The organism is Coprococcus sp. RTP21281st1_F1_RTP21281_210402 (assembly GCF_040915325.1).
Classification (GTDB): Bacteria; Bacillota; Clostridia; order Lachnospirales; family Lachnospiraceae; genus Coprococcus; species Coprococcus aceti.
Genome location: NZ_JBCPDQ010000004.1, coordinates 115,344 through 222,327, shown reverse-complemented (window position 1 = coordinate 222,327; position 106,984 = coordinate 115,344). Strand labels below are relative to the sequence as shown.

The 106,984-nt window shown below is 44.8% G+C and carries 91 protein-coding genes, 2 tRNA genes and 1 pseudogene (1 of these 94 running past the window's edge); 23 read left to right on the top strand and 71 right to left on the bottom strand.

All coding sequences use genetic code 11. The annotated features are described in order from the left end of the window. From AB5150_RS07085 to AB5150_RS07045, 9 genes are all read right to left on the bottom strand, one after another. On the bottom strand, positions 1-477 hold a 477-nt coding region (locus AB5150_RS07085; protein ID WP_368291565.1), incomplete at its 3' end, for a response regulator transcription factor. 64 nt (positions 478-541) lie between these two features. After that, positions 542-3,025: an ABC transporter permease gene (locus tag AB5150_RS07080; protein ID WP_368291564.1), complete on the bottom strand. Its 2,484-nt coding sequence runs from the start codon at positions 3,023-3,025 to the stop codon at positions 542-544. Next, positions 3,018-3,725, bottom strand: a complete 708-nt coding sequence (locus AB5150_RS07075; protein WP_368291562.1) for an ABC transporter ATP-binding protein — start codon at positions 3,723-3,725, stop codon at positions 3,018-3,020. The genes AB5150_RS07080 and AB5150_RS07075 overlap by 8 nt, the downstream gene beginning before the upstream one ends. 224 nt (positions 3,726-3,949) lie before the next feature. Next, entirely contained in the window at positions 3,950-4,753 is an 804-nt protein-coding gene (locus AB5150_RS07070; protein ID WP_004850024.1) for an HAD family hydrolase, read from the bottom strand. 104 nt (positions 4,754-4,857) lie between these two features. Continuing rightward, positions 4,858-6,846, bottom strand: a complete 1,989-nt coding sequence (locus AB5150_RS07065; RefSeq protein WP_368291560.1) for a TIM-barrel domain-containing protein — start codon at positions 6,844-6,846, stop codon at positions 4,858-4,860. A 10-nt stretch (positions 6,847-6,856) separates the two neighbouring features. Then, entirely contained in the window at positions 6,857-7,564 is a 708-nt protein-coding gene (locus AB5150_RS07060; RefSeq protein WP_368291558.1) for a sce7726 family protein, read from the bottom strand. Positions 7,565-7,712: 148 nt separating this feature from the next. Further along, positions 7,713-8,636 (bottom strand): DnaJ C-terminal domain-containing protein, encoded by a 924-nt coding sequence (locus tag AB5150_RS07055; RefSeq protein ID WP_015533746.1) that lies wholly within the window; start codon positions 8,634-8,636, stop codon positions 7,713-7,715. Between the two features lie 193 nt (positions 8,637-8,829). Then, a complete protein-coding gene (gene eno / locus AB5150_RS07050; protein WP_055146761.1) occupies positions 8,830-10,131 on the bottom strand; it encodes a phosphopyruvate hydratase in 1,302 nt (433 codons plus the stop codon). Positions 10,132-10,304: 173 nt separating this feature from the next. Next, positions 10,305-11,081: a ZIP family metal transporter gene (locus AB5150_RS07045; protein ID WP_055273076.1), complete on the bottom strand. Its 777-nt coding sequence runs from the start codon at positions 11,079-11,081 to the stop codon at positions 10,305-10,307. A 402-nt stretch (positions 11,082-11,483) separates the two neighbouring features. Here AB5150_RS07045 and AB5150_RS07040 point away from each other — a divergent pair, with 402 nt between their 5' ends. Further along, entirely contained in the window at positions 11,484-13,007 is a 1,524-nt protein-coding gene (locus AB5150_RS07040; RefSeq protein WP_015533743.1) for a Mur ligase family protein, read from the top strand. A 558-nt stretch (positions 13,008-13,565) separates the two neighbouring features. Here AB5150_RS07040 and AB5150_RS07035 read toward each other — a convergent pair. Then, the gene (locus tag AB5150_RS07035) at positions 13,566-14,468 is read right to left on the bottom strand and encodes a deoxyribonuclease IV (protein WP_368291615.1); all 903 of its coding nucleotides are present in this window, start codon (positions 14,466-14,468) and stop codon (positions 13,566-13,568) included. Between the two features lie 192 nt (positions 14,469-14,660). Between AB5150_RS07035 and AB5150_RS07030 the strand changes: the two genes are divergently transcribed. The 3 genes from AB5150_RS07030 to AB5150_RS07020 all read left to right on the top strand — a co-directional run bounded on the left by AB5150_RS07030 (position 14,661) and on the right by AB5150_RS07020 (position 16,344). Further along, positions 14,661-15,020, top strand: a complete 360-nt coding sequence (locus AB5150_RS07030) for a VOC family protein (RefSeq protein WP_015533742.1) — start codon at positions 14,661-14,663, stop codon at positions 15,018-15,020. 73 nt (positions 15,021-15,093) lie between these two features. Beyond that, the gene (locus tag AB5150_RS07025; RefSeq protein WP_004850005.1) at positions 15,094-15,519 is read left to right on the top strand and encodes a peptidylprolyl isomerase; all 426 of its coding nucleotides are present in this window, start codon (positions 15,094-15,096) and stop codon (positions 15,517-15,519) included. Between the two features lie 114 nt (positions 15,520-15,633). Further along, positions 15,634-16,344, top strand: a complete 711-nt coding sequence (locus tag AB5150_RS07020; protein ID WP_022217312.1) for a DUF3800 domain-containing protein — start codon at positions 15,634-15,636, stop codon at positions 16,342-16,344. 699 nt (positions 16,345-17,043) lie between these two features. Here the strand turns inward: AB5150_RS07020 and AB5150_RS07015 are convergent. After that, the gene (locus AB5150_RS07015) at positions 17,044-18,546 is read right to left on the bottom strand and encodes a sodium-dependent transporter (RefSeq protein WP_055273258.1); all 1,503 of its coding nucleotides are present in this window, start codon (positions 18,544-18,546) and stop codon (positions 17,044-17,046) included. 587 nt (positions 18,547-19,133) lie between these two features. On the opposite strand from AB5150_RS07015, the gene AB5150_RS07010 reads away from it, so the two are divergent. The 5 genes from AB5150_RS07010 (at position 19,134) to AB5150_RS06990 (ending at position 27,235) form a co-directional block, all read left to right on the top strand. Beyond that, positions 19,134-20,726: an alpha-amylase family glycosyl hydrolase gene (locus AB5150_RS07010; RefSeq protein WP_368291557.1), complete on the top strand. Its 1,593-nt coding sequence runs from the start codon at positions 19,134-19,136 to the stop codon at positions 20,724-20,726. A gap of 238 nt (positions 20,727-20,964) precedes the next feature. After that, positions 20,965-22,275, top strand: a complete 1,311-nt coding sequence (locus AB5150_RS07005) for a glutamate-5-semialdehyde dehydrogenase (RefSeq protein WP_368291556.1) — start codon at positions 20,965-20,967, stop codon at positions 22,273-22,275. 86 nt (positions 22,276-22,361) lie between these two features. After that, the gene (locus tag AB5150_RS07000; protein WP_368291555.1) at positions 22,362-24,503 is read left to right on the top strand and encodes a YhgE/Pip family protein; all 2,142 of its coding nucleotides are present in this window, start codon (positions 22,362-22,364) and stop codon (positions 24,501-24,503) included. A 21-nt stretch (positions 24,504-24,524) separates the two neighbouring features. Then, positions 24,525-25,121 (top strand): hypothetical protein, encoded by a 597-nt coding sequence (locus AB5150_RS06995; protein ID WP_015533738.1) that lies wholly within the window; start codon positions 24,525-24,527, stop codon positions 25,119-25,121. Next, positions 25,118-27,235, top strand: a complete 2,118-nt coding sequence (locus AB5150_RS06990; RefSeq protein ID WP_368291554.1) for a YhgE/Pip family protein — start codon at positions 25,118-25,120, stop codon at positions 27,233-27,235. Before AB5150_RS06995 ends, AB5150_RS06990 begins: the two co-directional genes overlap by 4 nt. 346 nt (positions 27,236-27,581) lie before the next feature. Here the strand turns inward: AB5150_RS06990 and trpS are convergent, their stop codons facing one another. From trpS to AB5150_RS06975, 3 genes are all read right to left on the bottom strand, one after another. Next, positions 27,582-28,643 carry a tryptophan--tRNA ligase gene (gene trpS, locus AB5150_RS06985; RefSeq protein WP_015533736.1) on the bottom strand — a complete coding sequence of 354 codons (1,062 nt, stop codon included), beginning with the start codon at positions 28,641-28,643 and terminating at the stop codon, positions 27,582-27,584. Positions 28,644-28,738: 95 nt separating this feature from the next. Further along, positions 28,739-29,713, bottom strand: coding sequence for an ATP-dependent 6-phosphofructokinase (locus AB5150_RS06980; protein ID WP_022217306.1), 975 nt, complete (start codon positions 29,711-29,713; stop codon positions 28,739-28,741). Between the two features lie 11 nt (positions 29,714-29,724). Next, a complete protein-coding gene (locus tag AB5150_RS06975; protein WP_004849988.1) occupies positions 29,725-30,624 on the bottom strand; it encodes a serine O-acetyltransferase in 900 nt (299 codons plus the stop codon). Positions 30,625-31,080: 456 nt separating this feature from the next. Between AB5150_RS06975 and AB5150_RS06970 the strand changes: the two genes are divergently transcribed. Continuing rightward, positions 31,081-31,677: a PBECR4 domain-containing protein gene (locus AB5150_RS06970; protein WP_368291553.1), complete on the top strand. Its 597-nt coding sequence runs from the start codon at positions 31,081-31,083 to the stop codon at positions 31,675-31,677. A gap of 4 nt (positions 31,678-31,681) precedes the next feature. Here AB5150_RS06970 and AB5150_RS06965 read toward each other — a convergent pair whose 3' ends face one another. Next, positions 31,682-32,005: a branched-chain amino acid transporter permease gene (locus AB5150_RS06965; RefSeq protein ID WP_368291552.1), complete on the bottom strand. Its 324-nt coding sequence runs from the start codon at positions 32,003-32,005 to the stop codon at positions 31,682-31,684. Positions 32,006-32,064: 59 nt separating this feature from the next. After that, positions 32,065-32,736 (bottom strand): AzlC family ABC transporter permease, encoded by a 672-nt coding sequence (locus AB5150_RS06960; protein WP_368291550.1) that lies wholly within the window; start codon positions 32,734-32,736, stop codon positions 32,065-32,067. A gap of 423 nt (positions 32,737-33,159) precedes the next feature. Here AB5150_RS06960 and AB5150_RS06955 point away from each other — a divergent pair, with 423 nt between their 5' ends. Continuing rightward, complete coding sequence (locus AB5150_RS06955; RefSeq protein ID WP_015533732.1) at positions 33,160-33,708, top strand: type III toxin-antitoxin system ToxN/AbiQ family toxin; 549 nt, start codon at positions 33,160-33,162, stop codon at positions 33,706-33,708. An 84-nt stretch (positions 33,709-33,792) separates the two neighbouring features. Here AB5150_RS06955 and AB5150_RS06950 read toward each other — a convergent pair whose 3' ends face one another. The 3 genes from AB5150_RS06950 to AB5150_RS06940 all read right to left on the bottom strand — a co-directional run bounded on the left by AB5150_RS06950 (position 33,793) and on the right by AB5150_RS06940 (position 37,936). Then, positions 33,793-35,142: an MATE family efflux transporter gene (locus AB5150_RS06950; protein ID WP_368291549.1), complete on the bottom strand. Its 1,350-nt coding sequence runs from the start codon at positions 35,140-35,142 to the stop codon at positions 33,793-33,795. A 128-nt stretch (positions 35,143-35,270) separates the two neighbouring features. Beyond that, a complete protein-coding gene (locus AB5150_RS06945) occupies positions 35,271-36,935 on the bottom strand; it encodes a GGDEF domain-containing protein (protein WP_208895990.1) in 1,665 nt (554 codons plus the stop codon). A 125-nt stretch (positions 36,936-37,060) separates the two neighbouring features. Further along, on the bottom strand, positions 37,061-37,936 hold the full coding sequence (locus AB5150_RS06940) for a LysR family transcriptional regulator (protein ID WP_055146621.1): 876 nt from the start codon (positions 37,934-37,936) through the stop codon (positions 37,061-37,063). Positions 37,937-38,190: 254 nt separating this feature from the next. Here AB5150_RS06940 and AB5150_RS06935 point away from each other — a divergent pair, with 254 nt between their 5' ends. Next, positions 38,191-38,904 carry a DUF6198 family protein gene (locus tag AB5150_RS06935; RefSeq protein WP_022217299.1) on the top strand — a complete coding sequence of 238 codons (714 nt, stop codon included), beginning with the start codon at positions 38,191-38,193 and terminating at the stop codon, positions 38,902-38,904. A 211-nt stretch (positions 38,905-39,115) separates the two neighbouring features. On the opposite strand, the gene AB5150_RS06930 is transcribed toward AB5150_RS06935, so the two are convergent. From AB5150_RS06930 to AB5150_RS06900, 7 genes are all read right to left on the bottom strand, one after another. Then, positions 39,116-39,547, bottom strand: a complete 432-nt coding sequence (locus tag AB5150_RS06930) for a flavodoxin (protein ID WP_368291547.1) — start codon at positions 39,545-39,547, stop codon at positions 39,116-39,118. 89 nt (positions 39,548-39,636) lie between these two features. Continuing rightward, positions 39,637-40,311: a DUF3793 family protein gene (locus AB5150_RS06925; RefSeq protein WP_368291546.1), complete on the bottom strand. Its 675-nt coding sequence runs from the start codon at positions 40,309-40,311 to the stop codon at positions 39,637-39,639. A 142-nt stretch (positions 40,312-40,453) separates the two neighbouring features. Further along, positions 40,454-40,654 carry a hypothetical protein gene (locus AB5150_RS06920; RefSeq protein WP_015533727.1) on the bottom strand — a complete coding sequence of 67 codons (201 nt, stop codon included), beginning with the start codon at positions 40,652-40,654 and terminating at the stop codon, positions 40,454-40,456. Between the two features lie 23 nt (positions 40,655-40,677). Then, the gene (locus tag AB5150_RS06915) at positions 40,678-41,448 is read right to left on the bottom strand and encodes an ABC transporter permease (RefSeq protein WP_368291545.1); all 771 of its coding nucleotides are present in this window, start codon (positions 41,446-41,448) and stop codon (positions 40,678-40,680) included. A 206-nt stretch (positions 41,449-41,654) separates the two neighbouring features. Continuing rightward, on the bottom strand, positions 41,655-42,341 hold the full coding sequence (locus AB5150_RS06910; RefSeq protein WP_117874539.1) for an ABC transporter ATP-binding protein: 687 nt from the start codon (positions 42,339-42,341) through the stop codon (positions 41,655-41,657). 30 nt (positions 42,342-42,371) lie between these two features. Next, positions 42,372-42,728 carry a GntR family transcriptional regulator gene (locus tag AB5150_RS06905; protein WP_055273124.1) on the bottom strand — a complete coding sequence of 119 codons (357 nt, stop codon included), beginning with the start codon at positions 42,726-42,728 and terminating at the stop codon, positions 42,372-42,374. A gap of 369 nt (positions 42,729-43,097) precedes the next feature. Next, the gene (locus tag AB5150_RS06900; RefSeq protein ID WP_022217294.1) at positions 43,098-44,270 is read right to left on the bottom strand and encodes a glycosyltransferase family 4 protein; all 1,173 of its coding nucleotides are present in this window, start codon (positions 44,268-44,270) and stop codon (positions 43,098-43,100) included. A 340-nt stretch (positions 44,271-44,610) separates the two neighbouring features. Here AB5150_RS06900 and AB5150_RS06895 point away from each other — a divergent pair. Beyond that, positions 44,611-44,684, top strand: a tRNA-Pro gene (locus AB5150_RS06895). 32 nt (positions 44,685-44,716) lie between these two features. Here AB5150_RS06895 and AB5150_RS06890 read toward each other — a convergent pair. Continuing rightward, a complete protein-coding gene (locus AB5150_RS06890; RefSeq protein WP_022217293.1) occupies positions 44,717-45,277 on the bottom strand; it encodes a LemA family protein in 561 nt (186 codons plus the stop codon). A 44-nt stretch (positions 45,278-45,321) separates the two neighbouring features. Next, positions 45,322-46,758, bottom strand: a complete 1,437-nt coding sequence (locus AB5150_RS06885; protein ID WP_173795082.1) for a DUF3137 domain-containing protein — start codon at positions 46,756-46,758, stop codon at positions 45,322-45,324. Between the two features lie 417 nt (positions 46,759-47,175). On the opposite strand from AB5150_RS06885, the gene hcp reads away from it, so the two are divergent. Further along, entirely contained in the window at positions 47,176-48,744 is a 1,569-nt protein-coding gene (gene hcp / locus AB5150_RS06880) for a hydroxylamine reductase (protein WP_368291614.1), read from the top strand. Here the strand turns inward: hcp and AB5150_RS06875 are convergent. From AB5150_RS06875 to AB5150_RS06855, 5 genes are all read right to left on the bottom strand, one after another. After that, positions 48,701-49,036, bottom strand: coding sequence for a hypothetical protein (locus AB5150_RS06875; RefSeq protein WP_368291543.1), 336 nt, complete (start codon positions 49,034-49,036; stop codon positions 48,701-48,703). The two genes, hcp and AB5150_RS06875, sit on opposite strands and share 44 nt — an antisense overlap. A gap of 145 nt (positions 49,037-49,181) precedes the next feature. Further along, positions 49,182-49,316, bottom strand: coding sequence for a hypothetical protein (locus AB5150_RS06870; protein ID WP_368291542.1), 135 nt, complete (start codon positions 49,314-49,316; stop codon positions 49,182-49,184). After that, positions 49,279-49,764, bottom strand: coding sequence for a hypothetical protein (locus AB5150_RS06865; RefSeq protein WP_368291541.1), 486 nt, complete (start codon positions 49,762-49,764; stop codon positions 49,279-49,281). The genes AB5150_RS06870 and AB5150_RS06865 overlap by 38 nt, the downstream gene beginning before the upstream one ends. A 15-nt stretch (positions 49,765-49,779) precedes the next feature. After that, entirely contained in the window at positions 49,780-51,486 is a 1,707-nt protein-coding gene (locus AB5150_RS06860; RefSeq protein ID WP_368291540.1) for a sensor histidine kinase, read from the bottom strand. A 102-nt stretch (positions 51,487-51,588) separates the two neighbouring features. Next, positions 51,589-52,269, bottom strand: a complete 681-nt coding sequence (locus tag AB5150_RS06855; RefSeq protein ID WP_173796167.1) for a response regulator transcription factor — start codon at positions 52,267-52,269, stop codon at positions 51,589-51,591. A gap of 264 nt (positions 52,270-52,533) precedes the next feature. On the opposite strand from AB5150_RS06855, the gene AB5150_RS06850 reads away from it, so the two are divergent. Beyond that, on the top strand, positions 52,534-52,722 hold the full coding sequence (locus AB5150_RS06850) for a hypothetical protein (RefSeq protein ID WP_117874531.1): 189 nt from the start codon (positions 52,534-52,536) through the stop codon (positions 52,720-52,722). A gap of 52 nt (positions 52,723-52,774) precedes the next feature. On the opposite strand, the gene AB5150_RS06845 is transcribed toward AB5150_RS06850, so the two are convergent. The 10 genes and pseudogenes from AB5150_RS06845 to AB5150_RS06800 form a co-directional block, all read right to left on the bottom strand. Beyond that, complete coding sequence (locus tag AB5150_RS06845; RefSeq protein ID WP_368291539.1) at positions 52,775-53,791, bottom strand: SGNH/GDSL hydrolase family protein; 1,017 nt, start codon at positions 53,789-53,791, stop codon at positions 52,775-52,777. A 12-nt stretch (positions 53,792-53,803) separates the two neighbouring features. Continuing rightward, entirely contained in the window at positions 53,804-55,393 is a 1,590-nt protein-coding gene (locus AB5150_RS06840; protein WP_368291538.1) for an MBOAT family protein, read from the bottom strand. A 69-nt stretch (positions 55,394-55,462) separates the two neighbouring features. Continuing rightward, complete coding sequence (locus AB5150_RS06835) at positions 55,463-55,690, bottom strand: acyl carrier protein (RefSeq protein ID WP_015533721.1); 228 nt, start codon at positions 55,688-55,690, stop codon at positions 55,463-55,465. Positions 55,691-55,719: 29 nt separating this feature from the next. Further along, positions 55,720-57,312, bottom strand: a complete 1,593-nt coding sequence (locus AB5150_RS06830) for an AMP-binding protein (RefSeq protein WP_368291537.1) — start codon at positions 57,310-57,312, stop codon at positions 55,720-55,722. Positions 57,313-57,768: 456 nt separating this feature from the next. Beyond that, the gene (locus tag AB5150_RS06825) at positions 57,769-58,020 is read right to left on the bottom strand and encodes a hypothetical protein (protein ID WP_368291536.1); all 252 of its coding nucleotides are present in this window, start codon (positions 58,018-58,020) and stop codon (positions 57,769-57,771) included. 66 nt (positions 58,021-58,086) lie between these two features. Further along, the gene (locus AB5150_RS06820) at positions 58,087-58,212 is read right to left on the bottom strand and encodes a hypothetical protein (protein ID WP_255415656.1); all 126 of its coding nucleotides are present in this window, start codon (positions 58,210-58,212) and stop codon (positions 58,087-58,089) included. 182 nt (positions 58,213-58,394) lie between these two features. Further along, positions 58,395-58,664, bottom strand: coding sequence for a hypothetical protein (locus tag AB5150_RS06815; protein WP_015533718.1), 270 nt, complete (start codon positions 58,662-58,664; stop codon positions 58,395-58,397). 32 nt (positions 58,665-58,696) lie between these two features. Further along, positions 58,697-59,605: a hypothetical protein gene (locus AB5150_RS06810; protein ID WP_055273138.1), complete on the bottom strand. Its 909-nt coding sequence runs from the start codon at positions 59,603-59,605 to the stop codon at positions 58,697-58,699. Between the two features lie 169 nt (positions 59,606-59,774). Then, positions 59,775-60,140, bottom strand: coding sequence for a hypothetical protein (locus AB5150_RS06805; RefSeq protein ID WP_368291535.1), 366 nt, complete (start codon positions 60,138-60,140; stop codon positions 59,775-59,777). Then, positions 60,091-60,351 (bottom strand): annotated as a pseudogene (locus AB5150_RS06800) (hypothetical protein); the annotation flags it as partial. The pseudogene AB5150_RS06800 and the gene AB5150_RS06805, both read right to left, overlap by 50 nt. Before the next feature lie 12 nt (positions 60,352-60,363). On the opposite strand from AB5150_RS06800, the gene AB5150_RS06795 reads away from it, so the two are divergent. Beyond that, complete coding sequence (locus tag AB5150_RS06795; RefSeq protein ID WP_055223081.1) at positions 60,364-60,666, top strand: hypothetical protein; 303 nt, start codon at positions 60,364-60,366, stop codon at positions 60,664-60,666. An 89-nt stretch (positions 60,667-60,755) separates the two neighbouring features. Then, complete coding sequence (locus tag AB5150_RS06790) at positions 60,756-60,971, top strand: hypothetical protein (RefSeq protein ID WP_055273142.1); 216 nt, start codon at positions 60,756-60,758, stop codon at positions 60,969-60,971. Positions 60,972-61,018: 47 nt separating this feature from the next. Here AB5150_RS06790 and AB5150_RS06785 read toward each other — a convergent pair whose 3' ends face one another. From AB5150_RS06785 to AB5150_RS06770, 4 genes are all read right to left on the bottom strand, one after another. Continuing rightward, entirely contained in the window at positions 61,019-61,915 is an 897-nt protein-coding gene (locus AB5150_RS06785) for a helix-turn-helix domain-containing protein (protein ID WP_015533714.1), read from the bottom strand. A gap of 140 nt (positions 61,916-62,055) precedes the next feature. Then, positions 62,056-62,856 carry an AraC family transcriptional regulator gene (locus tag AB5150_RS06780; RefSeq protein WP_015533713.1) on the bottom strand — a complete coding sequence of 267 codons (801 nt, stop codon included), beginning with the start codon at positions 62,854-62,856 and terminating at the stop codon, positions 62,056-62,058. 293 nt (positions 62,857-63,149) lie between these two features. Further along, positions 63,150-64,544 (bottom strand): MFS transporter, encoded by a 1,395-nt coding sequence (locus tag AB5150_RS06775; protein ID WP_055273144.1) that lies wholly within the window; start codon positions 64,542-64,544, stop codon positions 63,150-63,152. A gap of 156 nt (positions 64,545-64,700) precedes the next feature. Next, the gene (locus tag AB5150_RS06770) at positions 64,701-67,742 is read right to left on the bottom strand and encodes a glycoside hydrolase family 2 TIM barrel-domain containing protein (RefSeq protein WP_055273146.1); all 3,042 of its coding nucleotides are present in this window, start codon (positions 67,740-67,742) and stop codon (positions 64,701-64,703) included. A gap of 360 nt (positions 67,743-68,102) precedes the next feature. Between AB5150_RS06770 and AB5150_RS06765 the strand changes: the two genes are divergently transcribed. Next, positions 68,103-68,969: an AraC family transcriptional regulator gene (locus tag AB5150_RS06765; RefSeq protein ID WP_055223073.1), complete on the top strand. Its 867-nt coding sequence runs from the start codon at positions 68,103-68,105 to the stop codon at positions 68,967-68,969. Then, complete coding sequence (locus tag AB5150_RS06760; RefSeq protein WP_334291740.1) at positions 68,924-69,199, top strand: MATE family efflux transporter; 276 nt, start codon at positions 68,924-68,926, stop codon at positions 69,197-69,199. The genes AB5150_RS06765 and AB5150_RS06760 overlap by 46 nt, the downstream gene beginning before the upstream one ends. 53 nt (positions 69,200-69,252) lie before the next feature. On the opposite strand, the gene AB5150_RS06755 is transcribed toward AB5150_RS06760, so the two are convergent. Further along, positions 69,253-71,064 (bottom strand): ABC transporter ATP-binding protein, encoded by a 1,812-nt coding sequence (locus tag AB5150_RS06755; RefSeq protein ID WP_055273148.1) that lies wholly within the window; start codon positions 71,062-71,064, stop codon positions 69,253-69,255. Continuing rightward, on the bottom strand, positions 71,042-71,998 hold the full coding sequence (locus tag AB5150_RS06750; RefSeq protein WP_055273150.1) for a hypothetical protein: 957 nt from the start codon (positions 71,996-71,998) through the stop codon (positions 71,042-71,044). Before AB5150_RS06750 ends, AB5150_RS06755 begins: the two co-directional genes overlap by 23 nt. A 133-nt stretch (positions 71,999-72,131) precedes the next feature. Between AB5150_RS06750 and AB5150_RS06745 the strand changes: the two genes are divergently transcribed. Continuing rightward, positions 72,132-73,028: an AraC family transcriptional regulator gene (locus tag AB5150_RS06745; RefSeq protein WP_055223067.1), complete on the top strand. Its 897-nt coding sequence runs from the start codon at positions 72,132-72,134 to the stop codon at positions 73,026-73,028. A gap of 329 nt (positions 73,029-73,357) precedes the next feature. On the opposite strand, the gene lysS is transcribed toward AB5150_RS06745, so the two are convergent. The 7 genes from lysS to tig form a co-directional block, all read right to left on the bottom strand. Further along, positions 73,358-75,406 carry a lysine--tRNA ligase gene (gene lysS, locus AB5150_RS06740; RefSeq protein WP_055146672.1) on the bottom strand — a complete coding sequence of 683 codons (2,049 nt, stop codon included), beginning with the start codon at positions 75,404-75,406 and terminating at the stop codon, positions 73,358-73,360. 6 nt (positions 75,407-75,412) lie between these two features. Next, positions 75,413-75,898, bottom strand: a complete 486-nt coding sequence (greA, locus tag AB5150_RS06735) for a transcription elongation factor GreA (RefSeq protein WP_015533707.1) — start codon at positions 75,896-75,898, stop codon at positions 75,413-75,415. A gap of 77 nt (positions 75,899-75,975) precedes the next feature. Continuing rightward, positions 75,976-76,059: transfer RNA gene (locus AB5150_RS06730), tRNA-Leu, on the bottom strand. A 178-nt stretch (positions 76,060-76,237) separates the two neighbouring features. Next, positions 76,238-78,433, bottom strand: a complete 2,196-nt coding sequence (locus AB5150_RS06725) for a hypothetical protein (RefSeq protein WP_368291534.1) — start codon at positions 78,431-78,433, stop codon at positions 76,238-76,240. Positions 78,434-78,450: 17 nt separating this feature from the next. Further along, a complete protein-coding gene (locus tag AB5150_RS06720) occupies positions 78,451-80,658 on the bottom strand; it encodes a fibronectin type III domain-containing protein (RefSeq protein WP_368291532.1) in 2,208 nt (735 codons plus the stop codon). Between the two features lie 182 nt (positions 80,659-80,840). Further along, on the bottom strand, positions 80,841-81,947 hold the full coding sequence (locus tag AB5150_RS06715) for an FKBP-type peptidyl-prolyl cis-trans isomerase (RefSeq protein WP_015533704.1): 1,107 nt from the start codon (positions 81,945-81,947) through the stop codon (positions 80,841-80,843). 22 nt (positions 81,948-81,969) lie between these two features. Beyond that, positions 81,970-83,199 (bottom strand): trigger factor, encoded by a 1,230-nt coding sequence (tig, locus tag AB5150_RS06710; protein WP_015533703.1) that lies wholly within the window; start codon positions 83,197-83,199, stop codon positions 81,970-81,972. A gap of 482 nt (positions 83,200-83,681) precedes the next feature. Here tig and nrdD point away from each other — a divergent pair, with 482 nt between their 5' ends. Beyond that, positions 83,682-85,808 carry an anaerobic ribonucleoside-triphosphate reductase gene (gene nrdD / locus AB5150_RS06705; protein WP_055146687.1) on the top strand — a complete coding sequence of 709 codons (2,127 nt, stop codon included), beginning with the start codon at positions 83,682-83,684 and terminating at the stop codon, positions 85,806-85,808. Between the two features lie 147 nt (positions 85,809-85,955). Further along, the gene (gene nrdG / locus AB5150_RS06700; protein ID WP_022217277.1) at positions 85,956-86,495 is read left to right on the top strand and encodes an anaerobic ribonucleoside-triphosphate reductase activating protein; all 540 of its coding nucleotides are present in this window, start codon (positions 85,956-85,958) and stop codon (positions 86,493-86,495) included. A 53-nt stretch (positions 86,496-86,548) separates the two neighbouring features. On the opposite strand, the gene dut is transcribed toward nrdG, so the two are convergent. The 8 genes from dut to AB5150_RS06660 all read right to left on the bottom strand — a co-directional run bounded on the left by dut (position 86,549) and on the right by AB5150_RS06660 (position 95,896). After that, complete coding sequence (dut, locus tag AB5150_RS06695) at positions 86,549-86,995, bottom strand: dUTP diphosphatase (RefSeq protein ID WP_022217276.1); 447 nt, start codon at positions 86,993-86,995, stop codon at positions 86,549-86,551. Positions 86,996-87,008: 13 nt separating this feature from the next. Beyond that, positions 87,009-88,037: a SurA N-terminal domain-containing protein gene (locus AB5150_RS06690; protein ID WP_349818783.1), complete on the bottom strand. Its 1,029-nt coding sequence runs from the start codon at positions 88,035-88,037 to the stop codon at positions 87,009-87,011. A gap of 57 nt (positions 88,038-88,094) precedes the next feature. Continuing rightward, complete coding sequence (gene mfd / locus AB5150_RS06685; protein WP_055223059.1) at positions 88,095-91,661, bottom strand: transcription-repair coupling factor; 3,567 nt, start codon at positions 91,659-91,661, stop codon at positions 88,095-88,097. Between the two features lie 12 nt (positions 91,662-91,673). Beyond that, positions 91,674-92,231 (bottom strand): aminoacyl-tRNA hydrolase, encoded by a 558-nt coding sequence (gene pth, locus AB5150_RS06680; protein WP_368291529.1) that lies wholly within the window; start codon positions 92,229-92,231, stop codon positions 91,674-91,676. A gap of 43 nt (positions 92,232-92,274) precedes the next feature. Then, positions 92,275-93,009 (bottom strand): sugar phosphate nucleotidyltransferase, encoded by a 735-nt coding sequence (locus tag AB5150_RS06675; protein WP_022217273.1) that lies wholly within the window; start codon positions 93,007-93,009, stop codon positions 92,275-92,277. 151 nt (positions 93,010-93,160) lie between these two features. After that, positions 93,161-93,421, bottom strand: coding sequence for a septation regulator SpoVG (gene spoVG / locus AB5150_RS06670; protein ID WP_015533695.1), 261 nt, complete (start codon positions 93,419-93,421; stop codon positions 93,161-93,163). Positions 93,422-93,500: 79 nt separating this feature from the next. After that, positions 93,501-94,625, bottom strand: a complete 1,125-nt coding sequence (gene glgD / locus AB5150_RS06665) for a glucose-1-phosphate adenylyltransferase subunit GlgD (RefSeq protein WP_022217271.1) — start codon at positions 94,623-94,625, stop codon at positions 93,501-93,503. Between the two features lie 2 nt (positions 94,626-94,627). Further along, positions 94,628-95,896: a glucose-1-phosphate adenylyltransferase gene (locus tag AB5150_RS06660; protein ID WP_022217270.1), complete on the bottom strand. Its 1,269-nt coding sequence runs from the start codon at positions 95,894-95,896 to the stop codon at positions 94,628-94,630. 319 nt (positions 95,897-96,215) lie between these two features. Between AB5150_RS06660 and AB5150_RS06655 the strand changes: the two genes are divergently transcribed. After that, positions 96,216-97,772, top strand: coding sequence for an asparaginase (locus AB5150_RS06655; protein ID WP_015533692.1), 1,557 nt, complete (start codon positions 96,216-96,218; stop codon positions 97,770-97,772). Between the two features lie 111 nt (positions 97,773-97,883). Here the strand turns inward: AB5150_RS06655 and AB5150_RS06650 are convergent, their stop codons facing one another. The 7 genes from AB5150_RS06650 to AB5150_RS06620 all read right to left on the bottom strand — a co-directional run. Next, the gene (locus tag AB5150_RS06650) at positions 97,884-98,285 is read right to left on the bottom strand and encodes a transcriptional repressor (RefSeq protein WP_015533691.1); all 402 of its coding nucleotides are present in this window, start codon (positions 98,283-98,285) and stop codon (positions 97,884-97,886) included. Positions 98,286-98,443: 158 nt separating this feature from the next. Beyond that, complete coding sequence (locus tag AB5150_RS06645) at positions 98,444-100,933, bottom strand: alpha-galactosidase (protein ID WP_368291528.1); 2,490 nt, start codon at positions 100,931-100,933, stop codon at positions 98,444-98,446. An 11-nt stretch (positions 100,934-100,944) separates the two neighbouring features. Continuing rightward, positions 100,945-102,396 (bottom strand): glycoside-pentoside-hexuronide (GPH):cation symporter, encoded by a 1,452-nt coding sequence (locus AB5150_RS06640; RefSeq protein ID WP_368291527.1) that lies wholly within the window; start codon positions 102,394-102,396, stop codon positions 100,945-100,947. 19 nt (positions 102,397-102,415) lie between these two features. Continuing rightward, entirely contained in the window at positions 102,416-103,429 is a 1,014-nt protein-coding gene (locus AB5150_RS06635) for an alpha/beta fold hydrolase (RefSeq protein ID WP_055223047.1), read from the bottom strand. A gap of 17 nt (positions 103,430-103,446) precedes the next feature. Continuing rightward, positions 103,447-104,931, bottom strand: coding sequence for a hypothetical protein (locus tag AB5150_RS06630; protein ID WP_022217265.1), 1,485 nt, complete (start codon positions 104,929-104,931; stop codon positions 103,447-103,449). Positions 104,932-105,033: 102 nt separating this feature from the next. Beyond that, on the bottom strand, positions 105,034-105,615 hold the full coding sequence (locus tag AB5150_RS06625) for a TetR/AcrR family transcriptional regulator (protein WP_243869271.1): 582 nt from the start codon (positions 105,613-105,615) through the stop codon (positions 105,034-105,036). 386 nt (positions 105,616-106,001) lie between these two features. Continuing rightward, positions 106,002-106,984 carry the end of a UvrD-helicase domain-containing protein gene (locus AB5150_RS06620; RefSeq protein ID WP_161172081.1) on the bottom strand. 1,144 nt of this gene lie beyond the right edge of the window, so 983 of the gene's 2,127 nt are visible here — the last part of the coding sequence; the start codon falls outside the window, past its right edge; it ends in the stop codon at positions 106,002-106,004.

The following is a 106,984-nucleotide window of genomic DNA, read 5'->3' as shown; positions in this document are numbered from 1 at the left end:
CCTGTATTCCGTAACGGACAGCTTTACAGGTTCATCCGATATGTACACCTGCATCCGTTCAAAGTCAACACTCATATCCCCATAATGAAAACGTTCGCGCTTTACCCCATCCAGTGCATTTTCACTTCTTCGAAGGACTGCCTCTATCCGCTGATACAGAAGTTCCACGGAAAACGGCTTCGCTATATAGTCATCGCAGCCGGCCCGGAACCCCTCTATCATATCAGCCTCCGTATCTCTTGCCGTGAGGAAGATGATCGGGACCTTTGTGCTTTTTCTCAGTTCTCTGCAGTAGTCAAGGCCCCTTCCATCGGGAAGGTTTCTGTCAAGCAATATCAGATCGAAGCCATGTTCCAGACAGCCATCCGCCTCCTTGCATGAGTACGCAGTTTCAACTTCGTATCCCCTCTTTTCAAGGAATAGCTTCACACCTCCACATATGATCACATCATCCTCCACGACCAAAATACGTTTCATACTTTCTCCTATCAATTACATGCTGATTCCATATCATTTTCACGACTCCCGATCTGCCCAATATCTATGATGCTTCTCTCAGCCGGCTTGTCACCGTATCTTTTGTCACAAGTCTGAACACCATCGCCGGAACCACAATGCATATAGCAAACAGCACAACAACGACTCCGGCAACAAGTGCATACGGATAATTAAACACTGCATAATCGGCTATATTCACACTTAGCCGGCCAGCTCCATACATCATAAGACTTCCAAGCGTCACAATAAGTACTGTTGTTATAATACCATAAAACATGCCCTCGTACATAAGCATATTACGTATCTGCCTCTTTGTCATTCCAACGCTCTCAAGCACTGCCAGTTCCAGTTTTCTCGTATATACACCGGTGATCATGACATTGATATAATTCACCACTCCGATAAGTATCAATATGATCGACATTCCACCGCCTATCACCTCAAGCGACAGCATAGACTTCTTGAATTCCGAGCCCTCCACCGACTTGATATCACTCCCGGCTATGACTGGATTTTCCTTTACGATGCGCTGTACATATGGTGTCACTTCTGATTCTTTTCCTTTCTCCGCATCCGCAATGATGCATGAGATCTCCGCATCCGGGAACAGATCATCCATCACCGCATCACTCACAAATATCGCCTCCGGAGCTCCACCAAGTACCCAGTAATATCCGGCGGTGATTGCTGACCGCTCTGTTCTCATCATGGCTACACCGACTGAGATCTGTCTCTTCCTGCCCGTCTGGTCATTTACAAGTGTCAGAGTCTTATCCGTCATCCGCTCCGACGCTGATATGGAATCTACATAACCTATCAGACATACCTCTCCTTTTTCGAATGCATCTATATCAATCTTCTGTCTGGCAGTTTTGTTGTAGAGCTTTATCATATCTGAATTGACCGATATCAGCGGTGCCCCATACTGTGCCTCACTGTTGGTCGTTGTCTCATAAAATGTCGCAAGAGATTCCGGGTCATCCTCGGTCTCAATAAACGGTGCATAAAGTTCAGCATCAAATGGCAGTCTTACATTTGCGCTTCTGTCCACCTCTACATTACCCATACCTGGAATGTTTCGCATCTGATCCGCGATGTCTGCCATGGTCGCCTGAGGCTTAGAGTTATCTGATTCTCCGTCGCCATATAGCACATAATCATTGTGAATATAGTGCTCTATATAACTGTCCGCATCCATGCATGATATAAATGTATTCACACACAGAAATGTAACTGAACCCATGAATATTGATGCGAACACAAGTATACTTCTCTTTTTTTCACGAAACACATTCCTCCATGCCATCTTCCAGGGCCTTCCTCCACTGGTGGACTTATATCTTGTTCCCGATATATTTCCAGCATATTTCATCGCATCGATTGCAGATATCTTCCCGGCATATTTTGCCGGTTTCCTTGCACTTATAAATACAGTTACAAATGCAAATACCACGGAGAATACATATATTCCCGGATTGAAACTGACCGCCGATGAAAGTGCACCTTCCCTGTCTACCGACAGCATGTTCATAGCAAGAGGAACAACGCCAAATGACACCGCCGTTCCAAGGAGTACACCTATCGGAATTCCTATACAAGCCAGATATAGTGCCTGTTTTTTCACTATCTTCTGTATCTGGGACATCGTGGCTCCGATGGTTTTCAACATTCCATAGAATCTTATATCCTTTGTAACAGATATATACATTACATTATATATAAGAAGATATCCACTAAGGAGTATCATAAGAGCTATAATGCCTATACTTATAGCTATAAAAACACGGTTTGAACCATTTTCAGACTGAACATCATATTTCACGTCAAACTTCTGGTCATGCCTCAAAGTAACATTCTTTTCAAGTTCATCTTGGAGTTTATCACCCTTGCCCTCCTTTGCGGAGATACTGACACGTCCATCTTTCTGCATATCTATTCCCTGGGAATCCACATATTTCTTTGACACCAGGCATACGCTGCTCTTGGCAAATCCTGTGTACCAGCCTGAGAGCACAAAATTTTTCCTCTCACCATCCATCACCAAAGTAACGTTCTGACCAACCTTTGGCGACGTGATACCCATATTGCCAAGTATCTGCTTTGTGAGCATTATCTCATTCTCATCCTTCGGATAACTGCCATTTATATCGGTTATGGCAGGTTTCAGATTCTCATTAAATTCCGTATCATCATCATACTGAAGCAGATAACTGTACTTGCCTGATTCCGTGCTTACCGTCTGTGCATCGATCTGTATTCCCGCCGCAAGAAGTGACGGACAGGACTTTATATCATTTATCTGACCTTCAGATGGATGCTCCATATATATAGAAGATCTTGTTCCCTGAAGTCTGAGCTGCATCTGGTTAAGATTTTTAGCTATGGAAAATCCCAATGTAAATACAGCCGTGAACATAAATGTTGTGAGAACGATCGCCAGAATAACAATTACATTTCGCACTTTATTCTGCTTCAACATTCGATGATATATCCTGCTCACCGCCGCCTGGTTATTGTTTCTAAGCATCCTTCTCACCCCCATTTGCCCCATCTGGTACTCCTGCTGAGAAGATCCTGCCATCTTCGATCCGTATCATCTGGTCTGCCATGGTTGCGATCTCTTCATTATGAGTAATCATCACTATCGTCTGTGCAAACTCTTTACCAGTCAGCTTTAACAGTGCAATGACATCCATGCTGGTCTTGCTGTCCAGATTGCCTGTCGGCTCATCAGCCAATATGATAGAAGGTTTTGCTGCCAGCGCTCTGGCTATCGCAACCCTCTGCTGCTGGCCTCCTGACAGCTGGTTAGGCATGGAAAATTTCTTTTCCGATAAGCCGAGCACATCCATAATTTTATCTACATACACAGTGTCTATCTTCGTTCCATCCAGCTCGATCGGAAGCACTATATTCTCGTACACATTTAATATCGACACCAGATTGTAATTCTGGAAGACAAATCCTATCTTTCGTCTTCTGAATATCGTAAGTGCCTCATCGTCCATTTCAAAAATAGCTTTGCCGTCCAGTATAACATCTCCTGATGTTGGCCTGTCGAGACCTCCTAAGAGATTTAGAAGTGTTGACTTTCCGCTTCCCGAACCGCCTATGATAGATACAAATTTTCCCTCTTCAATATCAAGTGACACATCTGTAAGCGCATGCACGACATTGTCTCCTGTTCCGTATGTCTTTGTAAGATTGTGGGTTGATAATATATTCATGATACCTCTTCCTTTTCATTCCTTTTTCATTTTCTGCCATTTCTTTGTCTGATCTACTTGATGGTTTTATTCTAACATCCACATCTTACAATCTTATTACATTTAATATTAAGATTTAGTGGTCACTGCTTACATTATCAATATATTAAAAGACCCAGCCCCTGTTAATAAGAGACTGAGTCTTTGATTCCTATCCATTATTTATGTCTGTTTCTATACTCCGCCTACAAGTTGGCTGCCAGCACCTGCTCCATAACCTGTAGCACTCCCCGTTCCTCATTGGATGGGGCGCGGAATCTTGCAAACTTCTCCATGCCAGGCTGCGCATTTGCCACGATATAGCTGTAATATACCGTCTTCAGCATCTCCGCATCGTTGAAGTTGTCGCCGAATGCCATCATCTCACTGGTATCAATACCTAAAAGTTCTCCGATCTTTCTCATGGCCATTCCCTTATTGATACCTTTATTCATGATGTCGATCCATTCTCTTCCGCCCACAGTGACTGAGAAGTTATCTCCAAAACGTGGCGTGTAGATCTCTTTGTACTTCACAGCGGCATCCTTATCCGGAGCAAATATCGTAAACTTATTGGACTCGACGTCAAGGCTTCTCATATCATCAACAAACACAAGATTACTTAGAAATGCTTTGAAAAACTTCGCATACTTCTCATATTTTTTCAGGACATATGCTCCGGATAGGGCACACAGTACAGCAACACCATCCGTCTCGTCTTCCACAAAGCGTATCATACTCTGGTACTCTTCCACATCCATCAGGCTCTTGTATATGATCTTGCCGCAATTGGAAATAGCCGCACCGTTATCCCCGATGACCACCATCTTATCCATCTTGTCTCCGAACATGTCCCTCAGGGTGTACATAGGTCTTCCGCTGGCTACAACAAAACGAATCCCTTTCTCATCCAGCCTATCAATGTAATCAAAGAAACCATCCGGGAGTTTTCCATTCTCCATAAGCAGTGTGTGATCCATGTCGGATGCTATTAATTTTACGTTCTTCATGTCTTCTCTTCCTTGTAGATTCTCTAATGTTATATTCTCTGATGTCTATTAGGTAATATTATATATTAACCATGCCTCTGCCAGCTTATCCCTTGCCATGCATCTTATTTAAATAAGAGCGCACTGTTCTTCTCCAGATCATACTCTCTTGTATAACCGTCATCATCGTACAGCATATAGCTGCTGTTCCTGTAGCCGATCAGCTGCATTGTAGTCTTGTCGATATCCGCTACGCACTCCGCCACATCCACGACAGGTATACATTTGCCGTTTCTTACAAACAGGATGACCTCATTTTCCGGAACCTCCACGAAGTGATGTCCTGCAGGCATCTCCGTCTGCTCAACTGCTCCGTCTGCCGTAAACCTTACAAGCATCATATCCTCCGGCAGATACACATATCTTCCGATGGCATTCTGCGTGTAAACCGGCGCGATCATGATCTCATTTCCCAGCATGAGCTGATCCTCCACATGGGCTGCGATCTTATCATCTGGATATTCAAATGCCAGCGGCTTGAACATCATGTCGTCCGTCAAGGCAGCCTTCATGTACTCGCTGTATATATATGGAAGCAATCGGTAACGGACACCGATCACATTCCTGAAATCCTCTATATGCTCAAACTGATAGCACTCCTGATCTCTTGTACCCTCACAAGAATGGTCGCGCATGAGCGGAGTGAACACGCCGAGTGCGAGCCATCTGAGAAGAAGGTCTCTGGATGTGTCACATCCAAATCCACCGAGATCCGCGCCCGTATACAGGAAACCGCACATATTCATGGACGGAAGCATCTTGATGTTGAGCAGGATGTGTGACCACCACGATTTGTTATCGCCCATCCAGACGCCGCCATAACGATGCATCCCTATATAAGACGATCTGGAGAACAAAAGTCGTCTCTCATCCGGTGAGATCTCGCGAAGCGCCTCGCCTGCCGCCCTTGTCATGTTATATCCAAAGAGGTTGTGAACCTTGTCGTGACGCACCATCTCCCCATCCACATTGTGATACATAGATGCGTAATCCTTCGGATTGTTGGCAACACCTGCCGCCATACCCGAGATGCCCCAGACATCGTCCACAGTCTCGTCCTTCTCAATGAACTTCTTCATAGCTTTCTTCAGCTCGCTCACGCCCTCCGGGGTGAAGAAGATCGCCGGCTCATTCATGTCATTCCAGAAGCCCTCTATACCTGCATCCGTGAGGATCTTGTATTTTGCACCGAACCATCGTCTCGCCTCAGGGTTCAGCACATCAGGAAAATGTGTATATCCCGGCCATACCGCCGCAACGAAATCACTTCCATCTGCTCTCTTGCAGAAGTAGTTATTTGCCACGCCCTCCTCATACACATCGTAACCTTCCTCAATCTTTACTCCGGCATCGATGATCGGGATCAGGCGTATATTATCCTTTTTCAGATTCTCCACATACTCCGAAAAATCGCCAAAGTCGTCATTTATGGTGAAATCCTTATAGCTGTCCATGTAATCTATATCCATGTAGACCATATCGATCGGGATGTGGTTCTCTCTGTATTTTCTCGCCACCGTCTCAAAGTCCTCCGGTGTCTTGTATCCCCAGCGGCTCTGTCCAAATCCAAATGCAAACTTTGGCGGGATATAACTCCTTCCGATCATCTTCCTGAACTGCTTCGTGATATCATATGGGCTGTCACCTGTTATCACATAGATATCCAGATCTGCGCTGTCACAGAAAATGTGCAGCTCATCGCACTTCGTATATCCCACGTCAAATGTGATCGTGGATGGATAGTCAAAATACAGGCCAAATGTCTGCGCTCCTGAAACTATAATAAAGTTGTGTGATGCATACAGTGAGTATACATCCTCGTGATGATGCGGATTGTCTGCATTGTTGCTTATGTACTTGTAGCCTCTCTTGTTGATTCCTCTGTTCGCCTCGCCAAGGCCATACACTATATCACTGTCCTCAAGACCAAATGTGTACGAAAATCCGGCTGTTAAGTCTATATTGCCGTGATCTGGCTGTCCTTTTTCTGCTGCGATATCTACCACTACTGATTCTGTCTGAAATGGCTTTCCGTATGTATACTTCTTTATCATGCTGTCACCTCTATGCATCTTTCTTTTTTCTTCTGTATCTCTTTTTCTTTCTCCTGACCGTCTTGCCGCGCTTTGCCGCCTGTGCCTTTCTGAACTCCTGTATCTGCTCGATCATGGCGGCATAATCCCTCTCGAACAGGATCTCACTTATCTCATGGTGCACGATCTCCGCCGGAAGTCTGTCAACTATGAGGGTTCTCACAAAATCCTTGCTCTTTCCCTTATACATCGGCAGGCTGTATGTCTCCTGGATGTGCGCAAGCTCCGGTCTCCACAGCACACGGATCGTGCGCAGTAAATCAGCCTTCGGATTTGGCTGCATCTCCCTTACCACATAGAAATCGATCTTGTGAGTCAGCTTGTCTGACACTCCATCCTCCAGGCCTTCTGCATCTGGCTTGCTGCCTGTATCATATTCTTCAACAGATATGATCCCCCAGTAGTCCGGCACATGCTCTGCCACATGACCTGCATGTGTACTTCCCACCACCACGATATTCTGGTCAAAATATAGATCATAGTCTGCTACCTGACTCTCCAGCCGCGTGTATGTATCCGCATCACTTTTTATCTCGATTCCCACTATCTTGTCTGGAATGACCATTACCACATCCGCACGGGAGTTTCCGACGGTCTTCTCCTCAAGGATACGCACCTTGCCATATCGCTCCTCAAGGAAATCAAACAGGGGTTCTCGTATATCTTTATCTAATAACATTTTCCCTCCTGAAATCAATTGTTTAAAGTAATCTTTATATGTATTTTTGTCTGCAAAGTCAAGAATCTCCCGCTTTAGCTGAGAAAACCAGGGCAGACCGCTCATAAAGTGAGCTTTCCGCCCTGGTTTCTATGTGAACATAATATTATCAGCCCTTGTTCACAAGCTCTGTGAACTTCTTAAGCGCATCCTTCGCCTCTGGTGAAATGTTCCTTGGAACTGCAATTCTCACGGTCACATAGTGATCTCCATGGGTATTGCCACCCCTTGCCTGAACACCCTTGCCACGAAGCCTTATCTTGCTTCCCGACTGAGTACCCGGTGCTATCTTGCACTTCACATCACCGAACATGGTGTGGACCAATATCTCTCCACCGAGAACTGCCGTGTCAAATGGCACAAGAGCCGTGGTGTATATATCCAGACCCTTTCTCTCATAACCTGCCTTATCTCTTACATTGACCTTCAGCAGCATATCTCCAGGCTGACCCTTGCCGGTTCCGGGATATCCCTTGCCAGCCAGTCTTATCACACCGCCGTTGTCTATACCCGCCGGAATGTGTACAGTGAACTGGGAACTTCCTCCCCGTCCATCATTGAACGACAGAGTCTTGTCGCAACCATATACTGCATCATCAAAATCTACCGTGACACTTGCCTCCATATCTCTGCCCCGCGCATTGAAGCTTCCCTGACCGAATCCGCCAAATCCACCTCTCTGTGAGCGGCCACCGCCGCCAAAGAACGAGCCAAATATATCGCCAAACATATCACCGAAGTCTCCACCCTCAAAGTGGAAGCCTCCGCCTCCGAATGGATCACCACCGGCGGCTCCACCGGAGCCATCGAATGCAGCCATTCCAAACTGATCATACATCTTCCTCTTCTCGGCATCAGACAGTACCGCGTAGGCCTCAGAGGCCTCCTTAAACTTCTCTGCAGCCGTCGCATCGCCAGGATTCGTGTCCGGGTGGTATTTCTTCGCCAGGGTTCTATATGCTCTTTTTATCTCAGCGTCTGTGGCTGTCTTTGATACGCCGAGAACTTCATAATAATCTCTTTTTGAAGCCATGATTCCTACCTCCCGATAAGCCTATGTATAGTTTAACACTATCTGTCAAGTGATTCCATATTTTTAATGTTAAAATACACACATATTATCTGGCAATTTTTAGTCATTTTTTTATTTAATTAAAGTATAAAAAAAGCACCTCCGCCGATGATTCCACCAGTGGAGATGCATTCGTATGGCTAATGCTATTATCCTACTGCTTTACGTTGAAAGCTTTGATTCCAGGATATACAGCTGAGTCGCCAAGCTGCTCTTCGATTCTGAGGAGCTGGTTGTACTTTGCAACTCTCTCTGATCTTGAAGGAGCACCTGTCTTGATCTGGCATGTGTTGAGTGCTACTGCGAGATCTGCGATAGTTGTATCAGCTGTCTCACCTGATCTGTGTGATGATATTGCTGTGTATCCAGCCTTATGAGCCATCTTGATAGCCTCTAGTGTCTCTGATACTGAGCCGATCTGGTTGAGCTTGATAAGGATACAGTTTGCGCATCCCATCTCGATACCCTTTGCAAGTCTCTCTGTATTTGTAACAAACAGATCATCACCGACAAGCTGGACCTTGTCGCCAAGTCTTGCTGTGAGCTTCTGCCATCCTTCCCAATCCTCCTCATCGAGACCATCCTCGATTGAGATGATAGGATACTTCTCAACAAGCTTTGCCCAGTGCTCGATGAGCTGCTCTGCTGTATACTCTGTTCCAGCCTTTGGAAGCTTGTACCAGCCCTTGCCCTTCTCACTCTTCCACTCTGATGAAGCAGCATCCATAGCGATCTTGAAGTCCTTACCCGGCTCATACCCAGCCTTCTTTACAGCCTCGAGAATTGTCTCGATAGCCTCCTCGTCAGACTTAAGTGCCGGGGCAAATCCACCCTCATCACCTACTGATGTAGCAAGGCCTCTCTCCTTGAGGATTCCTGCAAGTGCGTGGAATACCTCTGCACACCATCTCAGACACTCCTTGAATGATGGAGCGCCAACTGGCATGATCATGAACTCCTGAACGTCAAGCCCTGATGACAGAGCATGACATCCACCGTTTACGATGTTCATCATTGGAACTGGAAGCTTGTTTCCTGAGATTCCACCGAGGAATCTATAAAGAGGAATGTCAAGTGAGATTGAAGCTGCTCTTGCTGCTGCGATTGAAACTGCAAGGACAGCATTTGCTCCAAGGTTTGACTTGTCCTTTGTTCCATCAGCCTTGATCATTGCTGCATCAACTGCATATATATCAGACGCATCCATTCCTGTAAGTACGTCATTTATAGTAGTATTTATATTCTCTACTGCTTTCTGAACACCCTTGCCGAGGTATCTTGACTTGTCTCCATCACGAAGCTCAAGTGCCTCAAACTCACCTGTGGAAGCTCCACTTGGCGCCGCACCACGACCTACTGTTCCATCTGCCAGATACACCTCCGCCTCAACTGTTGGATTTCCTCTTGAATCAAGGATCTCTCTTCCTATTACCTTTTCAATCTCAAGATAATTCATCATTTTTATATTTCTCCTTTCGTCGCGCGAGTATAACCCCTGCTGACCCTCCGATTCAGCAGTTTACAGAGGGTACAGGAGCTCACATGATCTACGATGTTAGTTTAAACTAACTTGCATTTAAAATCAACATGAGTAGTTGCTCATATTTTATCATTTAGCATTTTTCGTCATTATCCGAGTGCCACATCCAGCACCATCATAAGAGCGAAGCCCACCGCCGCACCGATGGTTCCTATATTGGTATGCTCGCCCGCCTGAGACTCAGGTATCAGCTCCTCTATGACCACATAGAGCATGGCTCCCGCCGCAAATGCAAGGAAATACGGAAGAAGTGGTGTGACCTGGACAGCCAGCAGTGCCGTGAGGAACCCTCCGACCGGCTCCACAGCTCCGGACAGCGTTCCATACAGAAATGCCTTCTTCTTGCTCATGCCCTCGCCAACAAGCGGCATGGACACAATTGCACCTTCCGGGAAGTTCTGTATAGCGATTCCTATGGAAAGTGCAAATGCACCTGTGATGGACACGCCCATATTGCCCATGGCTGCGCCGGCGTACACAACGCCCACAGCCATGCCCTCGGGGATATTGTGGAGCGTGACTGCAAATATCATCATGGTCGTCTTCTGAAGCTTTGACCTGACGCCCTCCGGTTTGTCACTTTCCAGATGAAGGTGAGGTATCACCGTGTCAAGGACAAGCAGGAATATGATTCCAAGAGCAAATCCGATAAGTGCCGGCAGCCACGCTATCTTTCCCTGTGCCTCCGCCATGTCTATGGACGGAATGAGCAGTGACCATATGGACGCCGCGATCATGACCCCCGCCGCAAACCCGAGCAGAGCCTTCTCCACAAGCGGGGATATCTTATCTTTCATAAGGAAAACCATGGCCGCTCCCAGTGTTGTTCCGGCAAATGGTATAAATAATGTTATGAACTCTGACATTTCATCACCTCTTTATAATATGTATTCTGTCTATACTATATTCGTATAACCTCTTCATTAGTTCATTTTTTTAAATTGCGACTACAATTTAATTGAACAGGCGTACTTTGTCAACACAAGTTTTTGCATATGATAGAAGTTATCAATACCGGGCCAAAATGCTTCGCATTTCGACAATTTAAGTGCTATAATACCTGAGGTTATGCTATAATAGGCATGGTTGTACCAGCTTGGATATATTTGTATGCAAATGGAGATAAATATGAAGAGAACAGAACGAATGATCTGAGTATTTTTTATTTGACATAATTATTTATAGAAAGCATAATAAGTGATACATTTAGTCGTACGGATCATAAGTCCGTACAAATACAATAAAAGACACATTCCAAGGGGAAAAGTATGAAAGAGAATTTACAATTTACAGCTTTATTGGATATTTTAAGCAGGCAGGATCTTATAACTGAATATTCGGAGGATTGCAAAGACATCACTCCTTCCCATATAACCATCAATTCCAAGGATGTGGTCCCAGGTACATTCTTCGTGTGCAAGGGTGCCTCATTTAAGGAGGATTACCTGAAATCAGCCATCGCACAGGGCGCCATCGTATATTTGTCACAGCAAAAGTACGACGACGTGGACATTCCTTATATTATTGTAAATGATATAAGAAAGGCCATGGCTCTTGCTGCCAGATGGTTCTTCGGCAATCCAGGCGATAACATGACCAAGGTCGGAATCACCGGAACAAAGGGAAAGACCACAGTTACATTTGTCATGAAGGATATACTGGACAAATACACCGACAACAGATGCTCAGCATTCTCAACCCATGAGATTGATGTTGGAACAAAGGTTTTTGAGACCACTCTCACCACACCTGAGCCTATTGAACTCCAGACATACTTCGACATGGCTGTAGATGAAGGCTGTACACACTGTATAATGGAAGTTTCTTCCCAGGCCATGAAGATGAACCGTATCTACGGAGAGCACTACAAGGTCGGAGTATTTACCAATATCGACTACGATCACATCAGCCCGACAGAGCACGCCTCCATGGAGGACTATCTCGGATGCAAGGTATCCTTCCTGAAGCAGTGCGACAACGTTGTGCTGTACAGTGACACAAGATATTTTGAGACTATATATAATGAAGTAAGAGACAAGCACGTTGTTGTATACGGAAGCAAGGAATCAATTGAAAAGCTCATGTCAAGGGATGACGATTTCTTTGAAAAGGATACTGACTTCGCCAGCATCCACAATGAAGATCTCACAGACCATAACAGCTACTTTGAGCTTATATACGGAGGAGAGAACAGAGCATACAACACCAACCTGATCGGTGATTACAATGTTGAAAATATTGTTGCCGCCATCATCTCCTCTCTTCTCATTGGCATTCCAAATGATCAGATCAGAAGCAGCATCAGAGATGTATATGTTCCGGGAAGACTACAGGTATATCACTGGAAGGATCGCACATTTATGATCGACTACGCACACAACTATATAAGCATGTACAGACTGTATGAGATGGTTAAAAAGACCATGAAGCCAAAGTCTATAACCGTTGTATTCGGCTGTGGCGGTGAGCGTTACAAGAAGCGCCGTGAGGATATGGGAAGACTTGCTGAGCAGTATGCCGACAAGGTTGTTCTCACCATGGAGGATCCGGGCTTTGAGTCCTGTGAGGAGATCTGCAAGGAGATCAAGCAGTACATCACAAAGCCTTGCTATATAATCGTTGACAGGGAGCAGGCTCTCACAAGAGCCCTCGACGAGGCTCAGCCTGGCGAGCTTGTCATCACGACTGGAAAGGGTATTGAGAGTACCCAGAGAATCAACGGAACTTTTGTGCAGTGTCACTCTGATGCGCAGGTTATCGAGCATTGGCTGACGGAGCATCCGGAGAAGTAAGGGACGGACGGTAATCAGTCCTTCATCTGTATTCAGTTCATGAAAAAAGAGATGTATGTTGTGTATGTGCTATCACGTTCGACTGCTGTCGCTTCAGAATTTTCCATTTGCACTCGCTTACGACCGCGATAAGGGCGCTGCGGTCTTCAGCTCGGCAGGAAAATCCTGAAGCTCGGCAGTCTTCACTACCGATAGCCCATACACAACATACATCTCTTTTATTATAGTTTTTGAAGCAGATGAATGGCTGATTACCTGTGTTTTGACTGAACATTAGATATGCAATGATAAACCACAGGTTTATTGCCTTTCTTGCGGCTCAGCTTATAATGAATACTAGAAACGGGGCGAAAGCGCTGTTATGCAGGTGACAGGAGTTGCCTATCAGACTGACGTAAACTTAATAGTCGTAGCAGGCTGTAAAGTGATGATGCGTGTGATGTTCCGGGAAACAGTGCATGGCTGAGCTTCATAAGGGTTGTTTGTTTACCAAAACCCGGATAGGCAGAGATGCCGAAAGAAAACATTCAGGGAGTTCTACTAAGTAGAACTCCTTTTTTATCTGTTATCTTCCACCACTTTCTCCCTCATCTTCGGATCGAATTTTCCATTTCGGATCATTGCTATCTCCCGTTTGAACGGCTCGTAGCTTTTCTTGCTGTTTTCCGGGTCTTTGATGTATGGGGATTCCAGGATCTTTGGGACTTCCATGAAGTCCGGATGGTTCATGATGTACATGAGTGGCTCAAAGCCGATCTTGCCAAACCCAAAGTTCTCGTGTCTGTCTTTAGCCGCTCCCGGTTCGTTCTTGCTGTCGTTCATATGGAACACGGCTATCTGATCTTTGCCGATGAGTCTGTCGAACTTCTCCACGACTCCATCGAAATCATGTATGATGTCGTAGCCCGCATCGCTGGTGTGACAAGTGTCAAAGCACACACGAAGCTTGTCATTATGACTCACTCCATCATAGATTCGCGCAAGCTCCTCAAAGTTTCTTCCAATCTCACTGCCCTTTCCCGCCATGGTCTCCAGAGCTATGTGGCATGCGGTGTCCGCGGTCAGGACTTCATTCAGGCCCTTTACTATGCTTGCAATTCCCTTGTCCACGCCCTCTCCTACATGTGAGCCCGAATGAAGGACTATGGTCTGTGATCCCATCGCTGTCGCCCTGTCAATCTCCTTTGCAAGAAATTCCACTGCAATCTCATAGATTGCAGGATTCACAGTATTTGCAAGGTTGATTATATACGGCGCATGGACCACGAACTCCTCTATGCCGTTCTGAACCATGAGTTCATGTGCCTCCTGTATCCTAAGCTCCGACATATCTTTGCGTCTCGTATTCTGTGGTGCGCCTGTGTAGAGCATAAATGTATTTGCGCCAAATGCCACAGCATCCTTCACTGAGCCTAGCATCATCTCCTTGCCCGACATACCCACATGACATCCTAATTTCAACATAATTTATCTCCATTCATTCTAAACTGGTTTCAGTTTACTCTATCCTCGCCGACTGCACAATACGCTGCCGCTACAATCAATAAATAGCTTTTTCTAATTTTACCATATATTATGTAGACTGTTCGCAAATCATTTGGTAAACTAAATACCAGAAACCAACTTATATTATACATTTGGGAGAAAACCGCTATGCAATTAAAAAATGTACTAATCGTCGTAAATGACATTGAACGATCAAAAAAATTTTACAAAGATATCTTCGGGCTTGAGGTTATCTTGGACAACGAGGGAAATGTGATCCTGACGGGAGGGCTGGTCCTTCAGGATGCAACTATTTGGGCTGAATTCATTGAAAATCTTGTAATTCCACATAACAATGCTTCGGAGTTATATTTTGAAGAAAATAATATCGAGGAGTTTGCACAAAAACTTGATGAGTCGCCATACGACATTGAATATGTCAATCGTCTCATGACTCATTCATGGGGACAAAAAGTCATCAGATTCTATGATCCTGACGGCAATCTTATCGAGGTTGGAACGCCATAATTTTTCCTATATCCATTCCCTCTATTTCATGTTACAATTAATGACATATTACCCAATTGGAGGACAAATTTTTATGAGTAACACAGGAAGAACCTGTAAGGTTCACTACACAGGAACATTCAACGACGGAACAAAGTTCGATTCTTCATATGACAGAGGCGAGCCTATCGAGTTCGTTTGCGGTGCAGGACAGATGATTCCGGGATTTGATCAGGCAGTTGAGGGCATGAACGTTGGCGATATCATCGATGTACATCTTCGTCCTGAGGATGCATACGGAATGCCTGACCCGGAGGCCATCATCAAGGCTCCTCTTGCAGATATGCCTGGCGCTGAGAATCTTGAGGTCGGTAATCAGGTATACCTTGCCAATTCCATGGGACAGCAGTTCCTTGTAAAGGTCATTGAAAAAGATGACGAATCCATCACATTTGATGCAAACCATGAGATGGCCGGCAAAGAGCTCAACTTCAAGATAGAGCTTGTGTCAGTGGACTAATAGTAACGATACTTATGTTAGAAGGAACCTTTTCACACTTGACGTCAGTTCCGACGGTCTGTCCCACCCAATTGGACGGACAGTGTGATCCGATTATATAAGGAGGCGGGAATCGTGAACATTTACATAGACGAATCAGGTTCTATCAATAAATATGCCACAAACGATCAGTATTTCGTGGTGTCTATGATCCATGTCCTCGATCCCGTCGCCCTTGAGCGTGCTTACAAGAGATTTATTTCTTCCAACTATGAGATGCTTCTTGATCTGGACAGTGATAAGGTCGATGACATGACCGGCAAGATCACCAAGCACGGCGGGAGAATGTTCCGGGACGGCAAATTCCGTGAACTAAAAGGTGCACAGTTTGACAGAGACATGAAGCACATATTTGTGGATTACTTCTCCAGAAAGCATCACTTTGACGTGTACTATATCATGATGAAGAATGAAAATCTGCCGAACCGCTTCTTCGACAACATCTCCAGGACATTCAACTTCTCCATCAAATCTGCCCTGCTCTACTTCATACAGAATGGATATCTTCCTGACGAGGACTGCTTTCTGCAGCTTGACGAGAGGAATGAGCGGGTGGAGAACAAATCATTCCTTGAAAATTACCTGAACACTGAGCTTTCACTGTCAGGTCAGGTCGCAGGTAATTTCTCAGTGAGCTACTTTGACTCGGCCTGCAACAAATTTGTGCAGATAGCGGATGTATTTTCTAATCTGTTCTATTCTCACTTGCAGACCGGACACTATACTGATGAGCTGGAGCTTATGAGGGAACTGGGGATACTTAAAGGAGTCTATGAATTGACATAAATTAATTGTCAAATTTTCTGTTCTTACAATATATTGATTTTTTCCAGTATAAATTGTTTTCTCATTATGTATATTGTTTTTTCATTTTGCATATGATATAATTACCACAGAAATTAAAGAAGATATTTCTATCAGCTCTATACACTAAGCTGACGAAAACCCCAGAGGTTGCACCCTCTGGGGTTTTCTCCGTCTTTTGGGCAAGGCGACGTATTCCCTGGGCTGATCACCACACTACCTATCTCTATCCAGCCACTTGCAAATATAGTAAGCCACTATACCTGCCACAATAGAAATAACCAAAGAAGATATGATATCTATCATGCTCTACCCCCCTTTCTATGCCCATCTAGGGGTGGCAACTACAACAGTATATCATATCTCAGTATATGTTTCGACATACTAAACCATAATTATTGAAATTAGGGCTAAAAGTCCGTGCATACACGGACTTTGGATCGTTGTTCACATAATCAAAAAGGGATTGAACCTTGCGACCCATATCGCGGTTTCAATCCCTTTTTTGAAATATTTAAAATACCAATTGCCTCCGAGCGATGCTCACACAGAACACTTACATAGATAAACGCACTATCGAAGGACTTACTGTTGGTACTTATATATTATCACATTTTGTCTCATAAAACAATGAGTCTGCGTTAAATTCATAAATTTTTTTGAGACATTTCCAAATCGCAATTACTCTTTTGTCTGCTCTCTTCTGCTCCGTCCATGTCCAAACGCCAGATAGCCTATGAAAAGAACAAACAATGCTGCAACTCCCATCCAGATACACAGCAGTTTTGGTCCCTTCGGGGCAAATGTATCATAGTATCCCTTGAAATAGATTACCACAATTATAAGCGGCAGCACGTATGACATGTATTTTCTGAGGTACTGCGGAAACGGCTTACCGATACCGTTGTCTGCCTCAGCGACAAAGTTTTCAAATCCCCATCCATTCTTTCTTGTACAGAACAGGACAAAAAGTAATGATCCGAGTGGGAGGATATTTCCCGATACGAGAAAATCTTCCAGATCCATGATATTTGTACCCGCTCCCATCGGAGTGATTCCTGAGAGCATATTGAATCCAAGCACAGCCGGCAGGGAGAGCACTGATATACCGATCAGATTTATAATAAGTGACTTCTTTCTCTTCCATCCAAACATATCTATACTTATCGATATGATATTCTCAAACACCGCGATAACCGTGGAAAGCGCCGCAAATGACATGAATATGAAGAACAGAATTCCCCACACTCTTCCTCCCGGCATGTGGTTGAACACATTCGGCAGGGTCATAAACAGAAGTGATGGTCCCTTGTCCGGGCTGATCCCGTACGCAAAGCATGCTGGCAATATGATGACTCCGGCCATGAGTGCCACAAATGTATCAAGGTACATAACACTCTTCGCCTCGCCAGACAATTTTCTCTCCTTGCCTATATAACTTCCAAATATCTCCATGGATCCCATACCTACACTGAGTGTAAAGAACGCCTGGGTCATGGCGTCAAATAGTACATTGCCCCAGCCTCTGGCATTTGCACGCTCGATACTTGGAACAAGATAGAACTTAAGTCCTTCTTCGTTGCCCGAGAGCATGAGTGAGTTCACCGCCATGACTATCATCAGAACGATGAGTGCAAGCATCATGATCTTTGTCACCCTCTCCACTCCGTTCTGAAGTCCCAGTGAACATATACCTATACAGCACACGATGACCGCAAGTGTGATCGCGACCATAAGTCCCGGTGATGCAAGCATCCCTGTAAATTTGTCTTCTATTGCTTCTACTGACCCACCATGAAGCTGTCCTGATCCCATGACGTACACATAGTATACCATCCAGCCCGCTACCATAGTATAGAACATCATCAGCAGATAGTTGCCGGCATAGGCATACCAGCTGAATTTATGCCAGTTGCCGCCCTTCGGCGCAAGCTCCTTAAGCGCTGAACCAACGCTCTTGCCACTCCCTCTGCCTATCGCAAACTCACAGGTAAGGATAGGATATCCCAGAAGCAGCAGACACAGCAGATATATCACGATAAATATCGCTCCGCCATTCTGCCCGCATATATACGGGAACTTCCATACATTTCCAAGACCTATGGCACACCCCGCCGACACGAGGATGAACCCTAGTCTGGAGGCGAATTTTTCTCTGTCGCCGTTGTTACTTTCTTTACTCATACAATCTTCTTTTGCAGATGTCTGTAAAAATGGCACCTGCCTCCTTCTATTATATATTATCAGGATTATCAGGCTGGCACTATGTGTCGATTTTCAAAACCTGATACGCCCTTTGTCTGTGTCAAACATCTACTTCAAGCCATTACATTATGTATTTTCCATCTCTGCTGACACATACCCTGTGATTGTAACATACATTACAGCATTTGTGTGTTTAAACTTTTACAGATTAAAGCAAATTTTATCCCATATTTGAACCAGATAAAATACAGGTATTTTTTTGTTTGCTGCGCGTTTTCAACAAGTATATTTTCCTTCAAAATAAATCTATTAATTTACATATAAAGGATTACATTTTTCCATATTATATTTTATTATAATGAGTAGAATGTTCTTAATACTATTAAGACCGTTCTCCGTATTTTGAGGCAGATTTCTGTGTGGGTTTGCAGTACCTTATACCTTAAACCACCAGCGCATAGCTGCAAGTGCGCTGCTCATATTATGGAGGAACGAATAGTAACGCATGCGCCGCGCGAAGAGCATTTATATGCGCATGCTGCATTTTTATAAGGAGGACATTTATTATGGCTACATGGCTTAAAGATGCAATTTTTTATGAAATATACCCACAGAGTTTCTACGATACCAACGGCGACGGTATCGGTGATTTTAACGGAATCACTGCAAAGCTTGACTATATCAAGTCTCTTGGATGCAACGCTATCTGGATGAATCCTTGCTTTGATTCACCATTTTCCGATGCAGGCTACGATGTAAGGGATTACAAGAAGGTTGCCGAAAGATACGGAACAATGGAGGACATAGAGAACCTCTTCGCTGAGGCTCACAAGAGGGACATGCACATTCTCCTCGACCTGGTTCCAGGCCACACATCTGAGGAGCATGCATGGTTTACCGAGAGCAAAAAAGCTGAGCAAAATGAATACTCAGATAGATATATGTGGACTGACGGATGGCTCTGTGGCGGTGCAGGTCTCAACTACATCGCAGGAGAATCACCAAGAAACGGTGCCTACATCGTCAACTTCTTCAAGTGCCAGCCGGCTCTCAACTATGGGGTGCTTAATCCAACTGAGAGATGGCACAAGAGCATGTACGATCCTGCATGTATCGCAACCAGAGAGGCTATGAAGGACGTATGCCGCTTCTGGCTCGACAAGGGCTGTGACGGCTTCCGTGTAGATATGGCAGATTCACTTGTAAAGCATGATGATGCGAACAAGAGCGGAACAGTTGCCGTATGGCAGGACATTCTCGGCGATATACACGCTGAGTACCCTGAGTCAGCATTTGTATCTGAGTGGGGAAAGGCTGAACAGTCAATCAAGGCCGGCTTCGACATGGACTTCTATCTCGACTGGATGGGCAACGGATATAACTCTCTGGTAAGAGATTACGAAGCTCACCTGAATGCATTTGCATCTCTTCCAGAGTCACTTGACGACAGCTCGGAGAACAACAGCTTCTTCAAGGCTGACAGCAAGGGAACCTGCGACCACTTCATTGATGAATACATGGGAAGATACGAGCAGATAAAGGACAAGGGTGCTATAGCCCTCATCACAGGAAATCACGACACTACACGTATCAGCTACGGGCTCTCTGAGGATGAGTTAAAGCTTGCCTACGCATTCTTCCTGACAATGCCTGGCAATCCATTCATCTACTACGGCGATGAGATCGCCATGAGCTTCAGAAGCATGGCAAGCAAGGAGGGGGGATTCACCAGAACCGGCTCAAGAACTCCTATGCAGTGGACAAGCGGTGACAACATGGGATTTTCTTCAGCGCCTGCCGACAAGCTCTATCTGCCGGTTGATCCTGCAGAAAATGCCGCAAATGTTGAGGCTTCCGAGGCAGATCAGAACTCCCTGCTCAATACAGTGAAGACCCTCACTTCTCTCAGACATTCACAGGCCGATCTGCTGGACAAGAGCAACCTTGAGATCATCAGCAGAAAGCCACTTGTATATAAGAGAGGGAATCTACTCCTTGCAGTGAACCCTAAGAATACGGACACCCAGTCAAGGAAGCTTGCTGAGCTGACTGGTAACGCAAAGGTTATCTATTCTATAGCAATAAACGACACACAGCCAGGTATCGCTGACGGAGTTATCACTCTTCCGGCACAGAGCTTTGTTGTGATAAGCTGCTAATTTGGAGCAATATATAACAACTCAATAACCATATAAAAAGGTCATTACATAATATGGCAATCATCCATACGAATTTCATTCCAAATGTGGATTGCACATATTATGCGATGGCCTCTTTTTATCTTCTTCCCTGTGGTCATCTCCCCAAACTTGTGGTAATATTTAATGGATTATATGCTCATGTGCCACGACAGAATAAATGCACATGACATACCGGATTATAAAGGAGAACAATATTATGAACATGCAGGAAGCTACAAGCATCATGAAGGCTGACAGCTACAAAATGGCTGCACTTTCAGAAGATACAAGAAACAATATACTAGTACATGTAAAGGACGCACTCATCGCACATAAGGATGAGATATTTGCGGCAAATGCAAAGGACATGGCTGCTGCCGAGGAGAACGGGATCGCAGCATCAGTCAAGAAGAGACTGAAGTTCGACGAGCACAAGCTCGCTGACGTGACAAATGGAATCGATGAGCTCATAAAGCTCCCTGACCCGGTTGGACAGATCCAGCTCAAGAGAGAGCTTGACGAGGGGCTGGTCCTTCAGAGAGTCTCCTGCCCTATCGGTGTCATCGGAATCATATTCGAGGCAAGACCGGATGCGCTGGTCCAGATATCATCATTGTGCATCAAGAGCGGCAACTGCGCAGTACTCAAGGGTGGCAAGGAAACTGCCAACACCAACAAGGCTCTCTTCGATGTGATCTACAGCACAGCCGTTGCAAACGGATCACCAGAGGGCTGCATGCTTCAGGCAAGCCAGCACAACGAGATCGATGAGCTTCTGTCATGCAACAAGTCCGTTGACCTGCTCATACCTAGAGGCTCAAATGCATTTGTGCAGTATATAATGAACAACACCAAGATCCCTGTCATGGGACACGCAGACGGAATCTGCCACACATACATAGACAAGGATGCGGATATTGAAAAGGCAATCCCTATCATCATAGACGCCAAGACACAGTACACCGCCGCCTGCAATGCAACGGAGACACTTCTCGTCCACAGAGATGTGGCAAAAGAAATGCTTCCGGTCATGGCAAAAGCACTTAAGAAACACGGTGTAAAGCTCCGCGGAACCGCCGAGGTAGCGGAGATCATCAATCAGGCTGAACGCAATATGAGCAGCCCGAACGGTATTGAGATCATAGGAGACGATGATTTCAATACCGAGTATCTTGACCTGGTGCTCTCAGTCAAAATCGTGAACGATGTGCAGGAGGCGATCTCACACATCAACCACTTTGGTTCACATCACACTGACTGTATCGTGACTGAGAATAACGAGACCGCCGCCCTCTTCATGCAGCTTGTCGATTCGGCCGGAGTATACCAGAACTGCTCCACAAGATTTGCCGATGGATTCAGATACGGATTTGGCGCAGAGGTCGGAATCAGCACAAGCAAGATCCATGCAAGAGGCCCTGTAGGACTTGAGGGACTTGTAACCTACAAATACAAGCTTTACGGACATGGACAGATAGTTGATGACTACGCAACCGGAAAGAAGCAGTTCCATTTCAAAGACCTGTAGAATAATAAACGATCATCAGCGGGGACTCTCTCATGTACATCAGTCCTCGCTGATGCATTTACTATATAAATAGGAATTACATAAAAATGAAAACAATACTGAAAATATTCAAAAACGACCTGATCGGTATCAAAAAAAGTATACTCACAATAGTTCTCGCCGTTGGACTGTGCATACTGCCTGCGCTGTATGCATGGTTCAACATATTTGCAAACTGGGATCCATATGCCAATACCGGCAATATCAATATCGCCGTCGTCAACCTGGACAAGGGCTACACAGATGCGGACGGCAACGAGATGAACATGGGCCAGTCAGTGGCCGATAAGCTGAAAAGCCAGACCAGTATCGGCTGGGTATTTCCGGAATCTGAAAAGTCCGCCATCGGCGGTGTGAAATCAGGCACCTACTATGCCGCCGTCATCATTGATGAGGATTTCTCCTACAACATGTTCAATGCCCTGACGGACAACTTCGTAAATCCAAGCTTCACCTACTATGAAAATGAGAAGAAAAATGCCGTGGCACCTAAGATAACCGACACTGCAGTCTCAACGCTCAAGACAAGCATCAACGAGACCTACGTCAAGGCGATATCACAGAAGCTTATCACTGCCATTGACGACTCCGACACAGATCTGTCGAAGGATCTCAAGGGAACGGATTTCATCACAGCACTCAAGACCGTCGATGACAATCTCGCCGGATACCAGAAAACCATAGATTCCATAATCAAGGCAAATAACAAACTCAAGACCAGCACAAAGCTCAAGGACGCAACTGACAGGAGCAGCAAGCTTCTGTCCGATGCGGGTTCCGCCATTGATTCAAGCATGTCCGATATAGACTCAGTGGGCTCAACCTACTACACTGTCAGGAATTCTCTTCAGGATCAGATTGACAGCATCGCGCAGGACATACAGAATCTGAAAAGCTCTGCAAAGCTTATCCATATGAAGGATGATGCAGAGAACATATCTGCCGATCTTGAGAATATCAAGGCAGATGCAGACAAACTTCAGCAAAAGATCGATGCAGTCGACGAATATATCAAATCTCTTGACATAAGCAACACGAATGAGGTTTCAGATGCACTCAACAAGCTTGACAAGCTGAAAACAGAGGTTAAGAAGATTTCCTCTCTCACCGCTGACACCATCGATAGTCTGGATATATCTGCGATCACAAATGCAGAAAATGCCGTATCAGATAAGCTCGACCAGATCATCGACTCTGTCTCAGACATAGATGACACATTTACCAGCCAGGTCATTCCTGACATGGACAACATTATCCTGAACATCAAAAATGCACTGAAAAACGCTCAGGATCTGTTAAATACCCTGAATTCTACCATCAGCAGTGCAAGCTCTGTATTTGACAATTATAAGGTGACTATTGCATCAATGAACACCAGTCTCACAGACCTCTCCGATCTCATAAGTGGTATACGTGACAAGATCCAGACCGCCACAGACGAGATCAACAAGGCCGCCGACAGCGAGGTGACCGACATGATCATCGCCTTCCTCAACGGAGACTCAGAGGCGCTGGCGTCATTCCTGTCAAAGCCTGTTGCTGTCGAGGAACATTACTACTACAGCATTGCCAACTACGGCTCGTCCATGGCACCATTTTACTCAGTGCTTGCCATCTGGGTCGGAATGACAATTCTCGTCTCCCTCATGAAGGTGCATGTGAAGGATGCGGACTATCTGAAGGATGCCAGACCACACCAGTTGTTCTTTGGAAGATACCTTATTTTCTTCCTGTTGTCTCAGCTTCAGGTTCTGGTCATAGTGCTTGGAGATCTGTTCCTGCTGAAGATACAGTGTCTGCACCCATTTGCATTCTGGGCAACTGCGGCACTCGCAGGGCTGACATTTTCAATATTGATATATTCACTCACCATATCATTTGGCGACATAGGCAAGGCCCTCGCTGTTGTGATCATGGTGCTGCAGATAGCGGGGAGCGGTGGAACCTACCCTATAGAGGCTCTTCCGAACTTCTTCAGACAGGTGTACATATTCTTCCCATTCCCATATGCGATAAATGCAATGCGTGAATGTATTGGCGGAATGTATCACGCAGACCTGTTCAAATATCTGCTTGAATTGTCAATTTTCATTGTGGTTGCACTGGTCATAGGACTTATAATCAGAAAACCATTTATCCATATCATGCACTTCATCGAGAAACGTATGGAAGATACGGATATGATGTAATGCAAATAAGGAGGAACACCCATGAACGAAGATACAAATTCAAATACAACCAGCACCGAGCCATCTGACATAAAGTCCCAGGTGCTTGCATTTAGAGACAATGCCCATGCAGCAAATGTAAAAAAGCTGAAGGCGGGTATTAAGTGTATATTCACTGTTCCCGCATGCTTCCTTATCCTGCTCTTTCTGACCGGCAGCTCCAAGATCATATTTCTTGTTCTGTGGATCGCCAGCCTGTTCATAATCGCGGCGTATCTGATACATGTGGAATACTCGGATTACAAGGTACAGGAGATGGTTAACTCGCTTCAGGATACGGAAGATAATATTGACGGTCTCATCGACATCAACAGCATATATACAAGAGTCGCTGCACCGAAGAAGAAGCTGGACGACATAATAACAAATGTAAAAACAGACATTCAGACACAGATCACCGCCGTGCAGGACAAGGTGGCTGAGATGGCTGAGGCTGTGCAGAATGATCAGAGTGTGTCTGTGCAGTCTGATGAGCAAAACGAGACAGTTCAGACGGATGAACATGGCGACTCGGTTCAGACGGATGCACAGGATGAAGCCACAAAAAACACAGAAGCTGACAAGGAGGAATTATCATGAAAAACATTTGGCGTGTATACATATCTGATCTGCGCAGGATCACCACAAATGTTGTCGCACTGTCCATAGTCATGGGTCTGTGCATAATCCCTTCCTTGTATGCGTGGTTCAACATCCTGTCAAACTGGGATCCGTATGGAGAGTCCGCCACCTCACTCATGAAGATCTCCGTCTACTCTGAGGATGAGGGAATCGAGATGAGCGGAATAAATCTGACCATCGGAGACATGGTGATCGAAAGTCTTGAAAACAACAACACTATCGACTGGACATTTGCCGATAATAAAGATGAGGCACTTGAACTCATCGCCAGCGGGGAATGTTATGCCGGAATAATCATACCAAAGGACTTCACGGCGAACATGCTCAGCATACTAAATGGCAACATCGTCAATCCAAATATCGAATACTACGAGAACAGCAAGAAGAATGCCATTGCCACCAAGATAACCGGCAAGGTCAAGACTACCGTCCAAAACGAGATAAACACAAAGATCATAAGCACGCTGACCGAGGTATTTGCAAATGCCGGAGATTTCATTTCCGGAAATAACATAGACGGTTCAGACCTCGTTGCCGGTCTTGAGAGCAAACTGGAACAGATCTCATCCACGCTGGACAATTACGTCTATATGCTGAATACATTTTCACTGCTCACAGAGTCTGCATCAGATGCCATCGATACCACTCAGCTTCTGTTTCCAAGCATAGACAGCATGGCACAGAGCGGCTCAAGCAGTCTTGGAAATCTGAGTGACAGCGCAGGCATAAGCAGCGACGTTGCAGACACCTCGATATCACTGCTGAACACAGGTCTCGACATGATCTCTGACAGACTTACAGAGCTTGGTAAAACCGTGGACAGCCTCTCAAGAACCCACGATATCGGATCAGTGTCAATCGAAACTGACCTCAATGGTTCCCTTGGCACCAATGTTCTGGACACCATAAACCGATTGATCGAAGCCCAGTCACCTATAGTATCGGATGCCAAACTTCAGTTTGAAAATCTGAACGAAGACTTAGCAAAGCTTGTATCCGACACAAGCCTGTCGGACGAAGAATTTGCATCACTGAAAAAAGCGGTATCGTCCGACATAAAGAAGTGTACAAATGACATTGCTTCAGTGAAGGATCTCATAAATAACGAACTTTTGCCTGAACTGAAATCTTCGTTAGAGAATATCCAGTCATCTCTGGCGCAGGCACAGACCGTGCTGGCAAATGTTCCGGGAAACTTCAACGATATCAGCAAGTCCCTGACCGAGTATCAGGACATTCTGAAGGACGGAACCGCAGACATCGCGGGAACGATCAAATGTCTGAAGGATCTCAAAGAAAGCATAGACAAGATCAAGGCCGACATACAGACGATCACGTCTAACAGCAGCTACCAGGATTTCATAAATGCCATCAAGGACAATCCACAGGTGATAGTGAATTTCATCTCATCACCGGTACAGATGAACACAGTTGCTGTATACGAGATATCCAACTACGGATCAGCCATGGCACCATTCTACACGGTCCTAGCACTGTGGGTCGGTGCTCTCATACTTGTGGCACTCATACACGTTAAGGTCAAGGACAATGAAGAGCTTGAGGGCGTGAAGCCTTACCAGAAGTTCTTCGGAAGATATCTTAACTTCTTCGTCATCGGACAGGTCCAGACAATCATAACCGTTATGGGCGATCTGTTCTACGTGGGAATACAGTGCAGGCATCCGATAGCATTTGCACTTGCTGCCATGATGACGAGCTTTGTATTTACATTCCTGATCTACTCTCTCACCGTGGCATTTGGCAATATCGGTGAGGCCATCGCAGTTGTCATCATGGTCATACAGGTTGCCGGAGCAGGCGGTACTTTCCCGGTGGAAGTGCTCCCATCAGTGTACCAGTACCTTTACAAATTCATGCCGTTCTCATACTGCATGAACGCCCTCAGGGAATGTGTCGCCGGAATGTATCAACACACCTACGGCAAATGTCTTGCCACCCTGCTGATATATGTTGCGATCTCAGCGGTCATCGGACTGCTGCTCGCAAAGCCTTGCGCAAAGCTTCTTGACAAGCTGGAGCACAGCAAGGAGAAATCCGGATTATTTATATAGTTAACGACTCAGGTAATTACTGTTTTTGACTGTTGCAATTTACGCCCATCTGCACTGTGTAATTTCACTGACAGGACTGTATCCGTATGAAGCTGTGGTTGTGAGGATATAATATGTGATTGACAGCGTTATTTAACTCCACATTCGGGTGATATGTCACCTCCCTAGGATTTTCTTATTTTGAGATAATTTGCTCGTCATTAGCACAAAAATATCTCTAAAATGATTATTTGCATGAAAAAAGGATAAAATTCCCTTGCTTTGTCCCAAATATCACTTTTCAGGACATTTGGCGAGAATTTTATCCTTTTTACACATGTAATCATGCTAAAAGTTATAATATTTCTTACTTGAAAAGATTGTCGTTCTCAAAATAGTCAATCTTCATAGCACGGCGCACATCTGCAAGCGTCTCTGCTGCCTTTGCTCTGGCAACCTCACTGCCACTCTTTAAGATGTCGTATACATCCTGTGGTCTCTTCTCCCACATCTGACGGCGCTCTCTGATAGGCGCAAGCTCAGCCTGAAGAACATTGTTCAGGAACTTCTTGACCTTTACATCACCGAGGCCACCTCTGGTGTAGTGCTCCTTGAGCTCATCCATACCACTGTAGTCTGGAAGGAACTCCTCAAAGTACTCTGGCTTGCTGAATGCATCAAGATATGTAAATACTGAATTGCCCTCGATCTGACCAGGATCCTCTACACGGATGTGGTTTGGATCTGTGTACATGGACATAACCTTCTTCTTGATATCTGCAGGATCCTCTGACAGGTAGATACAGTTTCCAAGTGACTTACTCATCTTGGCCTTACCATCTGTACCTGGAAGTCTGAGACATGCCTCATTGTCAGGAAGAACGATCTTTGGATCAACAAGTGTCTCACCGTATACCGAATTGAACTTGTGAACGATCTCCTTACACTGCTCGATCATAGGCATCTGATCCTCTCCAACAGGAACCTCTGTGGCCTTGAATGCTGTGATATCTGCAGCCTGGCTGATAGGATAACAGAAGAATCCAACAGGGATACTTGCCTCGAAGTTTCTCATCTTGATCTCTGCCTTAACGGTAGGATTTCTCTGGACTCTTGCCACTGTTACAAGGTTCATATAGTAGAATGTGAGCTCTGTGAGCTCTGGTACCATTGACTGGATGAATATAGTAGACTTCTCAGGATCTATGCCACAGGCAAGATAATCCAAAGCAACCTGCATAATGTTCTGTCTGACCTTCTCAGGATGCTCTGCGTTGTCTGTAAGCGCCTGCGCATCAGCCACCATGATGTAAATCTCATCATACTTTCCTGAATTCTGAAGATCGACTCTTCTCTTAAGTGATCCTACATAATGTCCCACATGAAGACGGCCCGTAGGACGGTCGCCTGTTAATATTACCTGTTTCATAACCTTCTCCTTTATATTGTATCTTTTATACCTGTCATTTATATATCTTTTTATAATCAGTCAGCTTATTTTTTACCCACTGCCAGCCTCACCGATTACTCGGCCAGCAGCTTACTCAGCTCATACTGGAAGGAATCGATCTGATTGTTCTGTATATCAATTGCCTCTTTTATATCATAGTCTATAAGTATATCGTTCTTGATAGCTATCATACGATTTGCCTTGTCCTTCTTGAGTACATCAACGGCATACGCACCCATGAGTGAGCCATACATCCTGTCCTTTGCCGTTGGCTGTCCGCCTCTCTGTATATAGCCAAGCACCGATACCCTCGACTCTATACCAGTCTTATCAAGAATCATCTGTGCAAGCTCTGGAGCATCTGTAACACCCTCGGCCACAACCACCAGATAGCTGTTTCTTCCGTCAGCATGCTTTGCCTTTATCGTATCTATGATACTGTCATAGTCACCATCCCATTTTTCAGGAATTATGATGGCATCAGCTGATGTCGCCATGCCTGCCCAGAGCGCTATATAGCCTCTCTTTCGTCCCATGACCTCCACGACGCTGCATCGTCCGTGGGAAACCGATGAATCTCTTATCCTGTCAATGGCCTCCATGGCTGTATTCGCCGCTGTGTCAAATCCCAGCGTATACTCAGAACATGCAACATCTCTGTCTATTGTTCCAGGGATGCAGATGGTATTGATACCCTCATTCTGAAATGCTATGGCTCCACGGAGTGTTCCATCCCCACCGATGGCAACAAGCGCATCTACATCGTGATCTCGCAGATTCTTTGCCGCCTGCTCGCGGTATTTTTTCTGTAGGAATCGCTCACTTCTGCTGGTGAAAAGTATCGTTCCACCCTGATTGTTTATGTTCCTGACGTCCGCCAGGCCGAGCGGCTGTGTCTCCCAGTCGATAAGTCCCTCGTAACCACGCATCACTCCGACTATCTCTATTCCACTGTTGATGGCTGATACAACCACAGCCCTCACAGCTGAATTCATGCCCGGAGCATCTCCTCCGCTGGTCAGAACCGCTATCTTTCGTATGTCACTCATTTGTATGTCCTCTAATTATTTTTATACTGAAGCTCCTGCTTCTTGGCAGTAACCCTTGTATCCTTCTCTACTGAGTTGGTGATAAATGTATTACCACCCACAACAACGTTGTCCTCGATGATAGTCTCTCCTCCAAGGATGGACGCGCCTGAATAGATGGTTACATTGTCACCGATGGTTGGATGCCTCTTGGCTCCCTTGAGTTTCTGACCTCCCTGTGTAGAGAGTCCTCCAAGTGTCACGCCCTGATATATCTTCACATGCTCGCCGATAATAGTCGTCTCGCCGATAACGATTCCCGTACCATGGTCAATAAAGAAATACTTTCCTATGGTGGCGCCCGGATGAATATCTATTCCGGTCACGCTGTGGGCGTGCTCAGTCATGATCCTTGGTATCATCGGCACATCCAGCAGACAAAGCTCATGTGCCATACGGTATACAGATATGGCATACAGTCCAGGGTATGAAAGTATGACCTCATCCTTGCTGCCCGCAGCAGGATCTCCGTCAAATGCCGCCTGAATATCAGTCTCAAGATAGTCTCTTATCTGAGGTATCTTATCCATGAATTCATATGTTATATCCATCGCCTTATCCTCAAGCTCAGCATCTGTGAGCTCAGGAAACTTTTTGCAATACCTGAGAACTATCATGATCTGTTTCTTCAGATGGAATATTACATCCTCTATGATAACAGACATGTTATTCTTCAAGCTGTATATCTTATACAGCTTGTCGCTGTAATAACCCGGATACAGAATCTTCATGAGTTTGTCGATCACATCGATAATGGCTGTCTTATCCGGCTCGTTGCACAGATCCGTCTTGTTGATGGCTCTGTCATCGCCGAAATCATCCAATATCCTCTGCACGATTCCCTCAATTCTCTGTTTATCTGATCTATCCATTACTTATTCAGATCCTTTCTAATAATATCTCCCAATATCACCTGCCCAGACAAAATCTGCCGCGATGATATCTTCATATTATAATATGTGCTTAAGTCGATAAACACACAGCTATTCTAACAAATTATGCACATTCATTCAATAGTGGGATTATGCATGCAAATTATCCATTTTGTATACTTTTATAAAACTTTCATTAAATAATACCTATCCCCATTGCAAATATAACTCTGTTACTGTATCGTCTATATAAAGAAAAATGCTAAGTAATATTGACATTTCATTAAATTGAACATACTATAATAGTAAGTCGGATGAGAGACTAAAAACCTTATCGAGTGGTCGGGATGGAGACCTAAAACCCATCCGATTGCAGAGATTACTGCTAAAAACAATTGTTCAGAGGAATGGAATCTTTCCATTCCTCTTTTCTTTTACAAACACAAAGGACAACTTATGGAAAAAATCCCTTTTAAAGAACGTGTAAAAAATATTGCTATAGATTGCGCTGTCAAATATACAAACACCTTTTACAATTATGAATACTTAATGATTTCAAATGCATTTGCTGAAAAATACGTAAAAATTCATGCAGATAAGGACAACTATATGCACCTGCTTGGTATAAATTCTAATCTTTCAGCATCCGATTTTTACAACAAATGCATAAAAGGAACACTGACAACAAATGATTTTGACTTTAAAAAGAAAAATCAATCTGAAAAATCTACCAAGGGTTCTGTAAGAGAAAAAATAGTTGCTTTACCGCATTTTTGCAACATGTTTTCAGCATTTGATATTGAATGCCAACAAAACTTCTCTAAAGGTAAAGTTTCTTGCAGCTTTGCCTCTGCATCAAACAAATACACTATTGGCTTTGTTGCCACTGGCAGACCAATGACTCTTATGAAAAACAATCAACTTGACAAAAATAAATCCAAACCTGTAATCGCCGTGCTAAGAAAAGAAAAAGGCTCTAACACTTTCAACGACATTATCTATGGAGACATTGCTGGTTACGAAAACATTGTGTCAGAAATCAACCAAAAGTGATCACCTACATTAGGCGCAGCATAACCATATAGCTCACAGTCCCCAGCAGAATACTTAACAGCGTATTGTGCTTCCATTTGTACGTTCCGCCTGTCACCAGCACGCCGACAAGACTCGGTATTCCAGTTGCCACTGGAGCCGACACAGCCCCCTTCAGGCAGTACACTATGAGCACCGCCATGATGGTCGCCGGAAGCACCCTTCCAAGTTTCACCAGCATCTCCGGCATCTGTCTTTTTCCATTAAATATGACAAATGGAAGTGCCCTCAGTGCAAATGTTACTACCGCTGACACTGCAATTCCTATCAATATATATTTTGTATTCATGTTTTTTCCCTGTTCTTCCTACACTTCTTAAATCGTACTGTTTCAATTTTATCTGAGACTTATTTGCGTCTCGTATTCCACACCACAAGCACCGCTGACGCTATGATCAGTGACGGCAAAAGAAAATACTGCGGTCCAACTACCAGCAGACACACTGCCGCTATCACAATTCCTGCAATCGCTGGGATATGGCTCTCCGCCTTCTCCCACTGATCGATAAATATGATGACAAACAGCGCCGTCATACAGAAATCAATCCCCGTCATATCAAACGGAATGATCTGCCCCAGGATTCCCCCGGCAACCGCACCGATCATCCAGTAACACCTCGACAAAAAAGCCACCCAGAACATGATGCTCTGTTTCTCCTTACCAGTGTCCGGCAGGGTGCAGTTCACGGCATAAGTCTCATCCGTCATTGTATGTATCATATATAATTTCCGCTTTCCCATGCGGTTGAATTCATCCACAAATGTCAGTGCATAGAAACTCTGCCTGCTGTTCATCAGAAATGCAGTGAGTGCCATGGTGAGTATGGATGCTCCGCTTGAAAGCAGCGTCACAAGCACAAACTGGTACGCCCCCGTGTACACCGTCAGGCTGACCAGCAGTGAATAATACCATTTGAATCCGGCATTCTCCATCATAATTCCGTATGCCATGCTGACGAACAAATAACTGCACATGATTGGGATTGATTTTATGAATGCCTTTCTGAATATATTTTCCACGATTTTTCCTCCAACAAAACAATCGTGGTTATCCTAGTGTTTTTATAGGATAACCACGACTATTCTAACATACTAAATGTTTGATGGGCAATAGCTCAATTTGTAGCTCAAATTCTCCGTTTTGTATACTTTTCTAAAGCTTTCATTAACTCTCTTTCAAGTCCCTTGAATTCCAAGCCGCTCTAATGTATTCTCAGTGACATACATCTTTTATAAAACTGTAATCCTAATAGGGAAATTGACATTTCTTTTGTATATGTTATAATCATAGTCAATCGGAGGCTCCTGCCGTTAAGTGGAATACGAAAAGCGTTAGTTCTACCGAGGTGGAACTACAATTATTGGCTATGTGCATTATGCGCATAGCCTTTTTTATTTATTAGTAAGCCCCTACATCCAAATTTTTCATTTAAAGAGGAATATATGACAAAAAATCGTTTACATCTATATCGAATAGATATGAAATACATACGAGAACTACATAAAGTTTGTGATCATGTACCATCTGTAAGCCCTCAATTAGGCAAAGATAACAGGCACTTTATTGGCATCATTGTTATGGTTAATAGTAGAATGTATGCCATTCCGATAACAAGACATGACGGCAAGCCTCAGAAAAGGAAAACACTACATAACAACGCTGGTTATACAAAAGTCATTACCGAAACCGGACGTTTTGTAAGCGGAATAAATTTTATTGATATGATTCCTGTTACAGAAAAACAACTTTTACCAATGGATGATTATTCTATAAGAAAAAATGACTCTCGTTTGGAGAAAAATAGAAAACGAGACTTAAAATTTATATCTGATTATGTAAACGAAGAGGATCACTCTAGAGAAATAGCGAATAAAGCAATAACATTATATAACCAGTATATTAGCAATGAACCTTTCAAAATAAGAAAGTATTGTTTACCTTTTAACGAATTAGAAATAGTGTGTGATAAATACAACAAAGTCACGACCTAATCTGCACTGATATCCCCGGATTCCCGGACAGATACCACTCAGCATCAACGTCGTGACTTTATTTGTATTACATCTTCAATTTATCTAAGCCCCTTCACGCTGTCCCTTCATAGCCCCTCTATATATAAACGCCGCACACGCCGCCGTTATAAGCTCTGCTACCCAGAACGCATTCCACACACCAGCAGGTCCGAAACCACAAAGCCTTGAAAGTATCCATGCAGCCGGGATTATGACAACCACATATCTGAGCAGGGATATGAGCAGGGACGGAGTTCCCTTTCCCAATCCCTCAAGTGCCCCCGATGCAGTTACCGACACAGCCGACACTACAAATCCGGCGCATATGATGCGCAGTGCTGTTCCACCTGCATTTATTGTAGACACATTCTCTGTGAACATACCTATAAGCCTTTCCGGGATGAGCAGGCACACAACTGTTCCAGCCAGCATGATTCCAACATTTAATGCAAGCGTTATGGTGAATATCTTCTTCACCCTGGCATGCTCTCCGGCACCATAGTTATAGCCTATGATAGGACGCATTCCCTGAATGATTCCATTTGCCGGCATATACAGGAATGTCTGAAGTTTGTAGTACACGCCCAGGATCATGACATAAGTTGCCGAATACATGCTGAGTATGGCGTTGAGTGCGCTTGTGAGCAGAGACGGCAGTGCCATATTGAGTATGGCAGGTATACCTATGGCATAAAGCTTCTTCACCATCAGACCGCCCTCATGCAAATGCTTTATGCCGAACTTCACATTTATCGGTCTTCCAAAGTACACAATAAAATAAATGATCAGTGTAAACACCTGTCCCAGGCCAGTTGCCAGTGCAGCGCCTTCTATACCCATTTCAGGAAATGGTCCCACACCAAATATCAGCAGCGGATCAAGCACTATATTCACAATGCAGCCGCCCATCAGTCCAACCATTGTAACTATCATGCGTCCAACCGACTGGAACACCTTCTCAAATGCAAGATCAACCGAAATAATTATAGAAAATCCAAATACTATGTCTGCGTAACGACAGCCAAGGTCAAGGACGTCTCCACTTGCCTTGAAGGCTCTGAGAAACGATGGAATGATGGCAATACACACGACTGTCATCACTATTCCCTGTATAACAGCAAGAAACATCCCCCAACTAGCTGCACGATCTGCCCGCTCATTGTCCTTGGCTCCAAGATATATGGCTATCACCGCGTTTATTCCAACACCAAATCCGATCGCCACAGCATTTACAAAATTCTGCAGTGGAAATACATACGAAAGTGCTGTCATCGCATCCTCACTTATCTTCGCCACAAAGAAACTGTCAACTATATTGTACAAAGCATTCACCATCATCGATATAACCATAGGCAGTGCCATGGACATCAAAAGTGGGAACACCGGCTTTTCTTTCATAAAATTCTCGTTCATAAAACCTCCGTCCCCGGATGGCATAAATAAAGCCCCACAACCTTACGGTTGTGGGGCGAAAAGATGACCTGATCCGGAAAAATCCACCAACTTGTTTTCGTTTTAATTATTATGTATGATTTTATACTTCAACCAGCATATATGTCAAGATCCTGTACGACCACAAAGTAGCCTCTGTCACCATCCTCTTCCACTGGGATAGCATGTATAAGGCTTGCACCCCCATGGTTGTTTGCACAACTGACTGACAAAACCCCTCTGAGGAAATTTTCTGTCTGATATTCCGTATTGCCGCCTGTGTAACTCTCCATGCGCTCGCGGCTGAGAAAATCTCTGACTATTTTTCTTGACCGATCCGAGTCAAACCGGTTACTTATCAATCCAATTACTTCATCGTAGTTATTCGCACAAGATACAGCATTGTTCAGCTCAGAATCGCCTTTTATAACACGGTATTTATCGTTCTCATAATTAACATATATAATATCAATATACATATATGCGATCCTTGCCTCTACCCTGGATTGAGCCTTTTTTATATCAGACTCTATCTTGTCAAGTACGGTCACTCTGTCCGTACCATCCCTGTTGATGCTGTGGATCACGCTGACATTCTTGCCCTTCTTTTTTGCTTCATACAGCGCAGTGTCCGCGACATTCATACACTCTTCTGTGCTGAATCCTGAACCATTGATCTGACATATACCAGCACTGCAATGGACATTCTGCCCTCTCTCCATTGTCTTGCGCTGAAGTTTTCTGGCAAATCTTATCACCTTTGACTCCAGAACAGATATATCCGATAAGCCCTTGTGAAGCACAACATACTCGTCTCCACCATACCTGCAGGCAACGTCCTCTTCATAGCAGTCACTCCGGAGAAACTTTGCCACCTTCTCAATCCAGTAATCACCAACTGCGTGACCATATGTATCATTTACACTCTTGAAATCATCTATATCCACAAATACAAGAGAAGCACTATCTTCGTCAGTCATGTTATCTATATACTCTCTTATCCTCTGCATTCCGGCTGTCTTGTTGTACATGCCGGTCAGAAGATCATGCTCAGCCTCGTACTTTGTACGCTCAACCTCCTGTCTGGATCTCGCAAGTGATCTGTCCATCTCGACCATATCAACTGCAAACATGATCTGTGTAGAAGCCACCACAGATATCGTCTGGAATGAAATCCCATAATAGAATATGACAACAACCGTGGATATACATGGCAGGATAAAATACAAAACACTTGACCAGAAAACTCTTTTTTCCAGTCTTTTTTTATACTGCAAAAGTATCGAAAAACTTAGAACAAGTCCTGCTGCTGCAATAAGCTGCGACAACAGATAACCGCTGCTCCTGTTATAGAAGTTGTTATCATCTATATAATAGAACAGCTTGTCACTGAACTGGGATATAATGAGCAGGACTATCCCAGCAGCACTCAGAACTACCACGCCCCTTGCTTTCGCTGGCATCTTCGTCTCTCCTCTGTTGAGAATGACAAGAAGATAAAACGTAAACAGAGTCATATATAAATAGTTGATAAAGAACACGGCAAAATTGCTTATCTTCAGCATGTAATAGGCTGTCTGTCCTGTTTTTCCCTGATAATACCATGACAACATATCTGCAGCCAGCAGGATGATACATGCAGCCTCCATACATAGACTCACATTCTTTTTATCTCTATTATTATTCTTCTGAAGGAATATAACCACAAATGCAAACAGACAGATTAATATTCCCCACATTTCAAATGCTATATTAAATACAGCAGTCCTATCCACTAACTATGCGCCCCCTTAAACTTCCTGGCGATTTATTGTAGTAATTGTACAATTTGATTTGTGCAACATTTTCTCAATTTTATAAGTTCATATGAGAACCATTCTATATATCATACCTTAATTTGTCAATTACTAGATAACACATATTTATGGAATTTTGTCGCCACAGGGGACATATATGTCCGGCTGTCATGAACAACATAATAAAGCCTGTCAACCAGCTGATGTTTTATGCTAAGAACCTTCACATCAAGCCTTTTGAGTATATCCATGTAAGGGACTACCGCTATTCCAAACCCTGCTGCCACAAGTCCGGCTATGACCTCATCCTCCTCCGTTTCGCATGCTATCTCAGGAGCTTTGCCAAGTCCTTCAAACATCTCATCCACCAGGCTTCTCATTCCAGATCCCTTCGAAAAATATACGTGTTTATATCCAAGTGTATCCTCAAGTGTCACCGAATCCCTATCTGCCAAATAATGTCCCGACGGTGCTATGACAACAAGATCCTGTCTGCCGACAGGAACGGCGGAAAATCCCATCGTCTCAGGCGGTCTTGAACAGAAAACCATGTCATATTTTCTGGCCGCAAGATCATCAAGCAATTGCCCTGTGGTCCCTGTATGAAATGTAAACGACACATTTCTGTTTTCAGCTTTCTTCAAATACTCCGCTGCCAGACGCGGTACAAATTCCATTCCAAGAGGTCTTATGAGACCAAGCCGTATCACGCCATCCCCGGCAGCCTCCTTTTGTATGGACTCCACCCCCGCATCAAGCGTGCCAAGCGAACGCTCTGCACATGCAAGGAATTCTCTGCCAAATGCAGTGAGCTCCGTATTGCGCCCATTCTTTTCAAAAAGCATTACCCCAAGTTCTTCCTCAAGCTGGGATATTGCGTGACTGAGGCTTGGCTGCGTTATATTCAGATTTCTGGCCGCATTTGTATAATGCTGAACATGGGCCAGTTCAACAAAATATCTAATATATGACAGGTTCACTTATAACTCCCCCTTTTCATTATTTATACATGATCCTATTCATATTTTAATACAATCCGAATATTTTTTATAGACAAAATCTATCAAACCATAAAAACTATTTATTTGTTATATGATGTTGTCGGTGCTACAATCAAAAACCGCAGGGATATATATATGAAGTCTTAGACAATTAAAGCTCCCCTGATGCTGGGGAAATCAAAGTATATGTTATAAAACGCATCATATATGAAAGAAATGAGGAAAAGCAGAAAATGAATACTCAATCAGGAAATGCACATCTGCATAACATGTGGGGCGAGATCGCCCTGATAACAGCAGTCACCATCAACAGTTTCGGAGTGGTTCTCATGCTCTATTCTGCAGCAGGAATATCGGCAATATCCAGCGTGCCATACGCATTCTCGCTGGTTCTTCCAAGACTGACTCTCGGAACCTGGACATACATATTTCAGGGCGTACTTATTCTCACTCTCATGATCATGAGAAGGAAATTTGTCCCCCAGTACCTGTGCAGTTTCATAGTTGGTTTCGTATTTGGCAAGATGCTGGATATCCATGAGATGTGGATCGGGGCTTTGCCAACTGCCCTCCCATGGAGAATCCTTTACTTTGTGATAAGTTACATTTTGATATGTATCGGAATCGCACTGTCCAACAGATGTGGACTTCCAATCATCCCGACAGACCTTTTCCCAAGAGAGCTGTCTGAGATTATATCGGCAAAATATTCCAAGGTTAAGATTTCGTTTGATGTAATCTGCCTTGCAACGACAGCTGCCATGACAGGTTTTATCCTCGGTCATATCTACGGCCTGGGAATCGGAACAGTTCTTGCTGCATTCACCATGGGCAAGGGAATCGCCATAGTTGGAAATGCCATGGACAAACATGTTACAATAGCTCCATACATAACAGCACACATTAAGCGCCACGGCGCCCACAAAGCTCAGTACGCAGGACACTAAAGTGATTTTCCCCACGACTAGGCACGCAGATAAAAAATAACCATATATATGGCAGTCGGTAGTGAAGGCTCCATTGGTTCGATCAGTTACCTGCTAAGGCGAAGCAAACAACGCCCTTATCGTTTGCGTAGCCGCATGCATATATAACTGGTCGAATCAATGGAAGCCGAACGTGACTGCATATATATGGTTATTTTTTATCGTCCGTCAATCAGGCATTTGCCAGCTGGCGTCCAAGCTCCCTACACTCCTCAAGGCCTTCTGCGTCAGGTGTCTCATGACACATAAGTCCGGCTCCGCCTACGAGTTCTGCGCCTGCTGACTGCATTCTCGCCTCCCAGTCGCGCATCCACTCGCCATCTCCCCAGCCGTATGAACCGAAGAGTGCGATCTTCTTGCCTGAAGCAAATCCCTCAACCTCAGCAACAAATGGCTCCATCTCAGCCTCCTCAAGCACCTCAGCTCCCATAGCCGGGCATCCAAGTGCAAATACTGGTTCATCCTTGAGTGCATCCGGTGTGATGCTGCTTACAAATACTACCTCCGCTTCCTTTCCGGCATCTCTCACGCCGTCTGCGATAGCCTCCGCCATCATCTGTGTATTTCCGCCCTGTGTCCAGAATACGATATTAATTTTGCTCATAATAATCCTCCTTATGAAATTATATGTAAAAGGGGGCTTTCCCTATACATCCTTGTAAACTGTGTTTATCTGCATCTTTCCATATACTTCTACGCCGCGTTTCTGCTCGCCGTGTACATCCCCATGATATCTCTCATATGCAGTCCATTTGAAAGAAATTGAATAAGTCTCTCTTCCGCACATTCAAATATATGAAATGTTCTCCGCTTTGATTCAGCATCCCCATATACCTTCCAATAACCGGAGCAAAGTGCATTTCTTCCGTTCTGCAGAATAAATCCCTCCACATCCTCTGGCGGGTATCCCAGCAACAAGCCCATCTCGTGTGGAAACCACTCCTTGCCAAAAGATCCATCGCCACAAGCCTGATCTTCATGTGCCGGTTGTTTTGAGGTGAATCTTCCTCTGCTCTTTAAGTACTGCTGATATTTTTCACGAAACACCGCAAGTATCTCAGAAAGCTCCATGTCCTCATATCCCAGCTCAGACATAAGTCTTTGCACATCATCCCTCTGGACAAATGCCCTGAGCTTTGCCGCATTGTAGATAAATACATTTACCCTGCCACAGGTTGCTCCCAGTGTGTACATACATATATCACTGTCCTTCAGTATCTCCACCATCTGACGATATCCGCTGAGTTCTATGTTCAGCAGATTTGACACCTTGACACCCGTTATCACCGGTGCACATTGAAGTGCCATCTGAAGTTCCACGTCACCGAGCTCCATGCCCTTCATGATCTCCCATGTATTTTCACTCATACAAAACCTCCTTGTGACAAATAGGTTTGGTTAGTCTTATCTAACTCTAGTGAAAATACTACATGATTCCTCCCCGAACGTCAATAACCCGGAGTGAGACATTTTCTCACTCCGGGTTATCTTGTTGATTAAAAATATGCAATTATAAATTCTGCTTTATCATCGTCCTGCGTGGCTCTTTATTTCCGCCTGTTACCATATTGAGCAGCCGCCACACACCATATGCACAGATCCCACACACAGCCACAGGTACAAGGAGCACTACTATGACTCCTGTGCAGACTCCTGTAACCAGGTATCTAAACCATTTCATCACATCACCATTCCTCATATCTACTGCCATCTTAATGCATTCCTCTCATTACATTATAAACTGATCTTCTTAGACAGCAGTGTCGCACTTCCTATATAACTGCCGATCATGCATACAACATAGAGAATAAGCTGCGGTATGTTCTTATACATCGCGTCAAGCATAGTCTCCACCTGCACGTTCTTCCCAAGGTGCGGAAGCTTGTATGCTATGTAGCTCACCAGCACATAAAGAGCCACAAAAAGTATAAAGCTGACAACGCCCTTTATCTTCTTATTCTGGAGCACTGTGGAAGACAGTGACACTGCGAGGTACGCTATGGTGATCATTGTATAGAATTGAATAAGTGCTACTACTATGAACCCTGCAACATTTGCAATGACACTTCCTATTGACAATCCTCTTGTTCCCAGAATATCATCCAGCACAAGCTCAACGCCAGCTACACCGCCGTTATGTGACTTAAGCAGGTTATAATCAACAACTATAAGCAGTCCAAGAAAGGCCACAAGTGTCGCACCGGTGAGCAGGATTGAAAGCAGCTTTGCACCGATAATCTTGTAATTTGAAATTGGCGTCATAAACACCATATACCCCGTCTTGTTCTTCAGATCCTGACTGTAGATTATCACACCATATATCAGAACGAACATAAACGAAGCCCAGCCTCCCAGCACAAGGAAGGTGATACCAAGTCCAGTTAGCAGATCTTTTTCTGCAAATATTCCAATCAGGAACAGCAATTCTGCTGCCGCAAGAGCCGTTATAACCACCAGAAGTGGAAATACTCCACGTCTGTATTCATATTTCATCATCTTTAACATAATATCTATTTCTCCTTCATCAACAAATTTAACTATCCAATATGTATCGCCCCTACTAGTACCGCCTCCTCACATTCGTTCGAAGGCAAGTCGTCAGCACCATTGCGAAATGCACCTTCGGTGCATGGTGCTTCCTCTCGCTCACACGAGCGGGGCAGGTCGTCGGAACCGATTCCTAGTATGAACTTCGTTCATAGCGGTTCCTCCTAAGCATATATTTCCTTATACATATCAACTATCGACTTGCCCCTGTTCACTCGCAGCTCCTCTGCATCACCCTGAAGCACACAGGTGCCATTCTTGATAAAGAATGCGTGATCCACGATCCTCTCAAGTTCATCCACAAGGTGGCTTGACATGAGCACGGCTGTGTCATCCGATATATTCCGGACAATCGTGCTGATAATCTTCTCCCTAGCTATGATGTCTATTCCGTTCAGTGGCTCGTCCAGCATGACGATCCTGCTGTCTCTGGACAGAGTAACCGCTATCTTGAGCTTTGCCAGCATTCCTGAAGACATGCTCTTCGCCTTCTGATCCGGATTCAGCTCCATCTCAGCAAGCAGTCCCATGTATTTGTCATAGTCAAAGTCATCAAAGAAATCTTTGTAATACTTTCCTATGTCCTTACAGTTCATATATCCGAAGAAGAACGCCTCCGTCGGCATATAAGCTATGTCCTTCTTTGACCTGTATGTCATAGGCACTCCATCTATTGTGATAGTTCCTGAGTCCGGCTTGACCAGGCCGGCTATGATCTTCATAAGTGTTGACTTTCCACTTCCATTTGGACCGAGCAGCGCATATATGTGTCCCGGCTCTATCTCCAGCGACAGGTCGGATATCGCTGTGGTGGTGATATACTTCTTAACAAGATGTTCGCATTTTAACATTGTATCATTTCCCTTCTTTTTTATTACTTCTTACTTTCCAAAGTGTTCTTTTAGCAGTTCAAGGATCTCGTCCTGTGAAAATCCCATACCGGTGAGCTGTTCATCAAAGCTCTGTATGATTTCCTCTATTCTTTCCTTTTTCAGGTCGTCTATGACCCTGTCATCCTCCGTCACAAATGTTCCTATTCCACGTCTGGTATAGGACAACCCCATAGACTCCATCTCGCTGTAAATCCTCGCTGCAGTATTCGGATTTATCTGGTATTCTATGGCAAGTTCTCTTGATGACGGAAGCTTAGATCCCAAAGGCAGTGTGCCCGCTATGATCTTCTGCTTTATATCCTCTATGACCTGAAGATATATGGGGATATTCGTCTTAAATTCCATCACACACCTCCTCCTTGTATGTTGTCTAGCTCTTCTATACCGCTGTACTAGTTGAATAGTACACTAGTATCATAGCATTGTCAACTGTATTTTTAAATAAAGCATATTTTTTTAGTTTTTTGTCATCTAGATAGTAACTCATGCATCCGGCCATCTCGCCATCTTTGCTTATTACCTACATTTTATCTCATATACATTGTTTTCACTTAAAAGATAAAAAATTATCCATAAAACACATTATTCTGTGTCCTACGGATAATTTTTTAAAATTTTTTCTTTTTTAGAGCTTTTTCATCTATTTGGAGATAATTTTGTATCTTTTCCCTGCTTATCCCAACAGCCACTAGAGAATTCATACAAATTAAATTTCTAACAAGCCCTCAGCACCAGTGCTTGCAGCTCGCACACATTCATATAAAGCTTCTCAACTCTGTCTGCAAATGTCGATGTGGAGAATTCATCTGCCGACTGCACTGCATTTCGTCTGAGCTGATGCCTTAAAGCAGGACTCATATCAAGCCACTTCACCAGCGCAGTTTCAAATGTTTCCTCATCAGTAAATTTCCAGCCATTCTTTCCCGGATCAACCACATCTACAAGGCACGGATCCTCTCTGCACAGAAGCGGCACTCCCGCTGCCAGAGCTTCTACATATGTAAGCCCCTGAGTCTCGCTCGTGGATGCACTTACGAAGAAGTCACCAACCTGATAATACTCAGCCACCTTATCAGGCTCGATCATGCCTGTAAATATCACACTCTCTGAGATTCCAAGCGCTCTTACCTGTTCCTCTACCTCCGCCCTATATGGTCCGTCTCCAACTATCATGAGGATTGTACCATACCCGTGCACTCTCTTCTGGCATCTAAGTATCTCCTGGATATTCTTCTCCTTCGCCAATCTGCCAACATAGAGAAGAACTGTCTGGTCATCACTGAGTCCGTACTGCTCTCTGATTCTGTGTCTGCTGTCCGTTCCAATATATTTTCCGAATTTATTCATGTCGATTCCAGAGGGGATCACCTCAACAGGACATAACACATCATACTTTTCAAGCACATCCTCTATCTTCCTGCTTGGTGCTATCATGGCATCGACCCTCGATGATAACATCCTGGTAAGTTTCTGCACAACTTTGCGTCCCCACGCTGCATTTGGCGAAAAGTAATGAGTGTAATCCTCGTATATCGTGTGGTATGTGTGCACTATCGGCGCATTTGTCTCATCTGCTATCTTCTTCGCCATGAAGAAGGTTGAGAACTCGCATTGGGAATGTATGACATCTGGTTTCCATTCTATGAGTTTGTCTATGACCGCCTTGATAACAGGCATCTTAAGCCTCGCCCCCGGATAAATCTTTCCGGCACCTACTGACGCCGCATATATCACATCTCCAACTATATATGTGTGGTGATTTCTCGAGAGTGTAAGTATCTTTACCTCATGTCCTCTTTTCTTAAGTTCATTTGACAGATTTACAACCGATGTCACAACTCCATTTATAACAGGTTCATACCAGTCCGTAGTAATAAGTATCTTCATGATCTATCGTCTCCCTCTATTTCAGGCGGCTTTCATTCTGTCCATCACCACCTGCACCTTATCCTCATATCAACTACTTTCTGGTTATTACTCTGCCATACACTTATAAATTTTCGTTGTAACAAATCTAAATATTATATAAATTGTATCTATGGGCACCCCATAAATGTATCTACGGTCACCCCATAAACGGATAGTTATCTGTCATTGATTGATTATCAGTTTCACAAAAGTTTCTCGGATATTCCTGGGTGAATTTCTTGACAATTTATTTAGAAAACTCCTTGCATTTTTTTCAGAATCTTCTTATACTATTATGGCAGTGTTGATATAACACTATCGGTGCGTGGCTCAGCTTGGTAGAGCGCTTCGTTCGGGACGAAGAGGTCGTGGGTTCGAATCCCGTCGCACCGATTTTTTATGCGCAAAAATATCTTGATTTCCTGTCAGAATATCACATCTGATCTCTTATCCGAATCAGTCTTGAAATACTCCACCATATTGTGACCCGTTATGTCTGCAACCACCGATGAAGGGAACTGACTGCACAGATTGTTATAATTTGTCACACCTGCATTGTACAGTCTTCTTGCCGCCTGGATGTGCTCCTCCGCATTTGTGCAGCTGTTCTGAAGGACCTCTATATTCTTGCCCGCCGTCAATTCCGGATACGCCTCCACTACTGCATTTATCTGATCCGAAGCGTTTTTCATAAGCGTCTCCACTCCTGTCTTTTCATCAGGTGTCATTCCTTTCCTGAGCTTTATCGATGTTATCAGATTCTCGCTCTCATACGACATATATGACTTTACAATCGCATACTGTTTTGTGAGCAGATCATATCTCTTTGCAAGAGCAATATCCACATCCGAATCCAGCTCTCTTACCTTATTTTCCGCTGCTTTCAGAGCATTTGCAGTCTTTATCACATACGCTAAAAATATCAAAACTATTACCACCAACACACCAAATACTAACACACCTTTGCTAAATAATATTGTAAACATACATTTTCCTCCGTGTACTTTTGCTCATTTTCACAATTTCTCTTCTATAGTAACAGAGCCGCATCCAGCGTCTCCTGCAGCATGCGCAGGTATTTGTCCAGATAAGCTTCCACATCATTCATACTCTTTATATTTTTCTCTTCGTCAAATACCATGTATTTATCACTCTTGCTTATACACATATACAATCTGTCCCCATCGAATGTCACATGGAGAGCCGCCTTCTCCTTTGGATAAAGTGCCGCCAGCCTCTCCATAACATACGGGGTAAGCATATAAAATATATTCTCCTCATCATTGCATTTTATAGTGAACAGCAGATTAAAGTTCTCGTTTTCTGTCTTTTCTATTCTTCCCACTGCGCCACTCTCCGAACCACACTTCAATATATTCTTCATCGCCAGTTCAGAGTTTCCCATGACTCCCAGCAAAGCCGATGAAACCTTTCTATATGGTATCTCAACAACCAGCCCCCCAAATAATTTGTCTATTTTTTTCTCTTTATCACCATCACTGTCCTCGTGATAATACTCGTACTCCATGTATTCATAACTGCACCTGAAATGAACACCTTTGTATGTTCCCTCCACCATGTCGCGGCCGTTAACCAGCAAAGGCTTGCCATCCAGTGTAAATGGTCTGCCAGCAAAGCAGTTCAGTCTTCTCATCTGTTCATCAGGAAGTCCGCCCTGATGTCTGTATACGCTACCCTCTCCATAACGTCTCCTGATAATCTGTGGGATCAGCTCCGTGTAAATCACACTGGAATCTGAAATATTCTCTTTTTTCTTTTTGCTCTTACTCACCCATCTGAATATAAGGAAGATAACTACTCCGTATACGATCACCAGTCCGCCGGGATTTTCTGAATCTGTTCCGCCACCAGCTCCCGCACCGCCTGATGATATGTTGTCCATACCGCCAAATATCTGCTCTACCCTGTCAAATATCCGCTCTGTTATACTCATGCCGTTTATCAGCCCGGCCTCATTAAGTATCGTGAACGCCATGATCACCACTACTACGGTTATGAGCACTATTCGTATCCCGAGCCATTTTGTCCTTCTCTTCGCATCCGCCTGATCGCTCCTTCTCTGAAAATCACCGGGCAAGCCTCCATTCTCGTATCTTGATATAACATCCTCTGACCGATCATTCTGTCTGGCTTCCCCGTAGAGCCTCTCCTCTATCTCCTGGCGCCACATGGCATCAAGTGCTTCCCATCTCAGCTTTATCTGCTCATTTGTCATGCCCTGCTCCCGCATCTCTTTCTCTCTTTGGCTGCGGTATATTCTGGAATACATGTTGGGCGCTCCAGCATCCGGTCCAAGATACATTCGGTCTCTCTCATCTATCGGCAGATCGGCATATGCATCTCCGGGCATAAGCGTCCCATCCGCATAGTTCCTGACATGATACTTGGCTGATTCATTTGCAAATTCAAGCGCGCGAGCCAGTCTATCCCCGTATTCCTTTTTCATCCGTGATTTCTCCTTTATCCCCGTCCAGATCAACTGTTATTTGATTTACTATAAAACTTTTTCACATCTGCCCACTATCAGCGCCATGTAAAATTTCAGTCAAATGCGTGCAAGACGGCACTTATCTGCTCAATATAACCGGCGACTCCGCAGTATCAAATGAAGGTGGGGACGGAGGGGACAGGTACCTCCGTCCCCACCTCTGTCTCCATTTTTTCTCAGGGCGCCTCTATCTGAGCAACGAAAGTTTTTTATCCCCCTAAATGTTATTTCACAGATATACTTTAGCAAATTTGCGTATAAAACTCCTGTTCACTGTCCATACTCTATTTAGAAGAAAATCCACAGACTGCCAGGCAGTCACCAGTTTTTTCAGATAGATTCATAATTTCAGGAGGTATACAGTACATGTCAAATATGTTTTGTTTTCAGTGTCAGCAGACAGCGGGGGGATCCGCATGTATCAATACCGGAGTGTGTGGCAAGCAGCCATCCACATCTAATCTACAGGACGAGCTTGTGTGTGAGCTTATAAAACTTGCAGAACTCTCAAAAAATGAGAATAAACACAGCGCGGTCGCCGACAGACTTATCATAGACGGTCTTTTCACAACCCTGACAAATGTAAACTTTGACGACAATGCAATAAAAGAATTTATGGGAAGGGTTAAAAACGAGCAGAACAAGATCAGCAGACCTGAAGCTGAAAAGATACAGGTGATCGACCTATGGGATGGTGACACGGATATAGTGTCCTTGCGTTCCACCCTGCTGTTTGGACTCAAGGGTATGGCGGCATACGCCCATCACGCCATGAATCTCGGCTACACTGATAATGAGGTTCTGAAGTGGTTCTACAAGGGACTGTGCGAGGTTAACAGGGAGCACAGCGTCACCGAATGGATAGAACTCATCATGGAATTTGGCCAGGTCAATTTCAAATGCATGGAGCTGCTGGACAAAGCCAACACTGAATCATTTGGCAATCCTGTGCCTACGAGAGTAAATGTTGACATCAAAAAAGGGCCATTTATCGTGGTCTCCGGTCACGACCTGAACGACCTGTCACAGCTCCTTGAGCAGACTGAAAAGACAGGAGTAAATGTATATACCCACTGCGAGATGCTGCCTGCGCACGGCTATCCGGAGCTTAACAAATACCATAATCTGGCGGGTAATTTCGGAACCGCATGGCAGAGCCAGCAGACGGAATTTGAGAACATACCCGCGCCGGTGCTCTTTACCACCAACTGTCTCATGCCGCCAAGGCCGAGCTACAAGAACAGGATCTACACCACATCAGTCGTGGGTTATGACGGCATGGTTCACATCTCATGTACAAGAGCAGGCAAAAAGGATTTCACTCCGATCATAAAACATGCCCAGAAGCTCGGCGGCTACGAACACGACAGGAGCATGAGCGGCATAAACGGCGGTCATATGTTGACAACCGGATTTGGACACAGCGCGGTTCTGTCACAGGCTGGTAAGATCATAGACGCCATCAATGCAGGACATGTCAAGCACATTTTCCTCGTTGGAGGCTGTGACGGCGCACATCCGGGACGCAACTATTACACCGAATTCGTAAAGCAGACTCCGATGGACACCCTTGTCCTCACCCTCGCCTGCGGCAAATACCGTTTCAACGATCTCGACCTCGGCGAAATCGACGGGATTCCAAGAATACTCGACATGGGTCAGTGCAATGACTCCTACAGTGCCATCAAGGTTGCTTTGGCTCTGGCAGATGCATTTCATTGCAGCATAAACGACCTCCCACTCACCCTTGTCCTGTCATGGTATGAGCAGAAGGCTGTCTGCATACTTCTCACCCTGCTGTCACTGGGTGTGCGCAACATGTATATCGGCCCGACACTGCCTGCGTTCATGTCTGAGACCGTGATTAAATATCTGGTGGAAAATTATAAGCTAAACCCGATCACTGCTCCTGAGCAGGATATGGATGCGATACTGAAACGTTGAGTATATCACTTATACTCTCCGCTATATCTGCATTTATCCCTATAGCTCTGTTCCCAAGACTTTCTGGAATCACAGCCTGATCGAGATTTAACCTGACAAGGGTTATGTTATCGTGTTCTCGTGTCAGCTTCTCAAAAGGAAATCGGATTATGGTTGGCGTGTTAAATCCAACCCCCAGCTCAAGGAGCACAAGCTTCCTGTCCAGGGATCTGGAGACAAAATCACCGAAGCACCGCTCTGCCTCATACCAGGCGCTGTCCCGAACAAAATAACCATCCTTGCGGAGGTTCATGTCCATAGAACCTCCGCAGACAGGGCAGCGTGGATACAGTTATCGATACAATTGTGGCATGGCACATAACATCCAGTCATACCGCTGTTTGCAGCGTTTACTATGCCTTTCTCATCATTTACCTGTGTCAGGTATTCATCCTGTATCAATAGAACGGCTCAAGCACATATCTGCTGTCATCCGGGTACACACTGTTCATAGATGAATTCTCCGCAAATATCCTGTCGATCCACAGCTTCTGATCATCCAGTCTGTGCGCCTTTCCGCTTAACCATCTCAAGCTCTGCCTTATAGTCTGCCAGATGTCTCTTCTCCTGCTTTATCCTATAAACATAATTTCTGGTATCCTGGGAAGTTCCTTTCTCCTCCTGGCGACAATGAACGTACATAGGAATCTCTTTTGTGGCACGCCTTATCACATAGGCTATGAACGAAACCACCATAGCCCCAACAAAGATAAACAAATACGTCTGTGCAACGAACCTGTACGCTATAAGCGCCGCATTTGCCGCTATATAAGCAAATATTCCCACGACAACCAGAATCAGGATCATAGTGATCTTGAAATTTTTCAGCAGCTCCGAGTATTTTAACTCACAGGCAGCTATCTTTTTCTCGGACTCAGAGATCAAATTCTCTGTATCCCGGATTTTCGCCGTGAGCTGCTCCATGCGATACTCATCACCTATTTCTTCATTTAACTTTTTCTGTGATACCGACAAATGCATAAATCCCACTCCTTCTTATTTGAATATCAATCTCACTTCAACCCCGTCATCGACATTCTTCATCTCACAGCCAAATCCATGCCTGTCCATAATGGCCTTGACGATCGAGAGTCCAAGTCCGGTGCCCTTGTGTCCGTGACGGCTATTGTCCCCCTTGACAAATGGCTTCCATGCACCTTCCAGCGTGTCCTTATCAAGTGGTTCGCTGGAATTGACAAATGACACTTCTTTATCCGATAGCTTCACATCGATGTGTCCGCCATCAGTCACATACTTGACAGCGTTATCCATGATGTTGACAACAGCCTGATACATCAGAGCTTCATCCGCAGAGACCGTGCATGCCCCCGATATATCGATCTGCACGTTTTTCTCCGATATTTTCTCATTATATATCTGTGCCACAGTGTCAACTATGCCTGTCAGATCCACTTCTGTCTTTTTGAGCTTTGTATCCACGTCCTCTGCCTTAGCCATATCCAGTATAGTCGCAACCTGCGTATTCATCTGTCTGACCTCATCCAGTATGCCGTCCATATAATACTGGTTCTTCTCAGGATTTGTGCCAGCCTTGAGATTTTCAGCGTAAAGTGAGATGACCGCCAGTGGACTCTTCAGATCGTGCGCCATAGCATTTGATGTGGTACGCCTGTACTGCTCCATGTCATAGACAGATTTGTATGATCTGTACAATACATAGGCTATTGCAAGTGAGACAAGCGTGCTCAGCAGTGCTATTCCTATCCACGTGGCAATTATCACTTTTCCAAATGAAGACTTTACGAGGTCGGTGTGATAATCCATCACCAGATAATAACTATTTCCAATCGCTACCACATCGGTGTTGTGCTTTCCCTGATCACAATTCCTACTGACTCTTGATAAACTTCCAACACCGGAGTCCCCCAGATCTGCCACAAGAGTCTCTATATTTCCTTCATAATCCATATTACGGGAAGCTGCTCCCGAACCGATAAGACTGCTATTATAAAAATGGTATCCTTTGCTTGTGTCAAGCTTCACATAACCATCGGGGATCTCTGTTACTGTGACACTCTTCTCATCAGATTCGCCATAGTCCATTTGGGCCTCATGAGTTCCTATAACCTTAACGTCATCACCGTAGTCATAGTAACTGTATTTACTTATCCAGAAACTGGTTCCCTTTACATATATCTCTTCTATCCTGGATAAAGCAGGCAAACCATCGGCACTTCCGTATCTTGGAGCCTCCGCCATCATCTTCTGATAATCCTCATATGTACATGACAATCTAAACTTTTTATTGTTATCATCTGTGACAACAAAAAACATACGGTAGTCATGCCCGGCAACCAATGTCAAAGTGCCATCTGAGTCCTTATAGTACAGACTTGCAGCAGCACCGCCATCCACTGCAATCGCACTTAGCATTTCGCACGTATATTCAACATCACTGGTGAATTTGTTATCCGCAGTCTCAAAATCATAATTGATCCCATCCACATAGGCTCCTGCCAGTGCATCTTGATATTCTGTAACCGCTTCATTTACATTTGACCTGATTCGTTCCTCAGCACTCGCTACACCGTTGTCTACACTAGTATTATATATAGATATCAACAGATAGGTCACGATCCCTCCCAGCAATGCTGCCACCAATATAAACGGCACAAATATTCTCAGAAAAAATGAGCCGAATCTTTGTTTTTTCCCATATAACATATTTTTATTTTTCTTCATATTATAAAACATCCTTTCCCTTTTAATAACCTCCGAGTCATGGGGTCTGTGTACTGACACATCCATTAATTATATCTACACTTTGCACCGTTTCGCACAGTCTCAATCCATCCTGTATCCCTTTGCAAATACTGTCTTGATCTTTTTACCCGACTCTCCAAGTGCCTGTCGAAGCTTCTTGATATGATTGTCCACTACCCTGTCGCTGCCCTCATAATCATAGCCCCACAGCCTGACCAGAAGATCATCCCTTGTGATAAGCATTCCTCTGTGCTCCATAAAATACTTCAGCATGGCATATTCCTTCGGTGCAAGCCTTACCTCGTTCCCAGCGGCAAATACCTGAAGCCTGTCCGGATAGATCACGATGTCATATGCCTCTATGCTGCTCTTCTTCTCCCACAGCCCCTTGCTTCTTCTGAGGAATGACATGATCTTTGCAGAAAGCTCCGCCATGGAAAACGGCTTCACCACATAGTCATCGCAACCTATGTCATAGCCATACAGCCGGTCCTCCTCCCTGCCCCTTGCAGTCAGGAAAATGACAGGCACATAACTCTTTGCCCTGATGGCCCTGCATATCTCAAATCCATCTGCCCCCGGAAGCATGACGTCCAGCAGCACCAGATCGTATTCGTTCTCATACACAAGCTCCAGTGCCTTGTCTCCATCAGCCGCCCAGGTGAAGCATGTCTCGTAGTCCATCCCCCTGCCGTTCATATAGTCCATTATCCCCTCTGCTATCTTCTGCTCATCCTCAACTAGCAATATGTTATACTTCATATTCCCTCCCCGTGGCAGCTTTGCATTCTGTGTACCTCACGGCGCCGTGCCACTCTATGTAAATCATCGATATCTAAGATTCTGAACACAGTATACTTCAAACTTATATCCTTTTTGTATCCTTTTGCATGTTTTTTATAAACAGATTGACCTTTAATGAAAGAGAGGAGCCTATGTCTATGAGGATAAGAAAATTATTGCCAGCATTTATAATGGCTGCAGCACCGACTTTGACGATCCCTGTCTCTGTCTATGCCGCAGAGGATGATAACCGAGACCCGCAAATACGGGAAAAAGGTCACCGCGACAATGCGTGTCAATGTGACAGCCATCACATTGAAGCGCGGCAAGAGCTATCTGCTGAAACCGGTTCTCACACCTTCAAACAGCACTGAGAAAAAGACATATACTTCCGGCAATATATCTGCCAGATGCAAAGTTACAGTAAAATAAAAAATAAAGTGGACGGGGGATTCTTTCCTCCGTCCACTTATATATTTTATATTTAGTTGTTAGATACCGTTCCCTCGGATTGCTGTGCCTCCAGCGACACAGTCTCTCCGGACATATACTTCACATAATCCAGATAGTCATTATTCCAATCCGCATACTTTTCTGAATGTCTCTTATCCTTAAAAGAATAATTCTCTGAAATATATTTTCCAAGATAGGCGCTTACCTTCTCTGCACCCTTACAGTTGAGATGTCTTCCGCCATCCCTCGTGTCGGTGCTCCAGTCGATCACATAATCGCCCTTGAGCGTATTCATATCGACAAAATCAATATTCTTTGCCTTAGCATACTTAACCATTGCATTGTGTCTTGCATAATTCCATGACTTCGCCGTCGGAGTCTCCATGAACATGATCTTGATTCCATTCTTCTCACACTTGTCTATAAGCTTATCGAGCAGTATCTTTGATACCTCCGGTATGTCCTCAACAGCCTTGGTTTCCACCATCTTGCTCTGGCCTGAAAACGGCTTGACCTCCATGCTGAGATACTGTCCTCTTGAGGCTGATCTGTATGTGTAATCCCTGGCACCGAACATGTCCGAAACACTCATGCTCTTCCACCTGTTGTGGTACTGTGCAAGAGGCAGATACTTATATGCCAGATTCTTCAGGTTGTTCTCAACCTTTTTCAATGTCGTCTTGCCTGTCCAGAGCATATTCACATCAAACACCACCAGCTTTGGCTTCTGACATGTGAGCACTTCATCCAGAAGGTTGGATGCCCCGGTCACATTCTGGAATCCCTCAGCCGCCACATATGTTGGAATTCCATATTTGTTCCATATATACATCGGAGAACATGCACTGTAGGCATTGCTGTCTCCAAGCACCAGTACGTCTATCGAATTCTTCGGTTCTCCATAGAAGCCCCTTGCATTCGAGTTGGTTATTCCGCTTCCCGGATCGCTCCGCTTCGGAGTAAACGCAGCTCCCAGCACTCCCATGATCATCACGGCCACCAGGGCAAATGCTATGGATTTTATTATATTACGTCCACTTTTCTTCATAGATAATCACCTCTAAAACTGTGCATATATAAATCCAGCCACCTCATAGCCCTTGCCATATGCTCCGAGTATGATCACTCCAAACAGCAGCACATAGTAAACTGCCCATCTGAGGGCTATATTCTTCGTTGCAAGCTCTGCTCTTATCTGGTGTCCCTTCTCCTTGTAAAGTCCAACCAGGAACAGAATGAGCGCGCCCACTGCCAGCACTGCAAAATCTGCCATGTCAAGCTTCATTCCAAGCAAAGTTCCATTTGTCAGATCCGCAAATGTAAATCCCCTGAACATGGACACAAACATGTGTCCAAATGCTGTAAGATCATCAGCCCTGAACATGAGCATTCCCACATTCACAAAAATGAAGGTCCTGACAACCTGAAGCAGCCTGTATACCTTTCCCTGGCGGTCAACATTCATTTTCCCATACAGCTTCTTGAAAAGAGGCTCCATGAGAAGTCCGATTACCATGATAGCCCAGTAATAAAGACCATACATGACGTACTTCCAGCTTGCGCCGTGCCAAATACCCGTTCCAAACCACACTATGAACATCGCTATAGACATAGGAACAAATGTCGCGAAGAAAGTATTCATATGTTCCCTGGTCTTCTTACTCAGCTTCACAAATGGCTTAGACAGTGAAACTGAATAGAACACATAGTCCTTGAACCATGCACCGAGAGTCATATGCCACCTTCTCCAGAACTCACTGACCGTCTTTGATATAAACGGCTGATTGAAGTTCTCTGAGAGTCCTATTCCGAACATCTGGGCACTTCCCCTTACTATATCCATACAGCCTGAGAATTCCGCATAGAGCTGTAATGTGTAGAGCAGCATTCCTACTACTACCGGAAGTCCTGTGTAGCTTGCGTAATTGTCAAATATCTGGTTCACATACATATTTGCGCGATCTGCAATAACTATCTTCTTGAAGAAGCCCCACAGTATAAGCTGGAGTCCCATGGTCATGTTCTCATAACTGAACCTGTGCCCCTCATACATCTGCTCTCCAACAAGATCGAACCTGGCTATAGGTCCCTCAACAATGTGCGGGAAAAATGCAAGGAAAAGTGCAACCTTGCCAAACTTGTCCGATGCCCTGTATTTGCCTCTGTACACGTCCACTATGTAACTCACCGCAGACAGTGTGTAGAACGAGATTCCAAGCGGCATCATCCTCTGATACATCGGATTCTCTACATTTATGTGTATGAGTCCAAGCACATCTGTAAATACCTGTCCAAGGAATACCGAATATTTCAGGAATACCAGGATTCCTACATTCACAAGCACCACGCATACGCACACGCACTTTTTCTGCCATCCAATAAGTGCCTTGTACTCTTTTTTGCTTTCCTTTGGCAGAGCTTTCCTTGCCATGCTGCAGCCATCATCTATCTTGTTTATCAGCAGGCCGCCCACATATATGGTCAACGACCCGAACAGGATAAATATGATATATCTGCCTGAATTGATAAAATAAAACAGATAGCTGAATGCCAGCAGCACCTTCCATCTGTGCTTCAGTGGCACTATATTGTACACTATAAACGCTCCGAGCAATATAAATACCAGATACGATATCGACGTATATGACATATTTCTCACTCCTCCAGTATTTTTTGACGGCAGTCAGTCCCCGCCATCTTCCAATATCTATATCTGCTCTTACTCGTCTTCAAGTCTCTGGATCATATCGTATATGGTCTGGACTGTCTTGAAGTTCTCCGGTGTGATATCAACAGGAGAAATGTCTACGTCAAACTCATCGCTGAGCTGAAGCACCAGCGTAACCATCGTGATGGAATCCAGCACGCCATGTCCTATAAGATCTGTCTCGTTCTCATAATCAACTCCAGGTTTTACCTCATTCAAAATCTTTAATAATTCTTCCATAATCTCTTATCTCCTTATCAATAAAATTGTCACACATGCTGCGCGTATTCCGCCTTCAGCCTCTTCCTGTCTATCTTGCCATTTGCATTGTGGGGCATGCTTGTCACCCTGACAAAACGGTTCGGCTCCATGTAGTGTGGAACCCTCTCCTGAAACGCCTTAAGCAGCTCCGTCTCGTCCTTCTTCCTGCCCTCGTAGATGAACACGATCTTGTCCGCCGCATCATCATATATGCAGGCATAGCTTCTGATACCGTCTATGGCTCCCGCTGCCGCCTCGATCTCGCCGAGCTCTATGCGGTAACCCATGTGTTTTATCTGATAGTCCTTACGGCACACATAGACCAGCTCGCCGTATCTGTTGTATTTCACCAGATCACCGGTCTTGTAGACCAGCTCTGGATAGTACGGATTCAGCGGATTCTGGACAAATGCCTCTCTCGTCTTCTCCGCATTTCCGAAGTAGCCCAGCGCCACAAATGAACCTCTGGCATAGAGCTCACCCTCACGGCTGAAGCCCGTCTCAGGATCGATCTCCGGTGACACCTCCCTGCCGTTCTCATCAAGAACAAACACATCACAGTTGTTGCACGCATGTCCCATCGGCAGCGGCTCGTCATCGGCAAATACTCTGTCCACCACGTAATACGTACATATGTCGGTCGTCTCTGTTGGGCCGAACAGATTTGCATACATGGCATCCGGAAGATTCTGTATCCAGTAATTCAGCGGCTTTGTCGGCATCACCTCTCCGGCAAACAGCACCTTCTTCAGCTCGGGAAGCTGGGCGTACTGGAACAGCTTGTAATTTGCAACGATCTGCAGTGCCGATGGCACCCAGTATATCGTGTTGATCCTGTATGTATTCATGAACTCCATCAGCTTCATAGGGAAGGTGAAATACGCCTTCGGTATGATGTACAGCGTGGCACCATTTTTAAGAGTGCTGTAGAGATCTGACACCGACATGCTGAAGTAGAACGGTGTCTGGCTTCCGAATATCGTACTCTCGTCTATACCAAATGCCTCCGTGTACCAATAGGTATAGGATATCACATTCCTGTGTGATACCACAGCGCCCTTTGGAACTCCGGTCGAGCCCGATGTGAAAAGCGCATACACGGGATCCGTGTCTATCGCCCTGCTTCTGACCGCATCCAACACCGACTGATCTGCACTTGTGTCCAGCTCGTCAAGATTTAATATCCTGAATACCTCTTTGTTCTCGCCTTCCTGTCCCTGGCATCCATCTTCATCCACGCCATTTCTGGAAAGCTCCAGTGCCTTCTCCATATGCCCGATGTCAGTCACGACTGCAACCGGATTCAGCGTTCCGAGTATCGACTCGGCTCTGGACGCCGGCATCTCCGCATCCAGTACCACATAGAAATTGCCACTGTAGACAACTCCCATATAGGCAGCCACACTCCCAGGCTTTTTGTCCAGCAACACGGCAACAGGCTTATTCCTCACGCCATCTGTCTTCTCATATATCCATGCACCGATCTGTCTGGAAAGCCTCTCCATCTGACCATATGTGAGTCCGCCTTCCTCATCTGCAACTGCCAGCTTGTCTGGATATTTTAAAGCCGAATTCTCTATAAATTCCAATATATTTTTCAATATTTACCACCTCGTTTAACCACCTTTTTCTTTCTTCCAAAATCGAATAGATTATATGCCATGCCTTTCTGCCAGTTCAACTTAATATACATTCAACAGACTTAATTATATGTAAGAGTTATTACAATATGGTTACACTTCCTCAATCCATCAGCGTAATCCGCACTGCAGCTTCTCACTACACCTGCTATTATAGCCGCCATCCCTTTAAGGTTCAATGAGGCGAATCTTTAAGATATCTTTAAGTAAAACAAAAAACAGCGGCAGACATGTCCATCCACGGACATATCTGTCGCTGACAAATGTATAAATATTTGTTTTCCCGGCACGGCTTACACGCCATACCTGATCCTTAGCCTCTTGACAAATCCCACAGATTTTCTCGCATTGTATAGCTTATCGGCAAATATATACAGGGTTCTGAGCTCTGCCCGGCCTTGCATCCATATAATTCCATCATAAAGAATATGGACTTTCAAGCCTGCCTCTGTCCTCCGTTATATCTCTGAATATAAAGAGATCACAGCCGTCCGTGCCATCTGGGACTACTATTATGCGGAGCCATCTGCCGTCTCTGCCTGCAACACGTGCATCAAACTCCAGATTCTCCTGTCTGTCCCAGCCCTCATATTTCTTTCTGAACTGTCTGTATACCTTCTGATCCATAAGCTGGCTTACCGCACTTATGTCCTCCCGCCGCACCAGCATATGCGCCTCATCCGTTCCGGCACATACCGCACGATCATAAAGTCCTGCTCCATCTTCTCTATTCTTCTACCTTCTTTCCCTTCTCCTTATATTAATATAAAGATTAAGTATTGCGACAAGAGCTATAAGTTCCAGTATAACTCCTGCCACAAGGCATATATTCATATATTTCATTTCAAACAATCCAAACATTAATTCTCTCCCATACGCAGTTGCCTGCAAACCAAACATCGACAAAATTCACACAACCATTCTTTTCGTTATAACAACATATTATCCTAAAGTATATGGCAAAAAGTAATTCCATACGCACAAAAACCGCCAATATCGCTTATGATATGGCGGTTTTGTCGATATTCTTATTATTTTCACTCTTATTCCAGCTCCTCCAGAGCATCCAGATAACTCTCCATCCACTGCACCTGCTTTGCGCTTTTCGCATCTTCTTCATCCGGTTCGTCCGGATCATCCGGCCACTCATCGCCCTCGTCAAGCTCCTGCATGGTCAGCCAGTTGTCAGCCACCTCAAGCTGAAGCATCCTTCCATCGTCACACTCCAGACTCACCAGCACCATAAGCGGCTCCCCCGGAAGCCTCTCCTCACAGCCGAAGTCGGCCTCATCTATTCTCTTTATTGTCCACATATTATCACCTCATGTTCTGTAGATGTCATAAATCACTCTACCCGTATCTTCAAAAAGTCTATGAGTGCTTCCAGCGTCAATTCCTCCTTGCGCCATATCCATTCTGTCTCTATCGTATAGAACAGCCCGCCGCCTATGTCACATGCCGCCGCAAACTTCTGTCTCTGCTTTCTGGACTTCTTATACTTGAATATATAATAGTAATAAAGTCTTCCCTCTATCACTTCATGTTTCAGATATGCCCTTGTCCGCAGTTCCTCCGGGCAGGCTTCATCCTCCACCAGCTCATCCAGCACGTAATCCTCAGCCGTCTCATCATCGATAGCCTCCTGAAGTGAACAATAGACAAGTTCCGGCTTAAGCTCCTCATTAAACCCCGCAAATGCCGGATCACTGTCATCGCCATCTATCAGTCTATACCTCTGAGGCAGGTCAAAGCTTATCTTTCTGGCACCTGACTGCAATGAATATGTATTGGTTAATTGTGCATCTCCAGTCATCCCATAGATGTCCGCATATGGCATACCGTTTTTTCCATATACATTCCTATCATTTTCCATACCTGAACCTTCATCTAACTTTATAGATGTGTCCATTGAATCATATGTATATCCGCCACCAGCATTTATCGTGCCAGAATAATCAGCATCACCATATCCTACACCATCATACTCGTTCCCACCGTTAGCTGCTCTATCCGCCTCGCTGGCCTTCTTCGCCTGAAATCCGGATACTAGGAACGACACAAAAGCCAGCAATCCGATCAGAAACATCAATCCCTGTTCCGAAATATACGACCACAGCTCTGACAGATCCGATATATTTCCATGTGACTCATGATATATATTGTATATTCCTGCTCCCCAGAACAGCACCAGCAAGGCCCCGGCCACGACAAAGCAGGCGATCGCACTCTGTAAAACATACTTTAATCTTCTCATCTACCCTTCACCCCTGTCATTTCGCTTTTAATACACACATGCTTGCATCAACATACCGCAAGCATCTAACCCAAAGATACCGCATATTATACCCTCCAGTTCGCAGAATATCAATTACATTTGATATTCTGCGAACTGAATTTGACTTTCTGTGAAAGTGTTTTGTGAATTAACTGCGGCTTATATTCAGAAAGACGGCACTCCCAGCAAAAGCTGAGAAATGCCGTCTCTCAGTATAATAATACACGCTGTAGTAATCCGATACCGTGAAATCCGCCTTAAGATTCTCTATCGCATCCAGACTCTCCATTATCGTATTTGTCTCCTTGATATCGGGGGCATCCGCCTGCAGATCGGTGTAGTCCTCACCTTTTATCTGCGCCATCGTGCCCTTGAGTGCATCGTTGGAGCTCTTGGAATCGCTCTTCACCATGACCTTCATTACGTCCATGGACTTAACAGAAAACTTGAGCTCAGCGCCATACTTACCGGACTTGTTCATGCCTACGATCATGGATTTTGATCCGTCTCTCACACCAAAAGAGAACCCCAAATCTGAAGTGTGTACTTCTAATCTGGGGTCCTTTTTCATATATACCGCATGAATCGATTCCCATCATCTTTCTAGGTGGAAGGTTTGTTATTGCAATAAGTGTCTTGCCGACTAACTCCTCTGGCTCATAGAATGCATGGATTCCTGAGAGGATGGTTCTGTCTGTGCCTGTGCCGTCATCCAGTGTGAACTGAAGGAGCTTCTTATGGAAGCTGTTTCATTTGAGGATTATATCAATCGACTAAAAGCACAGAATATTATAATTGAAACCGGAAACTCAAAGAAATACGGAACGGTTACAAAATACCGATTTTCGGTTGAACAACGTTTTCATCGTGGCTACTCTCTCGGTTCATTCTATACCGATGACAACATAAAAAAGAGAATTTCGAGACGACAGGACTATCTGAAAACACAAAAGAAAAAAGCGGAAGAACGAAAAGAAAAGCGAAAAGCTGCTTATGATGCCATGTCGCCCGGTGAAAAAAACTGGATAAAAGTCGATTGAAAATCTCGTCCATGTGTGACTTCTCTGGTGATGTATCACGGGATACCGTTGGCTTTCAGAAATGGTAAAATGTGCAGAACGCCAGACGCATGCAGGAGATACAAAAGAACCTGCACGACAGGTACGGCATCCGGTATACCGAGAATTCCAACATCCAAATCCTACAAAAACTACTGGAACAGGCTAAACAGAACATGCATAACCTTGAAGAACAACAGCGGCAAAATGAGCGTGACCTGAAGGAGTTGCAACACTACCAGAAGGAAATTGACACCTATCTAGGGAAAAAGCATGAGGATATTTAGTCCTCATGCTTATCAGTAAAGATTTTATAGGAAGATCATCCATATTCTCATTTCGTAAACTCTACGGAGTAATAATACATATAATCATTCTCTGTATTTAGATAATCTCCGGAAATATCCTGTATCGGTAACATACTTAATCCATTTTTACCATAAACCAAAGCCGCTAACCCCTGCTCTGTTCCAAAATCTATCGGACATATATGGTTTATGCTTGTCGCCGATCTTCCATAATATTTCCGATCTTCAACATCATTTAAAATTGGATTTTCTGTTGTGTATTTCGTATAGTTATCTGCCACAATTAGACTTGCAGAAAATTTTTCAAAATTAGGAACAACCACTATCATTCCAGTTTCGGTAGATTCCGTACCATTAAAAGATATTTCTGCAATTTTCTCATGCGATACTCTTTTTCCGGATTGATATTCAGACAAGTAAACAAAAAGGCATTTATAGTTATCCTTTGTCTTATACCGAAACATCATTACCCCATCTGCTCCAGACATCAGTTCCGCAGTTTTCATTTCCGCACTATCCGGCGATACTTCTTCTATGAAATTTCGGGGTTGTCTCATCTTCTTACACGCTATAACAGCGATTACAGTGATAAATCCTGTCAGAATAATACAAAGTGCTACAATGATTCGTCGCAGAAATTTCTGTTTATTCTTTCCTTCCTTTGACACCTGCAATAGCGTTTCATCAGACTTTTCTCTTACACTATCTTCGCTGATATCTTCACCGGCTAAAAATTCATTGACGCTGATTTCCAATATTTCACACAGTTCCATATATACAGAAACGTCTGGAAGGCAAATTCCACGTTCCCATTTTGAAACAGACTTATCACTCTTCCCGAGCTTATCTGCAAGCTGTCTCTGTGTCAGCCTAGCTCTTTTTCTTTTTTCTGCGATATATCTTCCAATCTTAGCAATATCCATAGGTCATTCCTCCTTTCATCATGACAATCTTATCTTATCACAGCAAAAAAGTACACCTCTCAAAGGTAGAATTGCCACATTTACTGCCTATATCCAATCACAGCCACAACTTTTCCATTCTCTGCCTCTATGTTTGATAGTCACGATATTATATCTGTACGGCTTATATTTCTGTATTCGCTCGGTGTAACTTTGTATCGTTCCTTAAATACCCGATTGAATGTTCTCTGACTTTCAAATCCGCTATCATAGCATATATTTGTAATGGCATCACTGGTATTTTCCAAGCGATGGCAAGCATAATTTAGTCTTGCATCATTCAGATATTGATTGAAATTACGATGGAATGTTTTGGAGAATGTTCGTGATAAAACATACTTGCTCACTCCCAAATCTCTTGCCATATCATCTAACGAGAAATTCTTTCTAAAATTACCAGACACGTACGATACTGCCTGATAGACAAGATCTTTACTTCCCACATCTCCTTTCTCGACCAGTTTCAGCTTTCCAATGCATCTTGCAATCAAAATCTGCAGGTATGCCTGTATAACTGCTATATCCATGTGGTCTGTATCTAAGATGGCATTAATTGCCCGGTATACTTCCGGCTCCACCATTTCTGCCTTTATGATTGGGTAATCCGGTGCCATCGTCTGTATAATATCAGCATATTTCCCAATCGCAAATGGTGGAGAAATAATGTAAACCGCCTTATTCACTCCCGAAGAGAAAACCTGATAATGATGGATAATATCAGGAAATACAAAACCAATATCTCCCTTTTCCATGTGGTATAACTCTTGTCCAACTCCCAGCTCCAGTGTTCCATTTGTCACACATACGATCTCCAATGCATTATGTAAATGCGGAGCAACGTGCTTCGATTTTCTTTTTAAAGCTAATATTTCTTCTTTTGTATCAACAAATGATAAATGCATTGGTTACGCCCCCTTTGCAAGATTTGTCTACTTTTCCTTTCGATTTGGCAGGCAATCACATTGTATTTATTCTATAATCAGCTTGTAAATAAGGAAAGGAGGTACGCATTATGAACAAGTTTAAGAATTATATGAACAACCTTTTAGTATTCTACGCTGATTACTTTGAACATGTATATCATGCATAAAATACTAAAAGGACTACTTTGTGAAAACTGAATACCTAGCTTGCACAAAAAGCATTGCCTTTCTCGAATGTTCAATTAGACAATGCTTTTCATTACATATAAACCTTAATACTTTGTTGCGTCTGTTACTTCATCAGACTTAATTCCCTTTTCAGCTTTCAATTTTTCATTTACAGCTTCCACGTTCATTCTGGAAAGAACAATCATAATTAACACATCAAGGATCAATGGCAACCATAAATACATAAACTGCATCATATCAAGTGCTGACTGCGGCTGTGTTGCATTTGTTCCGACATAACCACTAAGCTCTAATAACCAGCCACATACTGCAGTTCCGATTCCTCCACCAATCTTTACACCCAGTGATGTACAAGAATACATAGTTCCGTCAATTCTCTTTCCCTGTGTCAGATAAGTATACTCTGAACAAGAAGCAATCACTGCGTTCATATCTCCCTGCCATGGGCCCTGTCCAAGTGCTGCAAGGGCTGTAAATGCCAGCATAAGAGGAATACTTCCCATATATCCTGCTACAACAACCAACGCTCTACCAATAACGGCAATGATATATCCTCTGAGATTCAGCTTGTACATACCATTCCACTTGCCAACGAGTGTCGGAGTAAAGATAAGAGCTATAATAAGTGGGATATTCACCGCCCAGGCGAACTGACCAAAAAGATTCTTGTCCTTCAATACCCATGTCATGTAGTAGATACCAGCACCGATCATGGCACTATAAAGCTGCTGTAAAATATATGTTCCACAGATCATCATATAATACTTGTTCTTTACAAGAAGCTTAAATGCCTGAACCAGTCCATACTTTTCTTCATCTCCTTTTACTTCTCCCTCGTTAAGCTCCTCCTCCGGAAGCTCTTTTACGGAGAGCGCTGAGATTGTATTTACAATCAGACCGATAATTGCATAGATGATTGCTACCGTTCTCCATGCTGCTGCATCTCCACCGCAGTAATCAACAAATTTTACGGTTACAGACTGGATCAAAAGGCTTGTAGAAAATGCGAAGATGAAACGATAAGATCCCATCTGCACACGCTCTTTACTGTTCTTCGTAATCAAAGAAGTAAGTGCAGAATACGCAATATTATTTGCTGTATAGAACACACCATTTAACAATGTATATGCAATAAAGAACCATGCATATTTTGCTGTATTTCCCCAGCTTGTAGGAACCGCAAAACAACATACCAATGTAATCGCACATCCAATGTAGCCGTAAAGCATCCACGGTTTCGCCTTACCCATCTTGCTGTGTGTCTTGTCAATCATCGAGCCAAAGAAAATGTCTGTAAATCCGTCAAACAGTTTGGAAACTGCGATCAACGTACCTACTATACCTGCTGCAAGTCCGACTGAATCCGTCAGATAAATCATCACAAAGGACGTTAAAAATGCATATACTACATTTCCTGCTATATCGCCGGATCCGTATCCAACTTTGTTATACCATTTTAAATACTTTTTTTCTTCCATAGAATCACTCCTCATCTTAATCATGTTTAGAATTTCATGTGTCAAACAGTCTGATGCCTATATTATTCTAAATGCTTTTACTTTTGTTCTCTTGTATCCCGAATATCCCCGTATGTCCGGACTTATACGTCGATATTCGGGAAACGAGTTATATCATTATCCTTTCACATACGGAACCAGTGTAAACCGGAACCGGAATAATCTATCATCAAATCTGTATGCTTCTAACACGTCTGGTCCGCAGCTGTTAGAGCCTATTCCATTCTGTGCATAATCAAGACAGAATACCGTACTGTCCGATTCTATCAATTCATAGTTATGTGCCTTTTCTTCCAGCTCCTCCTGTGTATAGAAGGACGCATTGAATGAAAATGTATCTTCCTCTGCAACGGCAGTGATACCGTACTGGCTGTTGCCAAGCTCCACATAATCGCAGTCGTAGTGACTTCCGTTTTCCTGTGGGCGGACATAGTCCTCATGCATATCGGAAACCTTCAGACGATACAATCCGTGGCTTGCTGCTCTATGCTTGTCCCGGTAGCTTTCCTGCGGTCCCATACCGAAGAACCCTGCATCTGTAAGCTTCTTATCTAAGAACATCCGCACACCAAATCTTGGAAGATCCGGGAACTCCTCATCCTTTTTCACTGCGATATCCGCTCCAATTCTTCCGGCTGCGTCAATCGTCCAAGTGATTGTCACATCCATAATTTTCTGCACGGTTGCTGCCACGACCGAAGCCTGACTTGTCACAGTTACTCCGTGCTTTCCCTGAATCACCTCTGACTTGTATGCTCTTGTATAGGCTTCGTTGTAGTGGGCTTTCTTCCACTCTGCCTTGATATACATATCGTTATCCGTCGGTGCTCTCCAGATGTTCAGTTCCATCGGATGATTCATATATTCTCTGCCTGCAAATGTCAGGCTGTCAAAAAGTGCTGTCCGCTTGTTGACCGTATAGGAGAAATCCCGTCCCTTTATGATGATCTCTGTATCATTTTCCTGTACCTGAATACCGGTATTCGGCACTTCCTTTGTAAGCCAGCTTACTGCCTGCTGATTCTTTGCACCCTTACTGCTTACATCTATCTCATCAAAGCCTAAGACATACGCCTTGGAAAGAAGCGGGATGTCCTTCTTAAGCTTATAGAACAGCTTCAGATATACCTTCCCATTCTCCGGAATTGAAAGCTTTAAGGTTGTGCTTCCATCACAATGCGGTAAAATGGATACTTCGGAAAGCTTCCCCTTCCCGATTACAAGCCCATCCTGTGACAGCTCATAGGTAATCTCTGCATAATCCTTCAGATCATCAAAATCCATATAGTTGTGAAGCACTAATTCTCCACTTGCTGCATCATACGATACTACTCTTGCCGGGCGATATACATTCTTGTACTCCAAAAGTCCGGTGTGTATCCTTCTGTCCGGATATACCAGACCATCCATACAGAAGTTGCTGTCATGGATTACTTCGCCATGATCGCCGCCATAGGCATAGATCGTCTTGCCATTTTCGGCTACACCATGGGCGATTGCATGATCGCACCACTCCCATACGAAACCACCGCACATCTTATCCTCTGCCTGTATCATCTGGAAATAATCTTCAAAATCTCCGGGACCATTTCCCATACTGTGGCAGTATTCCACCAGAAGGAATGGTTTGCTGCCATCCTTTTCCAAATATTCCTCTATCTCAGTAAGTGCCGGATACATACGGCTGTATAAGTCAAGATTCCCGTAATCATAGGTTACATCGTAATTGCGGTATCTGGCACTCTCATACTGCGTGATACGTTCCGGATCAAATCCCTTTGTCCATGCCAGTGCCTTCTCAAAGTTGCAGCCATAAGCGCTTTCATTTCCCATAGACCACATCACGATACAAAACCGGTTCTTGTCACGCTCCACCATCAGCTTCACACGGTCAACAATCGCAGCTTCCCATACCGGATCATCTGCTATCTTCTCATTCCAACGCTTAAAGCGGTTGTAATCCGTATCCTCTTTTCGATACAGCATAAATGGTCCGTGTGCTTCGATATCTGCCTCGTCAATCACCATAAATCCATAGCGGTCGCACATTTCATAGAAAAATGGTGCATTTGGATAATGGCTGGAACGAATGGCATTGAAGTTGTGCTGCTTCATCAGGGTAAGGTCTGTCTTGATCTGCTCCATGCTAATTGTAAATCCGGTGACCGGATCGGAGTCATGGCGGTTCACACCACGGAATTTAATCTTCTGTCCATTTAAGTAGATTACCTGATTCTTGATCTCAATCTTGCGGAGTGCTATATGGTCTACGATTACCTCCTGCTCCGTCTCCAGAATAATCGTATACAGATACGGATTCTCTGTATTCCAGAGTGTATAATCTACAATCTCAAAAGTCGCTTCTCCACTCTCGGAAATAACACCCTCGGAAACAACTGCTCCATTCTTATCCTCGAGCTTTACCCGAACCTCTGTCGGCTCGTAAAATGCTGCTGTAAGATTTATCCTTGCAATGTCTGAATCTAATTGTGTTGTAATGCGATAATCACGGATTCCCTTTTCCGGACGTTTTAAGAGATACACATCACGGAAGATTCCGCTCATACGGAACTTGTCCTGATCTTCAAGGTACGAACCGTCGCACCACTTCATCACAAGCACGGAAATCCGGTTCTCTCCTTCCCGCAATACGTCTGTCACATCAAACTCACTGGTCATGTGGCTCACTTGACTGTAGCCTACATAGGTGCCGTTTAACCATACATAAAAGCAGCTATCCACACCTTCAAAGTTAAGATATGCCTTTGGTGCTGCAGCATCCTTTGCATAGTCAAAGGTATGCACATAAGCTCCACATGGAATATCCTGTGGCACATATGGCGGATCAAACGGAAATGGGTAACGGATATTTGTGTATTGGTGTGTATCATAACCTGCCATCTGCCATACACTCGGAACTTTGATCTCATCAAAGCCCTCAACCAAATAACCATCCTCATAAAAGGCATCCTTCATATCATAGATGCTGTCAAAATACTGAAACTTCCATGTACCATTCAATAGCTGCATTCTGTCTGACAGCTCTCTGTGCTCTACCAGGTCATCCATCCGCTTGGAAGCCGGCATGTAATAAGCTCTCGCCGGCATCGTATTGTCATGTAATACACTTAAGTCCTCATAGTAACGTGGCACGATCATAAATAATCCTCCTTCATTCATACAGTTTATACACTTTTTTGTTGCTTGTAACCCTGCAAACAGTTTTCTCCTTACTGTCTGCTTTTTTTCCTTCTCGCTTTTGTTAGATTTATATTACCTTAATCCATTTCTTATGTCTATAAACTAGAATGGACAAAATATGCACAAAATGATACAATAATCCCATCAAGCAGAAAAGTGGACGAACTGCTTGTAGCATCGGACACTTTTCTATTTGATGGGTAAACAGTCATAAGCACGCAGGACGATAGTCCGGAGTGCGCATGGCTGGCACGATTTCGAGAGTTCGAAGAACGAAGAAATCGTGATTATTGTATCGAGTGAAAGGAGTGCTGCCCTATGTACATGAACACCGGTTATTTGAAACATTCACATATGGATTTTAAGGATAAAAGCCGACCACTGATTGTCGGTAGCTGCGGAATCTATCGTTTGTCTGAGCACCCAAAGATGCCAACCTATCGCCCAAGAGGACGTGTTGATTTTCAGATTATATATATTGCAGCCGGATGCGGACATTTTCATTTTGATACTGTTGATAACGAAACAATTGTTCCCGCTGGTAACATTGTCATATTCCGTCCAAAAGAGCTTCAGAAATATGAATACTATGGGGAAGATAAGACAGAAGTCTACTGGATTCATTTTACTGGAAGTGATGTAAAAAATATCCTAAGAAAATATGGTTTCCCAGATAACGAGAGAATATTCCCGGTTGGTACATCCATGGAATATGAGCGTATATTTAAGAGAATTATTATAGAATTACAACGTTGTCAGGATAACTACGAAGAAATGCTCACATTATTGCTCCGTCATCTTCTGATCATATTCCAACGTGAGCTTACCAGAGAGCAAGTTTTAAAAAATGAATATCTCGACCACGAGATGGATACCGCCATGACATATTTTAACGAAAATTATAACCGTGATATCAATATAGAAGAGTATGCGACATCCAAGGGGATGAGCGTCAGTTGGTTCATACGAAGCTTCAAGAAGTTCACGGGTTCTACTCCTATGCAGTTTATTGTTGCGCTCCGTGTCAACAACGCACAGGTCTTGCTTGAGACAACCAACTATTCCATCAATGAAATATCTAAGATTGTAGGCTACGATAACCAGCTCTATTTCAGCCGATTATTTCATAAGCTGAAGGGATTTTCTCCGAGGGAATATCGGAAAACCAGAAAGTCGGAAATATAAAACTAAAGCCCATCTATAATAGGAATAACTACTATTATGGAGCTGTTGGTTCTGTAGGCATGATAAGTTTCTTATTTTTCTCATTATGTATGGGACTTTCCTCCGGCATAGGCGTAATCGTTTCTAAATGTTTTGGTGCAAAAAAAGAAGAAGAAGTGAAAACTGCGATTGCTAACTCCATATATGTGATGAGTGGAGGGTGCAGACATTTTCTTGGACTATATAAGTGACCAATCCAAGTCTATGTCTGTACTCTATAGGACTCAAATATCCTAATGATTTTTTACATTTTCTCCATCCGATAAAATGCGCCTTTTTTCTCTAGCAATTCTTCGTAAGAGCCACATTCCAGAACATTTCCTTTTTCAATCACAGCAATCCGGTCAGCATTGCGAATGGTAGACAGACGGTGGGCTACGATCAGTGTGGTACGTCCTTTCACAAGTTTCTGGATTGAATCCTGAATCTTCTTTTCAGAGATGCTGTCAAGCGCAGAAGTTGCCTCATCCAGAATCAGGATCTTCGGATTCCGTAAAAATGCACGGGCAATGGAGATGCGCTGCCGTTGTCCGCCGGAAAGATTTTCCCCATGTTCTGTGATCATCGTGTCCAGACCATCAGGCAGTTTCTGGACAACTTCTTCCAGGTTGGCTGCACGTATGACATTCCATAACTGTTCCTCGGAGATAGATTCAGATCCATAGGTGATATTCTCGCGGAGAGTTCCGGTGAAGAGAATGGACTGTTGTGGAACGACGGCAATCTGCTTTCGGTAGCTGTGCAGATCCAGTTCCATCAGGTCATTTCCATCAACCAATACCTGTCCGCTGTCAGCTTTCAGGAAACCGATGGCAAGATTGAGGATTGTTGTTTTTCCAGAGCCGGAACCACCGGCAAAGGCAACTGTTTCCCCCGGCTGAATCTTGAAGTTCAGATGACTTAATACTGGTTTTTCATTGCCTTTATAAGTAAAAGATACATCCTGAAATGTAATCTCACCTTTCAGATCAACTACTTTTTTCTTCCTACAGTTGTCCTCAATATCATTTGCACAAAGCACATCACCAATCGATTCAACGGATTCCAGGCCTTTCGCAATGATTGGCAGCAAAGTCACAATACTTGCAATCTGAGCGACGATGCTGGAAAAATAAGTCTGGTATAAGGTGATATCTCCGACACCGATGATTCCTTTCCATGCAATGTAGGCTGTAAATGCAAGACAGAATACCTGAAAGATCTGAAATGCAACCCAGCTGATTGAAGAAAAGTATGTCTGAATCATATCAAGCTGAAGCCCTTTTTCAGCAACTTTACGAAGCTGTTCACTCATTTTACGGGCTTCCTGATCTTCCAGAGCGTGAGCTTTAGTTACAGGAATCATTTCAACCATTTCCATTACTTTTGCAGAAGTTTCTTCCATTTCTTTACGGAAAGCACGGTTATGGTTTTTGATTTTTCCTTTAAAACCAACAATGATCAAAACAGAAACCGGTATCGTGCAGAGGAAGAAAAGAAATACGATCCGACTTTTGAAGATGACCACTCCGAAGGATACACCAATGTTCAGAATGATAGTCAAAAGAGAGATAAAAATCTGAGATGCAAGATTTTGTATCTGTTCTACATCTCGCATGATCTTCGACTGAAGCCTTCCGGACTGCATTTCCTTGTGATAGGTAATCGACAATTGCTGAAGCTTGCAGACTAGGGCTTCTCGCAGTTCTTTCTCTACTGTTCGTACCGTTTTAGCATAGAGCCAGGTATGGATGTAGTTGGTTGGTATGTTCTGTACCAGAAATGCAATCATAAGGATGGTATTCAGAATCAGAATTTTGGTAATATTCCCGTTGTGGTCTGTCACTGCATTGATAATATTAGCTGTGACGATTGGAAGAACCCAGGTTGGGGAATGCTTGATAATGAAAAAGAAAATGGAACCAACCAGCGCGCCATAGTGTCCCTTGAAAAGAGAAAGAAGCGTGCGCAGGTTATTTTTTCTGTTCCGGCTGAAGATGTGCATCATGGCAGCTTCTTCCTGCCAGAGATCCTGTTCTGAAGTTTGTTGTATGTTATTTTCTTGTGTCTCTCCCATAGTAGTCTTTAATAACCTCCTGTATCGGTTTGTTGCAGATTTCGTAGCTGGTATCTCTTGATGCAATACTTCTGGACGGGAGAACCGGAGCCCATTCCCACATGGCAAAACCATTGACCCATGAGCGCTTTGCACAGGCCTCAAACATAGCACGATACCAGTCTGGCTGTTCCTCCAGACGTAAATCTCCCTGAATTGCCCAGTTGTTAGGCACCAGTGAGGATCCTTTTCTGGACATGCATCCTGCTTCGGCGAAGAAAAATGGTTTCTTGAATTTCTGAACGACTTTTTCAATACGGTCAAGTTCCTGTTCCCACTGATCAATCGGATAATATCCGCTGGAAGAAATCATGTCGACACAGTCCCACCAGGTTACATTTTCTTCCTGATATTTATCGGTATTATAGGAAACAGGTCCGTGGTAATAGTTTCGGATCGCAGCGATTACGTTTCTCCATTCTTCACTGCGGTGTTCCGTCATTACCATCTCACATCCTGCAATAAAAAGATCACATTGTTCGGCTTCTGCAATTTTGGCATAGTGTGTCTGGAATTCTGTGTAAGAGGCAAACCAGTTTTCCCATTTCGGTTCACACGGAACATCTTTTTCAAAGAAACTGATGTAAGCACGCCAGACACCATTTTTACAATTAACGGTAGGTTTCAAGGCAACACGGATGCGCTTGCTTTTTGCATAGCGGATCATATTGATTAATTCTTCATCTGAGAATGTGGCACTGGAAGTGTAACAAATCTCTTCTGAGTGTGCGTGGTCCTGTAGCCCTACAGGAGCAAGGATTATGAAATCAGCAGCAGTGTGTTCTATCATATAATCAAAACTGTCACGGGCAGTCTGTGTAGAAAGAGAACCACGTTTGTGAAATGGGGCAAATGTAATTCCTTTAATATATCCAAGTTGATTTTGAATTTTCATTTTGGTAAAAACCTCCTGTCTTTCGAATTATATAATTTCTGAATATTTTCTGCTGGGAGTATATCATGTAGAAAAAAGATATGATATAATGAATCTATTATAAAATTGTAAAAATCTATGATGGAGATAATCTGTGAAACCTTATTTTGAATGTTTAGACAAATTAAACAAACCATATGAAGCCTTTTTATTTGATGCACAGACATCTGAGATGTTCCCAATTCTTCCACATTGGCATTATTTTGTGGAGATTCTTTACATGGTGGAGGGAAAGGCGTATGTAGAGGCAGGAGAAGAGAATTATGTATTGGAACCGGGAGATCTGATCGTATTTTATCCACAGATGGCTCATGCAATTTATTCAACAGGACAGCTTCCAATCCGTTACTATGTCCTGAAATTCGATCCGGCACATCTGAATATATCCGGTTCGGCACTTCCATCGATTTCGAGTCTGATCGCCATGGCCGCAGTGGAGCAGAAGCTATCGGTTTATTTTTCGAAAGAGAAATTTAATCAGGAAAAAATGAAGCAGCTGATTCAGGGATCAGTGAAGACGTTAGAAGAAAAGCAATTTGGTTATGACATTATTATGCATTCGAATTATTGTCTTCTTATGGCAGAAATTCTTCGTGTCTGGAAGCAGGAAGGCTTTCAGATAAAAAAAAGGAAAAAGGAAACTGTATTAAGCGAAAAATTTACAGAGGTATCTGAGTACATTTCACAGCACTACCAGGAAGATCTCTCGGTGGCGGAGCTGGCAGAAAAATTTCATATGAGTTATTCGTATTTTGCCGCAATATTCAAGGAGTACTATGGACAGACCTGCAAGGAGATGATTCTCACGGTAAGACTGCAAAAAGCGGAGGACTTATTGCAATTCACAGATTTTGACCTAACTTATATCAGCCAGGAGACAGGATTTTGTGACTGCAGCCATTTTATCAAGGCGTTTAAACAGAAGTATGGAGTGACACCGAGGAAGTATAGGATGAAGGAGAAAAGTTTTGATTTTGTATCACGGAAGTAAAGAAATTGCAGAGGGATTATTACCTTCGTTTGCACCAAGATATACCTTAATATTCATATTTTTCCTCTTTTCAAAAATGGGCAATTCCAATTGGAATTGCCCATTCATCGTACTAATCATGCAATTTTTTCTTACTTACACCGATTTCTGCATCAAATGATGTAATTTTGATGTAAATCGCTGTTTTTCATTTTTATCAAATGAAGTATGTCCCGTCTATTTGGTAAAACGGTACATCTTTACATCACGTCGACTGACGTCTCCGTGTGTTTTTCACCTTATGTCGGTGTTCGCAAGCGCACACCGCCGCAAGGCTCAGTTTTCTCATCTTAATAGAGCTTAGCACCTGCCGGAATATGGTTGTCAACCATCAGAAGGTGAAGCTTCTCCTCGCCCTCTTCCTCATGGATAGCTGAAAGAAGCATACCGCATGAATCGATTCCCATCATCTTTCTAGGTGGAAGGTTTGTTATTGCAATAAGTGTCTTGCCGACTAACTCCTCTGGCTCATAGAATGCATGGATTCCTGAGAGGATGGTTCTGTCTGTGCCTGTGCCGTCATCCAGTGTGAACTGAAGGAGCTTCTTGCTCTTTGGCACTGCTGAACATTCCTTAACCTTTACCGCTCTGAAGTCTGATCTTGAAAATGTCTCGAAATCAACCTCATCAGCAAAAAGTGGCTCTATATCTACCTTGGAGAAATCGATCTTCTCGTTTGGTGTGAAGAATCCGTTGTTGTCACCGGCTGTCTCAGATACTGAATCAGAATCTGAACCACCCTCACTCTTCATAGTCGGGAACAGAAGAACATCTCTGATCGCCTGTGAATCTGTAAGGAGCATAACCAGTCTGTCTATACCATAACCGATACCGCCTGTTGGAGGCATACCGATCTCAAGCGCATTGAGGAAATCCTCATCTGTGTGCTCAGCCTCGTCATCTCCGGCTGCGGCATTCGCATCCTGAGCGGCAAATCTCTCACGCTGATCGATAGGATCGTTCAGCTCTGAGTAAGCGTTACACATCTCCCATGTGTTGATGAAGAGCTCGAAACGCTCAACCTTTGTAGGGTCTGAAGGCTTCTTCTTCGTAAGTGGTGAGATCTCGATCGGATGATCCATGATGAATGTAGGCTGGATCAGCTTCTCCTCACAGAACTCCTCGAAGAACAGGTTCACGATGTCGCCCTTCTTGTGGCGCTCCTCGTACTCTACGTGATGCTCGTCAGCGATCTTCTTCGCCTCAGCGTCATCAGCAACCTGGTCAAAATCAACACCTGTATATTTCTTGATAGCGTCAACCATAGTCAGACGCTCAAATGGCTTGCCAAAGTCGATCTCGATTCCGTTGTATGAGATCTTGGTGCTTCCACATACCTTCTCTGCGAGGTAACGGAACATGGACTCTGTGAGCTCCATCATACCATAGTAATCTGTGTATGCCTGGTACAGCTCCATCAGAGTGAACTCAGGGTTGTGACGTGTGTCAACACCCTCGTTACGGAATACTCGTCCGATCTCGTATACTCTCTCAAGACCGCCGACGATAAGTCTCTTCAGGTAGAGCTCAAGTGATATACGGAGCTTTACATCCTCATTGAGTGCATTGTAATGTGTCTCAAATGGTCTGGCTGCGGCACCACCGGCATTGCTGACCAGCATAGGTGTCTCAACCTCCATGAAGTCACGTCCTGCCAGGAAGTTACGGATCTCCTTTAATATCTGTGATCTCTTGATAAATACTTCCTTGCTGTCCTGGTTCATGATGAGATCCACATATCTCTGACGATATCTCATATCTGTATCTGTCAGTCCGTGGAACTTCTCAGGAAGGATCTGGAGTGACTTAGAGAGAAGTGTGATCTCCTCTGCATGTATGGATATCTCACCAGTCTTTGTTCTGAATGCATATCCCTTAACTCCATATATATCACCGATATCTGACTTCTTGAAGTCAGCGTATGACTCCTCACCGATCTGATCTCTTGCAACATACACCTGAATGTTGCCCTTAAGATCCTGAATGTTACAGAAAGAAGCCTTACCCATGACACGCTTGAACATCATACGTCCTGCGATGCTCACATTGATAGGTGAAGCATCCATGATGGCTCTTCTCTCATTGTAATCGTTGTTTAAAACTTCTCTCTTCTCTGCCTCTTCAAGGTCCTCAACTGAAGGTGTCTGTCTACCAGCCAGAAGCTCTGCCTCATGTGCTGTGTACATCTCCTTCACATCTGCACTGTGCTGCTGCACATCATACTTTGTTATGACAAATGGATCCTTGCCTGCCGCCTGAAGGTCTGCCAGCTTCTCGCGGCGCACCATCTGCAGCTTATTAAGATCCTGATCTTTTCCCTTGTTATTCTGCTCTGCCATCTTCTCTTACAGCTCCTGTCTCTTAATATCAAGTACCCTGTACTTAAACTCTCCGTCCGGTGCCTCCACCAGAACCTCCTCGCCAACCTTTGCACCCTTGAGTGCCATTCCAACAGGTGACTCATCTGAGATCTTGTTGTTCATGATATCCGCCTGTGATGAACCAACGATATCGTACTCGATCTTCTCATCGAACTCGTAGTCATATACAACTACCTTACATCCGATACCTACAACTCCTGTATCGACCTCATCTTCGTCGACTACTTCTATATTCTTGAGCATGGCCTCAAGCTGCTCGATTCTTGCCTCGATGTCTCTCTGCTCGTCCTTGGCTGCATCGTACTCTGCATTCTCTGACAGATCTCCCTGTTCTCTGGCCTCTTTGATCTTAGCTGCGATCTCTCTACGTTTATTAACCTTCAGATTCTGAAGCTCTTCCTCTATCTTCTTGAGACCTGAATAAGTAACCACATTCTTCTTCTCTGCCATTGCCGCACATACCTCCTAAATATCATAAATTATTGACTCCACAGCTCAGCATTTCCGCATACTATGGTATAAAAAAATGCGGAAGATGGGACTTGAACCCACACGGTATTGCTACCACAGGCACCTGAAGCCTGCGCGTCTGCCAATTCCGCCACTTCCGCATGTTCACAACGAACGTTAATATAATATACTGTTTGCATTGGTATGTCAACCACTTTTTTTGCATTTCCGCAAGCATTTTCCCATAAAAAAGGAAAAACATATATACCACATTTCCATGCATGTATATATGTTTTCCCGCAAATATATCTACTGCTTGTTATTACCTAACATATGCCATTACTTTTTGCTCTTGGCACTGGCGGTCTTGGAGTATGCTGACTGAGCAGCACATCCACCGTCGTTAACTGCCACTGCAGCGACCTTGTAATAGTATGTCTTGCCCTTTGCAGCCTTCTTGTCTGTAAAGCTGCATGATGATGTTGTACCGATCTTAGAGTACTTACCATTCTTCTTTGTTGCGCGATATACTACGTAGTTCTTCGCTCCTGTAACGCTACTCCACTTTACTGTGATCTTCTTGGCTCCGGTGTTAGATGCACCTGACATCTTTGGTGTACCTACAGCATGTGTATACACTGCCTTATACTGCTTTGCAGCTTCATAGTCAATGCTGCAGTTAACCCCGCTGACAATTGTCGATGGCTGTATAAAATATGTATACTCAAGCTTGGTCGTGAGCTTGCGGTCACTAAAGTTTGTTGACGTTGTCTGTCCCAGCCACTGGGTTGTGCCGAGAACAGGGTTCATTCTGTATACTGTGTAAGAATCTGCACCAGGCACCGCTGACCATGTAACTCTGACCTCGGATGTGGACTTTCTCACAGCCTTTACATTCTTAGCAAGAGGGATATAGTTGACGCTGACGGATGTCATCTCGCCCTGCTTCTTACCCTTGTATGGCACTACGTATGCAGAGTAATACTTAATACCCTTACTGCTGCTTCCTGTATTCTTGAACTTGTATGTATTTCTGGCTGCAGATTTGATCACTGCAACCTGCTCAAGCTTATTTGTGTAGTTATTTCTCGCAAATATCTTGTAGCCTGAAGCTCCCCAGACTCTGTTCCACTTGAGATTGGTGTATATCGTCAGGTTTTTCTTGTCTTTGCTTGCAGATACCGTGGATGAGACAGCCTCGAGCTCTCTCACGCTCTCTGTGTATCCGGTCTGGAGCCATTTGTATGTCACGTTCTCACAAATGACCTTTCCGCCTGAAACACTCTGGCTCTTAAGCTTGAATGAATACTCAGCGCCAGATGCAAGTCCCTTGATGGTGCATGATGTTCCCTTTGTCGCAACAGCTCTCTTATATCTGTCTCCCGATATATCGGATCTCATATACCAGACTTCATACATATTTGCTCCGGCTGCCTTATCCCATGTGAGCTTTACTGAGCTCTTTGTGTTCTGAACCGCTGTGAGCTCTGTGGTACCCATGAGTATCTTTACGCCGCGGACCTCACTTGCAGTTCCCTTTGAAACCGCTCTGGTAGAGGCATCATAATACTTTGGAACTACCTTGTAGTAGTATGTCTTTCCAGCCTTAACTGTTGTATCTGTATACTCCGGTGTGTATATCGTCTTTATCTTCTTAAAGCCCTTTGTCTTTGAAGTTGAACGGTACAGATCGAACTGGTTAGCAGCGCCGTAATCGCTTACCGTTATATCAGCACCCTTTGCGCCTCTATCGACTGAAAGCTCCGCTGTTCCAAGCCTGCAGTCCACCTTTGCAACGGCTGATGTCTCTACAACCCTGGATGTCTTATTGTATGAGTCAGTTCCGGTTACTATCTTCGCCATATAGTAATAGGTATTTCCTACTTTTACATTATCATCATAATACCTCACTTCAGAAGCTCCATACATGTAACCGACGCCTGACAAAATCTTCGTAAAGCCTCCTGATGGCTTTGTGGATCTGTACACCTCATACCAGATATCATTCTGTACGTAGCTGTCAAATGGGAACGACACAGATACTCCACCTAATTCTCTATATCCGGTATCTCCCGTAGAATATGATACGTATTCTGAAGGCTTCCTGCTGCGGCTGAACTTAGGTGCTTCAAAATATATCTTTCCCGACTCCTGCGACACCGTCTGTCCATTGTCATCACTGACTACCAGCTTAAACTGATATGTCGCACCGGCAACTCCTCTGAATTCCGTATCCACATGCCAGCTTCCGTCATAGTCACTGCCTGTCCACGAGTCATACCATGCTCCATTTACATAGAGAACAGCCTCTGTTCCATATCCCAAAGCGCTTATATGTACAGAACCGCTGCTTACGGTATCCTGACCTCCTACACTAAAATATGTTATGGATGCTTCTTCAGCAAACGCCACCTCAGCCTGAGCGGACTGTACATCTGCACTGCCGTCTGCTGCCATTGCTGGCAATGCCTCACCAAACACCATGGTTGAAGCAAGCGCCACGCATAAAGCTTTCTTTATCAATCTATTCTTCATAGTTTACCCCTTTTCATCTATTTGCGGATCCTTATTCCCTTTGCATGTGATGCAACTGACTTGACTGTCTTTCCTCCATCATTAACTGTTGAAGCCACAACCTTGTAGTAATAGGTCGTTCCCTTCTTGAGCTTCTTGTTCATGTATGAAAGCTTTGTAGCTCCAGTCTTGCCGACCAGCTTGTATGTTCCATTCTTGCTGGTTGAACGATATACATAGTATCTGGTTGCATTTGTAACCTTCTTCCATGTTACAGTCGCTGTACCCTTGGAACCGTTTACAACCTTTGTTATGGCCGGTGATGCAAGCTTATGTGTATAGTCACTGCTATACAAATCATATCCGCTGCTGAATCCAAAGTCTGTGCCTACAACAACAGAGTATGTATACTTCATTCCGTCTGTCACGTTCACATCCGTGAAGTTAGTTGCCTTTGTTGATCCTATGTACTGGCGTACACCGAGCTCTGTAGTTCTGTATACATAGTATTCCTTTGCCCCGCTTACAGCAGACCATGTTATCTTGGTCGATGTTGTGCTCTTCTTTACAGCCTTAACACGCTTTGCACTTGGCATCTCTGAATTCCACAGAGTGTTATCCTCGCCTCTTGCCTTTCCCTTATATGGTCTCACATATATCTGAGAGTATTTGCGCTCCTTGCCCTTTGCACTTGTGTTTGTAAATGTATATGATGTCTTTTTTCCCGATGTTATCTTCTTGATGGTCTCTATCTTGCCTGTACTGCTGTTGAGGCCTGATATAACATATCCTGATGCGCCCCAGTCTCTGTACCATGTGAGAGAATATCTTACAGACAGGACATCCTTCCTGCCGTTCAGTGATGAAGATACAGCTCCCGCAGTCAGATCCTGGACTCTCTTGGTGTAACCCATGGTCCTCTCAGATGTATCTGTCGTCTCATATCTCACGGCAGCTCCTGATTTCTTGACTGTCCTTATCATCACCTTGTATGTTCCGTTCGGATCAAGCTTTGTAAGGGTGCATGAGTTTTTCTTGGTGACCACCATACGCTTGTATGCATCACCGGTTATATCGGTTCTCTTTGCCCATACCTCGTATGACACGTCTGCGGTATTGTCCGCAGCCCATGTACACTTCAGTGATCTGTTGCCTGTCTGTATAAGGCTAGGTGCACCTGCTGCATTCATGATAAACTTTACGCCGACAACACCAGATGTCTTTCCTGTTGTTATCTTTCGTGTCTGTGAGTCGTAATACTTTGGCACCACCTTGTAGTAGTATACCGTTCCACTCTTGACCGCTGTGTCCGTGAAATCAGCAGAATATATAGTCTTTATCTTTCTGTAGCCCTTGCTCTTGTTTGTTGAGCGGTACACATCGTACTGATTTGCAAAATTGCTGGTCATCCACAGGAATACTCCCGGCTTACTTATCTTTTCTGATACATTCATGCTTGAAGCATAGAGCTGATCCACCTCTGGAATGCCCACCTTTACTGAAGCTGTCTTACTTGTAGCTATGACCTTGCTCGTCTTCACATACTGATCTGAACCGCTCACGATCCTGAATCTGTAATAATATGTAGTTCCGGTCTTCGCAGTGCTGTCAAGATATGCAAGTCTTGACGTGTAAGATTCACTTCCCGTTGCAATCGTGGTAAATGGCCCACCTGACTTGGTCGCTCTCTGAACCTCATACTTGACCTCATCTGAATGCCTGCTATCAAGATATACGCTGACAGACACATAGCCTGGTTTTGCATAGCCAGTGCTTCCGACTGTATATCCTACACTAACACTAGGATCACCATCAAAGCTCACCTTGTCAGTTTTGACCGGTGAAACCTTCTGTACAGTCACCTCTCCATTTGAATCGTAGGCTCTAACCTCTGCGTTGTAGGTGGAATCAAGCAGCGCCGGGATCTCACAGTTAATACTAAAGGACTGCTGGTCCTCTCCGTTGTACTGTTCCCCGCACTTTACTCCATTGACCCAGACCTCAACTCTGTAAGCCCGGCCGCTTGCATTGATCGTTATGGTCCTTGAGTTCTTATAAGCTCCCGCATACCATATGCTGACATTGGCTGCCGCCACATCAGCCTGTTCCTCCGCCGCCACTATGGCAGCAGTTCTTCCGTCTGCCGCATTTTCCACACTGGCTGCCATAGCCGTGCCCGCCTCACCGAGCATCATGGCTGAAGCCAGAGCAATGCACAGACATTTTCTCGCAATGTTCTTTCTCATAATATCCCCTTTCCTTTTCTATCTTTAAAATAAAGACATGTTCTCTTTTATTTTAAATTCCCGGAGCCCCTTAGTCAATGTGGATAAACCACAGATTCATTTGTCTATAGACGACAATAGAGACCGAGCATAAAACCTCGGTCTCTATCAGCTTATCCATATTCAAATATATCGCGTGCAGCTTACTCCTCTGTGGCTGCCTCAGATGCATCTGTTGCAGTTGCCTCCACCTGAACTGATCTGTTCATGAGATAGTCAAGCACGTTCTCCTCTGTGGCATAGAACATCAGGTCTGACTCTGAGTAATACTTGTCCACGTCTGAGTCATTCTCCAGATTGTTCTTGTCCATAACCTTCTGTCTGTACGCCTTTATGTCTGCGTTATCGGCGATGAGGTCATTGTCCATTGCTATGCATGACACAACGATCTTCTCCTTCATGACGTTCTCAACTGTGGTGTGAAGGTACTCAAGGAATGATGCCTCGTCCTCATATCCATAGAAATACTTCATATATGCCTCGAAGTCGATTCCGTAGTTGTCTGCGGCACTTCTCACATTTGACACCATGGACTGAATGTAGGAAGCTACCTCATCCTCAGGATACTTGTCAAATGTAACCTTCTCCTCAACAGCCTTGAGAACAGAAGTTCTGTCTGTCTCGTCCGCGGAATCGTCCTTGTCCTTCTGAACATCTTCCTTCAGATGTGCTGTGTAGTCATCGGTTGTTGTGTACTCACCATCAGTAGCCTTCTTGACCAGTGCGTCTGTGTACTCAGGCACCGTGGTAACTGATATATAATTGATCGTAACCTTGTACTCTGCTGTAAGTCCGGCAACTGTTGTGTCGCTGTAATCATCAGGATATGTCACTGTGATCGTCTTGACATCACCCGGCTTGCTTCCTATGAGCTGATCGTCACTGCCATCACCAAGAGTGTTATTTCCCATGGTCAGTGTGTAATCTGTCTTGCTGTCCTTCTCTGTTCCTGAGACAGTCTCAACATAGTCCACATTGATCTTGTCGCCATCTGCCACTGTGCTGGTCTTATCCTCTGTAGTCTCAGAATTGTCACTGCAAAAACTGCTTATCGCACTGTTTACATCGTCCTCGGACACCTCTCTCGATGCCGGAACATATTCGATATCAGTGTATGCCGCCTTGTCTATGGTCGCACACTTTGAAAACTTCTTAAACTGGCTCTTTGTGTCATTGCTGCCACAGCCTGTCATCAGGCCTGCGCACATGACTGCCACCATTCCTGCTGCAAATATCTTCTTTACTCTCATATCTTTCTCCGTACCCCTTTACTTACTCTTCAGCCTGCTCTGCGTCAGCCGCCTCTGTTGACTCTGTGGTCTCTGCAGCCTCAGTTGTTGCTCCAGTTGTCGCCTTTGCATTGTCCATAAGGAAGTTCATGACCTTCTCTGCCAGAGCGTTGTACTTTATCTCAACGTCTGTAAGATTCTGTCTGAGCGTAGACTCATCAACACTGTTCTTCGTTGCATAATCAGCTATATACTTATCAGCCTCGTCATCTGTGACACTGATATTCTCCTTCTTGGCAATGGCACATACGACCATTCTCTCCTTCTGTGATTCCTCACAAACCTGCTGTACATACTGTTCAAATGCAGCGCTGTCATCATATCCATAGTAATAGTAGATATATGTGTCATACTCTATTCCGTTTGTCTCTGCCTGAGTCTTTATGGATGTTATGATCTTGTCAGCATTCGCCTGAACATCATCTGCTGATATGTTCTCTATTGTACTGTTGTTTATAACGGCAACCATGACCTCATTCTGAGCACTTGCAAGAGCTGAATCCTCCTTGTCCTGCTTGAGCTGCTCACGTACAGATGCCTCATACTCAGCAGTTGTCTTATATGAAGTATTGTTTGCAACCAGCTCATCATTGTATGTAGCCGGTTTATCTATCTTTATATAGTTAAGTGTCGTCTCGAACTTGGCCGCCTTGCCATTTAACTCATCCTTGCCATAATTCTCAGGAAAGGTTACATTCACGGTAAATGTCTCTCCCGGCTTATGTCCAACTATCTGATCCTCAAAGTTATCTATGAATGAACCAGAACCAAGGACGAGATCATATCCGCTGCCATTGGTATTGCCTCCATCGAACTCCTCACCATCTACAGTTCCGACAAAGTCAATATTTACTGTATCTCCGTTCTTCGCCTCGCTGGTTGTGTCCTTATCAAATGTAGCAAGTCCGTTCACAAATGAATCAACCTTGGCCTGAACCTCATCATCCGTGACATCAGTGCCCTTCTCCTCATACTCCATGCCCTTGTATTCACCGAGTGTGACATCTGCCGCATACTGATCCACCATATCCTCTATAGAAGCAAATTCTTCTGATGAATTGTCAGCACTCTCTGTAGCATCAGAAGATGTTGCCTTACTCGCTGTATTATCCAGCTTTCCACTCGTACCATTACTGTCGCCACAGCCTGTCATAAATGACATGGACAGAGCGAGTGCAAGAACAACTGCACATCCCTTATTAAATTTTCGCATAATCATACCTCTTTTACTTTTTATTAGAAGTGTAACCATCTTCATGATAAACTTCAACGAGTAAACTTATACCATATTTTCCTGTAAAAATAAAGCAATTTGGAATAATTCATAGAATTCTCACAAATGATTTCACATTCCTATAACAGGCAGTTTTACATCTGTTTTTGTGATGTATTTTATCTGTCCCACATTATTCAAAGGCAAATCCACAATATGTTGTGTCTACATATTTTTTATTTTTCTATATTTTGTACTTTTTGCAAATAACCTGTAGACAAACAAAATTGGGAATGATATAATCGACCATGTTGAGACATCAGTGTGAGATTTGCGACGAGGCACCTTATTTGTCGCTAATTTTTTTGCGGCTTTTTCAGTCGGCATACCATATATTGATGTCTCCTGTATGGTAGTATACAATATTTAGGGGGCGTACTTTTTTTAACGCCCATTCACATCACACACAGGGAGAATGGGAAATGCAAGTTATCAAGAGAGACGGTCGTGCTGTTTCTTACGACCGAAGCAAGATCATATTGGCTATCCAGAAGGCTAACTCGGAGGTTGAGCCTTGTGAGAAGATCTCTGACGAGAAGATCGAGGAGATCGTCGGAAGCATCGAAGCCAAGAACCGAAAGAGAATGCTCGTTGAAGATATCCAGGATATCATCGAGCAGGGGCTTATGGCCGACGGCAAGTTTGTCCTTGCCAAGACCTACATTATATACAGATACAGCCGCGAGCTCATCAGAAAGGCAAATACGACTGATGATTCTATCCTCAGTCTTATCCAGAACAGGAATAAGGATGTCATGGAGGAGAATTCCAACAAGAATGCCACCGTCGCATCCACACAGCGTGATCTTATCGCAGGAGAGGTATCGAAGGATCTTACCAAGAGAATGCTCCTCCCTGAGAAGATCTCCAAGGCTCATGAGGAGGGCGCCATCCACTTCCACGACGCAGATTATTTCCTCCAGCCTATATTCAACTGCTGCCTTATCAACATTGGGGATATGCTTGACAACGGCACAGTCATGAACGGCAAGCTCATAGAGAGCCCGAAGAGCTTCCAGGTGGCATGTACCATCGTGACTCAGATCATCGCATCTGTCGCATCCAGCCAGTACGGCGGCCAGTCAGTCGATGTCCGTCACCTTGGAAAGTACCTCAGAAAGAGCTACAACAAATATAAAAAGAGATACACCGAAGAGTTCGGCGACAAGATAGACCCTGACACACTTGAGAAGCTCATCACAGAGAGACTCAAGGACGAGCTGAAGTCAGGAGTCCAGACTATCCAGTATCAGATAAATACTCTGATGACCACCAACGGCCAGTCTCCATTTGTCACTCTCTTCCTCAACCTCAGAGAGGACGACGAATACATCAAGGAGAACGCCATGATCATCGAGGAGATCCTCAGACAGAGACTTGAGGGAATCAAGAACGAGGCAGGCGTGTATGTTACACCTGCATTCCCTAAGCTCATATATGTCCTTGACGAGCACAACTGCCTCAAGGGCGGTGAGTACGACTATATCACAGAGCTCGCCATCAAGTGTTCTGCCAAGAGAATGTACCCTGATTACATATCAGCCAAGAAGATGCGTGAGAACTACGAGGGAAATGTATTCTCATGCATGGGATGCCGTTCATTCCTCTCCCCATGGAAGGATGAGAACGGAGAATATAAATGGGAAGGCCGTTTCAACCAGGGAGTTGTCAGTCTTAATCTTCCACAGATAGCTATACTTGCAAAGGGAGACGATGACAAGTTCTGGAGTCTTCTGGATGAGAGACTGCAGCTCTGCTACGACGCACTCATGTGCCGCCACAGAGCCCTCGAGGGTGTAACCTCTGACGTCAGCCCAGTCCACTGGCAGTACGGTGCCATCGCCAGACTTAAGAAGGGCGAGGTCATCGATCCACTGCTCCACAACGGTTACTCAACCATATCACTGGGATACATCGGTGTATATGAGACCACCAAGCTCATGCGTGGTGTGAGCCACACAGATCCTGTGGGCGAGGAATTTGCACTGAAGCTTATGCACAAGCTCCGCGCAGCCTGCGACAAATGGAAGGCAGATACGGGACTTGGCTTCGGACTCTACGGAACTCCGGCCGAGAGCCTTTGCTACAGATTTGCACGTATCGACAAAGAGCGTTTCGGAACCATAAAGGATGTCACAGACAAGGGCTACTACACCAACTCTTACCACGTTGATGTCCGTGAGAAGATCGATGCATTCAGCAAGTTCAGATTTGAAAGCCAGTTCCAGACCATATCATCAGGTGGTGCCATCTCATATGTTGAGATACCAAACATGCGCAACAACCTGGATGCTCTGGCAGAGGTCGTAAGATATATATACGACAACATACAGTATGCTGAGTTCAACACCAAGTCTGACTACTGTCATGTATGTGGATACGATGGTGAGATCCTCATCAACGATGACGGCGAATGGGAATGTCCGCAGTGTGGCAACAAGGATCACAACAAGATGAATGTTACCAGAAGAACCTGCGGTTATCTGGGCGAGAACTTCTGGAACGTGGGCAAGACCAAAGAGATAAAGGCAAGAGTGCTTCATCTATAGTCTTTTATAGAAAAACACTTGATATATTCAGGCAACTGATATAAAATAACAGTATGCATTAATAATTTCAATTGTATGGTCTGCATGTCGTAGAGGGCAACGCAGGCCATACTTTTGTTTTAAGATAAATTTAGAAGGGATCACATTATGAATTACGCAGATATCAAACTATTTGATGTTGCAAACGGAACCGGCGTCAGAGTGTCTGTATTTGTATCCGGCTGCACACACCACTGCAAGAACTGTTTCAACGCTGACACATGGGATTTCGGCTACGGCAAGCCGTTCACGGATGTGGAGATCAACCACATAATAGATAGTTGCAAGGAGGACTATATAGCAGGTCTCTCCCTGCTCGGCGGAGAACCTATGGAATATGTGAACCAGCAGGGGCTTCTTCCTCTGGCAAGAAAGTTCAAAGAGACCTACCCTGACAAGACCATCTGGTGCTACACCGGTTATACATTTGAAACCGATCTCTTAGACCGCATGTGTAATGAATGGGAGTATACAAAAGAACTTCTCTCCTACATTGACGTCCTTGTGGACGGAGAATTCATAGACGAACAGAAGGATCTGTCACTGAGATTCAAGGGCTCAAGGAACCAGCGTATCATAGATGTACCAAAGTCCTTGAAGACAGGCACCACAGTCCTGTGGGATGAAAGCGGAAAGTATTTTAAATAAAAGAAAAGCGGTCTGGCACACCATTAAAATGATGATGCCCGGCCGCTTTTTTGTTACTTTCCTGTTGAACCGAATCCGCCGGCTCCTCTGACTGTATCGCTGAGCTCGTCCACCTGATGGAATGCTCCAACGATATAAGGAGCGATCACAAGCTGTGCTATTCTCTCCTCAGGCTCAACCGTCTGTGCCTGGGTTCCGTGATTGTGGAGTGCAACCATGATTTCCCCTCTGTAATCCGCATCCACAACTCCAACCTTATTGGCCGGTGCAAGCCCCTTCTTGGATGCCAGACCGCTTCTCGCATACACAAGTCCTGCAAATCCCTCAGGTATCTCCATGGCTATACCCGTGTGAACCATCACCGTCTGTCCCGGCTCTATAGTAATCGCCTCATCAAGACACGCATACAGATCCGCCCCCGCTGCGTACTCTGAACCGTATGTCGGTATGACTGCCTTTTCATCCAGCTTCTTAATATTGACATCGTATACTGTTGCCATCTTTCTTCTCCTCTTATTCGTCAAATTTTATCTTGTTGTACACATCCATATCCACACTCTTACTGTATGAATATCCGCTGTCCAGCTCATCTATCCAGTCCTTCATAAGGTTGTCATAGTATTCCGCATCAGCGGCATCCGTGAGCTTCTTCTTGTTCTCGGCCGTGGCCTTCTCATCCGTAATGCTTATCATCTGGAATATATGGTAACCATACTCAGTCTCCACCACCGTGGATATCTCGCCATCCGACATGCTGTACAGTATGTCCAGCGTATCCTGGCCATAGGTGCTTAATATATCATCCCTGCTCATCGTATGTGTTCCCGCATACTTAAGCTCCTTTGCGCTTCCAAGGAATGATATATCCATATCTGTGCCATCCGAGGCTTCCACTATGGATTCATATGCCGCATCCGCCTTTTTCTTCTGCTCATCTATCTTGTCCTGTGAGTACAGGGTGATATTTCCATAATCGTCCTCCGAGTAGCACTCAAAGAACATGTCATAAAATGTACTCATCCTGGCCTGCTCATCGGATATCTCCGTGGAGCTCTGCTTCATCACATAATCATATATCTTGTCTGCCAGTGCGCTCTCACGCAAAACTCTCTTCACCGTATCGAGTTCAAGTCCAACCTCTGCGATCTGGGCATCAGTCAATTTGTCATAGAACTCTTGCGCCGCCGTATCCTGATCCTTCTGCTCGCTTGCAGTCAGGCTTATGCCGTACTCCCCGGATTTGGTTATAAGTGTCTTGGTCTTTATGAGCTTTGATATCGCCTGACGCCTTGCTGCATCCACGGCATCCATCTCCAGACCATCATCAGTCACTATGCTCTGTTTCCACACGTCACTGCCATACTTTGATTCGTACTCCTCCTTCACAGTCTGGGCATAAATATACACCTCGTCTATCTCTATGTTCTGCCCGTTGTATCTGAGAACTACCTCCTTGCCAGTCTCCTCAGCGGCATCACTGCCACATCCAGTCACGGCAAATGCACATATGAGCGCCAGCAGCACACACAACCATCTCTTCAACTGAACCGCACCTCCTTATCTTTGTATTCTCCTGTCTGTATATTTCTAACTCACTATCTATGCTTTGTTATCCACACTGTCTTCTTCACTGTGGGTCATTATCAACATCTGGGACATATCCGCCACGACAAATTCCGCCTTTCTGAGAAGATCATTTTTCTCCTCCCGTCCAAGCTTCAATATAAACTCAGGCTTTGCCCCCATGACAAATTTCATCCTGCCTGAATAACTCTTAACGAGCTCATCTATCCCATCTACATTTATGTCAGCCCTGTTGTACATGACAAATCTCAGGTCTCCGTCCTTGTACCATATACGGGTTATGAAGCAGATATTTGCATTTGCCCTTAACAGTGCCACATCAAGAAGATTCATTGTCTCGTCAGGGATGTCGCCAAATCTGTCAATGAGCTCATCCACTATGTCATTGTACTCATCCTCATTCTTGATGAGGGATATTCTCTTACAAAGCTCCAGCTTGACAAAGTCGTTTTTGACGTACGTCTCAGGGATGAACGAATCCACCGGAAGGTCTATCTCCGTCTCGTATTCATGGAAAACCTTCTCGCCGCGGAGCTCCCTGACCGCATCATTAAGCATCTTGCAGTAAAGGTCATAGCCCACGACCTCATAGTTGCCCGACTGACTCTCGCCCAGGACGCTTCCCGCACCTCTGATGTTGAGATCCGCCTTGGACACCTTGACTCCCGAGCCGAGATCCGTATATTCTTTTATCGCTCTAAGTCTCTTCTCAGCGACCTCAGATATCATCTTGTTGCGCCTGTAGAACATAAATGCAAATGCACTTCTGTCCGAGCGACCAACTCTTCCGCGTAACTGGTAGAGCTGTGCCAGACCAAACAGGTTAGCGTCGTGTATGATTATGGTATTTGCATTCGGTATATCAAGTCCGGTCTCTATGATGGTCGTGCACACAAGCACGTCTATCTCCTTTTTGTTGAACCGGTACATGATGTCCTCCAGCGTGCGGCCATCCATCTGTCCATGGGCAAACTCTACATTTGCATATGGCACGAGGCTTCTCACATCATCCGCAAATCTCTCTATGCCTTCGACCCTGTTGTACACATAGTATACCTGACCATGCCTTGCAAGCTCTCTGGCAATCGCCTCCCTGGCAAGCTCCCTGTCATATTCCATGACATAGGTCTGTATCGGCCTCCTGTCCACCGGAGGCTCCTCAAGCAGGCTCATGTCTCTGATTCCAACAAGACTCATATGGAGTGTTCTCGGGATAGGCGTCGCCGTCAGTGTCAGAACATCCACATTGGTCTTCATCTCTTTTATCTTCTCTTTGTGATTTACACCGAATCTCTGTTCCTCATCTATTATGAGAAGTCCCAGATTCTTGAACTCCACATCCTTTGAGAGCAGCCTGTGAGTTCCTATGACTATGTCCACCTTGCCCTCTTTCAGCTCTCTGAGTGTAGATTTTATCTCCTTCTGGGTACAGAATCTGCACAACAGTCTCACCGTCACTGGATAATCCTTCATTCGCTCTGTGAACGTCTCATAATGCTGCTCGGCAAGGATCGTGGTCGGCACAAGATACGCAACCTGTTTGCTGTCACCGACAGCCTTGAACGCAGCACGGATCGCCACCTCAGTCTTGCCAAATCCAACGTCTCCGCACACCAGTCTGTCCATGATCTTATGGCTCTCCATGTCCGCCTTGACATCCTCTATGGCCTTTAACTGATCGTCAGTCTCAGTATAAGGAAATGTCTCCTCGAACTCCTTCTGCCACTCGGAATCAGGAGAATAGGCAAAGCCTTCCCTCGCCTGTCTCTCTGAGTACAGCTTTACAAGATGCTGAGCCACCTCGCTGACATGGCCCTTAACCTTGTTTCTTACCTTCTGCCACTCACTGCCACCGAGTCTGTTGATCTTCGGGGCTCGGCTCTCCTTGCTCCTGTACTTCTGGATCCTGTCCGTCTCGGAAGCCAGGACATATAATTTGCCGCCCTCAGCATACTCGATGACCAGATAGTCCTTCAAGGCGCCGTCGACCTCTATCTTCTCAAGCCCACGATAGATACCTATTCCGTACTTCTCATGGACCACATAATCGCCCACGCTCACATCCGAGAATGACTTTACTATCTCCCCGGCACGCGGCAGCTTCTTCCTCGAAGCCTGCGAATGTGATGTCTTGCTGGAGAACACATCTCCCTCACTGACCACGATGAGCTTCATCTCCGGTATCATAAAACCGGCTCTGAGCCTTCCCGGCATGACCGCCATCTCTCTGGCAGCCAGAGCTTTGTCCGGATCGTTCAGGTAATGACATATGACGTCATTGTCCATGAGGTTATCGACCATTCTCTTCGCACCGACCGATGATGGCGATACGAACAGGACGCTGTATTTGTCCTTCTTCCATTTCTTGATATCAGTAACCAGCGCATCAAAATTGTTCCTGTAGCTGTGAACCTCCCTGCTCTCGATCTCCACGCGGTGAGCATACTTTACACGGTCATCCTCACCCACAAATGAGTCAAAGCCCACAACCTTGTAGCGTCTGCATTTTTCCAGAACATCATCATAAGTGAACAGAACCTTCATCTGCCCCGGGAGGATATATCCCCCCTCCAGCCTGTGCGTCAGGCTGCTAAGAAAACTCTTCTCACTGCCATCCGCCTTCTCCGTGACCTTCTTCGTCTCATCTATGAAAATGTACGCATCCTCCGGCAGGCAGTCCACCAGAGACACCGTGTCACTGTAGAAATAATCAACATAGCTGTCCACTCCGTATATCGCACTGAACTCCGTGAGCTGTTCCTTCAGCGTGGCTATCTCGCCCTTTATCCTGGCATACGCCTCCGTCTGAAATGAATCCTTAAGCTTCTTCGCATACGGCTTCAGCTCTGCCTCCAGCCTGTGTATACCTCTGTCGATCCTCTCCTTTGAAAGCACCATCTCTCCCGCGGGATAAATTACAAGTTCATCCACATTCTCTATGGATCTCTGGCTCTCCGCATCAAATGTCTTGATGGTATCGACTTCATCGTCCCACATGTCTATTCTGTATGGACATTCCTCAGTCAGCGGAAATATGTCCACGATACCGCCTCGTATGGCAAATTGTCCCGGCTCCTCCACACTGTCAGTTTTTTCATAACCAAGGTCCACCAGCTTGCCCTTAAGCTCATCCAGATCAAGAGACTGTGCCGCATGGATATTTATCACGTATTTTTTCATATAGGACAGTGCAGGTATCTTGTCATACATTGCATCTACCGTGGCTATGATCGTACATGGTTCTCCCGTTGCCAGACGCCGAAGGACCTCCATGCGCCGTCTGGTTATGGCATTGCCGTGGACATCTGCACTGAAGAACAGAATATCCTTTGCAGGATACATATATACATCCCTTCCGTAGAACTTCATATCGCTGTACAACTCCTCCGCACGCCTGTCGTTATATGTCAGTATCAGGCGCACCGATGCGTCATCACCGAAGCCCTGCATCATGAATACTCTGTCCGTGCCCTCGCCCGTCGTACCTGTCACATTGACAAATCCATCTCCGGATGCAAGCCACTCCTTCAACTCTGTATATATATTCAGTTTTTCAAATGGCTCACCAAGTACACGTATCATTCTCCATCACTCTCAATTAAACTTATTCATAGCTGCAACTGTGCCATCCGCCAGTATGGTCTCCACCGCATCGCAGGCATTACCACAGCTCTCTCTTATATTCGCCAGATCTTCCTTTCCAAATCTCGACAACACATAATCAGCCAGATCCATGTGATCCGGCTTTTTGCCAACACCCACTCTGATCCTGACAAATTCCTGGCTGCCAACGTGCTGTATGATATTCTTCATACCGTTATGACCGCCGGCGCTTCCCTTCTGTCTGATCCTGAGCTTGCCGACGTCAAGATCTATGTCATCGTACACGACTATCAGATCTTCAACCGTACATTTGTAGAAGTCCATTATCGCCCTTACGCTCTCTCCGCTGAGATTCATAAATGTCTGAGGCATGGCGAGTATGACCTTCTCTCCGTCTATTATACCCTTTCCTATAAGTGCCTTATGCTTTGCAGTGTCTATCCTTATATTATGTCTCTCTGACAGCTCATCCAGAACCGCAAATCCTACATTGTGTCTTGTTCCGGCATATTTCGCACCGGGATTGCCAAGTCCAACTATGATCTTCATTTGGTCTCTCCATTTTCCTCCACCCAGGTGGATCGTTCTATTGTTATCTGTTCTCCATGATCTTCTCAGCATCTGCAAGCTGCTCCAGGGTGTTGACTCCTCTTATCTGGTCAGCATCGTCCATCGGAACAGCGGAAGCCGGAAGCCCCATTTTCTTTATTATCTCTATCGCATCCGGAAGATAATACTCTCCCTGGGCGTTGTCATTTGATATCTGTGACAGTGCGTCCTGAAGTGCTGCGCAATCAAATATATACATGCCCGAGTTAACTTCCTTCACAGCCTGCTCCGCTTCGTCAGCATCCTTCTGCTCCACGATCTTTGCCAGGCTGTCACCGTCCCTTATGATCCTTCCATATCCAAATGGATCATCAAGCATCGCCGATATTACAGTTACACCATTCCCGCTCTCCTTGTGGAAATCAAGTGCTTTTCTGAGTGTATCCCCTGTCACAAGCGGTGTATCTCCACAGAGTATGATCACATCCCCATCACGTCCAATAAAATCTGCAGCACACTTTACCGCATGGCCTGTTCCGAGCTGCTCCTCCTGAAGCGCATAGTCAACCTTCACATCGTTGACACTGGCAGCTATGGCTGACTTCACCTCGTCTGCCTTGTATCCAACGATCACACACACCTCGTCTGCACCCGCCTGGCGCGCCGCTTCTATAGAATAATATACCATCGGTTTTCCCATCACCTGATGAACTACCTTTGGCTTATCTGACTTCATTCTTGTTCCCTTGCCTGCCGCAAGTATAACTGATTTTACCATTATTATATCCTCCATATTCTATCTGGATCTAAACAGATACATTCTACTTTATACTATATTTTTTTACAAGACCATATAAAAAGAGCCAATGCTATCAGCTTGGTGACTTACGCCTCTAGCACTGGCTCTGAATGTCTATTTGAGACTGGTATTACTCTTCCAAAGATTCCTGATACTTTGAAAGAATCATACTCTGCAGACGCTCTCTTGTAGCTGTATTGATCGGATGAGCGATATCTCTATATTCTCCATCCGCTGCCTTTCTACTCGGCATCGCGATGAACATGCCCTTCTCACCCTCGATGATCTTGATGTCATGCACAACAAACTCGTCATCGATCGTAATAGAAACAACCGCCTTCATCTTGCCTTCCTTCTCAACACTTCTGATCCTGATATCAGTTATCTGCATCTGAATTACCCCCTTAACCCTGACACACATTGCGATCCCACACGCAACTGTCATTTGTACTACTTATACCGTATGCATCCTACAACGCATATCTGAAATCCTTCTCCACTATTACCTTGATGTCCTCAGGTGTTCCCTGATGTACTGTGTTCGCGCGGAGTGTATCCCTGCTCTCCACGATACAATTCTCGATGATGGAATTATCACCGATGTTGACATCGTTAAGTATGATCGAGTTCCTGATCACACAGTTATTTCCAATGTATACCTTCTTGAATATAACTGAGTTCTCAACGGTTCCGTTGATGATACAACCGCTTGCTATCAAGCTGTTATTTACCACCGCATCTGCATTGTACTTTGCTGGTGGGAGATCATCCACTCTTGAGTAGATATCCGGATGCTGTTTGAAGAAGAAGTCTCTTACGTCCTTCTTGAGGAAATCCATATTAGCTCTGTAATATGACTCCTTTGTTCCTATGTTTCTCCAGTAACTGTCCATCTTGTATCCGTAAATTCTCTTGACACCCTTATATCTCACGAGAATATCTCTTACGAAATCATTTCTTCCCTCGTTGGCACATGTCTCAAGGAGTTCGATGAGCTGTCTTCTTCTTATGACATATACACCTATGGAAACCGTGTTGGTTCCTGCCACAAGAGGCTTCTCCTCGAAGTCTATGATCCTGCCATCCTCGTTCATCTTGATAACACCAAATCTGTTGATGTCATCCTCGCCCGGTGCCATATCCTTGCATACAACCGTGATATCTGCACCATTGCTTATATGCTCCTCAAGAACCTTGTTGTAGTCGAGCTTGTAGATACCGTCTCCTGAAGCGATAACTACATATGGCTCATGGCTCTCCTTGAGGAACTTGATATTCTGATAAAGTGCATCTGCTGTTCCCTTGTACCAGTAGCTGTTAGCTGCTGTGATGGTAGGTGTGAAGATGAACAGACCTCCCTGCTTTCTTCCGAAATCCCACCACTTGCTTGAGTTCAGATGCTCATTCAGTGATCTTGTGTTGTACTGTGTGAATACCGCTACCTTCTGAATATGAGAATTAGTCATATTGGAAAGTGCGAAATCAATTGCTCTGTAGCTTCCTGTGATAGGCATGGCTGCAACGGCTCTCTTTGCTGAAAGATCTCCCAGCTTATTGCTGTTACCACCTGCCAGAATAATTCCTAATGCTCTCATGTCTACTCACCTGCCTTTATAATACTACCGCCACTCGGAAGTGTTCCGTCCGGATAATCCGAAGGATCTGTGTCACCGAATATTGCAGTGTTCTTACCTATTGTTACGCCCTCAGGTATAACTGAGTTCTCACCTATAGTAACAAGGCCAAATGCGTAGATATTAGGCTTCATCTCATTGACAGCTTCCTCACCAACTCCAAGCTTGGCATTTGCACCAACCTTGACATTCTCGGCAATGATTCCCTTTTCAACATAGGCACCAGCTTCGATCGTAACCCCATTCATTATAATCGAATCCTTAACGACCGCACCCTCTCCTATGGTTACACAAGAGCCTATAACTGAATTCTCAACGGTTCCGTATATCTCGGTTCCCTCTCCGATGATACACTTGGATACCTTTGCCGCTTCATCTATGTACTGAGGTGGTATGGCGTCTGTCTTCGTATATATCTTCCAGAATTCCTCATACAGATTGAACTCAGGAACTATGTCGACAAGCTCCATGTTGGCCTCCCAGTATGAACCGAGAGTTCCTACATCCTTCCAGTATCCCTTGAAATCGTATGCACATATCTTGTTGCCGTTCTCATGGCAGTATGGAATAATATGCTTACCGAAATCGCATCCCGGCTGATCCTTCATGGTAACAAGTGCCTCGCGGAGGATCTTCCAGTTGAATATGTATATACCCATGGAAGCCTTGTTGCTTCTTGGGTTCTCCGGCTTCTCCTCAAACTCTGAGATAATGCCGTCATCATTCGTTATAACTACTCCGAATCTGCTTGCCTCCTCCCATGGAACCTGGTATGTGGCAAGTGTCACATCCGCATTCATGGACTTGTGATAGTCAAGCATGTGTTCATAATCCATCTTGTAGATATGATCACCGGAAAGTATGAGAACATAGTCTGGATTGTAATAATCTATGAACTCTATGTTCTGGTAGATAGCGTTGGCAGTACCTGTGTACCACTCGCTGTTGTTGCTCTTCTCGTATGGTGGAAGCACTGTGACACCACCAATGTTTCTATCGAGATCCCAAGGAATGCCGATTCCGATATGCTGGTTAAGTCTGAGTGGTCTGTACTGTGTAAGTACACCTACTGTGTCAATCCCCGAGTTGATACAGTTGCTCAGTGGGAAATCGATTATCTTGTATTTGCCGCCAAATGCTACCGCTGGCTTGGCAAGCTTGGATGTAAGAACCCCAAGACGGCTGCCCTGTCCACCAGCAAGGAGCATGGCGATCATTTCTTTTTTAATCATGTAAGTCACCTCTCCATGCAAAATTATAAAGACATTATACCATCCTTTTTATAATAATCAAAGTTTTTTATGCATTTTCACAAAAAAAATGCGCATTTTTCGATTTTTTTAAACATTTTTTACTCAGGGTATATATGACAAATGATGTATTTTGTCAGTATCAGGCGATATTTTTTAGTTATTACTTACTTACACTCAATTACATTTCTCATATTTTTCTTATATATTATGTAATTTTCATTTTGCAAACGGATATCTTTTTCATATAATGACTATATCGGAAGAAAATCATACAAAATACAAATGAGGTGTTGAATATATGTCAGAGATATTAGTAAAAGAATACCGTGGAAATATTGTTGAGAATGCACACCGCGGCTCCATCGCAGTTGTGTCATCCACAGGAGATACAATCGCCTACCTTGGCGACATAGAGAAACAGACTTTCATGCGTTCCGCAAGCAAGCCTATACAGGTGCTGCCTACACTGCTGGCAGGACTTCACAGAAGGTTCAACCTCACCGACGAGGATGTTGCCATGTTCAACTCTTCCCACTGGGGAAGCAACCATCATATATTTGTGCTGGAGGAGATCTCGCGCAAGACAGGATTGAATCCCGATGACATGATCATGAAGCCATGCGCTTCCACATCAGCTTCAGCGCTGGCGGCAAAGCTCACCGACAGGTCAAAGCTCCACCCAAGGCAGGGACAAAGCAAACTTCAGCACTGCTGCTCGGGAAAACATTTCAGCCTTATGTTGCTCCAGAGAGAGCTCACCGGTAAGCCGGACGGCTATCAGCTCAAGGATTCCCCTGTACAGCAGCAGATAATCAATTTCATATCCATGCTCAGCCAGACCCCTACATTCAAGATCGGGCTCGGCATAGACGGCTGTGGAGTTCCGGTATTTGCACTGCCACTTAGAAGCATCGCCATGTCCTACGCAAAGCTCATGGATCCATTCAGCCTGTCAAACGAACTCCGGGAGACTATAGACTACAACTTCTCATGCATCCACAAATATCCTGAGAAGATCAACGATTACGGAACACCTTCATATTATATCAACCAGAATCCTGACCTCATAATGAAGGACGGCTCCAGGGGTGTTATCTGTATGGCGATAAAGAGCATGAAGCTCGGTATCGCAGTAAAGCTTGAGGACGGATGGACGGATGAATATCAGGGAATGATAATCGCAAACATACTCGAACAGCTCAAGTACGAAAACACTGAACTCATCGAGAAGCTGAAAAACTGCTACACGACCAAGCTGTTCAACGACTGCGGCATTGAAGTGGGTCACTCAGAGGTCGACTTCAAGCTCGATATAGATCCTACATTTTTTGAGAAGCCTGAGGAGTATGTCGACTCCGATTCTGAATTTGGCGACACTGAATCAGATGAAAAATATGACCCTGATCTTGACAGCGCATTTGCTGATGAATACGATCCTGATCTCGACAGTGCATTTGCAGACGACGATACGGATACTTCCATCCACGCAGAACCGATAATTACAGATGCGCTGGATGACGATACGGATGATGAGCAGGAGGAAAATGACAGCAGCTTTGAGATAGACCTTTTCGGAGACGGCAATCTGGTGGATGCCGCCCCTGAGCGCACACCAGAGGAGGAAAGAGAGTTTCGCAACAAGAAGTCCATCCTCGGAATGACAGTTGTAAAGCCTTCGGCCAACAAGACATTTATCAGCAATCCACGCGTGGATCCTATAAGTGTAAACTCACATACAGTTGAGGCGCAGCCGGACACACCTGAATCTGACCAGAAAGGCAATTCCGCGATTCCTGAATTTATAAAGAAGGAAATAAAATCTGCAAATATCATTTCACAGAAAAAGAGAGACTGACAGAGCAGATAAGATACAGGCTCTTGGCATTGCCTGCACATACAAAAAGGCCGGTACACATACACCGCATACAATATGCGTTTATGTGTACCGGTCTTTTGCATTTCCCCATCACAGACTTTTCAGGCTGTCCTTACAGGATGGACATATCCCGATGAATTCTAGGTTGTGTGACAGTATGACGAAATCGCTGTCCGCCTCCACGCCCATCTGTGTGATGGAATCCTGGTATGGAAGCTCACTGTCAAATATCCTGTCACATACCTTGCAGCGTATGTGATAGTGATTCTCGGTATTGCCATCAAAATGCTCCATCTTGTCCCCTGAATACACATTCATGACAATTCCCTCATCAACCGCATCAGAGAGCACCCTATACACAGTTGATTTGCCTATCTTATATCCTCTCTTTTCCAGTTCATCTATCAGACTCTGGACTGTAGGATGAGTCTTGAGCTCCTTTATAACAGAGTATATGACCTGTTTCTGCCATGTGTTACGCTTCTCACTCATTGTATAGTCCTCCTTCTGGTATTTATCATTTTCTATTAGGAACGCTTCTCTATAAGAGTAAGATAACACATTCCATATATTATTTCCACTATTTTTATAATGTAAGTTTTTCCTGTGATTCAATTCCATATATGAGCATTTGCATGTGATCATATATATCACTGTCTGGTGAAGGTATATAACCTCAGTCCATGCTCTGTCCAGAGAGCGGTCTGGTCGTTGTAGCCAGTTCCCGCAAAGTTCGGAGCAAGGTTCACTCCAACGCGGTTAAACACTGCACCGGACGCCTTTACATATTCCTTCTCGCCCTGAAGCTTTACCACCTTGTCTATCGCACTCTGGGTCAGGGAATCAGGTTTCACATGCACCGGCGTAACAGTGTTGATGAGATCTCCCATGAGCTTTACGCTGTACTGCAGGCTTCTGCCCTCCATGACATAAACTGCATTCTCGTCAAGTCCCTTAGTCCGCATATGCTTGTAAGTGTAATTCGGTATCACCTGCCCCTCATAATAACAGGACACCGCCTCGGAGCCATCCTGGGAAACCACCATGAACTGGTATGCATTTCTCCTGAGATCTGACACCGAACCATTCTCAATCCTGTGATATTCTCCGAACTGAAGTGTGTGCCTGTGTTTCTTGTAGAACTCCACCTGATCCTTTATGGCATCAAGATCTTTCTTCTTCATGTCACACAGGTTGCACTCATAGCCCAGCACGCCAAATGCCGCCACTCCGAATCTCGTCTCAAGAGGAGTAACTCTGAGTGTCTGGTGATTCGGACAGCCCGACACGTGACTGCTGACTACCGACATAGGGTAGCCATAGCTGTAACCCGTCTGTATCTCAAGCCTCTCCTTGGCATCCGTGTCATCACTTGCCCATATCTGCGGCATATAGCACAGTATGCCGAGATCAAATCTGTTGCCACCGGCAGCACATCCCTCAAACAGAATCTCAGGGAAACGCTTAGTAATCCTTCCCATGATATCGTAGAGTCCCAGCACATACCTGTGTCCAAATTCGCCCTGCCTGTCAGACGGCAGCGTCTGGCTGTACCTGTCAGACATGATCCTGTTCATATCCCACTTCACGTACGAGATATTCGCAGATGAGAACACATTTGCCATGGCTTCCACTATATGATCTCTCACGTCCTTGTTGGTGAGATCCAGCAGCATCTGATGACGCCCCTCGGCATGACTCTGTCCCGGCACTCTGACTGCCCACTCCGGATGAGTCCTGTAGAGATCACTGTCCTCGTTCACCATCTCCGGCTCGACCCATATACCAAAGTCAAGTCCAAGTGCATTTATCTTGTCAGCAAGCTGCTTCACTCCGCCCGGAAGCTTGCTCCGGTTCTCCTGCCAGTCTCCAAGTGAGGATGTGTCATTGTCTCTGTGTCCGAACCAGCCGTCATCCATGACGAACAGCTCTATGCCGCACTTCTTTGCCTCTTTTGCAAGCTTCAGCAGCTTCTTCTCATTTATATCAAAGTATGCGGCCTCCCAGCTATTCAGCAGAACAGGCCTCTCCCGGTCCGCCCAGTGGCCTCTGACTATATGTCTTCTGACAAATGCATGCATATGACTGCTGACACCGCCAAATCCTGAATCTGAATATGTCATGACCGCCTCCGGCGACTGGAATGACTGTCCCGGCTCAAGCGCAAATGAAAATCCTTCCGGATTGATGCCGCTGAGTATACGCATACGTCCATATGAATTCTGTTCACAGCTCTCCATATGGTCTCCTGAATATATGAGATTGAAGCCGTAACACTCACCGTGTTCCTCTGAACTGCCGTGCTCAACCACCATGAAGAACGGATTGGCCCTGCTGCCCGAAGTTCCGGTCGACGATGAAACAGACACTCTTCCCTGCCTTACAGGGTGCACCGATCTGTGCATTTCCCTCGCCCAGGCTCCTCCGAAATGTATCATGTCATATTCCTGATACATTCTCATATCAAACTGCATGGACATAAGTCTGTCCACCCGCTCCACGTCATCGCTTTCATTTGTCAGGCGGGCACTTCTGGTTATCACGTCGCAGTCATCCCATGTGACATATATTAGCTCAAGCTTCTGTCTATAGAATTTGTCCCGGAGGGTTATGGTGAGCTGTGTTACCTCGCCCGCTGTATTCTGTCGCTCATATGCTTGTATGCTCTGCAATCCACCAGCCACACCGCTTCCCACTTCTGTGCCTTGCTGCTCATTTACTGTGTTGAATCTGCCATCTGTCCCCCTATGATATTCCACCGCACACGGAAGTCCTTCAAGCTCATCCCTGCCGTTTTTTATCTCGTATGATTCGTACACAAAGTCGCAGGTCGTACTGCCATTTGCATGGGTCATACAGACAAATGGTTCGCTGACATCCCCCTTGCCGGTTGACGACAGTTCCTGTAGCAGACTTTCTAAGGTAAGTCCACCATCCAGCGCTATGGCATTGCCGGTCTCGAACAGGCTGCGGTCATGTGCCACATCCCAAAGTCCCGCAATATTCTGATCTCCGCAGTCCAGACTCCTGCCACCGTAGTACAGGTGCTCAAGGTGTCCATCCGGGCGCACGCACATGGCATACTGCGTCGACTTTGTCTCCAGTATGAATACCTGATGTTCTTCTATATATCTGATCATAGCGGTTCCTCCTATCTAAGTTTCGTCATGATCTCCTGCATCCTCTCCTCGGTCAGCTTGTATTTCCTGATGAAGAATACAAGTCCTATGATTAGAAGGACTATCGGAACGACCGTCATCATCATGGAAAGTCCCATGAGAGTTCCTGTGCTCTGCTCTATGACTTCCGATGTTCCATCTGCTGGCTGGATAAGTCCGACCCATTTGATCGCAAGTCCGGCAAAGAACACTGCAACTCCCGATGCAAGCTTTACTACAAATGTTTGCATGGAGCATATGACGCTCTCATCTCTCTGCCCATTCTTGTACTCTCCGTAGTCTATGCTGTCGGCAAGACACACAGTTATCAGCACATTTAGAAGTCCGCTTCCCGCAAATACTAGAAGTCCCGGGATGAACAGAACGTACCAACAAGGCACTCCTCCCACCGTCATACGGGTAACACCGGCAAGGCTGCAGGCAAGCAGCATCACATATCCGACGATCTCATATACTACCGAATGTACAAACAGCTTTCTCTTGGACATATTCTTTCTAAAGAGCGGGAACAACATCATAGCAAGTATCTGCGCACCGCCGCCAAATGCGGAAAACAGCGCATATCCGCTCTCACTTCCTATGTCATATGTGAAGAAATATATGAGCAGGTTGCTTGTTATATAGAGTGCAGAGTTTACGAGCACGATGGTTATGACCACCGCCAGAGCCTGGTCATTTGTCACCAGCGAATGGAACATCTCACCTATGCCATGGGACTCCACTACTGTGTCACCCTTCTCCTTTACATTTGCCACGCAAATGGCCTCCGAGATGACGAACACTACTGCAACCAGAAGAGCCCACCACTTGAAGCCGATGCGGTAATCCGTGATCTTCAGCTTGTCCGCCGCCAGGGCTGCGCCGCTGATGGCTGGAACTACTATCATAGTAAGTACAGTAGGGATGGCAGACCCCACGCCCGCGCAGGATCTTGCAAGTGCAGACAGATTCTCCCTCTCCTTGCCCGGCTCAGTGATGGCCGGGATCATGGACCAGTACGGAATATCCATCAACGTGTATGTGATTCCCCACAGGAAATATGTCACTGTCAGAAACACCTTCATCCCACCAGCTCCCATGCTTTCCGGCACGGCGAACATCGCATAGAGGACAACCGCGTTCAGCACGGTCCCCGAGAATATCCACGGTCTGAACCTTCCCCATCTGCTTCTGGTCTTTGCCACCACGATACCCATGATAGGATCGTTAAATGCATCAAACACTCTCGCCACCATCAGCACGGTTCCTATGAACACTGAGCTGACACCAAGCACAGAATTGTAGTAGTACAGTATATAGCTGGCTACCAGCATATACACCATGTCTTTTCCCACGGCCCCTACTCCGTAGGCTATCTTTGTCTTTTTCTGAAGGCCGCCCGCAGGTGCGCCGTTCTGTGTATTATCCTGTGAATTTTCTCCCATATATAACCTCCTTAAAGGCCTAACCTTTTATATCTGCAAGCCTTGTCTCAAGCCACTTGTCAATATCGTCAAATACCTTATCCCTGCACAGCTCATTCAGTATCTCGTGTCTGCAGTCCTCATACAGATAGCATGCCACATTGTGCGAAACTCTCTTGTGGTATAACTCGTAGAGCTTCAGAACATCCCTGCCGTAATGTCCAACAGGATCCCTGTCACCGGACACAAACAGAACCGGCACATTCTTCGGTATTTTCGCTATGTTCCTGTCCTCCTGTATATAGTGGAGTGTATTGAACAGCGTCTCGTAGCCCTTCAGGGTAAATGAGAACTGGCACAGCGGATCATCCACATATGCATCCACGCGCTTCGGGTCACGGCTCACCCAGTCTTTATTCGTCCTCTTTCTCACCTCACCGTCCACGATAGTGGTCTTCGGGATACCCCTGTTGTATGTTCCAAATGCCAACACTTCCATGAGGGTACTTCTGTATCTCTCGCCGTGCTGACTCTTCTCAAGCTCCAACACAAGTCTTCCGATCTGCAGCATATACTCAGGCATGCTTCCTGTTCCCATGCAGATAAAGCCGTCCACACTTGAGCCCTCCGTGTAAGGTGACGGATATTTTGGATCCCAGCCGTAGTCACTCATGTATCGTCTCGCCATAAATGAACCCATGGAGTGTCCCATCAGGAAGAACGGTACTCCTTTGTATGCCTTCTTCAGACTTCTAGTGACTCTATGAAGATCCGCGACTATTGCCTTGCTCGCATCGTAGGCATTCATATATCCAAGTTCATCCATATTTGCCGCCGTGAGTCCATGTCCCAGATGATCATTTCCTGCAACTACGAAGCCTTTCGCAGCAAGATATCTCGCAAATTCATCATATCTGTCTATCAGCTCTATCATTCCATGGGATATCTGAAGTATCGCTCTTATCTCCCCCTGTGGCTCCCACACGATAACGTGCAGCTTGTCCTTGCCATTTGATGATGGTATAAATGTCTCTTTCTTCTTTACCTTATACATAATGTAACCCTCCATTCTCAGTTCTTCATATCCATCGCCAGTTTTACGACCTCATACGCTCCGTCGTATATTCCATCCAGTTTGTTCCGCTTTATGTTCTCACACATATCTGTGAGTATGCTGTCATCCTGCATGAACAGCTTCATCATCTGTAGAGTGTGCGGTATATCACGGCACTCCAGTGTTCCATCTCCGATCTCCGCCGAGTGTATCGCCCCCCACTGCTCATGCCCGCCAACTCTCTTGATGAACAGCTTTGGAACTGGATAAAAGGCCAGCTCAGACGGCTTCGTTATGAGTACATCACAGCTTCTCATGAGAAGGTTGGTGCAGTACACAGCCTCATATATATTCTCATGGCAAAATGCGTGTATTCCGTACACCTCTTCCTTAAGAGCCTTATCCGCAAATGCTGTGGTGTCGCTCCAGTCATCGAAATGTGTAGTGACAAGGCTCTCCATGGCGGGTATCTCTCTCACCAGCTCTTCCCACACGTTCATGTAGTCGCCCACATTTACATACAGGACCATGTTGCCCTTCTTCACACTGGCAAGCGCCGTCCTGATGATAGCTGCAAATATATCCTTCTGTGCTCCGGCACCTCCTATGGTGAGAAGAAAACGCATCGGTGCCTTTTTCTTTCTTCTCTCTATTCTCCTGTCGCAGTCCTCCTCTATGGCTGCCACCAGCTCATGGTCTATATAGTGTCCAACGTATCTGATTGAATCACCGGGCATAGGCTTAAGCACCTCGTCGCCCTGCATTCCGTTCAGGGTCCTGTATCCGAGGTATGCCGATCTGGTCTGAACCGTGTGAAGGCTTCCCTCCGCAAGGTGGAGCGCCATAGGCCAGTTGTCAGGGATTGCATTCACCACATGTTTCATCCCTGCATGAACCGCCGCCTGGGCAGGCCACACATGTGTCGCCACAAGCGGGATATCCTTCGGAACATTCCCGAATACGGGTGTCATGAGCTCCGCATTCATCTGATCCGAGGCATTGTATGACAACTTCCTGAAGCCCTCATAATTCATAGGCTCCCACACCACCTTGTTGAAAGCCTTACTCTTTCCAGAGATCCTGGATCCCAGGGAATAGAGCTTATTCTGCGCCTCTATGACCTTTCCTCCAGTGGTCTCACTGTAGGAATTGAGATCCATCCAGTACGGCTTGTATCCCAGATGATTGGCCGCTGATGCTATCGCCATGGATATCCTGTAGTGTCCGAATCCCATCCTGATATTGCCAACTATGATTCCTTTGTCCCTGTCAAACGCCTCACGTTCACCGGCATCCGCATAATCACTGACTCCGCCGTCGATCACAATATTGGAGACACCGAGAGTATCTCCAATATACGGATTCTTCACAACTGCAAGAGGATAATCCACGTCACTGTCATCACCGAATCTTTTTACAAATCTCTCTTTGGAGTTCTCCGCCTTTTTGACGACCTGACCGCTCATCCTGTTGCCAAATACAACCTCAGATCTCTTACCCATAACACAACCTCCTGTCTTTTATATATACCGCCCATCTCGCCCCGGTGAATGAAACCGGCCGCGGGCATCAATTCCATATAATCACTTCATTCATAGCGGTTCCTACTCCTTACAGGATATGCCATCCATAAGTACATCAAGTGTATACTGCACCGCCTCGTCAAATGTAAGTCCCGCGTCTATCAGGACTGTAGTCTCCATGTATTTCTCAAGCGTGGCCTCGAACATCGTCTTGATGACCGGAATCGGAATATTCCTTATAACACCCTCGGCAATTCCGCGCTTCAGAAGCTCTATGGTATTATCCCACTGCTGCTCCATCATTACTCTCACCCGGGCAAATATCCGTGGATATGAATTCTCCAACTGGTATATCTGCCTCCAGTCCAGCTCGCTGTAGCTGTCCGGCATGGCTATGAGTATCGCCTTTATCTTCTCCACAGTGGTCAGGTGGTCGTCATCCATGACCGCCTGCTCACTTCTCTTGATCTGCTCGTATATATATGTCGCCGTGTCAAAGAACAATGATTCCTTGTCCCTGACGACCTGATATATGGTTTTCTTGCTCACTCCAAGTCGCCTTGCCATATCGTCCATGGTGAATTTGAACCCTTTCTCCCGGAACTCCTCTATGGTCGCCTCATATATCCTCAATTTAAGCTGCTGCTGTGCTTCTCCGTCCATAACTCCCTCCTGTCCATCCGTACCTGTCAGCTTCCTGTACATGCTTCCCGCTCAGGAAACTCAGAAACTATTTTTAGTTTTCTCGTTTCCTTAATGATAACATTTCTTTGTAGATATTGCAACAATAAAAATACGTTATCTCGTTTTATGTATAATTTTTGCACAATCAACACAAATCTCAATTATTAGCTGGCGAATAATTTACAGAGTTCTGACACTCACAATTACATTTCTGCTCAGGCGTACCATCTGCCATATAGCAACAATAAAAAATACGGCATCTCCCAAAGCGGAAATGCCGTATAGTACATCATATATGTTCAGTTGGAATCGCGATTTTCCCGAAAAATATTTCTAGATATAATATTTCTGTCTTTGTATCACTCCTATGGCTGCTCCACATCAAGCACATACAGCTCATGGAGTGCTCTCGTACAGGCTATATAGTGCGCATGTCTTGTGACCATGCTTCCGTCGTAGGTTCCGTCCGTCATGACGTACACTGCATCGAACTCCATTCCCTTTGCAAGGAACTTTGGAAGTACGACCACACCGCCCGCATAGACAACCGACTGATTGGTGATGAGCGTCACCTCGGTGTACTCGGAAAGCTGTTTGTACACTTCGTAGGCGTCTGCCTCGTCATTTGTCAGGATTGCTATGTTGTCGTAGGCGTCCATGTCTCCGTAGCTCAGCTTGTCATTTATGAACTCCACAGCTTCATCCAGTGACTCACACTGTATCTCCTCAGGCACCCTGCCGTGTCTCTCCACAGTGTTGCCGCCTACGCCCTCTCCGCCAAGTATACCGTTGCAGAACTCGGTGATCTCCGCCGTGGATCTGTACGACGCGAACAGCTCCTTGAGCTCATAGCCGCCCTGTCCGTTCCTCTTTGCAAATATCTTCGTCAGAACATCCACAACAGTCTCCTCAGGATCATAGAAGAGTACCTGATACCTGTCGCCGAGGATAGTCTTCTTGCAGCCAAACACCCTGTCTATCACCGCATACTGGAATATATTGTAATCCTGCATCTCATCTATGACGAGGTGCTTGATATTGTTGTAGGAATGACATCCGTAGAAATACACCTGCAGGTAAAGTATAGGAAGGATATCCTCATAGCATATCTTTCCATATTCATTTCTGTACTCCGATATACCCGGATATTTCTTCTCCATCTCCGCCAGGAATCCAACATACAACTCAACCAGATTCCTCTCTGCAAATAAATTTACCATCTGCTTCTGTATCTGCCTTGCCAGATTACGCTTCTTCTCGTCCGGGAACTCCTTTGGTGAATTATCCTCCACCCTGTCTACTATGAAGTATGCTATGTTCTCGAATCTCTCATACACAGGTTTTCTTG

Coding starts and splice junctions, on each gene's coding strand:
- AB5150_RS07080 (WP_368291564.1), bottom strand. CDS start 3,025: ATGCTTAGAAACAATAACCAGGCGGCGGTGAGCAGGATATATCATCGA.
- AB5150_RS07075 (WP_368291562.1), bottom strand. CDS start 3,725: ATGAATATATTATCAACCCACAATCTTACAAAGACATACGGAACAGGA.
- AB5150_RS07070 (WP_004850024.1), bottom strand. CDS start 4,753: ATGAAGAACGTAAAATTAATAGCATCCGACATGGATCACACACTGCTT.
- AB5150_RS07065 (WP_368291560.1), bottom strand. CDS start 6,846: ATGATAAAGAAGTATACATACGGAAAGCCATTTCAGACAGAATCAGTA.
- AB5150_RS07060 (WP_368291558.1), bottom strand. CDS start 7,564: ATGTTATTAGATAAAGATATACGAGAACCCCTGTTTGATTTCCTTGAG.
- AB5150_RS07055 (WP_015533746.1), bottom strand. CDS start 8,636: ATGGCTTCAAAAAGAGATTATTATGAAGTTCTCGGCGTATCAAAGACA.
- eno (WP_055146761.1), bottom strand. CDS start 10,131: ATGAATTATCTTGAGATTGAAAAGGTAATAGGAAGAGAGATCCTTGAT.
- AB5150_RS07045 (WP_055273076.1), bottom strand. CDS start 11,081: ATGTCAGAGTTCATAACATTATTTATACCATTTGCCGGAACAACACTG.
- AB5150_RS07040 (WP_015533743.1), top strand. CDS start 11,484: ATGAAAGAGAATTTACAATTTACAGCTTTATTGGATATTTTAAGCAGG.
- AB5150_RS07030 (WP_015533742.1), top strand. CDS start 14,661: ATGCAATTAAAAAATGTACTAATCGTCGTAAATGACATTGAACGATCA.
- AB5150_RS07025 (WP_004850005.1), top strand. CDS start 15,094: ATGAGTAACACAGGAAGAACCTGTAAGGTTCACTACACAGGAACATTC.
- AB5150_RS07015 (WP_055273258.1), bottom strand. CDS start 18,546: ATGAGTAAAGAAAGTAACAACGGCGACAGAGAAAAATTCGCCTCCAGA.
- AB5150_RS07010 (WP_368291557.1), top strand. CDS start 19,134: ATGGCTACATGGCTTAAAGATGCAATTTTTTATGAAATATACCCACAG.
- AB5150_RS07005 (WP_368291556.1), top strand. CDS start 20,965: ATGAACATGCAGGAAGCTACAAGCATCATGAAGGCTGACAGCTACAAA.
- AB5150_RS07000 (WP_368291555.1), top strand. CDS start 22,362: ATGAAAACAATACTGAAAATATTCAAAAACGACCTGATCGGTATCAAA.
- AB5150_RS06995 (WP_015533738.1), top strand. CDS start 24,525: ATGAACGAAGATACAAATTCAAATACAACCAGCACCGAGCCATCTGAC.
- AB5150_RS06990 (WP_368291554.1), top strand. CDS start 25,118: ATGAAAAACATTTGGCGTGTATACATATCTGATCTGCGCAGGATCACC.
- trpS (WP_015533736.1), bottom strand. CDS start 28,643: ATGAAACAGGTAATATTAACAGGCGACCGTCCTACGGGCCGTCTTCAT.
- AB5150_RS06980 (WP_022217306.1), bottom strand. CDS start 29,713: ATGAGTGACATACGAAAGATAGCGGTTCTGACCAGCGGAGGAGATGCT.
- AB5150_RS06975 (WP_004849988.1), bottom strand. CDS start 30,624: ATGGATAGATCAGATAAACAGAGAATTGAGGGAATCGTGCAGAGGATA.
- AB5150_RS06970 (WP_368291553.1), top strand. CDS start 31,081: ATGGAAAAAATCCCTTTTAAAGAACGTGTAAAAAATATTGCTATAGAT.
- AB5150_RS06965 (WP_368291552.1), bottom strand. CDS start 32,005: ATGAATACAAAATATATATTGATAGGAATTGCAGTGTCAGCGGTAGTA.
- AB5150_RS06955 (WP_015533732.1), top strand. CDS start 33,160: ATGACAAAAAATCGTTTACATCTATATCGAATAGATATGAAATACATA.
- AB5150_RS06950 (WP_368291549.1), bottom strand. CDS start 35,142: ATGAACGAGAATTTTATGAAAGAAAAGCCGGTGTTCCCACTTTTGATG.
- AB5150_RS06935 (WP_022217299.1), top strand. CDS start 38,191: ATGAATACTCAATCAGGAAATGCACATCTGCATAACATGTGGGGCGAG.
- AB5150_RS06930 (WP_368291547.1), bottom strand. CDS start 39,547: ATGAGCAAAATTAATATCGTATTCTGGACACAGGGCGGAAATACACAG.
- AB5150_RS06925 (WP_368291546.1), bottom strand. CDS start 40,311: ATGAGTGAAAATACATGGGAGATCATGAAGGGCATGGAGCTCGGTGAC.
- AB5150_RS06920 (WP_015533727.1), bottom strand. CDS start 40,654: ATGGCAGTAGATATGAGGAATGGTGATGTGATGAAATGGTTTAGATAC.
- AB5150_RS06915 (WP_368291545.1), bottom strand. CDS start 41,448: ATGTTAAAGATGATGAAATATGAATACAGACGTGGAGTATTTCCACTT.
- AB5150_RS06910 (WP_117874539.1), bottom strand. CDS start 42,341: ATGTTAAAATGCGAACATCTTGTTAAGAAGTATATCACCACCACAGCG.
- AB5150_RS06905 (WP_055273124.1), bottom strand. CDS start 42,728: ATGGAATTTAAGACGAATATCCCCATATATCTTCAGGTCATAGAGGAT.
- AB5150_RS06900 (WP_022217294.1), bottom strand. CDS start 44,270: ATGAAGATACTTATTACTACGGACTGGTATGAACCTGTTATAAATGGA.
- AB5150_RS06890 (WP_022217293.1), bottom strand. CDS start 45,277: ATGTTTACAATATTATTTAGCAAAGGTGTGTTAGTATTTGGTGTGTTG.
- AB5150_RS06885 (WP_173795082.1), bottom strand. CDS start 46,758: ATGAAAAAGGAATACGGGGATAGACTGGCTCGCGCGCTTGAATTTGCA.
- hcp (WP_368291614.1), top strand. CDS start 47,176: ATGTTTTGTTTTCAGTGTCAGCAGACAGCGGGGGGATCCGCATGTATC.
- AB5150_RS06875 (WP_368291543.1), bottom strand. CDS start 49,036: ATGAACCTCCGCAAGGATGGTTATTTTGTTCGGGACAGCGCCTGGTAT.
- AB5150_RS06865 (WP_368291541.1), bottom strand. CDS start 49,764: ATGCATTTGTCGGTATCACAGAAAAAGTTAAATGAAGAAATAGGTGAT.
- AB5150_RS06860 (WP_368291540.1), bottom strand. CDS start 51,486: ATGAAGAAAAATAAAAATATGTTATATGGGAAAAAACAAAGATTCGGC.
- AB5150_RS06855 (WP_173796167.1), bottom strand. CDS start 52,269: ATGAAGTATAACATATTGCTAGTTGAGGATGAGCAGAAGATAGCAGAG.
- AB5150_RS06850 (WP_117874531.1), top strand. CDS start 52,534: ATGATAACCGAGACCCGCAAATACGGGAAAAAGGTCACCGCGACAATG.
- AB5150_RS06845 (WP_368291539.1), bottom strand. CDS start 53,791: ATGAAGAAAAGTGGACGTAATATAATAAAATCCATAGCATTTGCCCTG.
- AB5150_RS06840 (WP_368291538.1), bottom strand. CDS start 55,393: ATGTCATATACGTCGATATCGTATCTGGTATTTATATTGCTCGGAGCG.
- AB5150_RS06835 (WP_015533721.1), bottom strand. CDS start 55,690: ATGGAAGAATTATTAAAGATTTTGAATGAGGTAAAACCTGGAGTTGAT.
- AB5150_RS06825 (WP_368291536.1), bottom strand. CDS start 58,020: ATGCTGGTGCGGCGGGAGGACATAAGTGCGGTAAGCCAGCTTATGGAT.
- AB5150_RS06820 (WP_255415656.1), bottom strand. CDS start 58,212: ATGTTTGGATTGTTTGAAATGAAATATATGAATATATGCCTTGTGGCA.
- AB5150_RS06815 (WP_015533718.1), bottom strand. CDS start 58,664: ATGTGGACAATAAAGAGAATAGATGAGGCCGACTTCGGCTGTGAGGAG.
- AB5150_RS06810 (WP_055273138.1), bottom strand. CDS start 59,605: ATGAGAAGATTAAAGTATGTTTTACAGAGTGCGATCGCCTGCTTTGTC.
- AB5150_RS06795 (WP_055223081.1), top strand. CDS start 60,364: ATGGAAGCTGTTTCATTTGAGGATTATATCAATCGACTAAAAGCACAG.
- AB5150_RS06790 (WP_055273142.1), top strand. CDS start 60,756: ATGCAGGAGATACAAAAGAACCTGCACGACAGGTACGGCATCCGGTAT.
- AB5150_RS06785 (WP_015533714.1), bottom strand. CDS start 61,915: ATGGATATTGCTAAGATTGGAAGATATATCGCAGAAAAAAGAAAAAGA.
- AB5150_RS06780 (WP_015533713.1), bottom strand. CDS start 62,856: ATGCATTTATCATTTGTTGATACAAAAGAAGAAATATTAGCTTTAAAA.
- AB5150_RS06775 (WP_055273144.1), bottom strand. CDS start 64,544: ATGGAAGAAAAAAAGTATTTAAAATGGTATAACAAAGTTGGATACGGA.
- AB5150_RS06770 (WP_055273146.1), bottom strand. CDS start 67,742: ATGATCGTGCCACGTTACTATGAGGACTTAAGTGTATTACATGACAAT.
- AB5150_RS06765 (WP_055223073.1), top strand. CDS start 68,103: ATGTACATGAACACCGGTTATTTGAAACATTCACATATGGATTTTAAG.
- AB5150_RS06755 (WP_055273148.1), bottom strand. CDS start 71,064: ATGGGAGAGACACAAGAAAATAACATACAACAAACTTCAGAACAGGAT.
- AB5150_RS06750 (WP_055273150.1), bottom strand. CDS start 71,998: ATGAAAATTCAAAATCAACTTGGATATATTAAAGGAATTACATTTGCC.
- lysS (WP_055146672.1), bottom strand. CDS start 75,406: ATGGCAGAGCAGAATAACAAGGGAAAAGATCAGGATCTTAATAAGCTG.
- greA (WP_015533707.1), bottom strand. CDS start 75,898: ATGGCAGAGAAGAAGAATGTGGTTACTTATTCAGGTCTCAAGAAGATA.
- AB5150_RS06725 (WP_368291534.1), bottom strand. CDS start 78,433: ATGAAGAATAGATTGATAAAGAAAGCTTTATGCGTGGCGCTTGCTTCA.
- AB5150_RS06720 (WP_368291532.1), bottom strand. CDS start 80,658: ATGAGAAAGAACATTGCGAGAAAATGTCTGTGCATTGCTCTGGCTTCA.
- AB5150_RS06715 (WP_015533704.1), bottom strand. CDS start 81,947: ATGAGAGTAAAGAAGATATTTGCAGCAGGAATGGTGGCAGTCATGTGC.
- tig (WP_015533703.1), bottom strand. CDS start 83,199: ATGCGAAAATTTAATAAGGGATGTGCAGTTGTTCTTGCACTCGCTCTG.
- nrdD (WP_055146687.1), top strand. CDS start 83,682: ATGCAAGTTATCAAGAGAGACGGTCGTGCTGTTTCTTACGACCGAAGC.
- nrdG (WP_022217277.1), top strand. CDS start 85,956: ATGAATTACGCAGATATCAAACTATTTGATGTTGCAAACGGAACCGGC.
- dut (WP_022217276.1), bottom strand. CDS start 86,995: ATGGCAACAGTATACGATGTCAATATTAAGAAGCTGGATGAAAAGGCA.
- mfd (WP_055223059.1), bottom strand. CDS start 91,661: ATGATACGTGTACTTGGTGAGCCATTTGAAAAACTGAATATATATACA.
- pth (WP_368291529.1), bottom strand. CDS start 92,231: ATGAAGATCATAGTTGGACTTGGCAATCCCGGTGCGAAATATGCCGGA.
- AB5150_RS06675 (WP_022217273.1), bottom strand. CDS start 93,009: ATGGTAAAATCAGTTATACTTGCGGCAGGCAAGGGAACAAGAATGAAG.
- spoVG (WP_015533695.1), bottom strand. CDS start 93,421: ATGCAGATAACTGATATCAGGATCAGAAGTGTTGAGAAGGAAGGCAAG.
- glgD (WP_022217271.1), bottom strand. CDS start 94,625: ATGAGAGCATTAGGAATTATTCTGGCAGGTGGTAACAGCAATAAGCTG.
- AB5150_RS06660 (WP_022217270.1), bottom strand. CDS start 95,896: ATGATTAAAAAAGAAATGATCGCCATGCTCCTTGCTGGTGGACAGGGC.
- AB5150_RS06655 (WP_015533692.1), top strand. CDS start 96,216: ATGTCAGAGATATTAGTAAAAGAATACCGTGGAAATATTGTTGAGAAT.
- AB5150_RS06650 (WP_015533691.1), bottom strand. CDS start 98,285: ATGAGTGAGAAGCGTAACACATGGCAGAAACAGGTCATATACTCTGTT.
- AB5150_RS06645 (WP_368291528.1), bottom strand. CDS start 100,933: ATGATCAGATATATAGAAGAACATCAGGTATTCATACTGGAGACAAAG.
- AB5150_RS06640 (WP_368291527.1), bottom strand. CDS start 102,396: ATGGGAGAAAATTCACAGGATAATACACAGAACGGCGCACCTGCGGGC.
- AB5150_RS06635 (WP_055223047.1), bottom strand. CDS start 103,429: ATGTATAAGGTAAAGAAGAAAGAGACATTTATACCATCATCAAATGGC.
- AB5150_RS06630 (WP_022217265.1), bottom strand. CDS start 104,931: ATGGGTAAGAGATCTGAGGTTGTATTTGGCAACAGGATGAGCGGTCAG.
- AB5150_RS06625 (WP_243869271.1), bottom strand. CDS start 105,615: ATGGACGGAGAAGCACAGCAGCAGCTTAAATTGAGGATATATGAGGCG.